Source organism: Cupriavidus sp. KK10 (genome assembly GCF_018223725.1).
Classification (GTDB): Bacteria; Pseudomonadota; Gammaproteobacteria; order Burkholderiales; family Burkholderiaceae; genus Cupriavidus; species Cupriavidus necator.
Map to the genome: position 1 here is coordinate 2,240,135 of NZ_CP073677.1, position 111,018 is coordinate 2,351,152.

107 protein-coding genes, 1 tRNA gene, 5 pseudogenes and 1 riboswitch (2 of these 114 only partly in view) are annotated in these 111,018 nt (G+C 67.3%); of the genes and pseudogenes, 47 read left to right on the forward strand and 66 right to left on the reverse strand.

What is annotated here, in order from left to right:
- The 13 genes from fghA to KB879_RS10850 all read right to left on the reverse strand — a co-directional run.
- A protein-coding gene (gene fghA, locus KB879_RS10790; protein WP_013952835.1) for an S-formylglutathione hydrolase crosses the window boundary here: on the reverse strand, positions 1-373 show its start. Its footprint begins 470 nt before the window's first position; only the first 373 of its 843 coding nucleotides appear in the window; it begins with the start codon at positions 371-373; its stop codon lies beyond the left edge, outside the window.
- 13 nt (positions 374-386) lie between these two features.
- Complete coding sequence (locus tag KB879_RS10795; protein ID WP_013952836.1) at positions 387-1,493, reverse strand: S-(hydroxymethyl)glutathione dehydrogenase/class III alcohol dehydrogenase; 1,107 nt, start codon at positions 1,491-1,493, stop codon at positions 387-389.
- A gap of 179 nt (positions 1,494-1,672) precedes the next feature.
- On the reverse strand, positions 1,673-2,257 hold the full coding sequence (locus tag KB879_RS10800; protein ID WP_013952837.1) for a glycerol-3-phosphate responsive antiterminator: 585 nt from the start codon (positions 2,255-2,257) through the stop codon (positions 1,673-1,675).
- Positions 2,258-2,262: 5 nt separating this feature from the next.
- Positions 2,263-3,813, reverse strand: a complete 1,551-nt coding sequence (locus tag KB879_RS10805; protein ID WP_153955711.1) for an FAD-binding oxidoreductase — start codon at positions 3,811-3,813, stop codon at positions 2,263-2,265.
- Positions 3,810-5,489, reverse strand: a complete 1,680-nt coding sequence (locus KB879_RS10810) for a glycerol-3-phosphate dehydrogenase/oxidase (RefSeq protein WP_211981273.1) — start codon at positions 5,487-5,489, stop codon at positions 3,810-3,812. Before KB879_RS10810 ends, KB879_RS10805 begins: the two co-directional genes overlap by 4 nt.
- Positions 5,490-5,507: 18 nt before the next feature.
- A complete protein-coding gene (locus KB879_RS10815; RefSeq protein ID WP_035816806.1) occupies positions 5,508-7,031 on the reverse strand; it encodes an FGGY family carbohydrate kinase in 1,524 nt (507 codons plus the stop codon).
- On the reverse strand, positions 7,028-8,491 hold the full coding sequence (locus KB879_RS10820; protein WP_211981276.1) for an MFS transporter: 1,464 nt from the start codon (positions 8,489-8,491) through the stop codon (positions 7,028-7,030). Before KB879_RS10820 ends, KB879_RS10815 begins: the two co-directional genes overlap by 4 nt.
- Before the next feature lie 150 nt (positions 8,492-8,641).
- Entirely contained in the window at positions 8,642-10,009 is a 1,368-nt protein-coding gene (locus tag KB879_RS10825; protein ID WP_211981278.1) for an NTP/NDP exchange transporter, read from the reverse strand.
- 12 nt (positions 10,010-10,021) lie between these two features.
- The gene (locus tag KB879_RS10830) at positions 10,022-10,930 is read right to left on the reverse strand and encodes an aldo/keto reductase (protein WP_211981279.1); all 909 of its coding nucleotides are present in this window, start codon (positions 10,928-10,930) and stop codon (positions 10,022-10,024) included.
- Between the two features lie 168 nt (positions 10,931-11,098).
- Complete coding sequence (locus KB879_RS10835) at positions 11,099-12,460, reverse strand: GntP family permease (RefSeq protein ID WP_013952844.1); 1,362 nt, start codon at positions 12,458-12,460, stop codon at positions 11,099-11,101.
- 111 nt (positions 12,461-12,571) lie between these two features.
- Positions 12,572-12,964: a RidA family protein gene (locus KB879_RS10840; protein WP_012355941.1), complete on the reverse strand. Its 393-nt coding sequence runs from the start codon at positions 12,962-12,964 to the stop codon at positions 12,572-12,574.
- Between the two features lie 51 nt (positions 12,965-13,015).
- On the reverse strand, positions 13,016-14,488 hold the full coding sequence (locus KB879_RS10845; RefSeq protein ID WP_211981280.1) for an amidohydrolase family protein: 1,473 nt from the start codon (positions 14,486-14,488) through the stop codon (positions 13,016-13,018).
- Between the two features lie 2 nt (positions 14,489-14,490).
- A complete protein-coding gene (locus KB879_RS10850) occupies positions 14,491-15,396 on the reverse strand; it encodes a MurR/RpiR family transcriptional regulator (protein WP_153955714.1) in 906 nt (301 codons plus the stop codon).
- 224 nt (positions 15,397-15,620) lie between these two features.
- Between KB879_RS10850 and KB879_RS10855 the strand changes: the two genes are divergently transcribed.
- From KB879_RS10855 to KB879_RS10865, 3 genes are all read left to right on the forward strand, one after another.
- On the forward strand, positions 15,621-16,889 hold the full coding sequence (locus KB879_RS10855) for an amino acid deaminase (RefSeq protein ID WP_211981281.1): 1,269 nt from the start codon (positions 15,621-15,623) through the stop codon (positions 16,887-16,889).
- A 13-nt stretch (positions 16,890-16,902) separates the two neighbouring features.
- On the forward strand, positions 16,903-17,838 hold the full coding sequence (locus KB879_RS10860; protein ID WP_153955715.1) for a sugar kinase: 936 nt from the start codon (positions 16,903-16,905) through the stop codon (positions 17,836-17,838).
- Positions 17,839-17,907: 69 nt separating this feature from the next.
- Positions 17,908-18,552, forward strand: coding sequence for a bifunctional 4-hydroxy-2-oxoglutarate aldolase/2-dehydro-3-deoxy-phosphogluconate aldolase (locus KB879_RS10865; protein ID WP_013952849.1), 645 nt, complete (start codon positions 17,908-17,910; stop codon positions 18,550-18,552).
- A 94-nt stretch (positions 18,553-18,646) separates the two neighbouring features.
- Here KB879_RS10865 and KB879_RS10870 read toward each other — a convergent pair whose 3' ends face one another.
- The 3 genes from KB879_RS10870 to KB879_RS10880 all read right to left on the reverse strand — a co-directional run bounded on the left by KB879_RS10870 (position 18,647) and on the right by KB879_RS10880 (position 21,872).
- Positions 18,647-18,778 (reverse strand): entericidin A/B family lipoprotein, encoded by a 132-nt coding sequence (locus tag KB879_RS10870; RefSeq protein WP_010814145.1) that lies wholly within the window; start codon positions 18,776-18,778, stop codon positions 18,647-18,649.
- 144 nt (positions 18,779-18,922) lie between these two features.
- Complete coding sequence (locus KB879_RS10875; protein ID WP_153955716.1) at positions 18,923-20,242, reverse strand: GGDEF domain-containing protein; 1,320 nt, start codon at positions 20,240-20,242, stop codon at positions 18,923-18,925.
- Between the two features lie 316 nt (positions 20,243-20,558).
- Positions 20,559-21,872 carry a hemolysin family protein gene (locus KB879_RS10880; protein ID WP_041228620.1) on the reverse strand — a complete coding sequence of 438 codons (1,314 nt, stop codon included), beginning with the start codon at positions 21,870-21,872 and terminating at the stop codon, positions 20,559-20,561.
- Between the two features lie 252 nt (positions 21,873-22,124).
- Between KB879_RS10880 and KB879_RS10885 the strand changes: the two genes are divergently transcribed.
- From KB879_RS10885 to KB879_RS10905, 5 genes are all read left to right on the forward strand, one after another.
- The gene (locus KB879_RS10885) at positions 22,125-23,069 is read left to right on the forward strand and encodes a YncE family protein (protein ID WP_153955717.1); all 945 of its coding nucleotides are present in this window, start codon (positions 22,125-22,127) and stop codon (positions 23,067-23,069) included.
- Between the two features lie 84 nt (positions 23,070-23,153).
- The gene (locus tag KB879_RS10890) at positions 23,154-24,491 is read left to right on the forward strand and encodes an MFS transporter (protein ID WP_013952853.1); all 1,338 of its coding nucleotides are present in this window, start codon (positions 23,154-23,156) and stop codon (positions 24,489-24,491) included.
- On the forward strand, positions 24,488-25,483 hold the full coding sequence (locus KB879_RS10895) for an amidohydrolase (RefSeq protein ID WP_211981282.1): 996 nt from the start codon (positions 24,488-24,490) through the stop codon (positions 25,481-25,483). The genes KB879_RS10890 and KB879_RS10895 overlap by 4 nt, the downstream gene beginning before the upstream one ends.
- 54 nt (positions 25,484-25,537) lie before the next feature.
- Entirely contained in the window at positions 25,538-26,527 is a 990-nt protein-coding gene (locus KB879_RS10900; protein WP_153955719.1) for a LysR family transcriptional regulator, read from the forward strand.
- Positions 26,528-26,562: 35 nt separating this feature from the next.
- Entirely contained in the window at positions 26,563-27,456 is an 894-nt protein-coding gene (locus KB879_RS10905; RefSeq protein ID WP_153955720.1) for a helix-turn-helix domain-containing protein, read from the forward strand.
- On the opposite strand, the gene KB879_RS10910 is transcribed toward KB879_RS10905, so the two are convergent.
- The gene (locus KB879_RS10910; RefSeq protein WP_041228622.1) at positions 27,431-27,970 is read right to left on the reverse strand and encodes an acyloxyacyl hydrolase; all 540 of its coding nucleotides are present in this window, start codon (positions 27,968-27,970) and stop codon (positions 27,431-27,433) included. The two genes, KB879_RS10905 and KB879_RS10910, sit on opposite strands and share 26 nt — an antisense overlap.
- Positions 27,971-28,291: 321 nt before the next feature.
- Positions 28,292-28,450: riboswitch (FMN riboswitch) on the forward strand.
- A 171-nt stretch (positions 28,451-28,621) separates the two neighbouring features.
- Between KB879_RS10910 and ribB the strand changes: the two genes are divergently transcribed.
- The 4 genes from ribB to KB879_RS10930 all read left to right on the forward strand — a co-directional run bounded on the left by ribB (position 28,622) and on the right by KB879_RS10930 (position 32,508).
- Entirely contained in the window at positions 28,622-29,305 is a 684-nt protein-coding gene (ribB, locus tag KB879_RS10915; protein ID WP_013952858.1) for a 3,4-dihydroxy-2-butanone-4-phosphate synthase, read from the forward strand.
- Between the two features lie 105 nt (positions 29,306-29,410).
- Entirely contained in the window at positions 29,411-29,998 is a 588-nt protein-coding gene (locus KB879_RS10920) for a surface-adhesin E family protein (protein ID WP_153955722.1), read from the forward strand.
- 175 nt (positions 29,999-30,173) lie between these two features.
- Entirely contained in the window at positions 30,174-30,407 is a 234-nt protein-coding gene (locus KB879_RS10925; protein ID WP_013952860.1) for a hypothetical protein, read from the forward strand.
- A gap of 445 nt (positions 30,408-30,852) precedes the next feature.
- Complete coding sequence (locus tag KB879_RS10930) at positions 30,853-32,508, forward strand: mechanosensitive ion channel family protein (protein WP_228772616.1); 1,656 nt, start codon at positions 30,853-30,855, stop codon at positions 32,506-32,508.
- A 29-nt stretch (positions 32,509-32,537) separates the two neighbouring features.
- On the opposite strand, the gene KB879_RS10935 is transcribed toward KB879_RS10930, so the two are convergent.
- The gene (locus KB879_RS10935) at positions 32,538-32,969 is read right to left on the reverse strand and encodes an RT0821/Lpp0805 family surface protein (RefSeq protein WP_013952862.1); all 432 of its coding nucleotides are present in this window, start codon (positions 32,967-32,969) and stop codon (positions 32,538-32,540) included.
- 201 nt (positions 32,970-33,170) lie between these two features.
- On the opposite strand from KB879_RS10935, the gene KB879_RS10940 reads away from it, so the two are divergent.
- From KB879_RS10940 to KB879_RS10950, 3 genes and pseudogenes are all read left to right on the forward strand, one after another.
- Positions 33,171-33,542, forward strand: a complete 372-nt coding sequence (locus tag KB879_RS10940) for a hypothetical protein (RefSeq protein ID WP_114134759.1) — start codon at positions 33,171-33,173, stop codon at positions 33,540-33,542.
- Positions 33,543-33,909: 367 nt separating this feature from the next.
- Positions 33,910-35,505: a glucan biosynthesis protein G gene (locus KB879_RS10945; protein ID WP_041228861.1), complete on the forward strand. Its 1,596-nt coding sequence runs from the start codon at positions 33,910-33,912 to the stop codon at positions 35,503-35,505.
- A pseudogene (locus tag KB879_RS10950) lies at positions 35,478-36,631 on the forward strand (glycosyltransferase); the annotation flags it as partial. The gene KB879_RS10945 and the pseudogene KB879_RS10950, both read left to right, overlap by 28 nt.
- Here KB879_RS10950 and KB879_RS10955 read toward each other — a convergent pair.
- From KB879_RS10955 to KB879_RS10970, 4 genes and pseudogenes are all read right to left on the reverse strand, one after another.
- A pseudogene (locus tag KB879_RS10955) lies at positions 36,613-37,407 on the reverse strand (AMP-binding protein); the annotation flags it as partial. The pseudogenes KB879_RS10950 and KB879_RS10955 overlap by 19 nt on opposite strands.
- A gap of 97 nt (positions 37,408-37,504) precedes the next feature.
- The gene (locus KB879_RS10960) at positions 37,505-38,269 is read right to left on the reverse strand and encodes an SDR family oxidoreductase (protein ID WP_011617096.1); all 765 of its coding nucleotides are present in this window, start codon (positions 38,267-38,269) and stop codon (positions 37,505-37,507) included.
- A 205-nt stretch (positions 38,270-38,474) separates the two neighbouring features.
- The gene (locus KB879_RS10965) at positions 38,475-39,341 is read right to left on the reverse strand and encodes an arylamine N-acetyltransferase (protein ID WP_211981283.1); all 867 of its coding nucleotides are present in this window, start codon (positions 39,339-39,341) and stop codon (positions 38,475-38,477) included.
- Between the two features lie 27 nt (positions 39,342-39,368).
- A complete protein-coding gene (locus KB879_RS10970) occupies positions 39,369-40,121 on the reverse strand; it encodes a Crp/Fnr family transcriptional regulator (protein ID WP_153955729.1) in 753 nt (250 codons plus the stop codon).
- Positions 40,122-40,306: 185 nt separating this feature from the next.
- On the opposite strand from KB879_RS10970, the gene KB879_RS10975 reads away from it, so the two are divergent.
- On the forward strand, positions 40,307-40,804 hold the full coding sequence (locus tag KB879_RS10975; RefSeq protein ID WP_013952876.1) for a DUF962 domain-containing protein: 498 nt from the start codon (positions 40,307-40,309) through the stop codon (positions 40,802-40,804).
- On the opposite strand, the gene KB879_RS10980 is transcribed toward KB879_RS10975, so the two are convergent.
- Genes KB879_RS10980 through KB879_RS10990 form a run of 3 tightly spaced genes read right to left on the reverse strand, consistent with a single transcriptional unit; the run spans position 40,805 to position 43,187 of the window.
- On the reverse strand, positions 40,805-42,145 hold the full coding sequence (locus tag KB879_RS10980; protein WP_211981284.1) for a sensor histidine kinase: 1,341 nt from the start codon (positions 42,143-42,145) through the stop codon (positions 40,805-40,807).
- A complete protein-coding gene (locus tag KB879_RS10985) occupies positions 42,146-42,820 on the reverse strand; it encodes a response regulator transcription factor (RefSeq protein ID WP_114134748.1) in 675 nt (224 codons plus the stop codon).
- A 16-nt stretch (positions 42,821-42,836) separates the two neighbouring features.
- The gene (locus KB879_RS10990) at positions 42,837-43,187 is read right to left on the reverse strand and encodes a PepSY domain-containing protein (protein WP_153955732.1); all 351 of its coding nucleotides are present in this window, start codon (positions 43,185-43,187) and stop codon (positions 42,837-42,839) included.
- Positions 43,188-43,265: 78 nt separating this feature from the next.
- On the opposite strand from KB879_RS10990, the gene KB879_RS10995 reads away from it, so the two are divergent.
- The 3 genes from KB879_RS10995 (at position 43,266) to KB879_RS11005 (ending at position 45,411) form a co-directional block, all read left to right on the forward strand.
- Positions 43,266-43,655: a hypothetical protein gene (locus KB879_RS10995; RefSeq protein WP_013952880.1), complete on the forward strand. Its 390-nt coding sequence runs from the start codon at positions 43,266-43,268 to the stop codon at positions 43,653-43,655.
- A 181-nt stretch (positions 43,656-43,836) separates the two neighbouring features.
- Positions 43,837-44,295 carry an HU family DNA-binding protein gene (locus KB879_RS11000; protein ID WP_010809407.1) on the forward strand — a complete coding sequence of 153 codons (459 nt, stop codon included), beginning with the start codon at positions 43,837-43,839 and terminating at the stop codon, positions 44,293-44,295.
- Positions 44,296-44,424: 129 nt separating this feature from the next.
- Positions 44,425-45,411 (forward strand): alpha/beta hydrolase fold domain-containing protein, encoded by a 987-nt coding sequence (locus tag KB879_RS11005; protein WP_211981285.1) that lies wholly within the window; start codon positions 44,425-44,427, stop codon positions 45,409-45,411.
- A gap of 224 nt (positions 45,412-45,635) precedes the next feature.
- Here KB879_RS11005 and KB879_RS11010 read toward each other — a convergent pair whose 3' ends face one another.
- From KB879_RS11010 to KB879_RS11020, 3 genes are all read right to left on the reverse strand, one after another.
- On the reverse strand, positions 45,636-46,004 hold the full coding sequence (locus tag KB879_RS11010) for a 5-carboxymethyl-2-hydroxymuconate Delta-isomerase (protein ID WP_035823957.1): 369 nt from the start codon (positions 46,002-46,004) through the stop codon (positions 45,636-45,638).
- 116 nt (positions 46,005-46,120) lie between these two features.
- Positions 46,121-46,717: an HAD domain-containing protein gene (locus KB879_RS11015; RefSeq protein WP_013952884.1), complete on the reverse strand. Its 597-nt coding sequence runs from the start codon at positions 46,715-46,717 to the stop codon at positions 46,121-46,123.
- A gap of 191 nt (positions 46,718-46,908) precedes the next feature.
- Positions 46,909-48,537: a methyl-accepting chemotaxis protein gene (locus KB879_RS11020; RefSeq protein ID WP_211981286.1), complete on the reverse strand. Its 1,629-nt coding sequence runs from the start codon at positions 48,535-48,537 to the stop codon at positions 46,909-46,911.
- A 230-nt stretch (positions 48,538-48,767) separates the two neighbouring features.
- On the opposite strand from KB879_RS11020, the gene KB879_RS11025 reads away from it, so the two are divergent.
- Complete coding sequence (locus tag KB879_RS11025; RefSeq protein WP_041228626.1) at positions 48,768-50,618, forward strand: phosphodiesterase; 1,851 nt, start codon at positions 48,768-48,770, stop codon at positions 50,616-50,618.
- On the opposite strand, the pseudogene KB879_RS40370 reads toward KB879_RS11025, so the two are convergent.
- Positions 50,615-51,371: pseudogene (locus KB879_RS40370) on the reverse strand (response regulator transcription factor). The gene KB879_RS11025 and the pseudogene KB879_RS40370 overlap by 4 nt on opposite strands.
- Positions 51,372-51,778: 407 nt before the next feature.
- Here KB879_RS40370 and cls point away from each other — a divergent pair.
- The 4 genes from cls to KB879_RS11050 all read left to right on the forward strand — a co-directional run bounded on the left by cls (position 51,779) and on the right by KB879_RS11050 (position 54,881).
- Positions 51,779-53,215, forward strand: a complete 1,437-nt coding sequence (gene cls / locus KB879_RS11035) for a cardiolipin synthase (protein ID WP_153955735.1) — start codon at positions 51,779-51,781, stop codon at positions 53,213-53,215.
- Positions 53,216-53,344: 129 nt separating this feature from the next.
- Complete coding sequence (locus tag KB879_RS11040) at positions 53,345-53,989, forward strand: TetR/AcrR family transcriptional regulator (protein ID WP_153955736.1); 645 nt, start codon at positions 53,345-53,347, stop codon at positions 53,987-53,989.
- Positions 53,990-54,303: 314 nt separating this feature from the next.
- Positions 54,304-54,621 (forward strand): hypothetical protein, encoded by a 318-nt coding sequence (locus KB879_RS11045; protein WP_153956217.1) that lies wholly within the window; start codon positions 54,304-54,306, stop codon positions 54,619-54,621.
- A 77-nt stretch (positions 54,622-54,698) separates the two neighbouring features.
- Positions 54,699-54,881, forward strand: coding sequence for a hypothetical protein (locus KB879_RS11050; protein WP_153956216.1), 183 nt, complete (start codon positions 54,699-54,701; stop codon positions 54,879-54,881).
- A gap of 51 nt (positions 54,882-54,932) precedes the next feature.
- Here the strand turns inward: KB879_RS11050 and KB879_RS11055 are convergent, their stop codons facing one another.
- Positions 54,933-55,358 carry a hypothetical protein gene (locus KB879_RS11055; RefSeq protein ID WP_035823937.1) on the reverse strand — a complete coding sequence of 142 codons (426 nt, stop codon included), beginning with the start codon at positions 55,356-55,358 and terminating at the stop codon, positions 54,933-54,935.
- Positions 55,359-55,607: 249 nt separating this feature from the next.
- Complete coding sequence (locus tag KB879_RS11060) at positions 55,608-56,735, reverse strand: site-specific integrase (RefSeq protein ID WP_153956215.1); 1,128 nt, start codon at positions 56,733-56,735, stop codon at positions 55,608-55,610.
- A gap of 113 nt (positions 56,736-56,848) precedes the next feature.
- On the opposite strand from KB879_RS11060, the gene KB879_RS11065 reads away from it, so the two are divergent.
- The 3 genes from KB879_RS11065 to KB879_RS11075 all read left to right on the forward strand — a co-directional run bounded on the left by KB879_RS11065 (position 56,849) and on the right by KB879_RS11075 (position 58,897).
- Positions 56,849-57,814 carry a DNA-binding protein gene (locus KB879_RS11065; RefSeq protein WP_211981287.1) on the forward strand — a complete coding sequence of 322 codons (966 nt, stop codon included), beginning with the start codon at positions 56,849-56,851 and terminating at the stop codon, positions 57,812-57,814.
- A gap of 97 nt (positions 57,815-57,911) precedes the next feature.
- Entirely contained in the window at positions 57,912-58,427 is a 516-nt protein-coding gene (locus tag KB879_RS11070; RefSeq protein ID WP_035823930.1) for an antitoxin Xre-like helix-turn-helix domain-containing protein, read from the forward strand.
- Positions 58,424-58,897, forward strand: a complete 474-nt coding sequence (locus tag KB879_RS11075; protein ID WP_211981292.1) for an RES family NAD+ phosphorylase — start codon at positions 58,424-58,426, stop codon at positions 58,895-58,897. The genes KB879_RS11070 and KB879_RS11075 overlap by 4 nt, the downstream gene beginning before the upstream one ends.
- Positions 58,898-58,900: 3 nt before the next feature.
- Here KB879_RS11075 and KB879_RS11080 read toward each other — a convergent pair whose 3' ends face one another.
- Positions 58,901-60,478: a fatty acid--CoA ligase gene (locus KB879_RS11080; RefSeq protein ID WP_211981293.1), complete on the reverse strand. Its 1,578-nt coding sequence runs from the start codon at positions 60,476-60,478 to the stop codon at positions 58,901-58,903.
- Positions 60,479-60,673: 195 nt separating this feature from the next.
- On the opposite strand from KB879_RS11080, the gene KB879_RS11085 reads away from it, so the two are divergent.
- Together KB879_RS11085 and KB879_RS11090 are read left to right on the forward strand one after the other, a co-directional pair.
- Complete coding sequence (locus KB879_RS11085) at positions 60,674-62,983, forward strand: ATP-dependent DNA helicase (protein ID WP_211981296.1); 2,310 nt, start codon at positions 60,674-60,676, stop codon at positions 62,981-62,983.
- Between the two features lie 126 nt (positions 62,984-63,109).
- Entirely contained in the window at positions 63,110-63,433 is a 324-nt protein-coding gene (locus KB879_RS11090; protein WP_211981298.1) for a thioredoxin family protein, read from the forward strand.
- Between the two features lie 17 nt (positions 63,434-63,450).
- Here the strand turns inward: KB879_RS11090 and KB879_RS11095 are convergent, their stop codons facing one another.
- Positions 63,451-63,882 (reverse strand): VOC family protein, encoded by a 432-nt coding sequence (locus KB879_RS11095; RefSeq protein ID WP_010809388.1) that lies wholly within the window; start codon positions 63,880-63,882, stop codon positions 63,451-63,453.
- A 122-nt stretch (positions 63,883-64,004) separates the two neighbouring features.
- Here KB879_RS11095 and KB879_RS11100 point away from each other — a divergent pair, with 122 nt between their 5' ends.
- On the forward strand, positions 64,005-64,889 hold the full coding sequence (locus KB879_RS11100) for a LysR family transcriptional regulator (RefSeq protein WP_013952899.1): 885 nt from the start codon (positions 64,005-64,007) through the stop codon (positions 64,887-64,889).
- A gap of 11 nt (positions 64,890-64,900) precedes the next feature.
- On the opposite strand, the gene KB879_RS11105 is transcribed toward KB879_RS11100, so the two are convergent.
- The 7 genes from KB879_RS11105 to KB879_RS11135 form a co-directional block, all read right to left on the reverse strand.
- Positions 64,901-65,236, reverse strand: a complete 336-nt coding sequence (locus tag KB879_RS11105) for a cupin domain-containing protein (protein ID WP_013952900.1) — start codon at positions 65,234-65,236, stop codon at positions 64,901-64,903.
- 105 nt (positions 65,237-65,341) lie between these two features.
- The gene (locus tag KB879_RS11110; protein WP_153956212.1) at positions 65,342-65,548 is read right to left on the reverse strand and encodes a hypothetical protein; all 207 of its coding nucleotides are present in this window, start codon (positions 65,546-65,548) and stop codon (positions 65,342-65,344) included.
- A gap of 88 nt (positions 65,549-65,636) precedes the next feature.
- Positions 65,637-65,990 carry a hypothetical protein gene (locus tag KB879_RS11115; RefSeq protein WP_249221282.1) on the reverse strand — a complete coding sequence of 118 codons (354 nt, stop codon included), beginning with the start codon at positions 65,988-65,990 and terminating at the stop codon, positions 65,637-65,639.
- Between the two features lie 181 nt (positions 65,991-66,171).
- Entirely contained in the window at positions 66,172-67,635 is a 1,464-nt protein-coding gene (locus tag KB879_RS11120) for an efflux transporter outer membrane subunit (protein ID WP_211981300.1), read from the reverse strand.
- On the reverse strand, positions 67,632-68,540 hold the full coding sequence (locus tag KB879_RS11125) for an HlyD family secretion protein (protein ID WP_013952904.1): 909 nt from the start codon (positions 68,538-68,540) through the stop codon (positions 67,632-67,634). Before KB879_RS11125 ends, KB879_RS11120 begins: the two co-directional genes overlap by 4 nt.
- Entirely contained in the window at positions 68,537-68,755 is a 219-nt protein-coding gene (locus KB879_RS11130; protein WP_013952905.1) for a DUF1656 domain-containing protein, read from the reverse strand. Before KB879_RS11130 ends, KB879_RS11125 begins: the two co-directional genes overlap by 4 nt.
- A gap of 26 nt (positions 68,756-68,781) precedes the next feature.
- Entirely contained in the window at positions 68,782-70,776 is a 1,995-nt protein-coding gene (locus tag KB879_RS11135) for an FUSC family protein (RefSeq protein ID WP_153956211.1), read from the reverse strand.
- 213 nt (positions 70,777-70,989) lie between these two features.
- Between KB879_RS11135 and KB879_RS11140 the strand changes: the two genes are divergently transcribed.
- Positions 70,990-71,895: a LysR family transcriptional regulator gene (locus KB879_RS11140; RefSeq protein WP_041228863.1), complete on the forward strand. Its 906-nt coding sequence runs from the start codon at positions 70,990-70,992 to the stop codon at positions 71,893-71,895.
- A gap of 21 nt (positions 71,896-71,916) precedes the next feature.
- Here KB879_RS11140 and KB879_RS11145 read toward each other — a convergent pair whose 3' ends face one another.
- Positions 71,917-72,480, reverse strand: coding sequence for a hypothetical protein (locus KB879_RS11145; protein ID WP_153956210.1), 564 nt, complete (start codon positions 72,478-72,480; stop codon positions 71,917-71,919).
- Between the two features lie 183 nt (positions 72,481-72,663).
- Here KB879_RS11145 and KB879_RS11150 point away from each other — a divergent pair, with 183 nt between their 5' ends.
- Entirely contained in the window at positions 72,664-73,170 is a 507-nt protein-coding gene (locus tag KB879_RS11150) for a GNAT family N-acetyltransferase (RefSeq protein WP_013952909.1), read from the forward strand.
- 11 nt (positions 73,171-73,181) lie between these two features.
- Here KB879_RS11150 and KB879_RS11155 read toward each other — a convergent pair whose 3' ends face one another.
- A complete protein-coding gene (locus KB879_RS11155; RefSeq protein ID WP_211981301.1) occupies positions 73,182-75,524 on the reverse strand; it encodes a cytochrome P450/oxidoreductase in 2,343 nt (780 codons plus the stop codon).
- Between the two features lie 71 nt (positions 75,525-75,595).
- Complete coding sequence (locus KB879_RS11160) at positions 75,596-76,582, reverse strand: tripartite tricarboxylate transporter substrate binding protein (RefSeq protein WP_211981302.1); 987 nt, start codon at positions 76,580-76,582, stop codon at positions 75,596-75,598.
- A gap of 134 nt (positions 76,583-76,716) precedes the next feature.
- On the opposite strand from KB879_RS11160, the gene KB879_RS11165 reads away from it, so the two are divergent.
- Entirely contained in the window at positions 76,717-77,553 is an 837-nt protein-coding gene (locus KB879_RS11165) for an IclR family transcriptional regulator (RefSeq protein ID WP_013952912.1), read from the forward strand.
- Positions 77,554-77,737: 184 nt separating this feature from the next.
- On the opposite strand, the gene KB879_RS11170 is transcribed toward KB879_RS11165, so the two are convergent.
- From KB879_RS11170 to phnG, 7 genes are read right to left on the reverse strand one after another with little or no spacing between them, the layout of a single operon-like run.
- Positions 77,738-78,955, reverse strand: a complete 1,218-nt coding sequence (locus tag KB879_RS11170) for an alpha-D-ribose 1-methylphosphonate 5-triphosphate diphosphatase (RefSeq protein ID WP_211981303.1) — start codon at positions 78,953-78,955, stop codon at positions 77,738-77,740.
- Between the two features lie 24 nt (positions 78,956-78,979).
- The gene (phnL, locus tag KB879_RS11175; protein ID WP_013952914.1) at positions 78,980-79,705 is read right to left on the reverse strand and encodes a phosphonate C-P lyase system protein PhnL; all 726 of its coding nucleotides are present in this window, start codon (positions 79,703-79,705) and stop codon (positions 78,980-78,982) included.
- A 5-nt stretch (positions 79,706-79,710) separates the two neighbouring features.
- Positions 79,711-80,487 carry a phosphonate C-P lyase system protein PhnK gene (gene phnK / locus KB879_RS11180; protein ID WP_211981305.1) on the reverse strand — a complete coding sequence of 259 codons (777 nt, stop codon included), beginning with the start codon at positions 80,485-80,487 and terminating at the stop codon, positions 79,711-79,713.
- Complete coding sequence (locus KB879_RS11185) at positions 80,484-81,386, reverse strand: alpha-D-ribose 1-methylphosphonate 5-phosphate C-P-lyase PhnJ (RefSeq protein ID WP_211981307.1); 903 nt, start codon at positions 81,384-81,386, stop codon at positions 80,484-80,486. The genes phnK and KB879_RS11185 overlap by 4 nt, the downstream gene beginning before the upstream one ends.
- Positions 81,383-82,507 (reverse strand): carbon-phosphorus lyase complex subunit PhnI, encoded by a 1,125-nt coding sequence (locus tag KB879_RS11190; protein ID WP_211981309.1) that lies wholly within the window; start codon positions 82,505-82,507, stop codon positions 81,383-81,385. Before KB879_RS11190 ends, KB879_RS11185 begins: the two co-directional genes overlap by 4 nt.
- Position 82,508: 1 nt before the next feature.
- On the reverse strand, positions 82,509-83,126 hold the full coding sequence (gene phnH / locus KB879_RS11195) for a phosphonate C-P lyase system protein PhnH (protein WP_013952918.1): 618 nt from the start codon (positions 83,124-83,126) through the stop codon (positions 82,509-82,511).
- Between the two features lies 1 nt (position 83,127).
- On the reverse strand, positions 83,128-83,613 hold the full coding sequence (gene phnG / locus KB879_RS11200) for a phosphonate C-P lyase system protein PhnG (RefSeq protein WP_153956203.1): 486 nt from the start codon (positions 83,611-83,613) through the stop codon (positions 83,128-83,130).
- Between the two features lie 178 nt (positions 83,614-83,791).
- Between phnG and phnF the strand changes: the two genes are divergently transcribed.
- From phnF to phnN, 3 genes are all read left to right on the forward strand, one after another.
- A complete protein-coding gene (gene phnF, locus KB879_RS11205) occupies positions 83,792-84,526 on the forward strand; it encodes a phosphonate metabolism transcriptional regulator PhnF (RefSeq protein WP_041228631.1) in 735 nt (244 codons plus the stop codon).
- Between the two features lie 129 nt (positions 84,527-84,655).
- On the forward strand, positions 84,656-85,381 hold the full coding sequence (locus KB879_RS11210) for a DUF1045 domain-containing protein (RefSeq protein WP_153956201.1): 726 nt from the start codon (positions 84,656-84,658) through the stop codon (positions 85,379-85,381).
- Positions 85,378-85,968 (forward strand): phosphonate metabolism protein/1,5-bisphosphokinase (PRPP-forming) PhnN, encoded by a 591-nt coding sequence (phnN, locus tag KB879_RS11215; protein ID WP_013952922.1) that lies wholly within the window; start codon positions 85,378-85,380, stop codon positions 85,966-85,968. Before KB879_RS11210 ends, phnN begins: the two co-directional genes overlap by 4 nt.
- 41 nt (positions 85,969-86,009) lie before the next feature.
- Here phnN and KB879_RS11220 read toward each other — a convergent pair whose 3' ends face one another.
- The 6 genes from KB879_RS11220 to KB879_RS11245 all read right to left on the reverse strand — a co-directional run bounded on the left by KB879_RS11220 (position 86,010) and on the right by KB879_RS11245 (position 90,701).
- Positions 86,010-86,474: a GNAT family N-acetyltransferase gene (locus tag KB879_RS11220; protein WP_228772686.1), complete on the reverse strand. Its 465-nt coding sequence runs from the start codon at positions 86,472-86,474 to the stop codon at positions 86,010-86,012.
- On the reverse strand, positions 86,471-87,007 hold the full coding sequence (locus KB879_RS11225; protein WP_211981311.1) for a phosphonate degradation HD-domain oxygenase: 537 nt from the start codon (positions 87,005-87,007) through the stop codon (positions 86,471-86,473). Before KB879_RS11225 ends, KB879_RS11220 begins: the two co-directional genes overlap by 4 nt.
- Positions 87,008-87,011: 4 nt before the next feature.
- Entirely contained in the window at positions 87,012-87,824 is an 813-nt protein-coding gene (phnE, locus tag KB879_RS11230; protein ID WP_013952925.1) for a phosphonate ABC transporter, permease protein PhnE, read from the reverse strand.
- Positions 87,825-87,905: 81 nt separating this feature from the next.
- Entirely contained in the window at positions 87,906-88,898 is a 993-nt protein-coding gene (phnD, locus tag KB879_RS11235; protein ID WP_013952926.1) for a phosphonate ABC transporter substrate-binding protein, read from the reverse strand.
- Between the two features lie 55 nt (positions 88,899-88,953).
- On the reverse strand, positions 88,954-89,808 hold the full coding sequence (gene phnC, locus KB879_RS11240) for a phosphonate ABC transporter ATP-binding protein (RefSeq protein WP_013952927.1): 855 nt from the start codon (positions 89,806-89,808) through the stop codon (positions 88,954-88,956).
- Positions 89,809-89,936: 128 nt separating this feature from the next.
- Positions 89,937-90,701 (reverse strand): SDR family oxidoreductase, encoded by a 765-nt coding sequence (locus KB879_RS11245; protein ID WP_153956199.1) that lies wholly within the window; start codon positions 90,699-90,701, stop codon positions 89,937-89,939.
- A gap of 166 nt (positions 90,702-90,867) precedes the next feature.
- Here KB879_RS11245 and KB879_RS11250 point away from each other — a divergent pair, with 166 nt between their 5' ends.
- The 3 genes from KB879_RS11250 (at position 90,868) to mdeB (ending at position 95,326) form a co-directional block, all read left to right on the forward strand.
- Positions 90,868-91,800 carry a LysR family transcriptional regulator gene (locus tag KB879_RS11250; RefSeq protein ID WP_153956198.1) on the forward strand — a complete coding sequence of 311 codons (933 nt, stop codon included), beginning with the start codon at positions 90,868-90,870 and terminating at the stop codon, positions 91,798-91,800.
- 168 nt (positions 91,801-91,968) lie between these two features.
- A complete protein-coding gene (locus KB879_RS11255; RefSeq protein WP_010809356.1) occupies positions 91,969-92,448 on the forward strand; it encodes an Lrp/AsnC family transcriptional regulator in 480 nt (159 codons plus the stop codon).
- 181 nt (positions 92,449-92,629) lie between these two features.
- The gene (mdeB, locus tag KB879_RS11260) at positions 92,630-95,326 is read left to right on the forward strand and encodes an alpha-ketoglutarate dehydrogenase (protein ID WP_211981313.1); all 2,697 of its coding nucleotides are present in this window, start codon (positions 92,630-92,632) and stop codon (positions 95,324-95,326) included.
- Between the two features lie 186 nt (positions 95,327-95,512).
- On the opposite strand, the gene KB879_RS11265 is transcribed toward mdeB, so the two are convergent.
- The gene (locus tag KB879_RS11265; RefSeq protein WP_211981316.1) at positions 95,513-96,565 is read right to left on the reverse strand and encodes an RNA-guided endonuclease TnpB family protein; all 1,053 of its coding nucleotides are present in this window, start codon (positions 96,563-96,565) and stop codon (positions 95,513-95,515) included.
- A gap of 89 nt (positions 96,566-96,654) precedes the next feature.
- Between KB879_RS11265 and ampC the strand changes: the two genes are divergently transcribed.
- From ampC to KB879_RS11285, 4 genes are all read left to right on the forward strand, one after another.
- A complete protein-coding gene (ampC, locus tag KB879_RS11270; protein ID WP_211981318.1) occupies positions 96,655-97,845 on the forward strand; it encodes a class C beta-lactamase in 1,191 nt (396 codons plus the stop codon).
- A 118-nt stretch (positions 97,846-97,963) separates the two neighbouring features.
- A complete protein-coding gene (locus KB879_RS11275; RefSeq protein ID WP_013952933.1) occupies positions 97,964-98,782 on the forward strand; it encodes a hypothetical protein in 819 nt (272 codons plus the stop codon).
- A 111-nt stretch (positions 98,783-98,893) separates the two neighbouring features.
- Entirely contained in the window at positions 98,894-99,340 is a 447-nt protein-coding gene (locus KB879_RS11280; protein ID WP_153956799.1) for a DUF305 domain-containing protein, read from the forward strand.
- A 36-nt stretch (positions 99,341-99,376) separates the two neighbouring features.
- A complete protein-coding gene (locus KB879_RS11285) occupies positions 99,377-100,756 on the forward strand; it encodes a YncE family protein (protein WP_153956798.1) in 1,380 nt (459 codons plus the stop codon).
- A 30-nt stretch (positions 100,757-100,786) separates the two neighbouring features.
- On the opposite strand, the gene chrA is transcribed toward KB879_RS11285, so the two are convergent.
- Entirely contained in the window at positions 100,787-102,016 is a 1,230-nt protein-coding gene (gene chrA, locus KB879_RS11290; RefSeq protein WP_211981319.1) for a chromate efflux transporter, read from the reverse strand.
- A gap of 105 nt (positions 102,017-102,121) precedes the next feature.
- Between chrA and KB879_RS11295 the strand changes: the two are divergent.
- Positions 102,122-102,279 (forward strand): annotated as a pseudogene (locus KB879_RS11295) (type II toxin-antitoxin system YoeB family toxin); the annotation flags it as partial.
- A gap of 96 nt (positions 102,280-102,375) precedes the next feature.
- Here the strand turns inward: KB879_RS11295 and KB879_RS11300 are convergent.
- Together KB879_RS11300 and KB879_RS11305 are read right to left on the reverse strand one after the other, a co-directional pair.
- Positions 102,376-102,654 carry a cytochrome c gene (locus tag KB879_RS11300; protein ID WP_013952938.1) on the reverse strand — a complete coding sequence of 93 codons (279 nt, stop codon included), beginning with the start codon at positions 102,652-102,654 and terminating at the stop codon, positions 102,376-102,378.
- 10 nt (positions 102,655-102,664) lie between these two features.
- Complete coding sequence (locus KB879_RS11305; protein WP_153956796.1) at positions 102,665-103,894, reverse strand: molybdopterin-dependent oxidoreductase; 1,230 nt, start codon at positions 103,892-103,894, stop codon at positions 102,665-102,667.
- Positions 103,895-104,746: 852 nt separating this feature from the next.
- Between KB879_RS11305 and KB879_RS11310 the strand changes: the two genes are divergently transcribed.
- Both KB879_RS11310 and KB879_RS11315 read left to right on the forward strand, forming a co-directional pair.
- Positions 104,747-104,998, forward strand: coding sequence for a hypothetical protein (locus tag KB879_RS11310; protein ID WP_211981321.1), 252 nt, complete (start codon positions 104,747-104,749; stop codon positions 104,996-104,998).
- A gap of 100 nt (positions 104,999-105,098) precedes the next feature.
- Complete coding sequence (locus KB879_RS11315) at positions 105,099-105,245, forward strand: DUF3096 domain-containing protein (RefSeq protein WP_078196252.1); 147 nt, start codon at positions 105,099-105,101, stop codon at positions 105,243-105,245.
- 81 nt (positions 105,246-105,326) lie between these two features.
- On the opposite strand, the gene KB879_RS11320 is transcribed toward KB879_RS11315, so the two are convergent.
- From KB879_RS11320 to KB879_RS11345, 6 genes and pseudogenes are all read right to left on the reverse strand, one after another.
- Positions 105,327-105,402 (reverse strand) — tRNA-Met (locus tag KB879_RS11320).
- An 83-nt stretch (positions 105,403-105,485) separates the two neighbouring features.
- Positions 105,486-106,187, reverse strand: a pseudogene (locus tag KB879_RS11325) (3-keto-5-aminohexanoate cleavage protein); the annotation flags it as partial.
- 202 nt (positions 106,188-106,389) lie between these two features.
- Positions 106,390-107,187, reverse strand: coding sequence for an anti-sigma factor (locus KB879_RS11330; protein WP_211981322.1), 798 nt, complete (start codon positions 107,185-107,187; stop codon positions 106,390-106,392).
- Positions 107,184-107,705: an RNA polymerase sigma factor gene (locus KB879_RS11335; RefSeq protein ID WP_211982169.1), complete on the reverse strand. Its 522-nt coding sequence runs from the start codon at positions 107,703-107,705 to the stop codon at positions 107,184-107,186. Before KB879_RS11335 ends, KB879_RS11330 begins: the two co-directional genes overlap by 4 nt.
- A gap of 101 nt (positions 107,706-107,806) precedes the next feature.
- Positions 107,807-109,285, reverse strand: coding sequence for a YncE family protein (locus KB879_RS11340; RefSeq protein ID WP_211981323.1), 1,479 nt, complete (start codon positions 109,283-109,285; stop codon positions 107,807-107,809).
- A gap of 15 nt (positions 109,286-109,300) precedes the next feature.
- The gene (locus KB879_RS11345; RefSeq protein ID WP_211981324.1) at positions 109,301-109,756 is read right to left on the reverse strand and encodes a DUF305 domain-containing protein; all 456 of its coding nucleotides are present in this window, start codon (positions 109,754-109,756) and stop codon (positions 109,301-109,303) included.
- A 204-nt stretch (positions 109,757-109,960) separates the two neighbouring features.
- Here KB879_RS11345 and KB879_RS11350 point away from each other — a divergent pair, with 204 nt between their 5' ends.
- Positions 109,961-111,018, forward strand: partial view of an IS256 family transposase gene (locus KB879_RS11350; RefSeq protein WP_211982161.1) — the 5' portion only. Its footprint extends 196 nt past the window's final position; the window shows 1,058 of its 1,254 coding nt (coding positions 1-1,058); it begins with the start codon at positions 109,961-109,963; the stop codon falls past the right edge of the window.

Here is a 111,018-nt window from a genome sequence, read left to right on the forward strand (position 1 = left end):
CGGCCACGTAGCTTTCCATGCGCCAGTACTCCTGCCACGGCGCCTCGGTGGCATCGACATAGAACCCGGCACCCACGCCGAAGTCCCAGGCATCGGCCTCGCCCGGCAGGCCCGCGCCGCGCGGGCTGGTATCGGGCGCCACCAGCATCAGGCCGTGCTCGGCGGCAAAGCGCTGCGCACCGGCCTTGATCATGAAGGTTTCTTCGGTGCAGGTCAGGCCGGCCAGGTAGAACAGCACCGGCACCTTTCCGCCTCCCTGCGCCTGCGGCGGCAGGTAGACCGAGAAACGCATCGGCAGCCCGATGGCCGCCGAGTCATGGCGATAGAAGCGCTGCACGCCTCCGTAGCAGCCGTGTTGCGAGATCAGTTCCATGTCGGCGCCGTCCTCAGTACAGCACCACGGAGCGGATCGACTCGCCGCGCTTCATCAGGTCGAAGCCCTCGTTGATGCGCTCCAGCGGCAGCGTATGCGTGATCAGGTCGTCGATATTGAGCTTGCCTTCCATGTACCAGTCGACGATCTTCGGCACGTCAGTGCGCCCGCGCGCGCCGCCGAAGGCCGAACCCTTCCATTCGCGCCCCGTCACCAGTTGGAACGGGCGCGTTGAGATCTCCGCGCCGGCCTCGGCCACGCCGATGATGATCGACTTGCCCCAACCCTTGTGGCAGCACTCCAGCGCCTGGCGCATGACCTGCGTGTTGCCGATGCATTCGAACGAATAGTCGGCACCGCCGTCGGTCAGCTGGATGATGTGGTCGACCACGTTCTCCACGTCCTTCGGGTTGATGAAGTGGGTCATGCCGAACTTGCGCGCCATGGCTTCGCGGCCAGGGTTCAGGTCTACGCCGATGATCTTGTCGGCGCCTACCATCTTGGCCGCCTGGATCACGTTCAGGCCGATGCCGCCCAGGCCGAACACCACCACATTGGCGCCGGCTTCCACCTTGGCAGTGAACAGCACCGCGCCCACGCCGGTGGTGACGCCGCAGCCGATATAGCAGACCTTGTCGAACGGCGCATCCGGGCGGATCTTGGCCAGCGCGATCTCCGGCACCACGATGTGGTTGGCGAAGGTCGAGGTGCCCATGTAGTGGAAGATCGGCTTGCCGTCGATCGAGAAGCGCGAGGTGCCGTCCGGCATCAGGCCCTTGCCCTGGGTGGCGCGGATTGCCTGGCACAGGTTGGTCTTGCGCGACAGGCAGAACTTGCACTGGCGGCATTCCGGCGTGTACAGCGGGATCACGTGGTCGCCAGGCTTGAGCGAGGTGACGCCAGGGCCGACGTCGGTGACGATGCCTGCGCCCTCGTGGCCCAGGATCGCCGGGAAGATGCCTTCCGGGTCGGCTCCAGACAGTGTGTAGTAGTCGGTATGGCAGATACCGGTGGCCTTGACTTCCACCAGCACTTCCCCGGCGCGCGGGCCGTCCAGGTCCACGTCTTCAATGGTCAGCGGGGCACCGGCTTTCCAGGCGATGGCGGCTTTGGTTTTCATGGGGGAGTCCTCCGGGATCAGGAATGTGGGGGGGGCTTGCAGGCTGCGCGGCGACGGCCGGCGCGGCGCGGGGGCAAGCCAGGTCCGAGGACATGACTATACGATCTTCCTGCCGCAGCAGGCCAGTTTTGGCCGATCATCGGTCAGCGAAACTGCCCAGGCGGCGCCAGGCGGGACTCTTACGCCTTGAGCGCTCTCGCTTCCAGATTCCAGAGCTTGCGGTCGCTGGTGGAGACGGCCACAGCGCCATGTGCGAGCGCGCTGCGGATATCATCCCGATTGCAGACAAAGCCTGATGTCACGATCGGCGGCAGCGCCTTGCGGTCCGCTTCGGGCAGGTGCGACAGCATCGGCGCCGGCATCAGCTGCACCAGGTTCGGGTCGCTCTGTTCGAGCGCCTTGACGCTGCGCGGCCAGGTGGAACGGTCGGTCACAAAGACCTTCTGCATCGTCACCATGCCCGCGCGGTTGGCCCGCTGGATCGTTGCCACGCGCGTGGAAACCAGACTGGTCACCCCGATGTCGGCCAGATAATCCACCCCGCCCTTGTCCTGCGACAAGCCTTCGCAGCTGTCGATATTGACGATGACGTACTTGCCAGCGCTGGCCAGCGTGGCGATGACGGGCTGCAGCTTGCGCAACTCCACGTTGGCGACGATGCAGACTTCGGCCACGCTTTCAAAGATGGCGTCGATCTGGTCAACACCGTAGAGTGTGCCGATGACGGGGTGTCGCGTCAGGCGCGCACCGAGGGACCTGTCCATGCTGGTTACTTCGGTTCGTTGGTGAGCACGTCACTGAGACCCAGCTTGCCTGGGTTCAGGATATTCTGCGGGTCAAGTGCCTGCTTGACTGCCGCCAGCAGCGGGAATGCCGTGTCCAGCGACGAGGCCATGTATGGCGCGCGCAGCAGTCCGATTCCGTGGTGGTGGCTCAGTGCCGCATTGTATTGGATCAGCACCGCATTGGCAGCATCCCATGCCTGGTGATACCACTTCTGGCGGTCCTCCACCGCGACCTCGCCGCGCAGCGAGAAGTACAGGCAGGCGCCGTCCACATAGGCGTGCGACTGATGCGCGGAGCCGGCGAGGGTGCCCGGCACGGCATTGATGGCCTTGACAACGTCCGTGTAGATGGCAGCCAGGTCGCGCCACGGTCCCGACATTTCGAGCGTGTCGGCGACAAAGCCGGGGCTGCGCTTGAAGCCCTCGGCGCTCTTGCCCGTCAGGTAGCGCGTATCGAGCCAGCGTTCGAAAATCGCCGCGCTGTCCAGCTTGTCACCACGTTCCTGGCACACGCGCTCGCTGATCGTCATCACCGCATCGACCATCTCGCGCGAGCCCTCGTCGGCAACCAGCAGGACGTTGGTGTCGGGCAGCCCGAACTGCACTCCGCTCTCCAGTTTGTCATAGAGCCGCAGCGCGGCGGGGTTGGCCCCGCGTTGCATGATCTCGCGGCAGGCGTCCAGGCCAATGGCAAAGGTCTTGAAGCCATAGGCGATGGCACGCCCGTAGTCGGGCAGGCGGTGCAGCTTGAGGCGCACGCGCACGATCACGCCCAGCATGCCTTCGGACCCGATGAACAGTTGCTGCAGATCCGGGCCCAATGCCGCGCGCGAGTAGCCGCCTACGGTGACCAGGCTGCCGTCGGCCAGCACCACGTCCATGCCAAACACCATGTCCTCGATCTTGCCGTAGCGCGTGGACAACTGACCGGCGCCGCGGCAGGCTACCCATCCGCCGACCGTGCTGATCGCGTACGATGATGGCCAGTGGCCCATCGTCATGCCGAATTCCTTCTGCATGGTCTCCTCGAAGATGTCGCCGAACATGCCGGCTTCCACGTCGACGATCTGGCTGTCCTTGTCGAATCCGACCAGCTTGTTAAGGCCGCACACGTCCAGCACGATTCCGCCGCGTACGGGCAGGGCGGCGCCCGTCACGTTGCTGCGGCCGGCCGATACGGTGACCGGAATGGCACTGGCGCTGGCAATGCGCATGACTGCCTGCACCTGTTCCACGGTGGAAGCGCGTACGATGACCCCGCGCGGCGTGGCGGGCTTGCCTGCGGTCTCTGTGATCATCGATCCGGCCCACCAGTCGCGGGTCCACGCCACGACATCGGCGGTATCGGTCAAGACCTCGTCGGCCACTTTGCGCAGGGCCGCGAGATCGGCCGCGCAGACGGAAATGGTGTCACGTTGCAGGCCCGGCGCATCCGGGGTGTCCTGGATGTTTGCCGCATAGCCCGGCGGCGTGTGGGCGCCGACGACGTAGTTGCCGCGGTTGTAGCCGCGCTTGATGGCTTCCTTGCTGATCATGCTGAGTCTCCCATGAGGACGGATTTTTCGAGGGCGACGGCGGCCAGGTATTCGCTGACCTGCCGCGCCACGGCCGCCTCGGACAATCCGAGTTCGGCCTGGAGGATCTGGCCCACCTGCGCTGCGGCCCGGGCGGAGGCATCGCGCGCCATCAGGCGGGCGCGGATGCGTCGTGACAAGACGTCGTCAACCGTGCCGGCCAGTTCATGGCGCACGGCGTAGACGATTTCGGCCTCGGTATAGGGCAGGCCTTCGACGATCGGCCTGGCCAGGGTGGCGTCCGCCTGCAGGATGTCGCTGACAAAGCGCGCCTCTGTGCCGTAGCGCTCGCCCAGGTGCGCGGACATGCCGCCGGATGCGACGATGGCCTGCGCGTCATAGCCAGCCGCCCCGAGCAGATAGGCCGCTTTGGTCAGGCACTTGCTGCGCTTGCCGATGACCTTCTGCGCTGCATCGATGGTTTGCTCGGCCATGTGCCGCGAGGTCGTGAGCTTGCCGCCGACGATGGTCACCAGGCCGTCGTCCGCGGTATGAATCTCGTGATTGCGCTTGATTTCCAGGGTCTTGCCGCCGGGCGGCGCCACCAGCGGGCGACACCCCGCGATGCTGCCCACCACGTCTTCCGGCGTCAGGTCGGTCTTTAGTGCCGAGCGCGCGCCCTCCAGCAGGAAGTCGAGTTCCTGCCGGGTGCACATGACATTGTCGAGGTCGCCCACATAGTCTTCGTCGGTGGTGCCAAGGTAGGACACATTGCCCCACCGCGTGATGGTTGCCCGGCGGCTGCGCCCGGGCACCGGGATCGTCACCGTGCAGTCATTGCGGATCTTCAGCCACGGGATGGCAACGTGGACGCCCTTGGCGGGGCGAATGTGCAGGGTCCTGGCCTCGCCCTTCCTGCGTCCGGTCCAGTCGCGCAGCCAGACGCCGGTTGCCATGATGACCACGCCTGCGCGCACGCGGATCTCGCGCTCGCCGGCGTGGACAATGGCGCCATCCACCTTGCCGTGGCCGTCGCGGGTGATCTCGGCGACGGTCGCGTGATTGACCACGGCCGCGCCATGGAACGCTGCCGTGCGCGCGATGTTCAGTGTCAGGCGGGCATCGTCGACGCGCGCATCGAAGTACAGGTAGCCGCCGGTCAGATGTTCCTCATTGAAGGTCGGGCAGTGGGACAGCACCTCGGCCTTGGTCAGCTTCTGGTGCAGGATTCCCTCGCGCCAGCCACCGGCGAGGTCGTAGGTCCAGAGCAGGCTCTCGAAGGCCTTGGCCAGGCGCTTGTCGAACACGCCGTTGCGCTCCATCACCGGGAACAGGAATGGCAGCCGTTGCACCAGGTGGCGCGCGTTGCGGCGCAGGCGCTGGCGCTCCAGCAGTGAATGGCGCACCAGGCCGAGATTGCCCTGCTCGATATAGCGCAGGCCGCCGTGCACCATCTTGGATGACTTGGACGAAGTCCCCGCGGCGAAGTCGCACTTTTCAACCAGCGCCACGCGATAGCCGCGCAAGCTGGCATCCAGCGCGGCGTAGGTGCCCGTCACACCACCACCGACCACCAGGATGTCGAATGCATCTGTCTCCAGGCGGTCAAGCAGGTCCCGGCGCACCAGCCGCAACGGCTCGGTGCTGGTCATGGCGGCGCGCTCGCGGTTAGCGCTGCGGGATGGAAAAATCACCATGTCTGTTGTTGCTCCTGATTAATGGACCGCAAGCGCGTCCGCATGGTTGAGCTCGGATGCCACCCGCGCATTCCAGCGCGCGCGCCGCTGGGCACGTTCATCGGCGCTGATCGCCGGTTCGAATACCGCGTCCGGGGTGGTGGTGGCACGGGCCTGCTGCATGGAATCCCAAAGCAGGCCGGATGAGCCGGCAAGGTAAGCGATGCCGCGCAGGCTGGCGCGGTCGGTCTCCTTCATGCGGTGGATGGGAATTCCGCTGAGATCCGCCTGCATTTGCAGCAGCGCATCGCTGCCGGACAAGCCGCCGCCAACCACGAGCTCCGACACCGGCACGCCCGCGATCTCCCGGTTTGCCTCGATGCATGAAGTTACCGAATGCGCAATGCCTTCGAGGATGGCAAAGGCCATCTCGGCCTGCGTCGTTGCCATCGAGATACCGGTCAATGCTGCGCGCGCTTCAGGCTGCATGCGTGGGACCCGCAGCCCTGTCAGCGCGGGAATAAAGGTCACGCCCCGTGACGACGCAACAGTGCTGGCCAGCGCACTGATTTGCCTGGCGTTCTGAAACCAGCCGAGCTTGTCGCAGACCCAGTTGAGCGCGGAGCCGGTGGTGGCGACAAAGGTTTCGACGGAGAAGTGCGACACGCCCAGCTGCCGGCGCGCGGTCATGGTCAGGGTGCTGTCCGACTTGCCACTGCGTGCGGGAAGGTTCGGGCCGACTACCAGATCGACGAAGCTGCCGGTGCCATGCAGGCACATCGCCTGGCCGGCATCGAGACATCCCAGGCCGATTGCGCCGGCGAGCTGGTCCCCGGCACAAGCCAGGATCGGTACGTCGATACCCAGCACGTCCGGCCGCGTGCGGCCGAAGTCGTCCGCATCCTGGCGCAGCTCAGGCAGCAGTTCACGCGGAAAGCCAAGCGCGTCGATCCAGTCGAGCTGGTAGCGATGCCCGGTCAGCACGTAGGCGTTGCATGAGGTGGCGTTGGTCGGCGTGGTGATGCATGCGCGTGCCGTCGACAGGTGCCAGAGCAGCCAGCTGTCGATGGTGCCGAAGGCGAGCCGGCGCGCACTGAAGGCGTCAGCCACAGCCGGCGTGTCGCGCAGGTGCCGCGCTGCCCACAGGTATGGCGAGCGTACACCGGTGGGGCGGCCGACCGTTTTGCGCAGATTTGCGTCCCATGCCGGCGCGAGCTGGTCAAGATCGGCCGCGTACCGCGTGTCCTGCCACACCATGGCGGGTACCAGCGCACGTCCGGTCTGCGTGTCCCACAGTACCGCGGTGGCGCGCTGGGTGGCGATGGCGAGGGCGGTGACAGTCAGGTTTTCGCGAGCAGCCTGCGCCAGGGTGGCGCGGCAAACCGCCAGGGTTTTGTCGAGCAAGACGTTGGCGTCCTGTTCGACCACGCCAGGGCAGGGGGATCGGACCTCAAGCGTGGTGTACTCGAGGCACATGACATGACCGTCGGCGGCCACCACCGCTGCCCGCGTGCCTGAGGTGCCCTCATCGATCGCAAGGATGACATTTCTGCGCTGGGTCATGGGCGGGCCTTTTCAATCGCGGGATTCATGAAGCCCGGAGCGTCCGGCACATCGCCCTTGAACTGCGGGGCGTCGGCTTCATTGTCGGGGTTGATGGTGGTGCGGGTCGGGTCCCAGCGGATCGCAAAGCAGATGATGCTTGCCAGCAGCGGGACCACGGAGAGAATCAGGAAGGTGGTCTCCAGCCCATACTGTGCGCGGAACAGCGGGAAGACCAGCAGGCCCAGTGCAGCGCCGATGGCACCGAGCGCGCCGATGATGCCGTTGGCGCCCGCGCGCAGTTCGCTGCGGAAAGACAGTGACGACAGGCTCTTGCCGTTTGCGCCGGGCCCGCCCGAGTGGAACAGGATGAACAGCGACGGAACGACCACTGCCATCCACATCGGCATCTTGCCGTTAAACAGGCCCAGGATCAGCAGCATGGCGAATACCGCCGCAAAGCCGAATGCCGAGGCGCGGCGCAGGCCCAGCTTCCGGCCTATAAAGGGCGAGAGGAAGCCGCCAAAGATGCCGCAGACGTTGAAGACCAGCGCGCCGATCGTCGCGTAGGCAAAGTCCTTGCCGAACAGGGCCGCACTGATCAGCGGCAGGTACCAGCCGATCGCGAAGTACTGGATCGACTGCCCGATCTGCACGGTGGCCGCCAGGATGGTGCGCGGCAGGTAGACGCCGCGGAAGATCAACAGCACATTGGCCAGGCCGCGGCGCGCCTGGTTTAGGACGGGGATGCGTTCCGCGGGCGGGGCGGCAACGAACTCACGTCCGTAGATGCGCGTCATGGCATGCGCGGCGGCATCGAGCCATTCCTTGCGTGCCAGCCAGATCGGGCTTTCCACCAGGAACAAGCCTTGCAGCAGCAGGATGATCACGCCAAAGACCGCGGTGGCCGCCACCGAGTAGCGCCAGATCGTATCGCCAACGTCCCAGGAGTAGAACAGCAGTGCCAGCAGCAGGTTGGAGCAGACGGCGGTGTACCACATGCCTTGCCACGTGTTCAGCCGACTCTTGAGCTTCACCGGCGTGAACTCCGCCAGCACCGCCATGGCGATGGCAAAGTCGATGCCGTAGGCCGCGCCGACAAAGAAGCGCCCGGCCAGGATCATCTCGAAGCCGGGGGCAAACACCACCAGCAACGCGCCGGCCACAGCCAGGACCTTGGCGAGAATCAGCGGGCGGACGCGGCCCCAGCGGTCAGCCATCCAGCCGCCGATAGGGTTGAAGGCAATGGCCACCCAGGAGGCAAACGAGGTCAACAGGGCGACCTTTGCGGGCGCGAGTTGAAGGTTGCGCGTCATCGGCCCGAGGCCGGCGCTCAGCGCAGAATTGGAAAACGCATCAAGGAATAGCCCGCCGAGTGCGAGCCACCAGATGACACCGGCCCTGCCGCGAATGCCTGGGCAGGAATCTATGTAGGCAATGACATCATCGATGCCACGAATTTTGATGGCAGAGCGTTGCACGGCGGCCTCCTCTTATTTGTTCTGTAAGAGGCCGCAGCGACTGCAAGGCGCGAAGAGACCATCTTACAGATGGTCTCTTATCTAGATCTGCGTGGCCAATGTATGGCTTCGCAGACACTGCGTCAACCGGGAAAACCCTTGTCCTGGGCATTAGCGTGCAGCGGCATTCCCCACGGCACGGCGCAGACTGGCATCCGGCGGGCCCAGCTGCCCCTCATGCCGCCGCCCCAGCCACCAGCCCAGCCCCGCCCACACCAGCGCCAGCACTGCGCCAGCCAGGGCCACCGTGGCGGGATGGCCCGACAGCGCATCGATCCCCGTCTTGACCCACGCACTGACAGCATCGCCCGCACGGTAGACGGCGGTGTCGATCACGTTCTTGGCCTTGTACTTGGTCTCGGGATCGACCACGGTGAACAGCATCTCGCGCCCGGGGCGCAGCAGCGCGTATTCGCCGACACGGCGCAGGATCATCACGCCGGCCAGCACGCCGAAGGTCGGCAACAGCGCCAGTACGAGAAAGCCGCAGGCCACCGCCAGCGGCACCGCGGTCAGCAGTACCGAGACGCCATAGCGGCGCGCCATGCGGCCGGTGAAGAAGAGCTGGACCAGGATGGTCAGCGCCTGCACGGCAGCATCCAGCGCGCTGAAGACCTGGGTCTGGCGGGTGCGTTCCGGGAAGGCCTCGGCCACCAGCCGCGCCTGCTCGAAATACAGGAAGGTACTGGCCGTGGCCAGCAGGATCACGAACAGGCCGATGCCGAGCAGGTAGCGCGAGCGCAGCAGCAGCGACAGCCCGGCCAGCAGCCCGCCGCCGATCGGGTTGGCCGGATCCTGCGCCGCGCCGGCCGGGGCTTCGCCCGGCTGCACCACGCCCGCGCCGGCGCGGCGGCGCCAGCCGAACAGCCAGCCCACGCCGGGCAGCGTGGCGGCCAGCAGCGCGGCCGACAGCAGCATCAGTCCGGTCAGGCCGATCCGCGGCACCAACCAGCCGCCCAGCACGGGCCCGACCAGCCCGCCCGCGCTGGCGCCGGCGGCCAGCAGTGCGAACAGACGGCGCGCCTGCTCGGGGCGGAACACATCGGCCATCAGGCTCCATGCCACCGACACCACGAACAGGTTGAATACCGACAGCCAGACGTAGAACACGCGCGCCAGCCAGACGTTGTCAGGCAGGGCGCGAGTGGCCAGGGCAAAGCCCAGCAGGTTGGCGATAAAGAAGGCGTACACCCAGGGCACGAAGCGGCGCCGCGGCAGCCAGGCGCAGATCGCGCCGTACAGCGGAATCGCGGCCAGCATCACGACAAAGGTGGCGGTGAATAGCCACTGCAGGTTCTTCACGCCGCCGGCAATGCCCATGGTCTCGCGCACTGGCCGCAGCATGAAATAGCTGGCGAACAGGCAGAAGAAAAACAGGAAGCCGGCCACCACGGCGCCGGTCTCGCCGGGGTGGATGCCGAAACCGCGCCGCAGCCGGGCCAGGCCACCGGCAGGCGGGTCGCGCGCGGGATCGTCCACGATCGATACGGCTCAGCGCAGCAGCGCGGCGATGCGCTCGCGCTGGCCGGGATCGGGCATGCGGCCCAGTCCGGCCCCAAGGTTGTCGGCCATGTTGCGCGGCTTGGAGGTGGCCGGGATCGCCGCGGTCACGGCGGGATGGCTGACGATGAACTTCAGGAACAACTGGCCCCACGAGCCGCAGTCGATATCGCCGGCCCACGGTGGCAGCGGGCGGTCCTTGACGACGCGAAAGAGGCGCCCGTCCTGGAATGGCCGGTTGACCAGCACCGCCACCCCACGCGCTTCGCACAGCGGCAGCAGCGTACGCTCGGCATTGCGCTCGGCCACGGAGTAGTTGATCTGGACAAAGTCCACGCGCTCGCTGCGCACGATCTTCTCCAGCGCCTCGTGCGCGTCCTCGCGGTAATGGGTGATGCCCAGGTAGCGAATGCGGCCCTGTTCCTTCAGCTCGCGCAGCCAGCGCAGGTTGGCCTGCCAGTCGATCAGGTTGTGTATCTGCAGCAGGTCGATCTTGTCCACGTGCAGGTCGGCCAGCGAGTGCGCCCATTGCGCCTGCGCGGGCGCGCCGGACTTGGCCGAGATCTTGGTGGCCAGGAACACCCGGCTGCGGGCATTGGCCGCGCGCAGCAGGTCGCCGGTCACGGCTTCGGCGCTGCCGTAGCTGGGCGCGGTATCGACGACCGACCCTTCGCTCTGCAGAAGCAGGTCCATCACCTCCGCCAGCGGCTTGCGTTCATCAGCGCCGGTGCCGACGTTGAAGGTGTCGGCGGTGCCCATGCCGATCACGGGCAGGGCTTCGGTGGTGCCCGGGATGTTGCGGCGCATTGGCACGGCTACGGTGGCAGCGCCGGCGGGCAGGGCGGCGCAGGCGGCGAGGCCGGCGGCCAGGGCCAGGAAGGAGCGGCGATCTAGTGGCATTGGGACGGTTCGCGGCAGGTCACACACTGGTTGACCTTAGTAGCTGTCCGGGGGCTTGTAAACCGTTGCTTCAATGCACTTTTTCGCCACGTCACCCGTTCTGATCCCGCCAAAGCCTGGCCTGGAGTGCGGTCTTGCCGCCACCGGCAAGGCCGCCGCCCCAGGGCGTCAGATCACCGTGGCCAGGCCCAGCGTCAGCAGCAGCGCCACCACCGAGATGATGGTCTCGCACACCGACCAGGTCTGGAAGGTCTGGGTCACGGTCATGTTGAAGTACTCCTTGACCAGCCAGAAGCCGCCGTCGTTCACGTGCGACAGGATCAGCGAACCGGCGCCGGTGGTCAGCACCAGCAGCTCCGGGCGGGTGCCCGGCACGCTGGCGGCGATCGGCGCGACGATGCCCGCGGCGGTGGTCATGGCCACCGTGGCCGAGCCCGTGGCGATGCGGATCATCACCGCCACCAGCCAGCCCAGCACCAGCACCGACACGTTGGCGCCGGTGGCGACGTCGACGATGGCGTTGGAGATGCCCGAGTCACGCAGGATGCGGCCAAAGCCGCCGCCGGCGCCGACCACCAGCGTGATGATAGCGGTGGGCGCCACGCACTCGTTGGTGAACTTGAGGATGGTCTCGCGGTTGAAGCCGCGCGCCTTGCCGAAGGTGTAGAAGCTCACCAGCGCGGCAATCAGCAGCGCCATCACCGAGTTGCCAATCAGCTTCAGGAAGTCGTTGGCAAAGGTCTTGGGCGTGGCGATGAGGTCTGCCCAGCTGCCGATCAGCATCAGGATCACGGGCAGCAGGATGGTGAACACGGTGATGCCGAAGCCCGGCAACTCATGCGATGCCTTGACGCGCTCATCCTCTTCGGTGAACTGCTCCGCCAGCGGGTTGATCTCGGGTAGCTTGACGTAGCGGTCCATCAGCTTGGCGAACAGCGGGCCAGCGAGGGCTGCCGTGGGAATGCCCACGATCAGCGCGTACATGATGGTCTTGCCGATGTCGGCGCCATAGGCGGTCACCGCCAGCAGCGCGGCCGGGTGCGGCGGGATCAGGCCGTGCACCACGGACAGGCCGGCCACCATCGGGATGCCGACCAGCACCATCGACGTGCCGGTGCGCTTGGCCACGTTGAAGGCGATCGGCACCAGCAGCACGAAGCCCACTTCAAAGAACACCGGCAGGCCGACGATAAAGGCGATGGTGGCCATCGCCCAATGCACGTTCTTTGCGCCGAAGAAATCGATCAGTGTGTTGGCGATGCGCTCGGCGCCGCCGGATTCGGCCATCATCTTGCCGAGCATGGTGCCCAGGCCGACCACCAGCGCGATATGGCCCAGCGTGCCGCCGACACCGGCTTCAAAGGACTTGACGATGTCGCCCATCGGCATGCCCACGGCAAAGCCGAGCAGCACTGAAACGACCACCAGGGTAATGAAGGGGTTGAGCTTGAAGCGCGCGATCAGCACCACCAGTGCGATCACTGCGATCAGCGCATACACCAAGAGCGTGGTTCCGGTGACGGCACCCATATTGTCTCCTTGTGTGGAAAAAAGGCCGCTTGTGGCGGCAGGGGTTAGTTTTTAGTTTTTCCCCTCTCCCGCGGTAGCGGGAGGGGGGCACGCAATCCGCAGGCAGCAGGCTCAGGCCGCCGGCTTCTTGTAGGCGATGCAGTCCACTTCGACCTTGCAGTCCACCACCATGCTCGACTGCACGCAGGCGCGCGCGGGCGGGTTGGCGCCGAAGTATTCCTTGAAGATCTTGTTGAACGAGGCGAAGTCGCGCGTGTCATCCAGCCAGACGCCGCAGCGCACGACGTGCTCGGGGCCGTAGCCGGCTTCGGCCAGGATGGCCAGCACGTTCTTGATGGCCTGGTGGGTCTGGGGCACGATGCCGCCGTCGATGACCTCGCCGTTGACCATCGGCACCTGGCCGGAGACGTAGAGCCAGCCGTCGGCCGCGACCGCGCGGGCAAAGGGCATGTGCTGGCCGCCGGTGCCGGTGCCGCCTTCGACGCCGAATCGTTTGATGTCCATGGGTACTCCTGGGATGGGTTGGATATGGGAAGGAAGAGGGCAGCGCGCTGGTCAGGCGGCGCCGAACTCAGGCCGCGAGCCTCGCGGCAGGAACCGGCCGGCGCGCACGCCGGTGGTCTGGCGCTGCTGCCATGACAGCTCGCCGTTGACCCAGACCGCGGCAATGCCCTCGGCCGGTTGCATGGGATCGGTAAAGCTGGCCGCATCGCGGATGGTGGTGGCGTCGAACAGCACCAGGTCGGCCCAGTAGCCTTCGCGCACGAAGCCGCGTTCCTGCAGCCCGAAGCGCTCGGCGGACATGCCGGTCATCTTGTTGACGGCCACCGACAGCGGGAACAGCTCGCGGTCGCGGGCGTAGTGGCCCAGCACGCGGGGGAAGGCGCCCCACAGGCGTGGATGCGGCAGCGGGTCGTTGGGCAGCCCGTCCGAGCCGACCACCGTGGCCGGATGGCTCAGGATGCGGTCGACGTCGGCGTCTTCCATGCAGTGGTAGACCGCGCCCGCGGGCATCAGCCGTCGCGCGGCTTCGTGCAGGTCTACCTGCCATTCGGCGGCGATATCGGCCAGCAGGCGGCCGCTCATTTCGGGCGCGCCTTCGGACCAGGTCACCATGATGTCGAAATCGCTGGTGACCTGCTTCAGGTCCAGCGTGGAGGAGCTGGCGGTGTAGGGGTAGCAGTCGCAGCCCACCGGCTGCCAGCGCTGCGCGCCGTCGAGCGCGTCCAGCACCTCGGTGCTGCGGCCCCAGTTGGCCACGCCCGCGCATTTCAGGTGCGAGATCACCACCGGCACGCGTGCATGACGGCCGATGCGGAAGGCCTCGTCCATGGCGTCGAGGATCTCGGCGAATTCGCTGCGCAGGTGGGTGGCGTAGAGCGCGCCGGCCTTGGTCAGCGGTTCGGCCAGCGCCAGCACCTCATCGGTCGGCGCGCTGAACGCGTTGGCGTAGGCCAGGCCCGTGGACAGGCCCAGCGCGCCATGCTGCAGCGCTTCTTCCAGCTGTGCTCGCATTGCCGCGATTTCTTCCGGCGTGGCAGCGCGGTCGAAGCGGTCCATATGATTGCTGCGCAGCGCGGTATGGCCTACCAGCGCGGCAACGTTGACCGCGGGCTGCGCGGCTTCCACCGCATCGACGTAGCTTTTGAAATCCGGGTAGCGGAAGGCGTCGGCATGGCCGAGCAGGTTCATCGGGTCGGGCGGCTCGCCCGCCAGCGTCACCGGCGCGGCGCTGATGCCGCAGTTGCCGACCACCACCGTGGTCACGCCCTGCGACAGCTTGGGCGTCATCTCGGGCTGGCGCACCACGTTGGTGTCGTCGTGCGTATGCACGTCGATAAAGCCCGGTGCAAGGACCAGGCCGTCGCCTTCGACTACATGCGAGGCGGCGTCGGGATCGATCGCGCCGGCTTCATCGATGCGGGCGATGCGGCCGTCGCGCAGGGCCACATCGGCCAGGCGCGCGGCGGCGCCGGAGCCGTCGATCAGGGTGACGCAGCGGATCAGGGTATCGAACAGGTGTGGCATGGTCAGTCTCCCAGCGGCTGGCGGCTGTCAGGGCCCCTGGCGGGGCCGCTTTCGCCGCGGTGGGTGTCCAGCACGTACTTGAGCCGGCGCAGGCGCTCCTTGCTCTGGTCCGGCTGCAACAGCGCGCATTGCGTGGCGAGCACGTCCAGCACCATCAGCATGGCGTAGCGCGATGCCGACGGCTTGAAAATGAAATCCGTCTCCAGCGTGCGCACCGGCAGCAGCACGTCGGCACGCGCGGCCAGCGGCGAGCCCAGCGCGGTCACGGCCACCAGGCGGGCACCGTACTCGCGCGCGATATCGCAGCTGGCCAGCATCTCCGGCACGCGGCCGCTGGCCGAGAAGGCCAGCACCACGTCGTCGCGGCCCAGCGTGGCCGCCACCATCTTCTGCAGAAGCGCGTCCTGGTAGCTCGCCACCGGCTGGCCCAGGCGCGCCAGGCGATGGCGGGCCTCGTCGGCCATGAACGACGAGCCGCCGCCCATGCCAAAAGCGTAGACCATGCGTGCACCAAGCAACAGGCGCGCGGCCTGTTCGATGCGCTGCGCATCCATCATGCCGCGGTTGACTTCCAGCGCGGTGAGGATGTCGGCGTGGATGCTGTCGGCCAGCGTGGCCGGGGCGGCTTCACCGGCGGGAACGCTGCCGGGCTGCAGGAAGCGCGCGCCTACCGCGGTGGCCTGGGCCAGGCGCAGCTTCAGGTCGCGCACGTCGCGGCAGCCGATGGCCTTGGCAAAGCGCGTCACGCTGGCCTCGCTGACGCCGGCCTTGCGCGCCAGTTCATTGATGCTGGCGGCCGCCGCGCCGGCCAGGTCTTCCAGCACCACCTGCGCCACCTTCTGCTCGGCCAGGCGCAGCGCGGGGCCGCGCTCGGCGATGCGGGTCAGGATGTCAAAGGGCGCGGTCATGGGCGGCAGGTCTGGTCGGAAGACGGGGCGGATCGAAATGTGACGGAAGCTGCAGTGCCCGCGGGCAGGGGCTATAACTGTGATTGGCGCACGTGGCGGGTGCCAGTCGCGTTGTCCCGGCTAGCCCTTCCGGGCATCTGCGTGTTACTTTATAACAAGGATGAAATATCTTATTTTCAGGGCTATCATTACGTCAATCAGATTTTTTCAGGGTGATGACAAGCATGCGTGAAATAAAGTATCAGGCCGGCGTGATCGATCCGCTCAACAAGGCGCTGGGCCGGATGGAAGCCCCGATCGCCCCGGATGCAGCCGGCCAGACCGGCTGGAACCTGTTGCAGGAAGAGTTGAGCCTGCCGGCCGCGGTGCTCTATGAAGACCGGCTTGCGCACAACCTGGAATGGATGCGCCGCTTCATGAACGAATACGGCGTGCAGCTTGCGCCGCACGGCAAGACCACCATGGCGCCCAAGCTGTTTGCGCGCCAGCTCGGCGCCGGCGCGTGGGGCATCACGCTGGCCACCGCGCACCAGACCGCGGCCGCGCATGCGCACGGCGTCAAACGCGTGCTGATGGCCAACCAGCTGGTGGGCCGGCGCAATATGGAAATCATCGCTGACCTGCTGCGCGATCCGGATTTCGAATTCTTCGCGCTGGTGGACTCGGCCGCGCTGGTCGACCAGCTCGGCAAGTTCTTCCAGGAGCGCGGGCAGAAGCTGCAGGTGCTGCTGGAGCTGGGCGTGGAAGGCGGGCGCACCGGCGTGCGCGACGACGCGCAGCAGCAGGCCGTGCTGGACGCGCTGGCGCGCTGGCCGCAGGCGCTGTCGCTGGCCGGCGTCGAGATCTATGAAGGCGTGCTCAAGGAAGAAGCCGATATCCGCAAGTTCCTGCAGCGCACCGTGGCGGTGACGCGGCAGCTGGCACGGGAAGGCCGCTTCGGCCGCAGCCCTGTGGTGATGTCGGGCGCGGGCTCGGCCTGGTACGACGTGGTGGCCGAGGAATTCGCGCGCACCGAGATCGGCGCGCCGATCGACATCGTGCTGCGCCCCGGCTGCTACCTGACGCACGACGTGGGCATCTACCGCGCCGCGCAGCAGCGCATCCTGGCCAGCAACCCGGTCGCGCAGAAGATGCGCGAGGGCCTGCTGCCGGCGCTGCAGCTGTGGGCCTATGTGCAGTCGATCCCTGAGCCGGACCGCGTCATCATCGGCATGGGCAAGCGCGATGCGGCCTTCGACGCCGGCATGCCGATCCCGGCACGGCTGTACCGGCCCGGCACCGAGGCGCCGGTGGACGTGCCCGCGCACTGGGAAGTCACCGGCATGATGGACCAGCACGCCTACCTGCAGGTCAAGCCGGGCGACGACGTTCAGGTCGGCGACATGATCGCCTTCGATATCTCGCACCCATGCCTGACTTTCGACAAGTGGCGCCATATCCCGGTGCTGGACCGCGACATGCGCGTGATCGACATCGTGCAAACCTTCTTCTGAGGCAGGCAGCCCCATGAGCATCGACATCCTGGCCTACGGCGAACCGCTGGTGGAGTTCAACCAGCAGCCCGACGATCCGTCGCGCTACCTGCAAGGCTTTGGCGGCGACACTTCCAACTTCTGCATTGCGGCTGCGCGCCAGGGCGCCAGCACCGGCTATATCTGCGCGGTCGGCGCCGACACCTTCGGCGAGCGCCTGCGCGCGCTATGGACGCAGGAGCGGGTCGATACCCGCCACGTGCGCGTCGACCCGAGCGCGCCTACCGGGGTCTACTTTGTCTCGCACGACAACCATGGCCACCGCTTCGACTACCTGCGCGAAGGCTCTGCCGCCAGCCGCTACCAGCACGAGCATCTGCCGCTCGGCGCGATCGCCGCGGCGCGCTACCTGCACCTGTCGGGCATCAGCCTGGCCATCAGCACCAGCGCCTGCGATGCCGGGCTGGACGCGATGGAGCATGCGCGCAAGGCCGGCACCAAGGTCACGCTGGACACCAACCTGCGCTTGCGGCTGTGGTCGCTGGCGCGCGCGCGCGGCATCATGCGCGAGGCCCTCATGCTGACCGACGTGTGCCTGCCCAGCTGGGATGACATCACCGTGCTGACCGGGCTGGACGACCGCGACGCCATCGTCGACTACCTGCTGGGCTGCGGCATCGGCCTGGTCGCGCTGAAGCTGGGCGAAGAGGGCTCCTATGTGGCCACGCCCGAGTCGCGCGCGCTGGTGCCGCCTTATTCGGTCAAGCCGATCGATGCCACCGGCGCCGGCGACTGCTTCGGCGGCAGCTTTGTCGCGCGCCTGGCCGCGGGTGCCGATCCGTTCGAGGCGGCGCGCTATGCCAACGTGGCCGCCGCGCTGTCTACCACCGGTTATGGCGCGGTGGCGCCGATCCCCGACGCCCAGACCGTGCTGGGCCGGTTGGCGCAGTCAGTGTCGGTGATCGCGTGACCCGGTTGGCCTGAAACTCCTGCTTCCCTGAACCCCTGCTTCTTCTGCACTCCTTATTCCGAGACAGCCATGCAAAACCAGACTTCCCCGCTGCTTCAACGCCTTGCCGATGTGCCGGTGATCCCGGTGCTGGAATTCCACTCGGTCGACGAGGCCCTGCACGTCAGCGAGGCACTGGTCACCGGCGGCTTGCCGCTGCTTGAGATCACGCTGCGTACGCCGGTGGCGCTGGAAGCGATCAGGGCGGTGGCGGCAGCCTTGCCGCAGGCCTGCGTCGGTGCCGGCACGGTACTGAACGTCGAGCAGCTGCACGCCGTGCGCGATGCGGGCGCGCAGTTTGCCGTCTCGCCCGGCCTGACCCCGGCGCTGGCCGAGGGCGCGCAGGGCGCGGGCATCTCGCTGCTGCCGGGCGTGGCCACCGCGAGTGAGGCGATGGCGGCGCTGGAAGCCGGCTTCACCTTTCTCAAGTTCTTCCCGGCGCAGGCCGCGGGCGGCGTGCCGATGCTGAAGTCGCTGGGCGGGCCGCTGCCGCAGCTGCGCTTCTGCCCGACGGGCGGCATCGACGCCGCGCTGGCGCCGACCTACCTGGCGCTGCCCAACGTGGTGTGCGTGGGCGGTTCATGGGTGGTGCCCAAGGACGCCGTCGCCAGCGGCGACTGGGGCCGCATCCGCACGCTGGCCGAGCAGGCCAGGGCACTGCGCAACAAGGGCTGAGCACCGGCAGCGCAAAAGGAAACGGCACGCCATGCGGCGTGCCGTTTTCATATCGACGCGGTCCGGGCCGCATCAGACTTGGGGGGCTGGCGGCTTACTTGTGACGGTCCGCCGAGCTTTCAAGCTTCTGGCCACCGCGCTGAATGTCCTGGCCGAGCCCCGCCATCGTGTTGCATCCAGCCAACAGGGTGGCAAACAAAACGCACCAGATCCAACCTTTCTTCACGCCGGGCTCCTTTCGAAGATTTCAAGAATCGAGAGATTCAGGGATTGAGGGATTTGCGCCGATTTTACCGCTGCTGTGAGCGGGTTTGACATCTGGTATGTGCCAATTTGTAAATCGTGCAACGGCCGCAACGCCAGCCGCCTCTCAGGCGTGGGGCGCCAGCAGCTCCCGCGCGCGCTGCTGGATCGCCGCATGGGTCTGGAGCAGCCAGGCCGCGGGGAATGGCTGCGCCAGCAGGTAGCCCTGCACGCTGTGGCAGCCCCAGGCACGCACCGCCTCGAGCTGCTGGCGGGTCTCGACCCCCTTGGCACAGACCGACACGCCGGCGCCCCGGGCCAGCCGGCAGGCGGCGTGCAGGCTGTCGGCACGGTTGGCGGAATCACCGGGCCGGGGTGCATGGCCCAGCCGGCGCGCGTCCAGCGTGACGCTGTCCGGGTGCAGCGCCGCCAGCAACTGGCGGCAGCCCGGGCTGTCGTCGAAATCGCCCAGCGTCAGTTGCAGCCCGCGCCTGCGCAGGGCGGCAACGCGGGCAATGATGTCGGCGTCGGCCGGCACCGCGCTTGCCGACACTTCGATGCACAGGCGGTCCGGTGCGATGCCGCCTGCGTCGATGGCGTGGGCCAGTGCCTCCACCATCTGCGGGCGGTGCAGCTGGGCGCTGGAGGCCAGCAGGGTGAATTGCAGCGGGGCCACGTTTTCGGCGGCGCGTACCAGCGGCAGCACGCTTTCCAGCAGCCAGCTGCCAATCCGGCCGACCAGCCCCAGCGACTCCACCGCCGGCAGGAAATCCTGCGGCGCCACGCGCCCGAGCGCCGGATGGTGCCAGCGCAGCCGCACGGTGTAGCCGCTGACCACGGCGCTGGCGAAGTCGGCGCGCGGCTGCAGCTGCAGGCTCAGTTCGCCGCGCTCCAGTGCATCGGGCAGGGCTGCCAGCAGGGGCGCGGTCGGCGGGGCGGCGGGCTTGTCGGCGCGTGCCAGGCCGTCGCCCCCCCGTCGATCGACCCGCAGCATGGCGTCCAGGGCCTGCTGCAGGCTGCGTTCCGCCGGGATATCCGGATGGTCGGTGGCCACGCCGATGCTGCACGAAATAAACAGCTCGAAGCCCTCCAGCGCGAACGGCCGGGACAGGTCGTCGGCCAGCCGGCTGGCGACCGGGCCGGGGTCGGGCACGCCGTCCGGCAGCGCGGTAATGACCACCAGGTCTGCCGGCGCCATCCAGTGCATGATGGCGCCAGGCGGCAGCAGGCAGGCGATGCGTGCCTGCACGATGGCCCGCAGCCTGGCCGCGCGCCGGGGCCCCAGGGTTTCGCAGGCGCTGGCAAAGCGGTCCAGGCGGATAGAAAGGATCGTCGCCGGCTGCCCGGTGCCGGAGCGGCGTGCCGCAAGCGCGGACACCAGGGCGGACGGCTGCATCGCGCCAGGCGCGCCCGCGGCCGCGGCGATGTCGTCGGCATCAGGATGCATGGATGGTCTTGCGGGCAGCCTGTTGATGGCCGTGCGATGCCCGCGTCTCCCCGGTATCAGATTTGGTTGTTCGGCTGGCCGCTGGGGCGGCCGCCGGCGCTTGTCGTCAGGCCCTGGTGATCCATGCCTGCCACGGCCGCATGCGGGCCGCACAGGCCGATCATAAGCGAAGGGGAGGGGGCGGAGCATTGCAAATTGCGCCAAGGTGACTTGGTCGCAACCTGCAACTTAATATGGATCAATATGGTCGGAATTGACCGTGATCCTGGATTGACGCCACCGCCGGAATCCGGCAGCGGCCGACTGGCTGGCCTGATCAGCCGGTGGTCTCTTCCTCAGGACCTTCCTGCGGGGGCAGGCGCGCGGCCAGCACCTTGTCGATGCGTTTGCCGTCCATGTCGACGATCTCGAAGCGCCAGTCGCCCCATTGCACGCTGTCGGCGATCTGCGGCAGGCGGCCCAGCAGCAGGAGCAGCATGCCGGACAAGGTGTGGTAGCGCTCTTTTTCTTCTTCCGGCACCTGGCGCAGGCCGATGCGGTCCTTCAGTTCCGGGATCGGGATCAGGCCGTCGAGCAGCCACGAGCCGTCGTCGCGCTGCACCGCCCATTCCTCGCCGGCGGCGTCGGCCTTGAATTCGCCGGTGATGGCCTCGATCAGGTCCTGCAGCGTGACCAGGCCCAGCACTTCGCCGTATTCGTCGATGACAAAGGCCATCTGGCCGCCGGAGCCGCGGAAATTCTCCAGCAGTTCCATGCCGGTCACGCTCTCGGGCACGAACACCGCCGGCTGCGCCGCGGCCTTCAGGTCGGCTTCCTCGCCGCGCAGCCGGCGCGCCAGCAGCTGGCGCGCGCTGACCACGCCGATGATGTCGTGCATGCCGCCGCGCACCACCGGAAAGCGCGAATGGTCGGACTCTTCGATGCGGTGCAGGTTTTCATCCAGCGTCTCTTCGACGTCCAGGTACACGACATCGCCGCGCGGCACCATCAGCGATGCCAGCTGGCGGTCGTCCAGCCGGAACACGTTGCGCACCATGGTGTGCTCGTGCTGCTCGATCACGCCGGCCTCGGAGCCCTCGACCAGCAGTGCGTGGATTTCTTCCTCGGTCACGCCCGGGCCGCGGTCGACCTTGGTGCCCAGCATCCGCAGCACCAGCCGCGTGGAGCTGGACAGCAGCTTGACGAACGGGGTGGAGGCCACGGCCAGCCAGCCGATCGGGCGCGCCACCAGCCGCGCGATCGCTTCCGGGGCCATCTGGCCCAGGCGCTTGGGCACCAGTTCGCCCAGCACGATGGAAAAGTAGGTCAGGCCGGCCACCACGATGGCGGTCGCCACATAGCCGGAGGTGTTCGGCGACAAGCCGAAGCCCTGCAGCCAGAGGCCCAGCGGCTGCGCCAGCGTGGATTCTCCGACCACGCCATTGAGCACGCCGATCGACGTGATGCCGATCTGCACCGTGGACAGGAAGCGCGTGGGGTCCTCGCCCAGCTGGACCGCGGCAATCGCGCCGCGGTCACCGTTCTCGATCTGGCGCTGCAGACGTGCCTTACGGGCCGTGACCAGCGCGATCTCGGACATCGCGAACAGGCCGTTGAGCAGAATCAGCGCCAGTAGTATGGCAATTTCCATCAGGGTACGCGCCCTTTGCGTGTGAGTTGAAAGCACCAAGCATACCATCCGCGCATGACGACACGGCGCCGGGCAGCCTGGCGATGGTGGCGGCTGCTCCGGTCGCTTAGCGATAACCAGCGGAGATAGCTCGATACCTAATATTCAATAGATCGTTATCGTCGGCCGCGCCAAACTTCTGTCCGTGGCACTACCTGTGCCCCATTACGAAAAGCCTGGATCCGACAGGCGTGCGAATCACAAGGAGACAGAATGGACAACCGATGGACGGCCGTGCTGGTGGAGAAATTCGGCCATAGCTTCAGCGCTTACGAACTGGCAGGCGGCAAGCGCCGCTTCAGCGTGCAGTTGCCGGACTATCCCCATGAATTCGTGGTGGACCGCGAGCGCCTGTGCGGCTACGTCGGCCACTATGGTGTGCAGACCTTCGCACATGCCGGCGACGGCGGCGCCATGGTGATCGCGGTCGACCTGGTGAGCGGCGCGGTCAGGGCGCAGCTCGATTGCTCGCCCTATCACCGCATCCATGGCCTGCAGATTGACCGGCAAGGGCGCGTCTATGCGCTGAGCGAGCGCGACAATATGCTGCTCGTGTTCGAGGCCCCACTAGAGCGCCCGGTGCCGGACCGCGCGGTGCCGGCGGGCGGGGTCAAGAGCCATCTGTTTGTGTTGTCGGCCGATGGCGAGCGTGCCTACGTGACCAACCTGCTGTCGCATACCGTGACACTGGTGCACCCCTACGATGCCACCCGCGCACCGCGCGCGGCCAACGCCGGCAGGCGCCCCGAGGGCTGTTGCCTGAGCCGCGACGAAGCGGCGCTCTACGTTGCCAGCCGCGACGACCACAGTCTCACCCGGCTGGACGCGCGCACGATGGAAGTGGTGCGCACGGTGCCGACGGGCGAGGACCCCACTCGCATCTACTGGTCGCCGGACAACCGCCTGTTCGTACTCAACTACGGCGAGCGCAGCATCCGCATTTTCGACCCCGACACGCTCGCGGAGACCGGTCGGGTCGATACCGGCGCCAAGCCGATCGCGCTCGCCTTCCATCCGGCTGACCCGAGCCGCGCCTATGTCGCGCTCAACGACCACACCGTCGGCCAGCTTGACCTGCCTGGCCTGACCCTGCGCCATGCCTTCACCACCGGCAAGGAACCGGACGGTCTTGCCATCCTGGCTTTGCCGCCGCAGTAGCACCCGGTCGTTTCAACCGACAAGGCCGCGAAGGCAGCGCAGATGCCGGCGGCTGATACCCAGAAATCCATACGGAGACAGAGTATGAAAGGCTTGGACCAAGCCGGCGCCGGTACGTCCGTCGCCATCGACGCGACACCTCTCACCGGTGCGCCCGGCATCCCCGCCCAGCGCTGGTGGCGCATCATCCCGCCGATCCTGATGGTCTGCATCGTCTCGTACATGGATCGCGTCAATATCGCCTTCGCGATGCCGGGCGGGATGGGCGACGCGCTCGGTATCGGTGCCAGCATGGCCGGCCTGGCCGGCGGCATTTTCTTTGTCGGCTATCTGTTCCTGCAGATCCCCGGCGGCAAGCTGGCCGTGCGCGGCAGTGGGCGCAACTTCATCGCCTGGTCGATGCTGGCCTGGGCCGTCATTTCCGTGTTGACCGGCCTGGTGCGCAACGAGACCGAACTGCTGATCCTGCGCTTTGCGCTGGGGGTGGCCGAGGGCGGCATGCTGCCGGTGGTGCTGACCATGGTCGGCAACTGGTTTCCCGACCACGAGCGCGGACGCGCCAACGCCCTGGTGATCCTGTTCGTGCCGATCGCCGGCATCATCACCGCGCCGCTGTCGGGGCTGGTGATCGCGGCGCTCGACTGGCGCTGGCTGTTTATCGTGGAAGGCCTGATTTCGCTGGCCTGCCTCGGCGTGTGGTGGAAGCTGGCCTGTGACCGGCCGGACCAGGCGCGCTGGATTTCCGCCGAAGAGAAGGCTTATCTGCTGGCCCGCCTGCGCGAGGAAGAGCAGCAGGCAGCCGCGGCTGGTGCGAACGTGGGGCAGGGCGCGGGCAGCACGCGGGCGGTGTTGGCGCACATCTTGTCGCAGGATGTGATCTGGCGCCTGATCGCCGTCAATTTTCTCTATCAGATGGGGATCTACGGCTACACGCTGTGGCTGCCCACCATCCTGAAAGGCCTGACCGGAGGCGGCATGGGGCAGGTCGGCATGCTGGCCGTGCTGCCGTACCTGGGTACCATGGCCGGCATCCTCGCGATGTCTTCGCTGTCCGACCGCACCGGCCGGCGCAAGGCCTTCGTGGTCTGGCCGCTGCTGGGTTTCGCTGCCTGCCTGGCCGGTTCGGTGTGGTGGCACGACAATACCTGGGTGTCCTATGGCCTGCTGGTCGGCAGCGGCTTCTTCCTGCAGTCCGCTGCGGGGGTGTTCTGGACCCTGCCGCCGCGGCTGCTGGCCGCCGAGCACGCCGGTGTGGCGCGCGGCGTGATCAATGCGCTCGGCAACCTGGGGGGATTCTGCGGTCCCTATGCCGCGGGCGTGCTGATCGAGCGCGTCGGCGCGGGCGCCGGTGTCTACTTGCTGGTCGCCGCGCTGGTGCTGGCCGGCGCCCTGGCTGCCACGTTGCCGAGGCGGTGCCGATGAACCGCGAAGCAAACGGCGCGCTGCCCCCGGGCCTGGCCATCGTCGACGCCCACCACCACCTGTGGCAACTCGGGCGCGGCCGCTATCCCTGGCTGCAGGACGAATACCGGCCGCAGACTTTCTTTCTCGGCGACTACGAGAGCCTGCGCCGCGATTACCAGGAGGCGCAGTATGCGTACGACACCAGCGCCGTCACCGTGCTTGCTACCGTACACGTAGAGGCCGAACGCGACCGCAGCGAAGCCGTCGACGAGACTGCGTGGCTGCACCGCCAGGACTGGCGCCCCGGCATGGCTGCGGCGGTGGTGGCCTACGCGCCGTTCGGGACTCCCGGGTGCGCCGAACTGCTGGCGCGCCAGGCTGGTTTCGCGCGGGTCAGGGGGATTCGATGCAAACCGCTGACCGCAGCGGCGCCGGGCGAGTCGGTGGCCGGGCGCCCCGGGTCGATGCAGGACCAGGTCTGGCTGGATGACCTGGCGCGGCTGGAACGCCACGGCCTGTCGTGGGACCTGCGGGTACCGTTCTGGCACTTGCGCGAGGCGGCCCAGGTGGCCGCCGCCTTGCCCGGCGTGCCCATCGCGCTCAATCACGCGGGCCTGCCGCTGGACCGCTCGGAGGCGGGCCTGGTTTGCTGGCGCGCCGGCATGGAGGCGCTGGCTGCCTGCGCCAATGTGTCGGTCAAGCTGTCGGAGTTCGGGCTGGCCGGCGGGCGCTGGGATGCGCTGGGCAACCGCCGCATCGTGCGCGAGGTGCTGGCGATTTTCGGACATGAGCGGGCGATGTTCGGCAGCAACCTGCCGGTCTCGGGCCTGAGCGCGGACTTCGGCACGATTCTCGGCATGGTGTGCGAGGCGCTGCCGGATCCCGTGGACAGGCAGCGCGTGCTGGCTGGAAATGCGGCGAGGTTCTATCGCATTGCGCCGGCGCAAATGACGGCGCGAAGCGATGCCAACGATGCTAAGGCTGCTCCAAAGCCGTCAGAGCTTGCCTAAGGCACGCATGCTATAAAGGCCGATCTTAGCCGAAGTCCCTCCTGAGCGGCCACCATGCCAGACCTCCCCGCCACCCTCTCCAGCGCGGCCACCCTGCGCAAACGCCTGCATATGCGGCACCTGCGCCTGGCCCTGGCCCTGGCCGAGCACCGCTCGCTGCGGCGCGCCGCTGCACAGATGGCGCTGTCCCAGCCAGCCGTCACCAAGGCATTGCGCGAGCTCGAGAGCGTGGTTGGCACGTTGCTGTTCACGCGCCATGCGCGCGGTATCGAGCCGACGGTATTCGGCGAGGCGCTGATCCGCTACGCGCGCGTGGTGCTGGCCGACCTGGATGCCCTGCATGACGAATTTGCCGCCATCGCAGCCGGCGAGGTGGGCAAGGTGCGGCTTGGCTCGATCCTGGCCCCGGTGCCTTCGGTGCTGTCCGGTGTCATCAACGCGCTCAAGGCGCGCTATCCGCATTTGCATATCGTGATGCAGGTCGATACCAGCGACGTGCTGGTGCAGGCGCTGCGGCAGGATGCGCTGGACGTGGTGATAGGGCGCATCCCCGAGGGGACAATGGCCGACGATCTCGACTTTGAGCCACTGTTCGAGGAGTCGCTGGCCATCGTGGCGCGCGCCGGCCATCCGCAGGCGGGCAAGCGCAGCGTCAGTCTGGCTTCCCTGGCTGGCTATCCGTGGATCATCCCGCCGGCGTCCGTGCCGATGTGGCAGATCATCGACCAGACCTTCCGCGACAACCGCGTGCCGCTGCCGGAAGACATTATCGAGACCTCGTCGATCATGGGCACGCTGCCGCTGCTGGCGGAGAGCGATCGCATTGCTGTCGTGCCGGGCGCCATCGCGGACTACTTCGCCTCGCTGGGCGCGCTGGCAGTCCTGCCGGTGCCGATGCGAGGGCAGTTGGTTCCCTATGGGATTGTGGTGCGCCGGCGTCGTGCCGCGACGCCGGCCATGCGCCTGCTGATCGACGCGGTGCGCGCGGCGCGGCCTGGCCATCCGAATGCGGTGGTTGAATCGGAGCCATTACCTGTTAGGTAATGGCCATTCGCCCCAACGCATGCTGTAATGCAGCCATGGAAACGCTGACCCCCGCCTCCGAAGCCACCCTCGACTTCCCCGGGCTGCTGCGCTACTGGCGCGGCAAGCGCGGTTACAGCCAGCTGGCGTTGTCCCTGGCGGCCGGGGTGTCGCAGCGCCACATCTCCTTCCTGGAATCCGGCCGCGCCCGCCCCAGCCGTGAGATGGTGCTGGCGCTGGCCGAGCGCCTGGGCGTGCCGCTGCGCCAGCGCAACCGGCTGCTGCTGGCCGGCGGCTTTGCCCCGGCATACAGCGAACACGCGCTGGCTTCGCCGCCGCTGCAGATGGTGCAGCAGGCGATCGCGCTGATCCTGGCCAAGCAGGAGCCGTACCCGGCCGTGGTGCTGGACCGCTTCTGGAACCTGGTGGATGCCAACCTGGCTTACCGGCGCATGCTCGATACCCTGCTGGGGGAGCGCGCGCCTGCATCGCTCACGGAAGGCAGCCACCGGATCAACCTGATGCTGACCGTGTTTGATCCAGAGGGCCTGTGGCCGGTGATCGAGAACGCGCACCATGTCGGGCGCTACCTGTTGCGGCGCGTGTGGCAGGAGCTGCAGGTGCAGGCCCACGACCAGACCGCGCGCGAGATCTTCGGGCGCATCGCTGCCTGGCACCCTGACATGGTGGGGCCGGGCGGCGTGCTGCTGCGCGAGGACGACGGCACCGATGGCCCGCCGGCGCCATTGCTGCCGGTGGTGCTGCATGCGGGTGCGTTCCGCGCGTCGCTGTTCTCGACGCTGACCACGCTCGGCATTCCACAGGACATCACGCTGCAGGAGCTGCGCATCGAATGCTTCTTCCCGGCCGACGATGCCACCCGCACCTTGTTTGAAACGCAGGGCGCGCCGCAGCGGCCGGCGCTCAGAAGTGGTAGCGCAGGTAAATGACGTGGAAGGTGGTGCCAGGATTGGGCTGCTTGATGCCGGCATTGGACAGGTGCTGGAAGCGGTAGCCCGCGGTAAAGCGCCGGTCCTTGCCGACTGTCACGCCGATCCCGGCGTAGTCCGAGAACTGGAAGGCGGTGGCAATGTTGTGCTCGGCCGAAGTGTGCGTGCTGGTCAGCAGGCGCGGCCCGACCGACAGCTCAAGGAAGGGCACCCAGGTGTGGCGCCACCATGCGATTCGCACCACCGGCGAGGCACCGAACTCCCATAGGTCGTTGGGTTGGTTGTCGCTGCTGCTGCGCCAGCGCGCAACGTTGACTTCCCATTGCAGGTCGACCTGCCAGCCTTGCGGATTGCCCCACGCAAAGCCCGAATCCCACAACATGGCGACCTCCGCCTTCTGCACGTCGTGGCTATCGTCGAAGCCGTAGCCAAGCTGCACGGCAGGCGCGGCGCGCGCCGTCGCTGCCAGGCACAAGGGCAGGGCAAGCAGGCCCGCGGCGACGGTGCGGCGCACCCGCTGTTGCCACGCACGCCGGCAGGGCGCATGGAAGGAGGAACAACTCACACGGCGGTCTTGTCTGGCTTCTTGTTCGTGTCGGCGCATGGGAAGCACGGATGAAGAGGTGCTGCGTTGTTGTCCGGCAAGGCATGAGGCGGCCGCCACTGCGGGAACCGCTTGCACATGCGCTGCCTCCCCCCTTATTTGTAGTACACGGGAAGGCACCTTGCGATGGTCGGACATGGCCGAACGTGGGTGAGCGCCCGCGAGAGGAAAAAAACAACAATCGTGCTAACATCCGCGGGCCGGTGCCGGCTACATGGCCGCACCGGTTCGTTACGTCTTCAGGGCGGGGTGAAAGTCCCCACCGGCGGTATGCCGCGGCGCGCAGTGCGTGTCCGGCGAGCCCGCGAGCGCTCGCATTCCCGTGCGAGGTCAGCAGACCTGGTGAGAGGCCAGGGCCGACGGTCATAGTCCGGATGAAAGAAGATGGACGGAGCTTGCCCGCGCGGCCTGGCGCCTTGCCCGGCCTTGCGGTTCGCTGTTGCCTTGCGCCGCGCGCAGGGCGCGGCCGCTCGAGCTTGCGCTTCAGGCGCGGCGTGCGGCGCTGCAACTCCGTTGATCCTTCCCCTGGAACGCCCATTGATGCTGAACAAGGAGCGTTTCATGTCTAGCCTTTCCACCGAAGCTGTTGTACCCGAAGTGTCCGCGGATCTTGCCGCCGATGCCGACCCCCGTTCCCTGGCCGCGCGCATCGCGCAGGCGCTGGAGGCCATGCGCGAAGGCCGCCCGGTCGTGCTGCTCGACGATGACGACCGCGAGAACGAGGCCGACCTGATCCTGGCCGCGGAGCGCCTGACCAACGCCAACATGGCGATGATGATCCGCGAATGCAGCGGCATCGTCTGCCTGTGCCTGACTGAAGACAAGGTGCGCAGCCTCGGCCTGCGGCCGATGGTCGAGCACAACCGCAGCCAGTACGGCACCGCCTTCACGGTATCGATCGAGGCCCGCGAAGGCGTCAGCACGGGTGTCAGCGCCGCCGATCGCATCACCACCATCCGCGCCGCCATTGCCGGGGACGCGGGCACCGATGCGGTGGTCAGCCCGGGCCATGTGTTTCCGCTGGTGGCGCGCGACGGCGGCGTGCTGGTGCGCCGCGGCCATACCGAGGGCTCGGTCGACCTGGCCCGCATGGCAGGCCTGTCGCCGGCCGCGGTGCTGTGCGAGCTGATGAACCCGGATGGCACCATGGCACGCCGGCCGGAGGCGCTGGCCTTTGCCGAGATGTACCAGTTGCCGGTGCTGACCATCGAGGACCTGGTGGCCTGGCGGCGCCTGCGCGACTAAAAAAGTCGTCGCCTGCACGCATTTCCGGCATGCAAGCGCGCCGGGATGTGTGCTTCCTGTGCGACAATGCGGATCGCTTTTTCCCGTCTATATGAGGGCAATTCCATGATGTTCCGCATTTTTAGGCACGCAGCCACGTTTGCTGGCTGCCTGCTTGGACTGGCCGCACCGCTGGCGCATGCTGAAGGCAGCGCCGTGCCGGCACCGTCCCCCGTTCCCTCCAGCACCACCCGCCCGGCTGCCGCCGCTGGCCTGTATGAGTGCCAGGTCGCCGGCACCGGCACGGTATTTCGGTCCACGCCCAGGGAAGGTTGCCGGCTGGTCGCGGCACCCGATCCCGCCGCCCCCGATCCGCAGCGATGGCTTCCCCTGATGGGTGCCAATGGCGTGGTTTCCTATTTCGACCAGTCCGCGGTGCGCCGTCAGGGCACCGAAGTCGGCGTGGTGGTGATGCGCAACTCACCGTCGGGCGTGATCCGCACCGCCAGCGGCGAGCCGATCCGCTCGTCGCTCAAGCGCATGGTGCTGAACTGCGCCACGTCCATGTTCGCCGTGGTCGAGCAGACGCTCTACAGCAAGCGCTTTGCGCGCGGCGACTCGCTCTATACGATCCGCGCGCCGCAGTACGGCACCTTCCAGGTCGCTGGCCCCGGCACGATTGCCGCAGAGTTGCTGCGCAAGCTGTGCAGGTAAGCCTGGCGGCGGCCGGCGATCCAAGGCTCCCTATCCATCTCCCTATCAGGGTTTGTCCCGGTCAACGGCGCGCGAACCTTCCTCGTTGATGCTGGTGACAGGGCGCGAGCCAGAAGCGCCAGTCATGGCAGGCATCCCTGCCATACCTATCTGCAGGGCAAATGAGGAGACGGAAATGAAGAAATGGATCGTCATGCTGTCGATGGCAATGTTTGGTGCGGGCGCAATGGCGCAGACGCCTGCGACTCCGGCGACGCCTGCCACCCCGGCCACGCCGGCGGCAGCGTCGACTGACAAGGCCGCGCCGGCCAAGGCAGACAGCGGCAAGGCCAAGGCCAAGAAGACCAGCACCAAGAAGAAGAGCCACGCGCCTGCGGCCAAGGATCCGACGAAGAACAAAGGCGCCTGAGCGCGCTGACGATGGCGGCGGGCGCACGGCTCCCCGGCAAGCGGGGATGCAGGCTGCGTCCGTGACTGCCATGCCGCCACGCAAATAATGGCCGGCCGTGCCTGCATGGCGCGGACCCGCCGCGCGCAGGACAGCCCTGCGGCACGCGTTGCGTGTCTTCCGGGGGGATAAAGCCGGGCATGTCGGGCGGATCGCAACAGGAGGCTTCGGCCTCCTTTTTTTTTGTCCGCTGCCGCAAGCGGCCGCCGCCGCGCCGGCTTTGCGCCTGCGCCGCCGCACGCTATGCTTGCGGGCATCGTGCCGGGCAGGGCGTGGAGCCCTCGCGCCGGCACAGGCCAACTCGGACGGGAGCGGTCTTATGGCAGCGCTAGCGGTGTGGCGGCGGTGGCGGCGATTGACGGCATTCTGGATGGCGGGACTAGGCTGGGTGATAGGCGCGCTGTGGATGCAAGCCACCCTGGCCGCGCCGGTGTCCGAGGTCGCGGCCGTGCAGGCTCCGATTGCCGTGCGTAGCGGGGCCGCGGTCGAGCTGCGCCTGATGGACCGGCCCATCGCCACCATGCGCGCCGAGATTGCGGGTGCCACCCCGGCCATGCGCGTCTCGCGCGCGCAACTGGTGTTCAACGACCTGACGGAAAGCGAGCTGGCACTGCCCCTCGGACAGGTCAGCGGCACGGTCGGCGACGTGCCGATGGTCGCCTATCGGCTGGGCGACCGGCTCTTGTTCGCGCTGACCTCGCAAGACCTCTCGCCGGAGGACCACCTTACGCTTGAAGCTGCCGCAACGCGCACCGCGGCGGGTCTGCGCCAGGCCATTGCCGCACGGCGCGCGCACCTGCACTGGCCAAACCTGCTGCGCGGTGCCGCGCTGAGCCTGCTCGGCCTGGCCGTGCTGGCCGCGCTGACATGGGGTGTGGCGCGAGCCGGCGTGGCCCTGCGCGCCCGCCTGCAGGTGGCACTGGAGCGGCACCTGGCGCAGCGCGTCGGCGGCCAGTTCGACTGGACCGGCGCGCTCTACCAGCTGGTTGCCCGCATCGTGCAGATCCTGGCGATCGGGCTGGTGCTGGTGCTGGCCTTTGCCTGGCTGGAGTTTGCGCTCGAGCAGTTTCCGCTGACCCAGCCCATGGGCGACCGCATGGGCGCGTTTATCGTCGGCTTGCTGTCGCAGATCGCGCTGTCGATGGTGTCGTCGGTGCCGGGCCTGGTCACGGTGGCGGTGATCCTGCTGATTACCCGCGCGGTGCAGCGGCTGGTGTCGAATATCTTCAAGGCGGTGCAGAAAGGCCAGATCACGGTGCCCGGCATGCATCCGGAAACCGCGGGCGCCACGCGGCGGCTGGCGGCGGTGGTGATCTGGGCGCTGGGCTTCACCTTTGCCTACCCTTATATCCCGGGCTCAGAGAGTGATGTCTTCAAGGGGCTGTCGGTGCTGCTCGGCTTCATGGTCACGCTGGGATCGGCCAATGTGGTCAACCAGCTGATGAGCGGCATGGTGGTGGTGTATTCGCGTGCGCTGCGGCGCGGCGACATGGTCTGCATCGGCGATACGGTGGGCACCGTTGCCTCGCTGGACGCGCTCTCGGTGAAGGTGATCAACCTGCGCAATGAAGAGGTCACGCTGCCCAACGCGGTGGTGGTCGGCAGTGCCATCCATAACTACACCCGCCACGGCAGCGTGCGTGATCCCCGCGCGCAGGAAGGCTGGCAGGCTGCGCTGATCTCGACCTCGGTCACGATCGGCTACGACACGCCCTGGCGGCAGGTCCATGCGATGCTGCTGGCAGCCGCCGGCGAATCGGCGCATATTGTGCCGTCGCCCACGCCATTCGTGCTGCAGCGGGGGCTGTCCGACTTCTATGTCGAGTACGAACTGTTCTGCGCGCTGGACCATCCGCGCAATCGCTTCTACGCGCTGTCGGCGCTGCACGCGGCGATCCAGGACCAGTTCAACACCCACGGCGTGCAGATCATGTCGCCGCATTTCATGGCGCAGCCGGACAAGACCGTCTACGTGCCCGGGACCAGGTGGTACGAGGAACCAGGGTCGCCGCAGGTCGATCCGGCAGCGCGGCCGCATCGCGCGCCGTCGCGCGCGGCATGAACGCCGGCTGCGCGAGCGATCAGCGCCGCTTAGTCAGCCACCTGGCGCGACTTCCATTGTCCGTTGGACTGCTTGCAGAACCACCCGCTCCAATGCTCTTCAGCGCTGCCGCGCTTGAGATCGGACTTCAGGCGCCGGCAGGGCTGGCCCTTGTCGGTCTTGCTTTCGATCGGCGTGATGGTGCCGTCGATCTGCTGGCGCCGCCCCGCCGCGGGGAACGTCCATTCAACGGTCTTGCCGTCGGCCGTATCGTTCAGTGCCGTGCGCACTGACTTGGCCAGCGACGCGCCTTCCTTGTCGTTGAGCGTGCCGATGATGGTGCCGCTCAGGTAATTGTCAAAGTACGCCTGCGCCGGTGCCGCCGCGGCAAACAGCAGGGCGGCACCAAGCGCGCCAGTGACGGCGGCGCGCAGGGCAGGGCGGACAGGGCTGGCGGTAGGGTCGGATGGCCGAGGCAGCATGACGATTCCTTGTGGCTTCGTGGTGGCATTTGGGTGGCATTGTAAGCGCAATGCAGCGCCGCAGCAGCGCGCGGTGCGGTTGACACGTGCCAGCCGCTGACCTAGCGTTGATTGTTGCCCCCGCGCTTCGCGTTGGCCGGCAGCGGAGCCTGCTGTGCGCTTTGCACGGCAAGCGCCTTTCCCCCCGCGAGAGGAGATCCCATGAAGCTGCGCTATCTGACCATCGGCCTGGCACTTGCCTGCGCATTCGGCACGCTGCACGCCCAGACCACAGGCAAGGCCGACAAGTTCAATCCCTACACCGACGGCGCCAAGCAAGACCAGTTCAGTCCCTACTCCGATGGTGCCAAGCAGGACAAATTCAGCCCGTACTCGGATGGCGCAAAAAGCGACAACGTGACCTCGTTGAACCCGGGTGCCCGCCCTGACCAGATGGAGCCGATCCAGGGCGGCGCGCAGAAGTCCTTCGACTCATACAGCCAGGGTGGCATGAAGAGCGGGAAGTTCGATCCGTATTCCGAAGGCGCCAAGAGCGGCAAGTTCGATCCGTACAGCGAAGGGGCTAAAAAGTAACACTGTATTAAAGGGGCCGGCTGCCGGCCGGCCCCGATCTCAACCAGATTCTCACAGCCGGCAGGCGTTGGCCTCGCCGGGGCTTGCGGCCGTGTGACCCCAGCGCCCGCAAAGCCTTGTCCGGAGCGGCTTTCGGGCAACCTGGCCAACATTTTGTTTCAAACCTTGCGTGATCGAAACGTGACTTCCGCGTCTCGAATTGTTATGGTTTATTGCGCATCGCAACAAACCGGACACAGTGCCCCGCGGGCCGTCTGCCTCGTGTCCGGGTCTCGCCACTCGGCGCCGGGCCCGTCTCTTGCTGTGTCGTCCTTCGTTCCGACCGCCGATGCCGGTCACCCCGATTCAACCGCTCACCCTGGCATACATGTCACAGATCGCCACGCCACGCCTGTCCGTTACCCATACCTTGCCCGCCGCCGGGCCGGTGGCCCGCCGCGCGGCACGGGCGGGTGTGCGGATCGCAGCCTGGCTTGGTGGCAGTACGCTGGCGCTGTGTGCCATGGCCGCCCATGCGTTCGATTTCGACACCGTGGCGGCGCGCGCGCGCCAGCTGGCGGCCTCGCCCTACAAGGCGCCGCCGCAGAACCTGCCGCGCGAGCTGCGCGAGCTGTCATACGAGCGCTACCGCGAGATCGAATACAAGCCCGAGCGCTTTGCCTGGCGCGGCACGCGCTCGCCGTTCGAGCTGTCGTTCTTCCACGAGGGCATGGTGTTTGACCAGCCCGTGCGTATCCATGAAGTGGTGGGCGACAGCGTGCGTGAATTCCGCTTCGACCCGTCCGCGTTCAATTACGGCCCGCACAAGGTCGATGCCGGCAAGCTCAAGGGCCTGGGCTATGCAGGCTTCCGCATCCTGTACCCGCTGAATCAGGGCAAGCGCAAGGATGAGCTGGCGTCGTTCCTGGGCGCGAGCTATTTCCGCGCGCTGGGCAAGGACCAGTGGTACGGGTTGTCGGCACGCGGCCTGGCGGTCGACACCGCGCTCAATTCGGGCGAGGAGTTCCCGCGCTTTGTCGAATACTGGATCGAGCGTCCCGGCCCCAATGCCAAGGAGATCACGATCTACGCGCTGATGGATTCGCGCCGCATGAGCGGCGCGTACCGTTTCACCATCAAGCCCGGCGCCGAGACCGCGATGGAGGTCAAGTCTCGCCTCTACCTGCGCGAGAACGTGACCAAGCTGGGCCTGGCGCCGCTGACCAGCATGTTCCTGTTCGGTGAGAACCAGCCGTCGGCCGCGCAGGATTTCCGCCCCGAGGTGCATGACTCTGACGGCCTGTCGATCCACCTGGGCACCGGCGAATGGGTCTGGCGCCCGCTGGTCAATCCCAAGCGCTTGCTGGTCACCTCGTTTGCGGCGACCAATCCGCAGGGCTTCGGGCTGATGCAGCGCGACCGCACCTTCAACAGCTACCAGGAGATCGGCTCATGGTATGAGCGCCGGCCCAGTGGCTGGGTGCAGCCGCGCGGCAACTGGGGCTCGGGCCGGGTAGAGCTGGTGCTGATCCCGACGCCGGACGAGACCAATGACAACATCGTCGCGTACTGGGTGCCGGACAGCCCGCCCAAGCCGAAGCAACCCTTCGACTATGAGTACCGGCTGCTGTGGCAGAAGGACGGCGAACAACAGCCGCCGCTGTCGTGGGTGACCCAGACCCGCCTGGGGCAGGGCCAGACCCGCAACAAGGAAGACACGAGCTTTTCGCTGGTGGTGGACTTCGAAGGCCCGGCCTTCGGCAAGCTGCCGGCGAACGTGCGCATCGACCCGGTGGTTTCGGCCGATGCCAACGGTGAGCTGCTGAAAACGTCGGTGCAGCGCAATGAGGCGACCGGCGGCTGGCGCATGACCATGGTGATGCGCCGCAAGGACGAAACCAAGCCGGTTGAGTTGCGCGGCTATCTTCGCAACGGCAATACAACCCTATCCGAGACATGGAGCTACATCTTACCCCCAGGCTAAAGCAGCGACCGGCCAAGGCGGCGGCATGCGAGCGCTATGTCGACCGCCTGCCGGTATCGCCTGAAGTGCGCAGCGAACTGCTGGCGGACGGCGCGCCCGCGACGCCGGTCGCACCGGTCACGCCCGTGGCATCCGTTGCCCCCGTGATCGCCGTTACCGCCGACGGCCGCGATGCGCAGGACGCGATCACGCGCCTGCAGTCGCGCCTGGCGGCCAAGGACACGCCGCCCGCGCAAGGCGGCAGTGCCTACGCCTCCGTCGGCCGGCGTTTCACGATGGCATACGGCAATCCCCAGGTGGATGGCGCACCGCTGCTGCAGCGGCGCGAAGACGGCACCGTGAAGGTCGACACCGGCCCCGAGCCCGAGCGCAGCTCGATGGTGCCGCGCCAGTGGCCGCCGCATATCGTCACCGGCTGGCTGCGCAATACCTGGCGCCACATGCTGGGCCGCCCACCCGTGCCCGAGACCTGGGACACGCTGCACGACGGTCCCGATGCCGAAGGCAAATGGCATCCGGCTGGCTCGCACCGCCGCTGGTTCCTGCTGGGCCTGGTCGTGATCCAGACCGTGCTGGCTACGTACTTCATGAGCAATGTGCTGCCGTACCATGGCGCCGATCCGCTCGAGATCGCCATCCTGGTGCTGTTCGCCGTCCTGTTCTCATGGGTGTCGGCCGGCTTCTGGACAGCGATGATGGGCTTCCTGGTGCTGGCCAAGGGCGGCGACCGCCACCTGATCTCGCGCTCGGCCGCGCCCGACGGGCCGATCGCGCCCGAGGCGCGCACCGCGATCATCATGCCGATCTGCAATGAGGACGTGACGCGCGTGTTCGCCGGGCTGCGCGCCACCTATGAATCGCTGGCGCGCACCAGTCACCTGTCCAACTTCGATTTCATCGTGCTGTCGGACAGCGGCAATCCGGACCTGCGCACCGCCGAGCATGACGCGTGGATGGAGCTGTGCCGCGCCGTCGGCGGCTTCGGCCGCATCTTCTACCGCTGGCGCCGCCACCGCGTGAAGCGCAAGACCGGCAACGTGGCCGACTTCTGCCGCCGCTGGGGCAGCAAGTACCGCTACATGGTGGTGCTCGATGCCGACAGCGTGACGCGGGAATCGGCTCGCCCCGGCGCAACAGGTTGCGGATCGGGCTGAAGCTGCCGGCGACCGCCACGTTGGTGGAGTTGCGGTGGGTGCCGAGCGCGCCTTTGGGCTTGCCGGTGGTGCCCGAGGTGTAGAAGATGGTGGCGTCGTCGTCCGGATCGATATCGACCTGTGGCGGCGGCTGGTCTGGCAGCGCGGCCCAGTCAGCCGGGGTGCCGATCACGCTCTCCAGCGGGGCCACACGCGGCTCGGAGGCGGTGCCGCCGACACGTGAGGCATAGACGCGTTCCAGCGCCGGGCAGCCTGTCAGGCGTTCCAGGATGCGGTCGAGCCGTTCGGCATCGACGATCGCCACGCGGCTGCCCGAATCGGCCAGGCCATACTCCAGCTCGGCCCCGGTCCACCAGGCATTGAGCGGTGTCACGATGGCACCCGCCAGCAGCGCGCCGTAGAACGCCACCGGCCATTCAGGCAGGTTGCGCATGGCTACGGCCACGCGGTCGCCCTTGCGCACGCCGTCGCGCACCAGTGCATGGGCCAGGGCGATGGCCGCGCGCCGGAAGGCATCGTAGGAGACGCGCTCGTCCTCGTAGACCACGAAGGTGCGGTCGGCAAACGCGCGCGTATTCAGCAACAGCTCGCGCAGCGTGGGGGGGGCGTTCTTCCAGACTGTGGTGGGGATGCCGCGGATCACGCGCGTTTCGGTTTCGAACGGCGCGCCGGGCGCGGTAAGCCGGGCGTGGGCCTCGGCCAGCGACATGACCGGCCAGGTGCCGGCCAACTGCGGATTGCTCGACATGACTGCCTCCCGGAACTGCACTGCAGGTTGAGGGAAATGCAGGAAAGCGGCGGGCGCCGGCGTGAAGGCCGGCGCCCGCAACGCTGGGGCCTGACGCTCAGATGGTCACGCCGCCGTCCACGACCAGCGCCTGGCCGGTCATGAAGGTGCTGGCCGCCGACGCCAGGTAGACCGCCGCCCCGGCGATCTCGACGGGTTCGCCGATGCGGCGCAGCGGGGCGCCCTGGGTGGACTGCTTGTAGCGCTCGGGATCTTCCCACAGCGCGCGCGCAAAGTCGGTCTTGATCAGCCCCGGCGCGATGCAGTTCACGCGCACGTTGTGCGGCCCGAACTCGACGGCGAGGTTGCGCGCCAGTTGGAAGTCGGCGGCCTTGGAGATGTTGTACACGCCGATGGTGGGCGAGCCGCGCAGGCCGCCGATCGACGACACGATGATGATCGAGCCGTCCTTGCGGTCGATCATCTGCGGGGCCACCATCTGGATCAGCCAGTGGTTGGAGATGACATTGTTGTCCAGCACCTTGCGGAACTGGTCGTCCGACACGCCGCTCATGGGCCCGTAGTACGGGTTGGACGCGGCATTGCAGACCAGCACATCGATCTTGCCGAAGGCGCGGTTGGTCTCGTCGACCAGGCGCTGCAGGTCGTCCTTCGAAGAAATATTGGCAGGGACCGCGATCGCGGTGCCGGCGCCGTGGCGAGCGTTGATGGCATCCACCACTTCCTGGCAGGCCTCGATCTTGCGCGAAGAAATGACCACCTTGGCGCCCTGGACGGCCATCTGCTCGGCGATGGCGCGGCCAATCCCGCGCGAGGAGCCGGTGACGATGGCAACCTTGCCCGTCAGATCAAACAATGACATGGAGTCTCCTGTATGGCTGCGCCGGCGTCAGGGGCCGGCTTTGTCCTGGCGACGTGCCCGCAGGCAGCATCGCCAGGACATTATGGTGGCGCCGCTGGCACCAGTCCACAGGCCGGGGTGCCGCGCGCCGGCCATATCAGGATTCTTTCTGCGGGCAATGCGCGCCGTGCATGGCAGACATGCTGCATAGCGCAATCATGGCGCCTCAGGTGCCGGAGGATGCCGTTGCGGGCGCCAGCAGCGCTGGCAGGGCGTCGGCCAGGCCACGCCGCAGGTCATCGTCCAGCAGCACGCCAAAGCGATCCGACAAGGCCTGCACCACGGCCTCGGGCGAGGCCAGCCGCGTTCGGCGCACGGTGCCGTCCGGTGCGCGCTCGGCCAGGTCGCCGTCGGCCAGCGTCACGCGGGTGCCGCCGTCGGTGCGCGCGGCCATCAGCCGCTGCAGGAACACGCTGTCAGGGTGCGTCGATACATACCAGTTGCGCGGCACGAAATCGATCCACGGCTGCGGCGTCAGGTCAAAGCGGTAGACCTTGATCCAGCCGGTGTCGCCGCGCGCCTCCAGATCGTAGCTGTGGAACGCGGTGGCGGTGGCCTCCGGCGGCGAAGGGGCCAGACGGTAAGGGAAGCTGTCATCGGCCGGCTCGGACAGCGGCATCGCCCGGTATGGCGTGGGGCCGCCGAAGCCGACATCGGCCAGGTAGCTGCGATGCGCCACTTCCACGCGCAGCAGCATGTGCGAGGTCATGGTCGGCACATCGTCGGGAACGCCCCAGCGCACGCGCGCGGCCAGCGGCGTCACGGCGTAGCCGAGCGCGCCCAGCCCGGCCGCCAGCAGTGTATTGAGCTCAAAGCAGTAGCCGCCGCGCCGGCGCGTGACGAGCTTGTCGAAGACCGCATCCAGTTCGATCCGTACAGGCCGGCGCAACAGCGGATCGATGTTCTCGAACGGAATGCTGGCCAGGTGCGCGGCCAGTACGATATCTAGAGCTTCCAGCGTGGGCGAGGGCGGGGCGGCAATGCCGAGGCGTGCCAGCCAGGCGTCCAGTTGGGGGGCGTCCAGGGTTATCATGGTGTGCGGGGCTCCGGTGCGATGCATTCAGTTGAGCGCTTCCAGCGCCGGCAGGTCAAGCAGTTCGATGCCGCCATACTCCAGCCGCAGCAGCCCGCGCGCTTCCAGTTCGCGCAACGCGTGGTTCACGGTCTGGCGCGACAGGCCCAGCATCTGCGCAAGCTGTTCCTGCGGGATGCGCACGCGCTGCGTGGCCTGGTCCTGCGGCAGGTTGCCGTAGCCATGGGCGATCGCGGCCAGGCGGCGGGCGATGCGCGCCGCCGGCGGCAGCAATTGCGCTTCCTCGACATAGTTGAAGGCTTGGCGCGTCTTGGCGGCCAGCAATTGCCCGAAGGCCTGCCACCATGCCGGCTGCTGCGCCAGGCGCCGCTCCAGGCTGGCGCGCGGCACGTGCCACAGCATCGTGGCGCTGACCGCGCGCGCGTCGTGGGTGCGCGGCAGGCCGTCGAACAGGCAGATTTCGCCGAACCAGGTGCCGGGCTCCAGCAGTCCGAGCAACGCCGCCTTGCCCGATTCGCCGCTGGCGTGGATCTGCATGGTGCCGCTGGCGACACAATACAGGCCGTCGAAGCGGTCGCCGCGGGCAAAGAGCGTCTCGCCGGCCACCAGCCGGCGCAGGCTGCCATCATCGAGCAGTGCCTGGCGCAGCGCCGGCGGCAACTGGCTGAACCACGCGCCGGCACGTACGGCAGCAAGTGAATCGTCGCGCGGCGGCACCGTGCCGGGCAGTGTGCCGGCGAGTTGCGATCGGGGGCGTTGCGGCGGGCTCGCCAGTCCCATGCCGGTCTCCTTTCATATGGGGCTGTGCCGGGTGTCAGCAGGGACACACAAGGGCACGCGCGACTGTGCCGACTGTCAAAAACCTGACAGACCGCACGGTGCGCGCCCACTACTATAAATCCACATCGCGCCCGCCGCGCAGCAGCAGGCGGCACGCGCACGCCTGCGCACAAGGAGACGCCCCCGTGAAAACCCTGATCGAACACCTGGCCAACTACGCTGCCTACCATCGCGACCCGCGCAACGTCTTTACGCACTTCATCGGCATCCCGATGATCGTGCTGGCAGTGACGACGCTGCTGGCACGCCCGGCGCTGCCGCTGGGCGACGGCTCTGCCTACCTGACGCCGGCGATGCTGCTGTACATCCTGTCGTGCCTGTTCTACCTGCGCCTGTCGCTGGTGTTCGGGGTGGCGATGGCGGCCATCCTGGCGTTCTTCCTCTATGCCGGCGCACATATTGCAGCGATGCCCACCGCCTGGTGGCTTGCCATCGGCGTTGGCTTGTTCGTGGCGGGATGGGTGATCCAGTTCATCGGCCACTATTACGAGGGGCGCAAGCCGGCGTTCGTCGACGACCTGGTCGGCCTGCTGATCGGTCCGCTGTTCCTGGTGGCGGAAACCGCCTTTGCGCTGGGGCTGGCACGCGACACGCGCGAGGCCATGGCCGCCCGCGCGCACTGATCAAGGCAACCCCGCCGGCAGCCGCAGCCGCGCCGCCAGCCCGCCCAGCGGGCTCGATGCCAGCGCCAGGCTGCCGTCGTACATCGCGGCGATTTCCGTCACGATCGCCAAGCCCAGGCCGCTGCCAGCAGCGGCCTCATCGAGCCGGCCATAGCGGGCGGTGGCCAGTGCCTGCGCCTCCGGCGGCATGCCCGGGCCGTCGTCTTCGACCAGTATGTCGAGCTCGCCATCCGCTTCCTGCAGCGTGACGCGCACGCGCGTGCGCGCCCACTGGCAGGCATTGTCGAGCAGGTTGCCGAGTATTTCGATCAGGTCTTGCCGGTCCCCGGCAAAGTGCCCGGAGCCTTCAACCGTCAGCGCCAGCGCGCGCTCAGCGTGCAGCCGCGCCAGTGCACGCGTCAGCTCGCGTACCGGCGGGCCGGCATCGATGCGCTCGCCGCGCGCCGCCGCGGCGCCCGCGGCGCGGGCGCGCGCCAGGTGGCGGTCGACCTGCCGGCGCATCGCTTCGACCTGCGCCGCCACGGCTTGCGCCGGCGCCCCCGGCAGCGCCTCGGCCTCGTTGGCGAGCACTGCCAGCGGCGTCTTGACCGCGTGCGCCAGGTCAGCCGCCTGCCGGCGCGAGCGTTCCAGCGCCTGGGCATTGCGTGCCAGCAGGGCATTGATCTCGGCAACCAGGGGTTCGACTTCGGTGGGCCAGTCGCCGCCCAGGCGTGCCTCGCGCCGCGCCTGCATTGTGCCCAGCGCGCGCCGCAGCCGCGCCAGCGGCGCCAGGCCGAACTTCACCTGCGCCGCGACCGCCAGCATCAGCCCCAGCCCCAGCGCCGTCAGCGACCACGCCAGCGTCCGGTTGAAGCTGCGGCGCGCGGCGCGCAGCTCGGTCCGGTCCAGCGCCACCGAGATCTCCACCGGGGTATCCGCGGACGGCAGCACCAGTTGCCGGGACACCACCAGCAACGACTGGTTGCCGGGCCCCGGGCGCACGTCGGCCTGGGCGCCGGCAAGGCGGCGCTCCACCGTCACCGGCATTTCCGTATCCCACAGCGAGCGCGAGCGCAGCAGCGCGCCCGGCGCGCGCGCCTGCCAGTAGGTGCCGGAGTAGGGCAGCTCGTAGCGGGGATCGGCAGGGGTACGGGTAAGGACCAGCTTGCCGTCGGCGCTCCAGTCCAGCGCCGCGGCCAGGCCCGCCAACTGGTGGTCGAGCTGGCGCACATAGGTGTTGTTGACGTGGCGCTCGAACAGTGTCGACAGCAGCCAGCCGCTGACGCCCAGCGCCGCTGCCAGCCAGATCGCCGCCACTGCCAGCAGGCGCAGCGCAAGGGACCGGCGCAGGCGGGCGGGCATCTAGGGCTGCAGCTGCGACGGCGGCCGCAGCCGGTAGCCCTGGCCGCGCACGGTCTCGATGACGTCCACGCCAAGCTTGCGGCGCAGCCGCCCGACAAAGACCTCGATGGTGTTGCTGTCGCGGTCGAAGTCCTGGGCATAGATATGCTCGGTCAGCGCGGTCTTGCTGACGATGGCGCCGGGATGGTGCATCAGGTAGTCCAGCACGCGGAATTCATGCGAGGTCAGCGCCACCGGCGTGCCGTCGACGGTGACCGTGCCTGCGCGCGGATTCATCCGCACCGGGCCGCATTGCAGCTCCGGCGCCGGCATGCCGTGCGCGCGCCGGATCAGCGCGCGGATGCGCGCGAGCAGCTCTTCCATGCGGAATGGCTTGGCCAGGTAGTCGTCGGCGCCAGCGTCGATGCCTTCGACCTTCTCGGTCCAGCTGTCGCGCGCGGTCAGGATCAGCACCGGCACGCTGACCTGCGCGGCGCGCCAGCGGCGCAGCACCGAAAGGCCGTCCAGCCGCGGCAGGCCCAGGTCCAGGATGACGGCGTCGTAGGGCTCCTGCTCGCCCAGGTGGCAGGCGTCCAGGCCGTCCGCGGCCACGTCGACGGCATAGCCGGCGTCGGCCAGGCTGGCACGGACCTGGGCGGCGAGGGCGGCTTCGTCTTCGACCAGCAAGATGCGCATCGGGGTCTCCTGTCGGTCAGGGTTTGCGGCGGGCGTCTTCCAGCCCACGCCCCTTGGCTTTGAGCAGGGCGGCCGTGCGTGCATCGTACTCGAGCTTGGCCACCGAACCGCCGGGCAACAGCAGCTTGACCTCGTACTGCCAGATGCCGTCATCGCGGTCCAGCTCCACGCCGATCACGTCGCCCGCGTACTGGCGCGATACTGTTTCCAGGATGCGCGACAGCGGCAGGATTTCGCCCGACTGCACGGCCGCGCGGGCGCGGTCGGCGTCCTTGTCGGCGTGCGCGGCCGGCATCGCCGCCAGCGCCAGCAGCGCCGCAGCGACCAGCATGCGCGGGCTCAGGAGGGCCGGGAAATTGAACTTCATGGGCCGGAGTTTGCATCAAATTGCCTGAATGCGGGCTGAACGTAACCCTCAGGCGGCGTTCAGCCGCCGGCACGGACAATGGCCGCCATCACAGCCATCCTGCCAGAGAGCCCGCCCATGCCGCCCGTATCGACACCCAACCGCCACTTGTCTTCGCCGCGCGCAAGGTGCCTGCGCTGGCTCGCACTGGCGGCCGGCGTGCCGGTTTCACTGCTGTGCGTGGCGAGCCTGTTCGGCATGCAGGCCGGCCTGCTTGCGTCCTGGCAGGCATGGTGGCATGCCGATGCAAGCCTGGCGATGATTGCGCTCGGCACTCTCTTCGCGGGTTCGGTGCTGGCGCTTTGCACGGGTGACCAGGCAGCAAACGGTAGCGCCGCGGCACGCGCATCGCTGCGCGCGCAGGCACCTGAAGCGGCTGACGCGAACGCCAAAACGGGGGTACGTAGGCCGTATTCGCGTTTCCACTGAGGCAAAGCCGCGACAAAACCCGGGGTTTTCACGGGGTTTTACGTTTCGCATGCACGAAAACCCCTTGACTTACGGTACTTTCCGCTATGATTCAGTGGGCGTCGAGAAGACGATTGCGCAACGCTGAGAAGCAATGCGAAACACCTGCCGACACCCATTTGTTCAACTTACGAATATCGATATGGCGACCAAAGCGAAACCGACCGCGAAGACTGCAACCAAGCCCGCTGCCAAGAAGGCTGCGGCAACCAAGGCACCCGTGAAGGCTGCCGCCAAGAAGGCCACGCCGGCCAAGAAGGCTGCTCCGGCCGCTGCGCCCGTTGCGCGCCCGCTGAAGGACACCTTCAACAAGTCGAGCCTGGTCGCTCACCTGGTAGCTCAGACCCAACTGGAAGCCAAGGCCGTGAAGACGGTGCTGGCCCACCTGGAAACCACCATCATCGGCGCGCTGAACAAGAAGGGCGCTGGCGAGTTCACGCTGCCCGGCCTGCTGAAGGTCACGGCGCAGCAAGTGCCGGCCAAGAAGAAGCGCTTCGGCAAGGACCCGTTCACCGGTGAAGAGCGTTGGTTCCCGGCCAAGCCGGCCAGCGTCAAGGTCAAGGTCCGTCCGCTGAAGAAGCTGAAGGACGCCGCAGCCTGATCTGCGCCACATTGTCCTGACAAAAAAGGAGCCGCTTGCCGGCTCCTTTTTTTATGCGTGAGCGCAATACGTGCCGCGCGTTCCTGCATTTTCAGCCGCCGGCGACAGACCGGCGCGGGAGGAGACACGATGCCAAGTCTGCAATGCCAGCTGTGGCGGCTTGCCTTGCGCCTGGTCCGGCGCAAGCGGCGGTTTGCCAGCGCCCAGGCGCTCCATGATGAAATCCGGCGGCGCCGTATCGCCGGGCGCGCCTATCCGTCCCGCCGCCTGCTCGCGCGGCACGCGGTCAGCGAGGAGCGGATCGCCGGGATGGAGGTCTACACCGTGCAGCCCAGGAGCGGGCCTGCGCACGGTAAGGCCCGTCATATCCTTTACCTGCACGGCGGCGGCTATGTTTTCGATATCGTCAGCCAGCACTGGGATTTCGTCGGCAAGCTGGTGGACGCGCTTGGCTGCGCGGTGACGGTGCCGGTCTATCCGCTGGCGCCGGAACATACTCACCGCGACGTGTTCGCGGCCATGGTGCCGCTGTGGCAGGCGCTGCAGCAGCGCTATCCGGGTGCAGACCTGACCGTCATGGGCGATTCCGCTGGCGGTGGCATGGCGCTGGCGCTGGCACAGGTGCTGCGCGACAGCGGCCAACCGCTGCCGCGGCGCCTGGTATTGATGTCGCCGTTCCTGGATGCCACCGGCGACAATCCCGGCATCGATGCCCTGGAGCCGTTCGACCCGATGCTGTCACGCCCCGGGGGCATTGAATGCGGGCGCGTCTATGCCGGCGCGGATCCGGTGACCTTGCCGCAGGTCAGTCCCATGCACGGCGTGTTGCGCGGGTTGCCGCCCACCACATTGTTCATCGGCACCCATGACATCCTGCTGCCCGACTGCAGGAAGTTCCGCCAGATGGCCGACGAGCAAGGCCTGCCGCTTCGGTATCACGAGGGCGAGGGGATGTTCCACGTCTGGATGCTGCTGCCGATGCCGGAAGCGGACGCGGCGTTTGCCGAGATTGTGCGGTCCGTGCTTGCCGACGACGCCCATGGCGCGGAGGGCAGGGACGGGCTGGCGCCGGTGCGCGCTGCCGTTGCCCCGCAGGAAGTGACCGACCCGGGTTGATGCGGCCGCCGGGTGATTCATGCCAGGCTGGCCGCAAGCGGATCCGACTGGAACAAGTTTAACCTGCGTCAAACTGGAAGCACGGGCGCCCCGCTAGAATCGGTCAGGTCATGGGTGCGGGGGCGCTCCCCATGACAGAGCTTCCGGAGCCTTCCTGAAGCTTCCGCCCGCGGCCGCAATGGCCGCGGGTTCTTTATTTGACGGCCACCCTCCGGTCCGCTACCTCAGGCCACCACCTGCTTGGCATAGGTTGCCCGCGCCATCTCGCAGACCTCTACCGACACCTGCACGTCCTGGCCGGTGCCGGAGCCAGCCCGCACCGCTTCGGCGATCACGTCGCAGACGGCCTGCGCCAGTGCCTGGCGCACGGCGGTGTCGCGGCCGTCCAGGATCGACAGGCGCGCGTGGACAAAGGCCCGCTCGACCGCGTCCACGCCCTGGCGGTAAGTCGACAGCGTGATGCAGCGCGACTTGATATCCGCCTCCTGGAACTGTCCGGAAGCCAGCAGGGCGGCATTGGCTTCATCCAGCAACTCTTCCTGCGAGCAGTTCAGGCGGGTGTTTTCGGTGAGTTCGATGACGAGGTGAGGCATGGCGGCGTCCTGACTGTGCGTTCCGGTGAAACCGAGCATGATACGGGATCGCAGGGCGTACCAATGCAAACGGGGCGCCTTTGGGCGCCCCGTCGGGATGTGCTGCTGCTGCGGGATCAGGCGTGGACAGGCGTGCGCTTGCGTGCCGGTGCCCGCGCGCCGTCGAAGCGGGCCGGATTTTCCCGGGCGAGCTGCTGCAGCTGGGCCAGCTTGGCCTTCAGGCCGGCATCCAGTTTCGGTGCGGGCATCACCGTGGACGGGCAGGCCACGCCCAGGATGCCTAGCGCCTGCTGGAAGTTCTCCAGAGTCAGCCCGGCAGCCGGGTCAACGGTGACGAGGTGCTCGCGCAAGGCTTCGGGCATCGACTCCGGGGCGGCGCAGGAGATGATCACGTAGTGGACCGGCATGGCGCCCTGGGCGAAATAGGCTTCGATTTCCGCGCCATGGCCGCCTGCGGCCGGCGGGGTCATGGCTTCGACCTGCAGGTCCAGCTGCTGCAGGATTGCCGCGGGCGTGCCGCGGCGCCAGGCGTCGGACACCACCACGCGGGCGCCGGCCACGCCGAACAACCTGCGTACGAACCCCAGCGCGACAGGATCAAAGAACCGGACGTCGCGCAGCGTGCCCGAATCCGGAATGCCGCCGAGGCGGGTGCGGGAGCGGTCGGAATACAGGACGCCGGGTACGTCCAGCATGATGAGTCGTTCAGCCATGGTTTCCTGTGCGGGTGCCAGTTCAGTTGGTGTGAACCAAGATTACTCGCCAGGGGCAGGCTGACACGTAACCGGCGCGGGTTCAGTTGAAACAGATCTGTAACTTTGTCGGGGAAGACGTAAATGCCGGTTACGCCGCCATGACAAATGTTTCGCCCAGACACATCTGGCCGGTACAAAGATGACACAGACTAGAAGCGGAAGCGGGCCACATCGTCGGCCAGCGCCGCTGCCTGCTGGTCCAGCCGGGCTGCCTGGCTGGCCAGGTCATCGACCAGCGCCGCGTTCTGCTGGGCGGTCTGGCGCAGCTGCGATACGGATTGCCCGGCGGCCTGCACGCTGCCGGCCTGCTCGTCGGCAATCGTGCGCAACGCCTCGGCCAGCGCATGGCTGTGCCCGACGGTAGCCGCGATGCGGTCCATCGCCACCACCACGCTGGCGCTCAGGCGCGCGCCTTGCTCGATCTCATGTGTAGCCGTGCCGACGATGCCACCGATCTCGCGCGCCGCATCGGCGCTGCGCTGGGCCAGCGCGCGCACTTCTTGCGCGACCACCGCAAAGCCGCGGCCGGCGGGGCCGGCGCGGGCCGCTTCCACGGCGGCATTCAGGGCCAGGATATTGGTCTGGAAGGCGATGCCCTGGATCACGCCGACGATCTCGGCGATATGGCGCGAGTGGCCGTGCAGCGTATCCATCGCGCCGCGCATCTGCTGCACCACGGCAGCGCCGGCATCGGTGGCGGCACGTGCCTGGCTGGCCATCTGGCTCGATTCGGTGGCCTGGGCGTGCGCGTCGGCCACGCGTGCGGCCAGTGCCTGCATGCTGCCGGTGGTGGCATCGAGCGCGCTGGCCTGCTGCTGGGTGCGCGCCGACAGGGCCTGGTTGTCTTCGGCGATCTGCTGGCCGGCCGCGGTGATCTCCTGTGCGCTGGCCTGGATACGCGCCAGCACGCCGGCAAGCTGGTCGCGCATGCCGGCCACGTGGTGCAGCATGCTGCTGTGGTCCGACGGGCGCAGGGCGATGGTGGCGGTCAGGTCGCCGGCGGCTATGCGGCGCGCGATCTCGGCGGCGTCACGCGGCTCGCCGCCAAGCTCGGCACGCAGGCTGCGCGCCGCGATCCACGCCAGCGCGGCGGCCGCCAGTAGGCTGGCGCCGAGCAGGGCGGCCATCCATGCCTGCGCGCGCAGCTGGCTGGCCGCCACGCTGGCCACCGTGGCCGCGGCCTTTTGTTCCTGCTGCTGGCGCACGGCTTCCACCTGCCGGCTGAGGGATTGCAGCTGTTCGGTGACGAAGTGGCCGTCGACCGAGACCGCGCTGTCGAATTGCAGCGAGTCCAGTGGCTGCTTGCGCAGCAGCGCCACGTAGGCCTGCACCAGCTCGCCGGCGCGCTGGCGTTCGCGCAGCAGCGGCGCGGCCTGTGCCGCGGCGGCCTGGCGTACGCCGGCCAGCGCAGCATCGAGCTGCGACAGGCCGCGCGCGATGTCGGCGGCGGCATCGTCGCGCTCGGTGCTGCTGGTGGCCATGGTCAGCGCCAGCTGGGCACGGCCAAGCGTAGCCAGCGCCGACTGCGCACGCTCGGCCGAGATGGCGCCGTGCATGTCGTGCTGGTACAGGGTGTCGGTGCGCGCCTTGATCGAGACCAGGTTGGCGATGCCGGTCAACCCGACGGCGGCGCCGAACAGGTACACCAGGGCAAAGGCGGCGCACAGGCGCGCCACCAGCGGCAGGCGGCCCAGTCGTGCGGAAAGCCGCGCGAACAGCCGCGCGGGGGCAGCTGCCCGGCTGCGGCCGGGCAGGTGTGTCTTGATGACTTGCAACACGGAGAAGACTCCAAACGGGCACGCTGGCTCCAGAAGGATGCACGGCCCGGGCTTGACCCGAATTGCCGCACGCGCTGTCCTCTGTCCGGGGCGGTCGCAGGCGGCGCACGGATGGTCGGTCATCAACGTGACGCCGGCGTGACATGGAATGAGGATCTTTGTCATCACGCTGTCATCTCCATGTCATGCAATGTCGCTCGCCCATCTTGCTCCACCCCCGGATTTCCTCCATGACAGGCCTGCCTGCCGCCACGCCTTCGCACGACCGCGCACCTGTCGCATCTTCTGGCACCCCCGTCGCGGCGGCACTGGCGCGTGCACGGCTGCCGCCGCTGCACGCGGTATTCCAGCCGATCGTGCAGGCCGACAATGCCGAAATTCTTGGCTACGAGGCGCTGATCCGGGGCCCGGCCGGCTCGCCCTGGGCGAAACCCGACGCGTTGTTCCGGCTGGCGCAGGGCGTTGCCGCTACCATGGCGCTGGAGATCCACGCGGCGCGCACCGCGCTGGCCGCCTGGCGCAGCCTGGACCTGCCCGGCAAGCTCTTCCTCAATTTCAGCCCCATGACATTGCGGCACCTGCTGGCCGAGCGCGGGCGGTTGATGGCGGCGCTGCTGGAAGCGGGCATTGCGCCATCGCGCCTGGTGATCGAAGTCACCGAACAGACCCCGATCGGCGATGCGGCCAGCTTTGCCCAGGCGATGGCGGTGCTGCGCGAGCTCGGCATGCAATACGCGCTGGATGATTTCGGCACCGGGCATGCCAACCTCGACCTGCTGGCGCACTTGTCGCCGCACTTCGTCAAGATCGACAAATCGCTGGTGCGGGGCATTGCTTCCTGTTCGCGCCGGCTGGAAATCCTGCGCGCGCTGCTGCGCATGATGAGCGCCTTTGGCGGGCGCGTGATCGCCGAAGGCATCGAAGACGAAGACGAGCTCGCCGTGATCCGCGACCTGGGCGTGACCGGCGCCCAGGGCTACTACGTGGGCCGGCCCGTGGCGCGGCCGGCCGCGCAGGCGCCGCTGCACGTGCACCAGGCGCTGGCGTCGCGCCATATCGCCGTGTTTCCGCAAATGGTGCGCTCAGGCTGGTCGGGCATCACCGCCGGGCGCCTGCTGCGGCCAGCGCCGACCGTGTCCCCTGCCACCAGCAACGATGCGGTGCTGCGCGTCTTCCAGGACCAGCCCGACCTGCAGGCCGTGGCCGTCGTCAATGACGAAGGCCGGCCGCTGGCGATCATCAGCCGCCAGGCCTTTGTCGACCGCTACGCGGCGCCGTTCCATCGCGAGCTGTATGGCAAGAAGGCCTGCATCGCCATGGCCAACCGCGAGCCGGCCTGCTTTGACCATCGCGCCAGCCTGGAGGAAATGGCGCAGATCCTGTCCGGCGAGAACACGCGTTCGCTTGCCGATGGTTTCGTGATCACCGAACAGGGCTGCTATATCGGCCTGGGCACCGGCGCCGACCTGATCCGGGCCATCACCGAAGTGCGCATGGAGGCGGCGCGCTACGCCAATCCGCTGACCTTTCTGCCCGGCAATATTCCGCTGAACCAGCATATCGAGCGACTGATCGAAGCCGCCAGCGAGTTCCGCGCCTGCTATGTCGACCTGAACCATTTCAAGCCTTTCAACGACAAGTATGGCTACTGGAAGGGCGATGAGATGCTCAAGGGCGCGGCCGCCATCCTGGCCGAGGCCTGTGATCCCGCACGCGATTTTCTCGGCCATGTGGGCGGCGACGATTTCCTGGTGCTGTACCAGAGCAGCGACTGGGCCGCGCGCCTGCAAGCGGCAATCCGGCGCTTCAACGATGCGGCGCGCGCCATGTATTCGCCCGCCGATCGCAGCGCCGGTGGCATGCATGGCGAAGACCGGCACGGGCGGCCGGTCTTCTTTGCGCCAGTATCGATGGCGGTTGGCGTGGTGTGTGTGAGCGGCGAGGGCGTGGCGGGCCTGCAGCGGCTGGGCAGCCAGCATATCGGTGCCGCGGCGGCGGCGGCCAAGCGCGAGGCCAAGCGCTCGGCAACCGGCATGGCCGTGCTGGACTTCCTGTCGCTGGCCGCGACGCTGTCGGTCTAGCGGTCCGGCTGCCTGCGTCTGGTGACCCGGCGGCCCACTGCGGGCAGCCTGGGCGCGTCGCCCCCTTCCAGTACGTCGAGCCGGTAGCCGTGCGCGTAGACGACGGTGATGACGATGCCGTTGGCGATGCCGATGCGCAGGGTCTTGCGCAGGCGCGAGATCAGTCCGGCCAGTGCCCGTGACAGCGGCGCCAGTTCATGCCGCCACACCATCCTGCTGGATGCGGTCGTTGGACAGGACCCGGCCGACATTGGAGAACAACAGCATGGCCAGGTCGAATTCCTTCGGCGTCATTTCGATGCGCTCGTCGCGCAGCGTGGCAAAGCGGCCCACACTGTTGAGCTGATAGGGGCCGACGCGCACCACCAGGCCCTGGCGCAGGCGCTCACCGGTCACCCGGCGGCGCGGCGCCGTGATGCGTGCCATCAGCACGCGCGCATTGAGCGGACGGCATACGTAGTCATCAGCGCCGGCTTCGAGTGCATCGACGAGGCCATCTTCACTGCTGTCGGCCGCAAGCATGATGATGGGCACATCGCGTGAGCGCGCACAGCGCACGGCACGGATAACGTCGACGGCTGGCAGGTCCGGCAACTCGTCATCGATCAGCAGCAGGTCGAACGGTACCTGGCTGACACCGTGGATCAGGTCGCGGCCCGATTCAAACACGTTGCAACGATAACCGGAACGTGCCAGCAGTTCCGGCACCGGCCGGAGTTGGGGCGACTTGTCCATGAGCCGCGCAATATTCATCGATGGCGAAATACGAGAGCTTGGCAGGGACGGCCGGACCGCGATGGAACGAAGGCAGGCGCGCACGCACGCAGCACTACCGCTCGCAAGCAGCAAGCGTACAAAAAGTGCGGTCAACAGGACAATCAGACATTTCTGAAATTTCTGCTTTTTTTTGATGGCGCTCGCGTTGTTGGCGTGACGGAGCGCGTGTCGACGGGGCCGATGGCGATATGGAAAGTTGTCCACAGTTCCTGTGGACAAGCCAGGGAACAGTGGCCAGACTACGGCCTGGCACCGTGATGCTGTCGGCGTGCCAAAAAAGAAGGCAGCCGCGTTGAAGTTATGGGCGCCGTGCTGTCAACATCCGGGCGGGGTGTGCCAAAATAGCGCGCATCCCGTTCTGGTCCGGGGACTCAAGCCCACCGATGCTGCAGAGCCCGAGTGTCATCGCCATCATCGTCCTGTGCTTTCACGTCGTCGGCGTGGTGGCCGCCCTGCATGCCGTCATGACGGTGCGCACCGCGCCCGGCGCGATCGCGTGGGCGGGGTCGCTGCTGATGATGCCGTACTTCACGCTGGTGCCTTACCTGGTCTTCGGGCGCAGCACCTTCGCCGGCTACGTCGATGCGCGGCGTTTCAATGACGACCACCTGCGCGAGCTGCGCCACGGCATGACCCCGCGCGAGCGCGAGGCGCGCAGCGCCTGCGTGGTCCATGCGCCGGCGCAGGTCTGCATGCGTGCGCTGCCCCGGCTGACCGGCATGCCGTGCCTGGCCAACAATGACGTGCGCTTGCTGGTCAATGGCGAGCAGACCTTCGAGGCGATCTTTGCCGCGATCGCGCGGGCCAGCCAGGTGCTGATCGTGCAGTTCTTCATCGTGCATGACGACGCGCTGGGCCAGCGCCTGCAGGCGCTGCTGTGTGAGCGTGCACGGGCCGGCGTCAAGGTGTACTTCCTGTTCGATCGCATCGGCTGCCACGCGCTGCCGCGCCGCTACGTGCGTACGCTGACCGAGGCCGGTGTCGATGCGCGGGCGTTCTCCACGCACCGCGGCTTTGTCAATCGGTTCCAGCTCAATTTTCGCAACCATCGCAAGCTGGTGATCGTCGACGGCAGCGAGGCTTTTGTTGGTGGCCACAACGTCGGCGTCGAATACCTGGGCGAACGCCCGCCGCTGGCGCCGTGGCGCGACACCCATATCGCGCTGCGCGGCAGCGCCGTGCTGGACCTGCAGATGGCCTTTGCCGAAGACTGGTTCTGGGCCGCGCGCGAGGTGCCGCACCTGCTGATGCCGCCGCCTGAGGTGGGCGGGCGCATGACCTGCCAGGTGGTGCCGTCAGGCCCTGCCGACGCGCAGGAGACCTGTTCGCTGTTCTTTGTCGAGGCCATCCAGTCGGCGCGCCACCGGCTGTGGATCACGTCGCCGTATTTCGTGCCGGACGAGGCGGTGTTTGCGGTGCTGCGGCTGGCCGTGCTGCGCGGCGTGGATGTGCGCATCCTGATTCCGGCGCGGCCCGATCACCTGGTAGTCTATGCCGCCTCCACCATCTATGCGTACCAGGCCGTGTCCGCCGGCATCAAGCTGTATCGCTACCAGCCGGGCTTCCTGCACCAGAAGGTCATCCTGGTCGACGACGAAGCCGCGGCTGTCGGCACGGCCAACCTGGACAACCGCTCGTTCCGGCTCAACTTCGAGCTGATGGTGATGACCGCCGACAAGGGCTTTGCCGCGAGCGTGGCCACCATGCTCGAAGCCGACTTCGCCCAGGCCCGGCGCATCGGCGTAGACGAGTTCCTTGACGCGCCGGCGCCGCTGCGCGTGGCGATGCACGTCGCCAAGCTGTTCGCGCCAATCCTCTGAAGCCCGCATTCCGGTCCGCTGATTCCTGCAATCCTCGTTGCGACAGACTTGATTTCGCTTGATTGTGTACACTGTTCACTATAAGCGTATGCACATCATGAACCGTTATCCATATTCAAGAGGGTCCGCATGACCCGGGCTGTCCCCGCGCCCCCGGCGCGCGCCACCTACCGCCACGGAGACCTGCGCCGCGCGCTGCTGGACGCCGGCATCGACCTGGCGCGCGAGGGTGGCCCCGACGCCATCGTGCTGCGCGAGGCCACGCGCCGTGCCGGTGTGGTGCCCAATGCCGCGTATCGGCACTTTGCCAGCCGGCAGGACCTGCTGCAGGCGGTGCGGGCCTCGGCCTTGTCGTCGCTTGCCATTGCCATGGAGGGTGAAATCGGCGGGCTGCGGCCGGGCCGCGGGGCCGCCGCGCATGCGCGTGCCTGCCTGCGTGCGGTCGGCACCGGCTACCTGCGCTTTGCGCTGGCCGAGACCGGACTGTTCCGCACCGCGTTTTCGGTGCCGAATGAAGTGGAAGACGATGCCGACCCGGCCAAGGCGGGCAACAGCGGCCTCAATCCGTTCCAGCTGCTGGGCGCGGCGCTCGACAAGCTGGTGGAAGCCGGCGTGCTGCCGCCCGAGCGCCGGCCGGGCGCGGAGTACCTGGCGTGGTCGGCCGTGCATGGCCTCGCCATCCTGCTGATCGACGGCCCGCTGCGCAGCCGCGCCAGGGAGCAGGCAGAGATCCTCGGGCAGCGCTTGCTCGACATGGTCGAGAAGGGCCTGTAGCGCCTGCAGCAGGAACGCGGCGAAAAAAATGCCACAATGGCGGGGACCATCGTGGCAGTGTAAGGAACCAGAAAGGGGGGCAACCTGGCTCAGTCGGGGCACCCGCGGGCCGGGTGCAAGAGGACTGCATTCTGTTGTTTCTCATCTGAATATCGGATATTTCCTAAATAGGGCGTTGAATTGTCCCGATATGCGCACGTCGATGCCCGCACGTCATCAGGACGCGGCTGCATTTCGAGGAATTGTGAGGCTTGCGGCGCGGTCTAACTTGCTGTCAGACAGCCGAATACCGGCGCCACGGTGAGGAGCAGATCATGCGATATGGATTGGGAGCGGCCCTCTGCGTGGCAGTGCTGGCTGGCTGCGTCGCCTATCCCTATGCAGGTGACCCTTACTACCCCGCTTATCCGGCCTATCCGGTGTCGTCTGCCTACTACTACGATGGCTACCCGGTTGCGCCGTACTACCCGTACTACGGTGCCTGGCCCGGCTACGGTGGCTTCTACGGCAGCTTTACCTATATCCATGGCGGCGGTTACGGCGGGCATCACTGGCATGGCGGTGGTGGCCACAGGAATGGCGGCTGGCATGGAGGCGGACGCGGTGGCGGCCACGGTGGCAGGGGCCGATGACCATGCGTCGCCGTGATGGCAAGGCGGCCCGCACGGGATTACCATCCGCTCATGGACGCCAACGGAGCCCCATCGCCATGACCAAGCCCGCAACGCAGAAGCACCAGACGCCGGCCTCCAGTGAACAACAGCGCAAGGATGAACTGATCGAGCGCGAACTGGACGAGGCGCTGAAAGAGACGTTCCCGGCGAGCGACCCCGTGGCTGTCGATACCCATGCGCCGCGCAAACCCGGGCCGGAACCGAAACCGGCGAAGTAGGCGGGCAGGCTATACCGTGGGGCGCGCAACGCGCCCGCGCAATCCGCCGTGCTATGGCAACTGGCGCAGCTGCCCGATCACCGACATCAGCCGTCCGTGCGCCACGATGACGCCGGACTCGTCCTGCAGGGCTTCCTGGTAACGCTTGCGGAAGGCCGGGTCAGAACCGTCGCTGAACAGCCTTTCCGCGGCGCGTCCGACTGCTCGGCAGGTTTCGTCGTGGTGTTCCTTGGCCTCCAGCTCTTCGTCGATCTCGATGATCAGGCGCGACAGCGGGTCGAGCCAGCGGAAGTAGTTGTCTTCAGTCACCAGTTGCACAAACAGGCCAGCCGGAATCGGGCCGTTTAGGCGCTCATACTGGGTCCTGTCATAGCCGATGACTTCCTTGTGAACCTGCAGCAAGGCAGCCCGCAGGGCTTTCAGCCCCGAGCGCCGGGTTTCCTGGGTGGCGAGGAATTGTTCGTTGGGCATCCCCATCTTCTCCGCGTTTCTGCTTGTTCCGGTCCAGGCAGGTGGTGCGCAATGGCATCCCATGGGCCGCCGCTGCACATCGTGCCAGTGGCGATTGCCTGCCGGATTCTCCGGGCGCGGCCGGCCATGCCTGGCACTGTGCGGCGCGCTGCCAGTATAGGCACCCCCCGCAGCCCGAGCCAGCGCTGCCAGCTAGCGAAATACCCGTATTTGCGCCGGCTGCGCGGCATGATTGGCGCCAGTTGCAAGCCGCCGTCAGTCGCCTTCGGCGGATTGCGGCGCTTGCGCCAGCAGGTCGGCCGCACGCGAGCGCCGCGCGTCCGCGGCGCGGAAATACCGCACTACCGTCGACACGCTCGCGTGGCCGGTCATGGCCATGGTCTCGGCCAGCGGCACCTGTTGCGCAGCAGCCTCCGTGACAAAGCCCGAGCGCAGTGAATGCGCCGAGTAGTCGCCCTCCAGTCCCGCCAGTGCGCAGCGCGTCTTGACGATGCGGCTGACTGCCGCATCGGACAAAGCTTCTGCCACATGCCCGCCGCGGCGGATGCGGCGAAACAGCGGCCCGCTGCTGATGCCGGCGGCCGCAAGCCATGCCTCCAGCGCCTGGCCGGCGGCACCGGTGACGGGCTTGGCGGTATCGGCGTGCTCGTTGCCCGACTGGTTGGTCTTGGACCAGCCCAGTGCATAGACGAAGTCACCCGGGCCAAGCCGGGTGAGGTGCTCAAGGGTCGCGCGCGCGACTTCAGAGCGGCGGCGCCCGCCACTGGCCCACGCAAACAGCAGCAGCGCGCGGTCGCGCAGGCCGCGCAGCGAGTCATCGCAGGTATCGAGCAGGCGCAGCAGCGGATCGCGGGTCAGCGCCGCCTTGCGCGCCTGCCGCTGCCCGCGGCGCGCATAGGCACGCCGGATGCCGGCCATCAGTTCGCGCACCGCAGCTTCGGCACAGGGGTTGGGCAGGGCCTGCAGACGGTGGGCCTTGGCCAGTACCGCCAGCCGGTGGGTCAGCGTGGACAGCGCGGGCGGGCCGGGTCGTGCCTTGTATCCGTCAGCGACCAGCGCCTGGTCGATGGCCGTAGGCATCTCGCAGACAGGGCCTTGCGGCGTCTGGCGCGTGGCGTGGTCGACGATGAACTGGATGACGACGGCAGGCGCGAGCGGGAGCCGCACAGGTTGACGGTAGCGCAGGGCATACCAGGCAGACCAGTAGCGCAATGCGGACCGGTAGCTCGCCACCGTGTTTTGGGATTCGCCTTCGCGGCGCAGGGCATTGGCCGCTTGCTCGGCAAGAGGATCCAGTTCGGACGGGCGAAGCGGCGCCGGTAGTTCGACATCGGATGCGATCGGTGGAAAGTAGGCCTCGTGGGCTTCTCGGGTTTTTACCATATTAAATATGATGTATGCTGTAATATATCATACGGAAAAGACAAATAACAGCCGATAACTCTCCATTATCGAACCTTATTTGTCTTCCTCACAGACTTTTGCCGGATCCCATTATGGAAACCCTCCGCAGCCGTGGCATTACCCGAGACGACGTCTGGCAGGCCGCCGACAGCCTGCTCAAGGCCGGCCAGCGGCCCACCATCGAACGCATCCGCCTGCACCTGGGGCGGGGTTCGCCCAATACGGTCAGCCCGCACCTGGATGCCTGGTTTGCAGCGCTGGGTGGACGTATCCAGGATCCACAGGGCTTTGCGCCCGCACCAGGATGCCCGGAGCCAGTCACGGAGGCAGCGCGCTACCTGTGGGAAGCGGCGCTGCAGGTGGCCAAGGCTTCGGCCGAGGCCGCGCTGGTGCAGCGTGAGGCGGCGCTGGCCGAGGCCCGGGCGGCACTGGAGCAGGAGCGCGAGGCGCTGGCGCAGGAACGCCAGGTCATGCAGGCCCGACTGGAAGGGGCCGAGACGGCCATGGCGGAACTGACACGGGCCCGAGACGACGCCACGGAGCGCGCCGTGCGTGCTGAAACAGCGACCGCCGCCTTGCAGCAACAGGCGGAGACCATGCGCGCAGAATCGGCCGCGGCGCTGTTGGCACACAACGCGATGCAGCAGGATTTCGCCGCGCAGCGGGCGGCGTGGGACCAAGAGCGGGAAACCGTGACCCAGCGCGCCGCTGCCAATGAGCGCCGCATGGCGCTGGAGCTGGATGCCGCGCGCGTGGCGGCCAGGGAAGCCCAGAAGCTGCTGGAAGCCGAGCGCAAGGCGGCCGTTGAGCGGCTGACGCGTGCCGCCGAGGCCGCGTCGCGCCAGGGCAGCGAGATGACACGCCTTGGCCAGACGCTCGCCGTGCTGGAAGAACGGGTGCGGCAGCGGGAAAGCCTGCTGGCCGAGTATCGCGACCAGGCGGATGCCGCATCCACGGCCGCCGCCGGCCCCGCCAGTCCGGCAGTCCGCCGCACACGGCCGGCCCGCGCTGCACTGGCCGCCGGCAAGGGCAGCCGGCGGTACACGCGGGGCTTATAGTGCGCCTGGCAGGGCAACCACCAACGGATGCATGGCGGGTGCGCAGGCGGCTTTTGTCAATTGAGCTATACTGAATGCTCATTTGATGAGGTCTGCCATGCCGCTCACGCTCACTCCCGAAGGCCGCTATCCGCTGGCTCATGAACGCCCGGCACCGCCCGAGCTGAGCGTCAACAACTATGTCGCCGTCTATGAGGCCAGCCTGTCGACGCAAGGTGCCATGTCGGTCATCCGCGCGATTCGTGAAGGCGTGCCGGCTTCAGACCTGACCCGCCTGGCCGAATCCATGGGCACGACCAAGGAGCAGCTGATCAAGACACTGGATTTGCCGCGCGCCACTGTGGACCGCAAGGCACGGGCGCACCAGAACCTGTCGAGCGAGCAGAGCGAGCGTGTGCTGGGCATGGCGCGGCTGGTCGGGCAGGTCCAGGCGCTGGTGGAAAGCTCGGGCGATCCGCGCGGTTTCAGCGCGGCACAGTGGGTGGCGCAGTGGCTGGAGCAGCCGTCGCCGGCGCTGGGCGGGCGCCGCCCCGCTGAGCTGATGGATACGCTCGCCGGCCAGCGCATCGTTTCCGACCTAGTGGCCAGGATGCAGAGCGGGGCGTACGCGTGAGGCCAGCCTGGCGGATCGCGACCGACACCCCAGACTACACCGCGGACGATGCCAGCGGCGCCGGCGCCAAGGCCACCGGCGGGCGCTGGAACCGGCAGGGCACGCCCTTGATCTATGCGGCGTCCAGCATCGCGCTGGCTTGCCTGGAAACACTGGTCCACCTGGGCGCGGGCGGGCTGCCACTGAACCGCTACCTGGTCCGGATCGACATCCCTGACGAACTATGGGCGGCGGCGCAGCAACTGAGCGCGGACACCGCCCCCGTTGGATGGGATGCCATTCCCGCCGGCAAGACCAGCCTCGACACCGGCGAAGCCTGGACCGCCGCGGGCACCAGCGCCTTGCTGCTGGTGCCCTCTATCGTCATCCCTGAAGAACACAACGTGCTGGTCAACCCGGCACACCCCGACGCGGCGCGGCTGGCCTACGTCAAGCTGCGCCGCTGGCATTATGACGCGCGCCTAGTCTGAGGCTCAGGCCGTGGCGCCGGCGCGCAGCATGTGCTTCTGGATCTTGCCGCTGGTGGTCTTGGGCAATGCGTCCAGGAAGTGATAGCGGCGCGGGCGCTTGTAGGCTGCCAGCCGGTCACCCTGCAGCAGGAAGGCGTCGAGCTGCGCCGCGCTGACCGGTGCGTCGCCGCGCGTCACCACATAGGCGCCGACCACCTGGCCCCAGGTCGGATCGGGTTCGCCCAGCACGGCTACCTCCAGCACGGCTGGGTGTTCGATCAGTGCGTCTTCCACCTCGCGCGGATAGACGTTCTCCGCGCCGGAATTGATCATGTAGTCGATGCGGTCGCGGATCCACAGGTAGCCGTCCGCATCCAGGCTGCCGAGGTCGCCGGTGTGGTACCAGCCGTGCGCGAGCGCGCGCGCATTGGCATCCGGGCGGTTCAGGTAGCCCTGCATCATGCAGGGGCCACGCACCAGCACTTCGCCGACTTCGCCCGGCGCGCACGGCTGCAAGGGGTCGGTCGGCTCGCCGTCGTCGCGCAGCCTGGCCACCACCAGTTCATGGCCGAGCGCGGGCAGGCCTGCCGAGCCAGCGTGGCTCAGCTGCTCATGTGGGTAAAGCACCGACATGCACGGGCCCATCTCCGTGGTGCCGTACACCTGCACCAGCCCGGCGCCGACCTTGCGGTCCCACTCGCGGATCAGGTGCGGCGCCATCGATGCGCCGCCGTATTCGACCAGCCGCAGCGAAGACACGTCGCGTGCGTCGGCATCCGGATGGTTCAGCAGCATGCCCACCATGGTTGGGGCGGCAAAGAAATGCGTGACGCGTTCGCTTTCCACCAGTTGCCAGGCCTCGCCCGCGTCGAAGCGGCGCTGCAGCACCTGCGTCGCGCCGACCTGCAGGCGGGGCAGGAAGCTGGTATGCAGCTCGGCAGTATGGTTCAGCGGCGCGACCGACAGGCCCACGTCCTCGCGCGACAGCGTCATGGCCTGGTGCATCATCGCGTTATGCTGCAGCTTGCTGCGATGGGTGTGCACCACGCCCTTGGGGCGGCCGGTGGTGCCGCTGGTGTACATCAGGATGCAGGGGTCGTCTTCATGGACCGTCACCGCGGGCGGCGTGGCCGGCTGGCCCGCGGCCAGCGTGTCGAGCCGGTGCGTGGCGAAGGCGGGCGCGGCATCGGGGTCGGCATAGATACGCAGCGCGGTGCCTGGCGCCAGTTCGGCGGCCTTCTCCACCACGCCCGCGCCTTCCTGCTCGAACAGCACTGCCTTGGCGCCGCCATCGTTCAGGATGTAGGCCAGTTCCTGCGCAGCCAGGCGGTAGTTGACCGGGTTGTAGACCGCGCCAATGCGCGCCGTGGCCAGCAGCGTGAAGACGAAGGCCGGGGTGTTGTAGAGGAAGGCCGCGACCACGTCGCCCTTGCCGATCCCCAGCGACTGCAGCGCGTGCGCGTGGCGGTTGACCTCGGCATCGAGCTCCGCATACGTCCACGCGCGTCGACTGGCACCGATGCCGCTGACCAGCGCGGTCTTGCGCGGCAGATAGCGCGCGGGCCAGGAGAGGGTGTCGCCAAGGGTGATGCCGCGGGTCAAGGTTGTGCTCCGGTCATGGTCCGCCGCCGGCTTGCCGGCAGGTAGTTGTTGTCTTGTAAGCCAGACAATATAGAGCGGCGGGTGGGGCACATGGAAATAACGTTTTGCTCTTTCCTTATGCCGGAGCGGCCGTCACGCGGTAACGCCCTTGCGTGATACTGTATATTCATACAGTTATTGCCGCGCCCCGTTCCTGTGTCTGCCGTCCCGCCGCCCATTCCAGCCCCGCCTGCCACGCCAGCCGCTCCGGCCTACGTGGTGGCCGTGCGCGCGCTGTGCGAGTTCACTGCCAAGGCGGGTGACCTGGACCTGCGCTTCGTGCCGACGCCATCGTCGCAGGAGGGCGTGGCCGGGCATGCCGTAGTGACCAGCCGGCGCGTGGAGGGCTACCAGGCCGAGGTGGCGCTTGCCGCCGATTTCGGCCCCTTGCATGTGCGCGGCCGCGCCGATGGCTACGATCCCGCCGCCAACCGGCTGGAAGAAATCAAGACCGTGCGCGGCGATGCCGCCGTGCCGGACAACCACCGCCACCTGCACTGGGCGCAGGCCAAGGTCTACGGCTGCCTGTTATGCCGCAAGCTGGGGCTGCCCGGGCTGGAGATCGCGGTGGTCTATTTCGACATCATCAGCCAGCGCGAGCACCCGGTCGCGGAGCACTTCACTGCGCAGGCGCTTGAAGCCTTCTTCGTGCAGACCTGCGAGCAGTTCCTGCACTGGGCGCAGGCGGAACTGGCCCATCGGCAGGCACGCGATGGCGCGCTGGCGCAGCTGGCCTTTCCGCACCAGGGTTTCCGCCCGGGCCAGCGCGAACTGGCGCAGGCGGTCTACAACGCCAACCGCGCGGGCCGCCACCTGCTGGCGCAGGCGCCCACCGGCATCGGCAAGTCGGTCGGCACGCTGTTCCCGGTGCTCAAGGCCATGCCGGGGCAGGGCATCGACAAGGTCTACTTCCTGTCGGCCCGCTCCACCGGGCGCGGCGTGGCGCTGCACGCCGCCAATGCGCTGCGCGGCCATGGCGCGCAGCCGCTGCATGTGCTGGAGCTGGTGGCCCGCGACAAGGCCTGCGAGCATCCGGAGCTGGCCTGCCATGGCGAGTCCTGCCCGCTGGCGCGCGGCTTCTATGACCGCCTGCCGGCAGCACGCGAAGCCGCGCGCGGCGTGCCGGTGCGCGACCGCGCCGCAGTGCGCACGCTGGCGTTGGCACACGGGATCTGCCCTTACTATCTGTCGCAGGAACTGGTGCGCTGGAGCGACGTGGTGGTGGCCGACTACAACTACTACTTCGACCGCAGCGCGTTGCTGTACGCGCTGACCGCGGCCAATGGCTGGCGCGCCAGCGTGCTGGTGGACGAGGCCCACAACCTGGTCGAGCGCGGCCGCGCCATGTACACCGCGGAACTCGACCCCCAATCGCTGCGCGAGGTGCGCCGCAGCGCGCCGGCCGTCGTGCGCAAGCCATTGACGCGGCTGGCCCGACAATGGAGCACGCTGGCGCGCCAGAGTGATGACGCCTACGAAGTCCTGCCCGAAGTGCCCGCCGCCTTGCGCCGCGCGCTGGACGAATGCTGCGCGGCGGCACTGACGCATATGACCGAGCATCCAGGCGCGCAGGATCCGGCGCTGCAGCGCTTCTATTTCGATGCGCTGCATTTTGGCCGCCTGGCCGAGCAGCTCGACGCGCATTCGCTGTTCGATATCCAGCGCGTGCCGCGCAGCGGCCGCGGCCACCATGCGTGGCTGTGCCTGCGCAATGTCATCCCGGCCCCGTTCCTGCGCCCGCGCTTTGCCGCCGCGCATTCGGTCACGCTGTTCTCCGCGACGCTCGATCCTGCCGCCTATTACCTCGATACGCTGGGTTTGCCTGCCGATTGCGCGCGGGTGCAAGTGCCATCGCCGTTCCGCGCCGAGCAACTGTCGGTGCGGATTGCAGCGCGCATCTCCACCCGCTATGCGCGGCGCGAACAATCGCTGCCGGCCATCGTCGCGCTGATGGCCGGCCAGTTCCGCGCGCGGCGCGGCAACTACCTGGCGTTCTTCAGCAGCCATGAATACCTGCAACAAGCCGTGGCCCGCTTCGCTCAGTCTCACCCCGACATCCCGCATTGGGTGCAGTCGCGGGGCATGGACGAAGCCGCGCAGGCGGCGTTCCTGGATACGTTTGCGGAAGGCGGCGAGGGCATCGGCTTTGCGGTGCTGGGCGGCGCCTTTGCCGAAGGCGTGGACCTGCCCGGCGAGCGCCTGATCGGCGCCTTCGTTGCCACGCTGGGGCTGCCACAGTTCAACGCGGTCAACGAGCAGTTCCGCGCGCGCATGCAGCAGGTGTTCGGGCAGGGATATGCCTATGCCTACCTGTATCCCGGGCTGCGCAAGGTGGTGCAGGCGGCAGGCCGGGTCATCCGCACGCAGCAGGACCAGGGCGTGGTCTATCTGATCGACGACCGCTTTGCCGCGGCCGAAGTGCGCGAGCTGCTGCCGGCATGGTGGGAAATCGCCACGGCGGCGTAGAAATTACACAGCCGGGCCGGTCTGGGGCATCCTCTTTGCGCGGTGCCTGCCCGGAGTTGCCGCTGGAACGAATCTGGCAGGCATGCGGATGGCATCAGTGCCAGCTATCGCGAAAGGACCAGATCCATGCCCATGACCCAACAATACGCGGCCACCGAGCCGACCCGCACGGAAGTGGATGCGCTGCCGGGCGCCACCGTGCTGGAATTCGGCGCCCCGTGGTGCGGCTACTGCCAGCGCGCCCAGCCGGCGCTGGCCGAGGCCTTTGCCGTGCATCCGGCGTTGCGCCATCTCAAGATCGAGGACGGCAGCGGGCGCCGGCTTGGCCGGTCGTTTCACATCAAGCTGTGGCCGACGCTGGTGTTCCTGCGCGACGGGCGGGAAGTGGCGCGGCTGGTGCGCCCGACCGAGTCCGACCCGATCCGCGAGGCCATGCGCCGCATTGCATAGCCCGGCCGCGCGCTGCCTTACTTGGCAAACACCTGGCTCAGGTCGCCAAAGGCCTTGAACTCCAGCGCATTGCCCGACGGGTCCAGGAAGAACATGGTGGCCTGCTCGCCAACCTGGCCCTTGAAGCGCACATGCGGCTCGATCACGAACTGCGTGCCCGCCGCGCGCAGCCGCTCGGCCAGGGCCTCCCATTCGGCCATCGGCAGGATCGCGCCGAAGTGCCGCACCGGCACGTCATCGCCATCGACGGCGCTGGTGGCGCGGTGTCCACATTCCTCGGGCGACAGGTGCGCCACCACCTGGTGGCCATAGAAATTGAAGTCCACCCAGGCCTCGGAACTGCGCCCTTCGGGGCAGCCAAGCAAGTCGCCATAGAAGCGCCTTGCCTCGGCCAGGTCGCGCACGGGGAAAGCCAGGTGGAACAGGGGGATAGAGGAAGTCGCGCTCATGCGGGGGGCCTTTGTCGGGGGTCGGTATGCGGGCAGGCGTTGGCCTGCGCGTTGATTGTAGCCAGCACAACCCGTAATATGAAGCGAATCATTTTTGCTCTGAGCATCAGACTTTTCGATAGATGATCCGCTACTTCCAGACCTTCCTAGTGGCCGCCGAGACTGGCTCGTTTTCCGCCGCCGCGGCGCGGCTGGCGCTGACGCAGTCGGCCGTCAGCACGCAGATCCGGCGGCTGGAAGAGGACCTGGACTGCGTACTCTTCGATCGCACCGGCAAGTCGGTCGCGCTCAGCGAAGCCGGGCGCCGGCTGGTGCCGGAGGCGCGGCGCTTTGTCGAGCTCTATGCCGCGATGAAGGACCGCGCCGGCCCGCACGCCGACGCCGCGCCGGTGGAGCTGGGCGCGGTGTCTACGGTCCAGGCCACCTTGCTGGCGGATGCGATGCGGCATTTCCGGGGGCGCTTTCCGGACTCGCACGTCAATGTGGTGCCGGGCATGTCCACCCAGCTGCTGACGCAGGTGGATGCGCGCGAGCTGGACATCGCCGTGCTGATCCGGCCGCGGCTGGGCTTTCCGCCAGACCTCAAGTGGGTGCCGCTGGTGCGCGAGGGCTTTGTTGGCATTGGTCCCGCCGGCGCGCCTGCAGACCTGCGCGCGCTGCTGGAGACGCTTCCGTTCATTCGCTACAACCGCCACAGCACCGGCGGGCAGCTGGTGGACGGCTACCTGAAGCGGCAGCGGCTATGGGTCAGGGAAGGGATGGAGCTGGATGAGCCTGCGGTGATCCTGCAGATGGTGGCAGCGGGCCTGGGTTGCGCCATCATCCCGTCCGAACTGGTGCCATTGCAGCAGTCCGCGGGCGTGGTGCAGGCGCCCTTGGCGGGCGGGCCGCTCTATCGCGACGTAGGCGTGCTGGTGCGCGAATCGGCACTGCGCCGCGAGCCGGTGGCGGCGCTGATCGATGCCTTTGTGGCCGCCAGCGCGCGCTGGCAGCCTGTCGTGGCGTAAGGCCGGACGACTCAGCGGCTGCCGGGCAGGACCAACGTGACCAGCACCGAGGCATCGGAGATGGCGGTCACGTCGTAGCGCACGCTCGGCCCCAGGTAGAGCAGGTCGCCCTGGTGCAGCTGGCGCTCGGCGCCGTCCACCCGCACGCGCACCTCGCCTTCCAGGCATTGCACGGTCATCGGGCCATCCACTGCATGGGGCGGCACATGCTTGCCCGCCTTCAGCACCAGCCGCATCACTTCCAGCGGGCCTTCCTTGAACAGGGCCTGGGTGGCGGTCTGGTCCAGCCGTGTGCCCAGTGGCAGCACGCTGGCGATCTGTCCGGATGCAAGATGGGGAAGGGACATGCGCGGCTCCTCGCTCTTCTGGTGGGGTGGCTTGTCAGGCACGGCCGGCGCCTGGCGGCGGCACGCCTTCTCAATCTAGCACCGGAGCGCGCACCTCAGTAGTACTCAGCGTGATGTAACCGGCGAAGCCGCCGACGCGGCAACGTCCGCCTGTGCGCAAGGCGTGGCATTGCGGGCTTGTGCGGTGCGCTCGGCAGCGGTTCTGGCAGCGGCGCGGCCGCGCTCGATCACAGCCCAGTCAGGACCGGCGGCAGCGGGAAAAGACGCGGCCAGGGCGCCAAGGCCGAGCAGCGCGAACAGGATGGTTTTCATGAGGGTCTTCAGGAGCAACGGAGAAGAGACGGGGCCGTGCGCCCCGTCGACACGCCACGGCGGCTGCCGTGGCGCGAGCAGGCGCCGGTCAGGCGGCAGCCGAAGCGCGCGAGCCGCTATGGGCCGGAGGTGCCGACACGCCGCTGCGGTCCATGCCCGCCACTTCCATGGCGGCGGCAGCGCGGTTGGCGCCGTCGGTGAAGGGGTCGCGCCGGTCGTTGACGCGGGCGCCATCGGTGAACGGGTCACGCTTGCCATTGACGTGCGCGCCGTCGGTGAACGGGTCGCGCTTGCCGTTGTGCAGGTTGTAGCCGTAGCGGTCGGCGGCGACGCCGCGGTCGTTCAGGCCTTGCGCCATGGCAGGGCTGGCCAGTGCGGCGGCACCGAGTGCTGCGATCGAGAGGGTCGTGGCAAGGAGGGCTTTGAGAGCGTTTTTATGCATGTCTGCTGTTTTTGGGTAGGTGGACGGCATGGCCCGCGAGGGGCCGCGCGGGGATGGCGGATCTGCCTCCCGCGCCGTCCGGGTTCGCCTTTTGGGCGGTGCCGTCGCGTGGGAAGCGCGCGGCACAGGACGAAGTTTAGTCAGGCTGATCCATTCCTGTGATGATTTAAACGTCGAAAGATCAGTCGTTTTTTTCATCACCAGTCGCATTGGCGTCAGCCACCTTGCGCGCGGCCTGCCAACCCCCGCCGAGCGCGAGGAACAGGTCAACCTGGCGCGCGGCGACATGGCCTTCAGACGCAGCCAGTGCGGCCTCTGCATCGGCCAGCGTGCGCTCGGCGTCCAGGCGTGCCAGGTACGGGATGCGCCCCGCCTGCTGCAGGCGGCGCTGCAGCCGCGCTGCTTCGGCGGCCTGTTCACGCGCCGCGTGCAGGGCTTCGTGTCGTTCCAGTTCACGCGTGTAGGCCGACAACGCCGTTTCCGTTTCCTGCAGCGCGCGCAGCACCGCGCCGTCAAAGCGCGCCAGGGCGGCGTCGGCCGCGGCTTCATGCCCGTGGATGCGATGGCGCACGCCGTTGGTCGGCAGCGACCAGCTCAGCAGCGGCCCCACGCTCCAGCGCGCCGTCGGGCCGCTGCCAAGGTGGCTCAGCACGCCGGTCAGCCCGGCGCTGGCGCCGATGCGGATCGATGGATACAGGTCCGCCGTGGCCACGCCGATGCGAGCGGTGGCCGCGGCCAGTTCGCGTTCCGCCTGCCGGATATCGGGCCGGCGCCTGAGCAGCGCGGCGCCGTCGCCCACGGGCAGCGGCGCACGCAGCGTGGGTTCCGCATAGCAGTCCACCTCGGCCTCTGGCAGTGCCGCAGGCGGTTTGCCCAGCAGCAGCGCCAGCCGGTGGCGGGCGGCGCTACGCGCGGCTTCCAGCGTTGGCAAGGCAGCGCGCAGCGCTTCGGTGCGGGCGCGCTCGCGCGCTGCGTCGGCGGGCTCGCCGCGGCCGGCGGCGACCAAGCGGCCGGTGGCGTCCAGCGTGCGTTGCTGTACCGCGAGCTGCAGCGTGGCGGCGGCGAGGTCATGCGTGGCGGCGCAGCCCTGCACGTAGGCGCGCACGGTCTGTGCTGCCACGGTGATGCGCACCATGTCGAGCGTGGCCTCGCTGGCTTCGGCGCCGGCCAGCGCGGCCTCGTCGGCGCGGGCGAGCTTGCCGAAGAAGTCGATCAGGTAGGACACGCCGAAACCGAAGTCCCCCAGGTTGAATACCGGTGGCTTGGTGGTCTGCAGGAAGCTCTCGGCCGACAGCTGCGCTCGCGATGCGCTGGCGCTGGCGCCGCCCTGGGGCAGGTTCTCGGACTCCACCTCGTGCAGCAGCGCCACCGCGCGGCGCAGGTTGGCGCTGGCGGCGCGGATGTCGGTGTTGGCGGCCAGCGCCTGTTCGACCAGCTGGTCGAGCCGCGCGTCGTCATAGAGCCGCCACCAGTCGTCGGGCACGGGCGCGATGGCCACACCGTGCGCTTCGGCGCCCTGCAACGGGCCGTTGGCCGCGGGCGTGCGCACCGCCGCATGATCGGGCACGCGATAGTCCGGGCCCACGGTGGTGCAGGCGCACAGGCAGGCCGCGGCGCACGCCAGCCAGAGACGGCGCGGCCTCACGACCGCGGCCCCGCGCGGCGGCTGGCGTCATCGTCGCGCCTAGCTTCGCGAACGGCCACAGTCGCGGTGCGGCCGGAGACCAGGCGCACATCCGTGGGCACGTCCTCCAGCACGATGCGCACCGGCACGCGCTGTGCCAGCCGCACCCAGTTGAAGGTCGGGTTGACGTTGGGCAGCAGGTTTGAGCCCGCGCTGCGGTCGCGGTCCTCGATGCCGGCGGCGATGCTCTGCACGTGCCCGCGCAGGTGCCGGGGCTCGCCCATGATATGCACGTCGACCGGGCTGCCGATGCGGATCCGGTGCAGCTTGGTTTCCTCGAAATAGCCTTCCACGTGGAAGGAACCGGCGTCGACCATCGACAGCACCGGGCGGCCGGTCGAGACATAGTCGCCCAGGCGCGGCAGCCGGTCGTTGAGGTAGCCCGCCACCGGGCTGCGCACGCTGGTGCGCTCCAGGTTCAGCCGGGCCAGCCGCACCGCGGCTTCGGCCTGCGCCAGCGCGGCTTCGCCTTGCTCCACGCGGGCACGCCCCTGTTCCGCGACTTCGGCAGCAACCAGGCCGTCGAGATTGCGGTTGCGCGCGGCTTCGCGTCGCGCCTGCGCCAGCGCGGCGCGCTGCGTCGCTACCGTGGCCAGTGCCTGCTGCAGGGCCAGCGCGTAGCGGTCGCGATCGATCTCGAACAGGACTTCGCCTTGCTGCACGCGCTGGTTGTCGCGCGCCAGCACGCGCGTGACCAGCCCGGACACATCGGGCGCCACCTGGATGATGTCGGCACGTACGTGTCCGTCGCGGGTCCATGGCGCGGCCGTGTAGTAGTCCCACAGGTGGCGCAGCACCAGCAGGGCGGCGATGGCGGCCAGCAGCGTTGGCAGCAAGGGAAGCAGGGGGCGGAGTCGGAAGGTCATGAAGGCAGTCCCGGCACCGCGACAAAGACTGCGGCCACGGCGCCAAGGACGATCACGTAAAGGGAAAGATTGAACAGCGAGCGGTGCCAGATATGCCGGTAGCAGCCCAGCGCGGCCAGCACCATGCGGATCGCGGTAGTGACGGCGAAGGCCAGCACCATCAGCACCAGCACGCCTGGCACGAAGACGCCATAGAGATCGATTTCACTGAGCATTCGGCGGCAGCGGAAAGTTGGGGAGATCAGCGGGCAGCCGCCGGGCCAGGCTGCAGCGTGACCTGCAGCACCACCAGCGCGCCAAGCGTGCCGCGGTGGTCAGAGCGGCCACCTGCGGGCAGCGCGGCCACGCCGGCGATGGCGTCGGCCACCCAGCCGGCCAGTCCCGCCGGCGCCGGCACGGCATGGCCCGCGCGCAGCCGTGCCCGGAAATGCCGGGCCACCGCGGCCAGCACGCGGCGCACCGGCTTGCGCGCCGCGGGCGGCAAGGCCGGCAGCGCTTTCTGCAGCGCCAGCGCGCAGTAGCCGACTTGCAGCGCATGAAAGCCATCGGACGACAAGGGATCGCCGGCAGCCCCCAGCCGCGGCACCAGTTGGCCGAGCCGGTCGAGCATGCGCGCGCCCAGCCGCGCATCACCATCGGCCGCGCGCAGCGTGGCGGCCTGGGCCAGGTCCTGCCAGCTGGCGCGCACCAGCCGGTGCGCCGCCGCCCGCGCGCCGAACGGGCGTACCGCCATCGACCACAGCGGCGCGAACAGCATTGCCGCGGCGCTGGCCAGGCAGGTATTGAAGGTGCCGAGGAAATCCGCATCGAATACGGCCTGCACGTTGGCGAACGACGCCGTGTTCACCGACAGCAGCATCGCAATCAACTGGAAGCCCGGGCGCGCGATCAGCAGGCCGATACCGAGGTAGGGCAGCGCCAGCATCGCGGCCAGCGCTTCAAAGGTGTGCGCGTGCGGCACCACCAGGAACAGGTAGCCGGACGACACCAGCAGGCAGATCGTGCTCCAGCGCAGGAAGGCGCCGGCCATGCGGCGCGGCTCGTCGATGGCCGCAAAGAAGCAGCAGGCGATCGATGCCACCGCGACCGCGCCGGCGCCGTCCTCCCAGCCCGAGAAGATCCACAGCAGCCCCGCGCAGAAAACAGCCAGGCCGCTGGACATGGCGCCGAACAGCAGCATGCCGTGGTCGTGGTGATGGCCGGCAGCCTCCGGGGCCGGGTCGCCGCGTCGCATCGGCGCGCCGGCACTGCGGTCGCCGATGCCTTGCTGCAGCGCCCGGCATTCAGCGTACAAGGTGCCCAGGCGCTGCAGCTGGTCCGCCGCCGTGGCAGCGAGGCGGGCTTGCCAGTCGACCTCGCCCGTGCAGCCATTGGCAAGCCAGCCGCCCGTGGCGACCGGAGGCGGCGTGGCAGCATCGGTCGCCAGCCAGGCGGTCGTCGCAGCCAGGGCCTCGCGCAGTGGCAGCGGCATGCCGTCCGGATGGCTGCGCAGCGCCTGCAGCACGCTCTCCAGCGACGACAGCAGCGGCATCAGCATGGTCATGCGCTGGCGCAGCGCGCGGGCATGGCGCAGCGTGTGGCTGCCCTCGGTGTCATAGGCCAGCTGGCTGACCAGCTGGTCCAGCGCCAGGATGTCGGCGGCGAGCCGGTGGCGGCTGTCGTCGGCGCGCGGGCTGCCGGCGAGGATGTCCGATGCCCAGGCCGCCGCGTCGGCGAGCCAGGTGGCGGCGCGGGACCGCAGCGCGGGCGCCACCTTGGCCGGGAAGACGACCGAGCCCACCAGCCCGGCGCAGACGATGCCGATCACGATTTCCTCGATCCGGGCCACGGCAATATCGAAGATCTGCGCCGGTGCGCTGACGGCCGGCAGCGCGACGATCGGCAGGGTGTAGGCCGCCAGCAGGTAAACATAGCTGCGCGGCGTGCGCTGCAGCAGCGACAGGTATACCAGCACGGTGATCCACAGCGCGATTGCACCCATCAGCACGATCGGCATGTTGACCAGCTGCGGCACCGTGGCCACCGCGGCGGTGGCACCCAGCATCGTGCCGGCCACGCGGTAGGCCGCCTTGGAACGGGTGGCGCCGGTCAGGGGATGGGAAACAAAGTACACCGTCGCCATGGCCCAGTACGGCCGCGGCAGGCCCAGCGCCAGCGCGATATATAGCGCCAGCATCGCGGCGGCGAATGCCTTCAGCGAGAACAGCCACTGTCGTGCATTCGGCCAGCTAGCCATGGAGCGGGGTCTTCAGGAGGAGTTGAGGGCACACCGTGGCCTGCCGCTCCACGCTTCATTTGGCGGCGCAGTTGGGCGGGGGCGATGTGTGGAAGCGAAGTGTAGCCAAACCTTTCGCATTCCATTCATGATTTAATATTGGTCTTTCCATTCCCTTTGTTCATGGATGGCGCAAGCGGCCTGCAGGCAGCACGCCCGCCGTCCCTCAGCACCATGCCCATCGATATCCGCGCGCTGCGCTATTTCGTCGAGACTGCCCGGCTGCGCAGCTTTACCCAGGCCGCGACCTCGCTGTTCGTCACCCAGTCGACCATCAGCAAGATGGTCAAGCAGCTGGAGGACGAGGTCGGCCAGCCGCTGCTGATCCGTGAAGGCAAGAGCGTGCGGCTGACCGACGTGGGCCGCGTGGTCTACGAGCGCGGGCAGGAGGCGCTGGGCGTGGTGCACCGGCTGACGCTGGAGGTGTCCGACCTGTCCTCGCTGGGCCGGGGGCAGCTGACGGTGGGGATCCCGCCGATGGTCAACCTGTTCTTTTCACCGGCGGTCAGCGCCTTCCGGCAGCGCTATCCCAACCTGTTGCTGACCCTGGACGAACACGGCGGGCAGGTGGTGGAGCAACTGGTGGCCAGTGGCGAGCTCGAAGTCGGCGCCACGGTGCTGCCGGGCGACAGCGGCCTGGCGCTGGAAACGCGCCAGTTCGGCCGCTACCCGATCTGGGCCGTGGGGCCGCGCAAGGCCGCCTGGGCGCGCGGGCGCACCGTCACGCTGGCGGCGCTGCGCGATGAGCCGCTGGTGATGCTGACCGATGACTTCTCGCTGACGCGCAAGCTGCGGCAGGCATTTCTGGAAGCACGCATCGAGCCGCGCGTGGTGGCGCGCAGCGGGCACTGGGATTTCCTGGCGTCGATGGCGGCGGCGGGGCTGGGCACTACCTTCCTGCCACAGCCGCTGGCTGAGCGCCTGCAGGGCCAGGGCACGCTGGCCATGGCTCGGCTGACCGAGCCGGCAATGGACTGGACCATGGCGCATATCTGGTCGCCGGGACGCTACCTGTCGCATGCGGCGCGGGCGTGGCTGGCGGTTTGCGATGAGGTGCTGGGCGGCGGCAAAGGATCCTGAACCGCCGCGCGTGCGGCGGCCTCACTTCTTCAGGCACTGGTCGGGCTGAATATCCAGCAAGACCAGCGATTTCTGCCCGGCCACGTAGTGGTAGCGCAACCTGACCCCCAGCTTGCCGAGCACCGGCACATCCGGGTTGCGGCAGATGCCGCGCTCCAGGATCGGCTTGGCCGTCGCCATGAACGCGCGGGTATCGTCACGCGCGGCATCCACCCCCGAAACCTTCAGCTGGAACTCGACGATCTTGCCCGGCCGCGTCACGCAGCCGTCGAAGCGGGTGGTGTCGTCCAGGTCGAGCGGGCCGGCGCGCATCAGCTCCTGGCAGGCCATGCGCAGCTCACGGTCGACATCGCCCGCGGTCAGGCGGGTCACGCCGTTCATGCCGGTCGGCTTGCCGCGCACGGTGCCCAGCAGCAGCGTGGCCAGCCCTGACAGTGGCGGGGACGGCGCAGGCGGGGCAGCCACGGTGGCGGAAACGGCAAGTGGCGCAGCCAGCAGGGACAGGCCCAGGCACACAGCGGCATGGCGCAAAGGATGGCGATCGGGGACGGCGGGGGCAGCGGGGGCAGCAGGGGCAGGGCGCATGACACAACGGGGACGGGATTGCCTTGGGGTTCGCGCTGCTACTTTAGCCTTGGCGCGTTGCTGCCGTTGTCAGGCGTTGTCCTACGGCGCAACGGTGGCTTGCCCTGGCGGCCGCGGCATGCGTGCGAACGGGGAGCGTAGAATCCGGGTTCCTAGGACCTGATCGAAGTCCCGAGTCCCGCCATGTCCGTGCAGATCCGCCCAGAGTCGCCGTCCGACGCCGACGCCATCGCGCAGCTGACCACCGCCGCCTTCCTGACGGCGCCGCACACCAGCCACACCGAGGCGTTCGTCGTCAATGCGCTGCGCCGCGCCGGCCAGCTGACGGTGTCGCTGGTCGCACAGGCCGGCGACAGGCTGGTGGGACACGTGGCGATTTCGCCGGTGACGGTCTCATCCGGCGCGACCGGCTGGTACGGACTGGGCCCGATTTCGGTGGCGCCGGACCTGCAGGGGCAGGGCATCGGCTCACAGCTGATGCACGCGGCGCTGGCTGACCTGCGCCGTCTTGGCGCCGCCGGCTGCGTGCTGCTGGGCGATCCCGCCTACTACGGCCGCTTCGGCTTTGCCGCGCGGCCCGGGCTGGTGCTGGACGGCGTGCCGCCCGAGTACTTCCAGGCACTGGCGTTCGACGATGGCTATCCGGCGGGCAGCGTGCAATACCACGACGCCTTCAACGCCACCGCCTGACGGGCGGGCGTTCAGAGCTCCAGCACCAGCCGGCCGCCGCCACAGGCGCGCGAGCAGCACGCCATCATGCGCTGGTTGGCCTCGCGCTCGCTGCGCGTGAGCACCACGTCGCGATGGTCGACCTGGCCGGCCAGCACGCGCACCTCGCAGGACCCGCACAGGCCTTCCTCGCAATCGCTCTGCACGTCGATATTGGCGCCGCGCAGCGCGCTCAGCAGGGTCTGGCCGGCCGGGACTTCCATGACCAGGCCGGAGTCCTTCAGCTCGACGGTAAAGGGCTGCTCCTTCGACGCATCCAGCGTGCCCAGCTTCGATACGAAGTGCTCCACGCGCAGCGCATCTTCCGGCCACGCCGCGCAGCACTCGGCCAGCGCATCCAGCATGCGCTGCGGGCCGCAGGCGTAGATCTGGGTGCGCGGGTCGGGCTGCGCCAGCAGCTTGCCGAAGTCGGCGCGCTGGTCTTCATCGCTGGCATGGACTTGCAGCCGCGCACCGTGCAGGGCCTGCAGTTCATCCAGCATCGCCATCGCCTGGCGCGAACGGCCGCAGTAGTGGAACTCGTAATCGATGCCAAGCGCACGGGCGCGCCGCGCCATCGCGCTGACCGGCGTGATGCCGATGCCGCCGGCGATAAAGATGGCGCGCTTGCAGCCTTCATCGAAACGGAAGTGATTGCGCGGCCCGCGAATGTGCAGGCGGTCGCCGGCCTGGACGCTGCCATGCACCCAGGCCGAGCCGCCGCGGCTGTCGGGGTCGCGCAGCACCGCAATCTCCAGCGCCGCGGCGTCGTCCGGATCGCCGCACAGCGAATACTGGCGCGACAGCCCGGTATCGCCGCATTCCACGTCGATATGCGAGCCCGGCGCCCAACGCGGCAGCGGCTTGCCGTCAGGCGCCGCCAGCCGCAGCCGGACCACGCCGTCGGCGGCGGGCGTGACGCACTCGACCACCACCGTGCGGGCGATGGTGTGGGCGGACGGCTCGCCGATGCGCACCGGCTGGTGCACGCTGAGCAACGCCGGGTCGCGGCGCTCAGGGTTCTGCGCGGGGTCCCATTCCACCAGCAGGTGCTCCGGGCCGCGGAACGAGGTGTTAGGCACGTAGGTGAAGGTCTGCCCGGCCAGGCGCATATGCGGCAGCCGGCGTGTCAGTTCTTCCAGGAAGACCTGCATCTCCATGCGCGCCAGGTTCTTGCCCATGCACTGGTGCGAGCCGTAGCCAAAGGTCAGCTGCTCGCTGGCGTTGTCGCGGCGGATGTCGAACAGATCGGCATCGGCAAAATGGCGCTCGTCATGGTTGGCCGAAGACGTGACGATCAGCAGCTTGCTGCCTGCCGGCAGGCGGATGCCGCCGACTTCGGCGTCGCGCGTCACCAGCCGCCGCCATGCGGCGACGGAGCCGTTGTGGCGCAGGCATTCTTCCACCGCATTGGGGATCAGCGATGGATCGTCGCAGATCTCGCGCCACGCATCCGGATGCTGCAGCAGCAGCTTGATGGCATTGGCCGAGGCATTGGCGGTGGTCTCGTGCGCGGCGACGATGCCGGCCATCATCATTGAATGCAGGTAGGAGTCGGTGACCACCTCGGGCAGGTCCTTCTGCTTGCGCAGGCCGTACTGCATCCAGCCCGGGCCGGACGGATCCTCGCGCATCTTGTCGAGGATGCGGCCCGCCAGCTGCCAGAAGTTGCCCACGGCATGCGCCACAGCCACCTGCTCCTCCGGCTTCGGCCGGCCCCAGGTGTTGACGGTATGGGCGATGGAGTACTGGCGCAGCAGGTCCATGTCCTCTTCGGGCACGCCCAGGAAATGCAGGGCCACGGTCAGCGGCACCTCCCACAGCATCTGGTCGACCAGGTCGGCGCGGCCATCGTCGATAAAGCGGTCGACATACTCGCGCGCCAGGCGGCGCACCAGCGGCTCATGGTGCGCCAGTTCCGCGGGCGTGAACGGTGCCATCAGCGCGCGCCGGCGCGGCATGTGGGCGGGCTCGTCCTCGTTGACCAACGTGCGGTTCATGGCGTAGCCATAGGAGGCCAGCACGGCATTGGCCTCGTCGCCGGTGGGCGTGATCTTCTCCAGCGCGATCGACGGGCTGAAGGTCAGGTTGTCGCGGAAGATCGCCTTGATGTCCTGGTAGCGCGTGACCACCCAGTAGCCCAGCGCGGGGCTGTAGAACACCGGCTCCTGCTCGCGCGACCAGCGCACGTATTCGGGCGGGTCCTGCTGGTAGCCGTCGCCGAAGGGATCGAATTGCGCCGCGTTGTGGCTGACCGGGCAGCCGTTGGGCGCGGTCAAGGCGCTGTGGTCGATCGGGCAGCCGCTGCGCGCGGCGCTGGGGGAGGGCTTGGCCATACTGCGTACTCCTGGCGAAAAACAGGGCCGTCCGGTCAGGGCCGGACGGCCATTCGGTGTTGCCGCCGGACTCAGTTGTCCAGCGTGATCTTCAGGTCGCGGATCAGTTTGGTCCAGCGGGTGGACTCGCTGCGCAGCAGCTCGCTGAACTGCGCCGGCGAGTTGCCGACCGGCTCTACGCCGAATTCCACCAGCCGCTTGTTGACAGCGGGCTCACGGATTGCCGCGACCACGTCCTTGCTCAGCGTGTTGACCACCTCCGGCGGCGTGCCGGCCGGCACCACCATGCCCACCAGCGCGGCAGCTTCCACGCGCGGGTAGCCCAGCTCGGCAAAGGTCGGCACGTCAGGCAACTGCGGCAGCCGGGTGGCATTGGCCACCGCCAGCGGCCGGACCTTGCCGCCCTTGATAAAGCCGGCGCCGGCGGCGTAGTCCACCATCATCGCCACCACCTGCCCGGCGGCCACGTCCGACAGCGCCGGCGCGGCGCCGCGGTAGGGGGCATGCGTCATCGACAGGCCGGCTTCCACCTTCAGCAGCTCCATCGCCAGGTGGTGCGGGCTGCCCGCGCCTGCCGAGCCGTAGTTGATGCCGCCCTGGGTGGCCTTGGTCTGCGCGATGAACTCCTTGGCGCTCTTGACCGGGCTGGTCGCGCCCACCACCAGGATCATCGGGAAGCGGCCCAGCAGCGTCACCGGAGCCAGGTCCTTGCCAGGGTTGTAGGAGAGCGATTTGTACAGCACGGGGTTGAACACCAGTGTGCCGTTGTCGGCCGACAGCACGGTATAGCCGTCGGCGGCCGAGCGCGCCGTCTCGGCCGCGCCGATGGCGGTATTGCCGCCCGGCTTGTTGTCCACCACCACCGGCTGGCCGACCTTGGCCGACAGCCCCTGGCTGATGGTGCGCGCGAGGAAGTCCGAACCGCCGCCGGCGGCGTAGGGGACGATCCAGCGGATCGGCTTGGCGGGGTAGGCTTCGGCGGCGTGCGCGGGGATGGCGGCCAGCATCGGCAGCGCCAGGGCGCCAATGGCCAGGCGCTTGAAGTGGGGGCGGGGCATGGGGCTTGTCTCCTTGTTGGTCAGCCCGGTGTACAGCACCGGTGTTTCTATTTTGCGTAAATCATATACGCATTGCGTAATGATTAAATGCGGGTTAACCTTGAAATGACCTCCGTTTGCCGGACCTTCCCGCCATGCCCCGACCGAAAGCTGCCCAACCTCCCATCGAACCCGCCGACGCACCCCGCACGCGCGAACGCCGCCAGCGCGTGCAATCGGCCGTCACCGGCATGGCGGTGCTCAAGGGACTGGCCCGGCTGGGCGGACGCGCCAGCCTGACCGCGCTGGCCGCGCATATCGACGAAAGCCCGGCCAAGGTGCACCGCTACTTGGTCAGCCTGGTGGAAGAGGGGCTAGTGGCGCAGGAGGCGGGCACGCAGCAATACCATCTGGGCTTCGAGGCGCTGCAGATCGGCATGGCGGCGATGCGGCAGGCCGACCCGATCCGGCTGGCCGAAGCCTCGCTGGTGCGCCTGCGCGAAACACTGGAAGTGACCTGCTTTGTCGCGGTGATGGGCAACAAGGGGCCGACCATCATGCGCTTTGAGGAACCGGGTTTGCCGGTGACGGTGAACGTGCGCGCGGGTTCGGTGATGCCATTGCTGTGGTCCGCCACCGGGCGCGTGTTCCTGGGGCTGCTCGATGAAAAGCGCGTGCATGCCCAGGCCGAAGAAGAACTGGCCACGGCCAGCGCGGCGCGGCTGGCGTTGCTCGATGCCAGGGACCCCATCGGCGCGCTGCGGCGCGCGGTGCAGGCCGACGACTGCGCCTGGGTGCGCGACACCAACCTGACCGGCATCAGCGCCGTGGCGGCGCCGGTGCGCGACTACACCGGGCGCGTCTGCGCGGTGCTGACGGCGCTGGGCGCCACCGGCGGTTTTGATCCCGCCATCGACGGGCCCATCGGCAGCGCCGTCCGGCGCGAGGCGCGCGCGGTCAGCACGGCGCTGGGGTTCAACCCCGGGGCCTGATCCGGTCCCTCAGCCGGTGAAGCCGCCATCGGCCAGCAGCGAACGGCCAAGCCAGCGCTACAGTGTTGCCGGCCTGACCGGCGCCGGCTCGTCCAAGCGCTGACCGAGGTTGCGCTCGATTTCCTGTTCAAATCAGCAGCCTGGCGGAGGCGCAGCGGAATTTTACGAATCCCGCCAATCCTCCTTATGCCACCTCGCGCAGCGCGGTTTCGCGCGGCATGGCGGCGTCGCCAACGTGCCGCACCGACGGATACCCCGCCGCAAACACCAGCCGCCCGCCGGACCAGGTATGCGTGACCATCGGCTGGCCTGCCACGCCGGACACGGCGATGACGTCCGCGCGCAGCCCCGGCGCCAGGCGCCCGCGGTCGTCCAGCAGGCAGGCCTCGGCGGGATTGGCGGTGACCAGCGCCAGCGCCTGGTTCAGCGGCAGGTCGGCCAGGCGCGCGGCGGCATACGCGGCCGCGATCAGCGTGGACGGCTGGTAGTCCGAACACAGGATGGTGCCGACCCCGGCGTGGATGGCGTCGATGGCGCGCATCGAGCCGCTCTGGCTCTTGCCGCGCAGCACGTTGGGCGCGCCCAGGATGGTCGGCAGCGCCTGGGCGCACGCGGCTTGCGCGGTTTCCAGGTTGATCGGGAACTCGCTAATGCGCACGCCCAGCGCGTGCATTGCGGCGATGCGCTGCGGTGAATCGTCGTCATGGCTGGCGGTAGGGATGCCCAGCGCGTGCGCCCTGGCCACCAGCCGGTTGACGCGCTCATGGGCGCCTTCCAGCGCGGCGGCCTTCTTGTGGGCCGCATCGGCGGCTTCCTCGCGGCTCATGCCGTGGTTGCCCATCATGTAGGCCAGGTAGGCATCCATGGTCTTGAACTGGCCCTGGCCCGGCGAGTGGTCCATCACGGACAGCAGGTCGACCACGCCCTCGGCCATCAGGGCTTCCAGCACCGGCACGGCGCTGGAATCGGTGACTTCGTAGCGGCAATGGATGCGGTTGTCGACCAGGCTGTGGCGGCGATACGCGGCCAGGGTGCGCACCAGCGTGGCCGCGGTATCGACATTGCGCACGCCGAACTGGTTGCCGGCGAACGACAGCGCGTGGTACGGCGTGGTAATGCCGGCCGCGGCATTGCGGCGGTCGACCTGGGCCACGGCAAAGTCCAGCGGGAACAGCACGCTGGCGCGCGGTTCCACTTCCTTCTCGATGGCGTCGCAATGCACGTCGACCAGGCCCGGCATCACCGTGTGGCCATGCAGGTCGATCACGGCGGCGTGGGCGGGCACCGCGGCGGGTGCCGGTTCGATGGCGGCGATGCGGCCATCTTCGATCAGCAGCGCGCTGTCGTGCAGCACGCGGTCCGGCAGTACCAGGGTGGCGTGCGTCAGGTAGGTAGCAGACATGTCCGGCTCCGTTCTGGGATCAAATCAGGCAAGGGCGGTAGCGGGTTGCAGCGGCAGCAGGCGCGTGGCCACGGCATCGCGCACGGCTTCGTCGTGGAAGATGCCGATCAGCGCGCGGCCTTCGGTCAGGGCCTCGCGGATCAGGTCGACCACCACGGTGCGGTTGTCGGCGTCCAGCGAGGCGGTGGGCTCGTCCAGCAGCAGGATCGGGTGGCCGCCGATCAGGCCGCGCGCGATGTTCACGCGCTGCTGCTCGCCACCGGAGAAAGTGGCCGGCGGCAAATCCCACAGCCGGCGCGGCAGGTTCAGCCGTGCCAGCAGCTCTGCCGCGCGGGCACGCGCTTCCTCATGGCTGGCGCCGCGCTGCTGCAGCGGATCGGCCACCACGTCGAGCGCGCCGACGCGGGGAATCGCGCGCAGGAACTGGCTGACATAGCCGATCACGTCGCGGCGCAGCTTCAGCACGCGTTGCTCGGGGGCATGGGTCAGCTCGACCCACGGCTCGCCCTCGGCGCTGGTATCGCGCAGGCGGATGCTGCCTTCGGTGGCCAGGTAGTTGCCGTACAGGCAGCGCAGGAGGGTGCTCTTGCCGGTGCCGGACGGCCCCGACAGCACCAGGCATTCGCCGCGGGCGGCATCGAAATCCATCGCGCGCAGCACCGGCAGGCGGATGCCGCCCTGGTTGTGCAGCGTAAACATCTTGCCGAGGCCGCGAACCTCGACCAGTTTCTGTGGGTATTCTGCGTGCATCGTCGTCAGCCCTGCAGGATGGAAGAGACCAGCAACTGCGTGTACGGGTGCTGCGGGTCGTCGAGGATCTGGTCGGTCAGGCCTTGCTCCACCACGCGGCCGCCCTGCATGACCAGCGTGCGGTGTGCGAGCAGGCGCGCCACGGCCAGGTCGTGCGTGACCAGCACGGCGGCGAGGCCCAGGTCTGCCACCAGGCGGCGCAGCAGATCGAGCAAGCGGGCCTGCACCGACACGTCCAATGACGCCGTGGGCTCGTCCATGAACACCAGGCGCGGGTGCGTGACCAGGTTGCGCGCGATCTGCAAACGCTGCTGCATGCCCCCGGAGAAGGTGCCGGGAACGTCGTCCAAGCGGGCCAGGTCGATTTCCATCTTCTCCAGCCAGTTGCCGGCGAGCTCGCGCAGGTTGCCGTAGTGGCGCTCGCCCACGGCCATCAGGCGCTCGGCGATATTGGCACCGGCGCTGACCTGCATGCGCAGGCCATCGCGCGCATGCTGGCGCACGAAGCCCCAGTCAGTGCGGGCCAGCAGCCGCAAGCGCGCGCTGGACAGCGTGGCCAGGTCGGTCAGGCCTGACTCGCGCATGTCGTAGCTCACGCTGCCGCGCTGCGCCGGCGCCTGCATCGACAAGGCCTGCAGCAGCGTGCTCTTGCCGGAGCCCGATTCGCCCACCACGCACAGCACCTCGCCCGGGTACAGGTCGAGGCTGACGTCATGGCAGCCGTGCAGGCCCTCCCAGGTGCGCGTCAGGTTGCGCACCGATAGCAGCGGAGTGGCGCTCATCGGGCACCTCCGGCAGCGGCCTTGACGGCCTGGGCCGCCTGGCGGTCGGCGCAGTACTCGGTGTCCGAGCACACGAACAGGCGCGTGCCGGCGTTGTCGGTGATGATCTCGTCCAGGTAGCTGTCGGTGGCGCCGCACTGGGCGCAGCAACTGGACCACTTTTCCACCGTGAAGGGATGGTCGGCGAAGTCCAGGCTCCTGACCGCGGTGTACGGCGGCACGGCATAGACGCGCTTCTCGCGCCCGGCGCCGAACAGCATCAGCGCGGGGCTGCGGTCGAGCTTGGGATTGTCGAACTTGGGGATCGGCGACGGCCGCATCATGTAGCGCTGGTTGACGATCACGGGGTAGTCGTAGGTGGTGGCGATATGGCCGTGATGGGCGATGTCCTCATACAGCTTGACGTGCATCGCGCCGTATTCGGCCAGTGCGTGCATGGTGCGAGTCTCGCCCTCGCTCGGTTCCAGCCAGCGCAGCGGCTCGGGGATGGGCACCTGGAACACCATGGTCTGGCCAGCGCGCAGCCGCGTTTCCGGAATCCGGTGACGGGTCTGGATGATGCTGGCCTCGGCAGTGCGCTCGGTGGTCTGCACGCCGGTGACGCGGCCGAAGAAGCGGCGGATATTGATGGCATTGGTGGTGTCGTCCGAGCCCTGGTCGATCACCTTGAGCACGTCATCCTTGCCGATGATGGCGGCCGTCACCTGGATGCCGCCCGTGCCCCAGCCGTAAGGCAGCGGCATCTCGCGGCTGCCGAAGGGCACCTGGTAGCCGGGAATCGCCACGGCCTTGAGCAGCGCGCGGCGCAGCATGCGCTTGGTCGACTCGTCCAGATAGCCGAAGTTGTAGTGGTCGTCGCGGGCAATGCCCGTTGCCATGGTGGTGTCGGCGGTGGTCATGCCAGGGTCTCCTCTTGCGGCTGCGGTTGCGCCTGGACGGTAGCGGTCACGGCGCCATCCTGTTCCGCGCGCAGCCGGCGCAGCAGTTCCAGGTTGGCCTGGAAGTCCACGTAGTGGGGCAGCTTCAGGTGCTGCACGAACCCGGAGGCCTCGACGTTGTCGCTGTGGTACAGCATGAATTCGATATCGTTGGCCGGGGCGTCGGCGGCTTCGCCGAGCTCTTCGGCGCGCATGGCGCGGTCGGCCAGCGCCATCGACATGGCCTTGCGCTCGTTGTAGCCGAACACCAGCCCGTAGCCGCGTGTGAACCGCGGGGCTTCGTCGGCATTGCCGGCGAACTGGCTCACTATCTGGCATTCTGTCAGCTCGATCTCGCCGATAGTGACCGCGAAGCCCAGTTCTTCCACGAACAGTTCGACCTCGGCCGTGCCGTAGCGGATCTCGGCCGCGAACGGGTGCGAGTTGCCGTAGCCGCGCTGGGTGGAATAGCCCATCGACAGCAGGAAACCCTCATCGGCGCGCGCCAGGTTCTGCAGGCGCGCGGCGCGGTTGGCGGGGAAGGCCAGCGGCTCGCGCGTCAGGTCGGGCGGCGTGGGGTCGCCCGCGGGGATCTGGTCGGCTTCGACCAGTTCATCCGCTTCCAGCAGGCCGGTCACGCGCGGCATGCTGGCGGCGAGGGGTTCGGGCGAGGGCGGCAGCGGCTCGGGGTCGCGGCCTGCTTCGAGCGTGAAATCCAGCAGGCGCTGGGTGTAGTCGTAGGTCGGCCCCAGCACCTGGCCGCCCGGCACGTCCTTGAACGTGGACGAGATCCGCCGCTGCAGGCGCATCGAACCCGTATCCACCGGATGGGTGTAGCCGAAGCGTGCCAGCGTGGTTCGATAGGCACGCAGCAGGAAGATTGCCTCGATCTGGTCCCCGGCGGCCTGTTTCAGGGCCAGCGCGGCCAGGTGCGGGTCGTACAGCGAGCCCTCGGCCATGACGCGCGACACCGCCAGCGGCATCTGTTCGCGGATCTGCGCCAGCGTAAGTTCCGGCACCGCGGTATCGCCGCGGCGGTAGGCATCGAGCATCCGGTAGGAATTGAGGATGGCGCGCTCGCCACCTTTGACGGCTACGTACATGTCAGTCCTCCACCAGCGTGGTGCGCGTCAAGGCGCAGAATCGGTCGCCGCTGGCCAGCAGCAGGTCCACGCCGAGCGGGAAGCCGGCGTTGTTGGCGCGCCAGCCGGCGCGGAAGTCCGCGGGCAGGTCGGCCACGCGCAGCACCTGCGTGGTTTCGATGCCGGGGCCGTGCAGCGTGAGGGTGTCGCCATCGGCAAGCGAGGCCACCTCCATCAGCAGCGTGGCCGAGCGGTCGGGGAAGGCCGGGTCGCCTTGCGCGCAGTCCGCCAGTGCCGGCATGGCATATCCGGCGGGCACGCAGACAAAGGCCGCGGCGCCGACATCGTCGGTCAGCGGGCAGCCGCAATGGAAGCGCAGGAACGCGCGCGCCGCGGCCGGCACGCCGGCAGGCAGCCAGACCGGGGTATCGGGATCGGCCAGCGTCAGCAGCAGCGCGGCCAGCGCAGGCGACAGGCCGTCGGGCAGGCCGCTGGCCACGGGCAGCGTTTGCAGCCGGCCCGGATGGGCAAACGCCTGCAGCGCGGCGCGGAAGACCTGCTGGGCGTCGTCGACCGGGTTGTTGAAACCCGGCAGCAGCGAGGCGGCGGGGGTGGACGGGATCGGTTGCATGGCAGTCATCTCAGTCCTCTCCCCGGACCATGGTGAAGAACTCGACGCGGGTCTGGGCGGCAGTGGCCGCTGCGTGTGCGGCGCGCTCCGCCTGCGTGCTTGCCAACGGCGCCAGCACAAGGTCCTGCACGCGCTGGTGCCAGGCCGGGCGCTGCAGCAGCGCGTCCAGCACCGCGGCCTGTTCGGCATGGCGGGCGCTGCGGCCTTGGATATAGGCCACGCCTGCAGCGGCCCCGGCAGCGCCGTCTTCCAGCACGACCGCGCAGCGCGTGACCGTGATTTCCCCCAGGTTGAACTGGGCGCCGGTGCCGCCCGCGCGCGCCCGGACCATGGCCATGCCGGACTCCGGCTTGCGCAGCAGCCTATAGGCCGGCAGGGCTTGCGCCTGGCCAAGCCGCTGGTAAGCGCCGTCGAGCGCGTCGGTGGGCGCCGTCGCCAGGATCCGGAGCCAGGCGGCGCGGGCGGCATGGGCCTGCGCGGTTTCGCTTTGCATCATCACCCCTATACGTCTATACGTTTAGATGTCACTGCTTGAACACGCAGCTACTAGACCACAGGCAGATGAACGTTTCATGACGGGGCGGGGCATTGCTCGGGCACCCGGCCATCGCGGCGCGGTTGAGGCACAATCGCATGGCAATGGTGAACGCTTGATGACAAGAGGGCAGCGCGAGATGTCTGATCGAGAAGTGGAACGGGGTTCCGGCGTGGCGGTATGGCGCCAGATTGGCGAGGCGCTGGCGGACGACATCCGCAAGAAGCTGTACCTGCCCGGCGAACAGCTGCCCCCTGAGCCTGAACTGGCCACGCGCTTCGCGGTCAACCGCCACACCATCCGCCGCGCCATGGGCGAGCTGGAGCTGAGCGGGCTGGTGCGGATCGAGCAGGGCCGCGGCACCTTCGTGCAGGAGCATGCGATCGACTACGCGATCGGGCGCCGCACGCGCTTCTCGCAAAACCTGGCCGCGCAGGGCATGCGCGGGCATACCGAGATCATCGACAGCCAGGTGGTGCGCGCGCCGGAAGTGGCAAAGCAACTGGGCCTGGCGCGCACGGCGGAGATCCTGCACGTGCAGATGATCGGCAAGACCGAAGCGCGCACCATCGACGTTGCCGAGCATTACTTCGACCTCAAGCGCTTCCCGGGTATCGACGAGGTGCTGCGCGCCAGGCAATCCGTGTCGCGCGCGCTGGCGCATTTCGGCATTGCCGACTACACGCGCAAGTGGTCGCGCATCACGGCGGCCATGCCCAGCGCCCCGGTGGCGCGGCTGCTGAACCAGCCGAAGACGCGCCCGGTGCTGCAGGTGGAGGCGCTGAACGTTGATATCGACGGGGCGCCGGTGCAGTACAGCGTGGTGCGCTTTGCCGGGGACTGGGTGCAGCTGACGGTTTCCGACAGTGATTGAGGCGGAGCGCCGTGGCATTGGTCTAGACATCCGGCTGTCATCTGCCTGCGCTAACGTGTCTGCGGTCCAGACCACAAACCAGGGCAGTCGCCGCCGCCGGGCGTTTGGCGCCGCTGGTAACCTTGCCGCATGACCTTGCCAGCGCACCGTTACGCCATCTACCTGGCGCCCTCCGATCCCTTCCGCACATTTGGCAGCCAGTGGCTGGGCCGCGACGCCGATACCGGCACCGCGCTGCCCGCCCCGGCGGGCATGGCGCCGCCGCCCGCGGAATGGGTCCATATCCCGGCTCACTACGGCCTGCATGCCACGCTGAAGCCGCCATTCCGGCTTGCGCAGGGCACCAACGGCCCGATGCTCGACGCCGCTGCACGGGACTTCGTGCGTGGCTGCGAGGCATTCGACGCGCCGCTGGCGCTGCGTGCGCTGCGGGGTTTTGTGGCATGGTGCCTGGCCGATGGCGGATCCCCCCCGATGCAGGCGCTGGCCGATACAAGCGTACTGGCATTCGAGCGCTTCCGCGCTCCGCCCACGGCCGAAGAACTCGGCCGGCGCAAACCGGACCAGTTGAGCGACGAAGAGCGCCGCATGCTCGACGCATGGGGCTACCCGTACGTGTTCGGTACCTTCGTCTTCCATATCACGCTGACTGGCATGCTTGATACTGCCGCCCAGCGCGCCGCCATCGAGCGCCTGGGGGCCGCGAGCGGCAAGTTGCTGCAGGCGCCGCTTCATGTGGACGGAATCAGCGTATTCGTGCAGCCGGCGCCGGGCGACGACTTTATCGTTGCTCGCCACTACGGTTTCAATGGCAACACCATCGATGGCGCCGGCGCGGCGTACCTGGACGCATGAACGCACATGGCGCGGCCGACGGACACGGCCTGTTCTACCTGATGGGGCCGTCCGGCAGCGGCAAGGACTCGCTGCTGCGCGCGTTGCGCGAGCGCCTCGGGCCGGACGACCGCATCGTCATCGCGCATCGCTATATCACCCGCGAGGCCGATGCCAACGAGGCCTCCGTTGCGCTCACCCCCGATGAATTCCGGCGCCGCCAGGCGCTCGGATGCCTGGCGCTGGACTGGCACAGCCACGGGCTGCATTACGGCATCGGCATCGAGATCGAGCAGTGGCTGGCCAGGGGCCTGACCGTGATCGTCAATGGCTCGCGCGAGTACCTGCCGCAAGCCGTGGCGCGCTACCCGAAGCTGTGCGCCGTGCATGTGCGCGTGCGCCCGGAGGTGCTGGCCACCCGGCTGCGCCAGCGTGGCCGCGAGTCGGAAGAAGCGATTGCCCGGCGCCTGGCGCGCGCGGCGCAGGCATTCACCGTGCCGGCTGGGTGCCGCCTGGTCGAGTTCGACAATAGCGGCGCCCTGGAAAGCGCGGCGGATGCGTTCGCGCGGTTGGTTGGGGCTACTTCCGATAGCGCAACATTAAGCTGATAAGCCCGTGCCGAAGCGAAGCCTACGGCACGGCCTTGCCATCAGATTTCGATGCTGAAGCTGATGCCGTGCTCGGTGAACCCGAGCCGGCGATAGAACTGGTGGGCCTGCAGGCGCCGCGCGTTGGACGACAGCGCCAGCTTGGCCGCACCAGCCTCACGGGCCAGGCGCATGGCTTCGCGCATCATCGCCTTGCCGACGCCCATGCCGCGCGCGGACGGCGCCACCACCACTGCCTCAACAATCGCCTCGGGACGCCCGTCGTGGACCATCACGGGGAATACCAGCAGGCTGAAGGTGCCCAGCGGCACCTCGTCCTCGTCCACCATCATGTAGCAGCGGTAGTCCGGATAGCGGCGCATGGTAGCGTAGCGCTCGCGCATGGTGGCCAGCGGCAGCGGCGTTTCGTCGTCCATCGCGGCCAGCAGCGCGGACAGGTGCCGCAGTTCCGAGTCGGAACCGCGCACTTCACGCAGGGTAAGTACAGCTTCAGCCATGGTGTTCATGCGCCAGTCCGCGCGCAACGCGCGGCCATGTCCAGATAGTGCGCCAGCGGCGGCGTGGCCAGGTCGACCACCTTGGCCAGGTCGTCGTAGCGGCGCAGGCGCACCGCGGCGGCGGCGTGGCGGCTCGCGGCGAACGCATCGGCCTGGGCGGCGCTGTACGGGCCGCCTTGCAGCGCCAGGCTTTGCATGGAAGCGGGCGACAGCGTGCCGGAATACGCGGGATCGACGGCGCACAGGTAGCGTTTGGCCGCCACGTGCAGGCGCACGGGTTCGGTCACTTCATCGCCGAACAGCCCGGCCAGCGCATCGGCGGCGGCCTCCTGGTGGCGCATGTCGGTGGTGGTGCTTTCGGCCAGCAGCAGGTGGCCAACGTCATGGAGCAGGGCCGCGACGATTAGTGGCTCGGGCTCGCCGGCCTGCTCGGCCAGTTGCGCGCATTGCAGCGCGTGCTCGGTCTGGCTGATGGCTTCGCCGCCGTACCAGGCATTGCCATGGTCGGCAAACAGCGTTTCGATGTGGGACAGGTTCAGCATGATGTCAGACCAGTACCTTGCGGATTTGTGCGGAGATGATGTCGATGGCCGAGACGAACAGGATGATGATGATCATCACGGCGCAGGTCTGCCCGTACTGGAAGCTGCGGATGATCTCCCACAGCACGGTGCCGATGCCGCCGGCGCCGACGATGCCCACCACCGAGGCCGAGCGCACGTTGGACTCGAAGCGGTACAGCGCGAACGACAGCCACAGCGGCAGCACCTGCGGAATCACGCCATAGACGATCTCCTCGATCGGGCCGGCGCCGGTGGCGCGCACGCCTTCCACCGGGCGCGGGTCGATGGCCTCGACGGCTTCGGCGAACAGCTTGGCCAGCACCCCGGTGGTGTGGATCCAGATCGCCAGCACGCCGGCAAACGGTCCCAGGCCTACGGCCACGATGAACAGCATGGCGAACACCATCTCATTGATGGCGCGGCAGGCGTCCATGATGCGGCGTGCGGGCTGGTAGGCCCACGCCGGGACGATATTGGCCGAGCACAGCAGGCCCAGCGGCACCGCCATCACCACGGCCAGGGCGGTGCCCCACAGCGCGATCTGCACGGTGACGAGCATCTCGTCCAGGTAGTGCCGCCAGTCGCGGAAGTCGGGCGGGAAGAAATCGGCGGCAAATTTTGCCATGTTATCCGAGTCGCGCAGCAGGTCCAGCGGGCGCATGTCGGCGCCTTGCCAGGACAGGGCGAGCATGGCCAGCAGGACTGCCCAGGTCAGCATCACGGCAAGGGAAGTGCGCGGCGGGCGCACGTTACTTCGGGGTGTGGGAGGCAGGCCGGGCCTGGCGGTGACAGTCATGGGGCAATCCGGAATCAAGCGGGGGAACGAAGGCGATGCGAGGCCGGCGGCGGGGTGCCACCGGCCTCGTCGGGGTGGGGCTTATTGCGTGCTGGTGGCGTTGCCGGCGGCCTTGTCCAGCTCAGCCAGGCGGCGGCTCACTTCGGCCAGCCGTTTTTCCTTGTCGGCAGCGGCCAGGGTGGTGTCCGATTCGATCTTCGCCTTCTCGCGGGCCAGCTCGATCTGGCGGATCGGCACCAGTTGCGCATCGCTGGCGGTGCGGAAGCCCTGGTAGGTCAGGGTGGCCAGCACCTGCTTTTCACGCGCGGCCTCGGCACCCTTGCCGTAGTTGACGAAGAAGGCCTGGATCTTCTTCTTCATCTCCGGCGGCAGGTCCTTGCGATAGACCATCGGATCGGCCGGGATCAGCGGCGACTTCCACAGCACCCGCACCTGGTCATAGGCGTTCTTGCCGGTGTTGATGCGATAGCGCTCCATGTTCTCGGTGTTGTTCACCGCCACATCCACCTGCTTGTTCAGCACCGACAGCAGGTTGGTCTCGTGGTTGCCGATGCGCACGGCCTTGAACAGCGTCTTCGGCTCGACCTTGTTGGCAGTCCACAGGTAGAAGCCCGGCACGGCCGTGCCAGAGGTGGAATTGGGGTCGCCGGCGCCGTAGCTGAGATCCTTGCCGCGCTTGATCACGTCTTCGACGCTCTTCAGGTCGCTGTCCTTGTTGACGATCAGCACCGACCAGTAGCCCGGGTTGCCGTCCTTGTCGATCACCGATGCAAAGACTTCGCCGCTGGCACGGTCCACGGCCTCCATGGCCGACTTGTTGCCGAACCAGGCGATCTGCACCTTGTTGAAGCGCATGCCTTCGATGATGCCGGCATAGTCGGACGCAAAGAAGGGCTTGACGGGTACACCCAGCGTCTTGCTGAGATCGTCGATCAGCGGCTGCCAGGCAGACTTCAGGTTCGATGACGATTCAGTCGAGATAAAGCCGATGTTCAGGCTCTTGGCATCCTGCGCAAAGGCGGGCAGGGCGACCACGCCCGAGGCCACGACGGCGAGAAAGGTTCTGCGAAGCATGGACAACTCCGGTGGGAAGCGGTTTGGGTGGAAAGCGGTCTGGACAGGCTGCCGTTCAGGCGGCCGCCAGGTTCATCGTGACCATCGCCGGTGCCGGCATGGCCGTAGTGGATACGTCTTCGTCGGGCACGGAATCGTGCAGCAGCTCGTCGGCTTCGGTACCGTAGAGATCGCGCAGCATGCCGGGCGTGAGCGCGGCAGAGGGTCCGTCATAGACCACCTTGCCGTGGCGCAGCGCCACCACGCGGGGGCAGTAGCGCATCGCCACATCCACCTGGTGCAGCGACACCAGCACCGCGACCTTGCGCGTGCGGTTGATCTGCCTGAGCAGCGACATCACCCGACGCGACGATTCCGGGTCGAGCGAGGCGATCGGCTCGTCGGCCAGGATCACGCTGGCGTTCTGCACCAGCGTGCGGGCGATGGCGGCGCGCTGCTGCTGGCCGCCCGACAGCGTCGAGGCCCGTTGAAACGCATAGTCGTCTATACCAACTTGTGCAAGCACATCGAGCCCGCCCTGGACTTCATCGGCCGTGAAGATGCGCAGCAGGCTGCGCCACTTGGGCACGCGGGCCAGCATGCCGACCAGCACGTTGGTGATGACCGGAAGACGGCCCACCAGGTTGAACTGCTGGAACACAAACCCGATCTCGCCACGCACCTTGCGCACGTTGCGGGCGAGGCGGCCGTTGCGCTGCACATGGCGGCCGTTGACGAGGATTTCGCCGGCGCCGGCATCGCCCGTGATGAATCCGGCAACGTGGCGCAACAGCGTGGACTTGCCCGATCCCGATGCACCCAGCAGGGCGACCATCTCGCCTGGCGCGATGTGCAGCGTGACATCGTCAAGCGCCTTGCGGTCCGCGCGGAACGATTTGGAAAGCCCGCGGACTTCAATTGCGTGCGTCATGTCCACTCCCTGACTTGAATGACCTGCGCATTCTGGCCGGGGCGGATGACAGAACGATGACTTGAGCGGAAGGGGGCTGAAAGCAGTCGGCAGCGCCGGCAGCCGTGCTGGCCGCCGGCGCCGGTGGGTCAGGTGCGCGTGATCGAGACGCCGCCATCCACCAGCGACGCCGTGCCGGTGACGAAAGCCGAATCGTCCGATGCCAGGTACAACACCGAGCGCGCCAGTTCTTCCGGCGTTGCCACGCGCTTGAGCGCATGCAGGTTGGTGATGAACGCCTGCGACTCCGCGGTGTCGTTCATGGTGCGATACATGTCCGTGTCCACGGCGCCTGGCAGGATCGCATTGACGCGGATGCCCTGCGGCCCATACTCGGCCGCCAGCGCCTGCGTCAGGCCGATCAGGCCGGACTTGCTTGCCGCATACGCGGCCACGCCGGGAAAGGCGACGGTGTAGCCAACGAAGGTCGATGTGAAGATCACCGAACCGCCGCCATCCTTCAGCATCTGTGCAAGCTGGTGCTTGGCGCCGAGGAACGCGCCGGTGAGATTGATGGCAAGGGTGTCGTTCCAGCCCTCCGCCGAAACCCCGGTGCTGGGCCCGCCCTCGCCGAGCGTGCCGGCGTTGTTGAAGGCGATATCCAGGCGGCCATAGCGCTCGACCGCCAGCGCCACCAGCGCGCTGGCGTATTCCTCGCGCCGCACATCGCCGGCGAGCGCCACCGCGTCGCCGCCGGCGTCACTGATCTGCGCCACCAGGCTGTCCAGTTCGGACTGGCGGCGGGCACCGACTACCACCCTGGCGCCTTCGGCGGCAAACAGCAAGGCAGTGGCGCGGCCAATGCCGGCACTGGCGCCGGTAATGATGGCAACTTTTCCAGACAAACGTCCCATGATCGATCTCCGGTCTGGCGCGCGGGGCAACTTGCTGGTCGACGGCGCCGGTTTTGCGGGTAGGGCAGCAGGAACCGTCCCGCTGCCTCGTGAAACCAGTATGGGTACCGCGCGCGGTTCGCACTAGACTGAAGATCGCGGAACAACTTTCCGGATATGCCGAACAATGTTCAAGCTAGAAGGTGTCGCCAGCTTTGTCGCCGTGGTGGAGGCAGGCTCCATCAGCGAGGCCGCGAGGCGGCTCAACTTGTCCAAGTCCGTGGTCAGCGAACGCCTGGCCGAGCTTGAAAAGGCGATGGGTGCCAACCTGCTGCGCCGGACCACGCGGCGGCTGTCGCTGACCGAGGACGGCGCCGCCTTCCTGGAGCGGGCCGCGCGCATCCTGCATGAAGTGGAGGCGGCGGCAACCGATGTTGCCGAGCGGCGCGGCACTCTGGCCGGGTCGTTGCGGATTTCCGCGCCGGTCACATTTGGCCGGATGCACCTGGGGCCTGCCATCTATCCGTTCCTGGCCCGGCATCCAGAACTGGAGCTGAGCCTGGACCTGGACGACCGGCGCGTGGACGCGGCCACGGACAGTTATGACGCCGTGGTGCGGCACGGCCCGCTGGGGAACTCGCGCCTGGTGGCATGGCAGCTTGCCCCCAGCCACCGCCTCCTGGTCGCATCCCCGGATTACCTCGCGCAGATGGGCACGCCGGCTACGCTGGCGGAGCTGCAGCAGCACCGTGGCATCTTCTACGCCAACCGCGGCGCGGCTGACTGGCGCCTGCAAGGCCCGGACGGCACCGAGATCGCCCGTGCCGCCGTTGCGCTGCGCGTCAACAACGGCGACATGATGCGCGATGCCGCCATCGCGGGAGTCGGCATCGCGTTGTTGCCGACCTTTATTGCCGGCGATGCCATCCGGCAGGGTGCGCTGGCAGTGATCGATGTCGGCCTGCGGGCCGAGCCGGAATCCATCTATATCGCCCACCCGGAAGGCCGGCGGGTGTCGGCGCGGCTGCGCGCGTTTGCGGAGTGCGTGCGCACGGCCATCGGGAGTCCGCCGTACTGGGACGCATGGGCGCAGGCACGCGGGGAGGGCGCGGGAACCTGATGCCGGCTGCTGGCCGGGTCCCATGAGCGCCATGTGGCGACCCCGCAAGCCCGGAAGATTGCCGCCCGCGTGGCGCGGCCTGTATTCTAGTGCTCTGCCCGGCGCCCCGTTTCCGCAAGGAGGCAGGGCGCCATGCGCTTTACATCGAGCCGGCCATACAGGAACCCCATGCAGGAACCCGAACTGGATGAAATCAATATCCGGATCCTCGAGGCGTTGCAGCGCGACGCCAGCCTGACCAACGTCGAGCTGGCCGCGCGCGTCAACCTCTCGCCGTCGCCCTGCCTGGCGCGCGTGCGCGCGCTGGAGCAGCGCGGGATCATCCGGCAGCGCGTGACGCTGCTCGATCCGCAGAAGCTTGGCCTCAACGTCAACGTCTTTATCCACGTGTCGCTGGAGCGGCAGGCGCGTGAGGGGCTCGATGCCTTCGAGCGCGCCGTGCGCGCGCTGCCCAACGTGATGGAGTGCTACCTGATGACGGGCGATGCCGACTACCTGATCCGCGCCGTGGTGGCCGACGTCCAGGCCGTGGAGCGGCTGATCGTCGACGAGATCACGCGCATCCCCGGCGTCGCCAACATCCGCAGCAGCTTCGCACTCAAGCAAGTGATGTACGACACAGCGTTGCCGCTGCGCAATCCGCGCTAACCGGGCAATGCGCCCCCCCGGCGTCCGGCGTGGGATACGCCGCAGCCTCAGCATTCTCGCGTAGCCCGGACGGTGAACGGCAGTGGATTGTGCTGCCATCTGCCGAATGGGCAGTCAACTTCAGCATCTCATGCGGGAGGGCACTCCATAGAATGGGACAAAACCCATTGGAGACTTCCCCATGACCGACCTTGGCTCCCCACACGCCCGGCTGCTCGCCCAAGCCATGCCCGAGGGCGACAACGATCCGCAGGAGACGCGCGAATGGCTGGACGCGCTCGAGGCGGTGGTGGCGCAATGCGGGCAGGAGCGCGCGCGCTTCCTGCTCAGCCGGCTGCTCGATGCCGCGCCCGCGCTGGGTGTGTCGACCACGGCGCAAAGCAACACGCCTTACCTGAACACCATCCCGGTCGAGCGCCAGCCCCCTTATCCGGGCGATCTGGCGATGGAAGCGCGCATCACCGGCATCGTGCGCTGGAATGCCCTTGCCATGGTGGTGCGCGCCAACCAGGCCTACGGTGAGCTGGGTGGGCATATCTCCAGCTATGCCTCGGCGGCGGACCTGTTCGAGGTCGGCTTCAACCACTTCTTCCAGGGCGCCGATGCCGGCAACGGCGGCGACCTGGTCTACTTCCAGCCGCACTCGGCACCGGGCGTGTACGCACGCGCCTTCCTGGAAGGGCGCCTGTCCGAAGCCCAGCTCGACAACTTCCGCCGCGAGGCGGGCGGGCAGGGCCTGTGCTCGTATCCGCACCCCTGGCTGATGCCGGACTTCTGGCAATTCCCGACCGGTTCGATGGGGCTGGGCCCAATCCAGTCGGTCTACCAGGCGCGCTTCATGCGCTACCTGGAGCACCGGGGGCTGCAGGCCACTTCGGGCCGGCACGTGTGGGGCGTGTTCGGCGACGGCGAGATGGACGAGCCCGAATCGATCGCCGCGCTGCCGCTGGCGGCGCGCGAGAAACTCGACAACCTGACCTTTGTCATCAACTGCAACCTGCAGCGCCTGGACGGGCCGGTGCGCGGCAACGGCCAGATCGTGCAGGAGCTGGAAGCGCTGTTCCGCGGCGCCGGCTGGAACGTGATCAAGGTGCTGTGGGGCAGCGCCTGGGACCCGATCTTCGCGCGCGATCACTCCGGCGCGTTGCTGCGCGCCTTCGCCTCGACCATGGACGGCCAGTTCCAGACCTACAAGGCCAAGGACGGCCACTACGGGCGCGAGCATTTCTTCGGCCAGAACGAAGCGCTGAAGGCGCTGGTCGCCCATATGACGCCGGAAGAGGTGGCCGCGCTGAACCGCGGCGGGCACGACCTGCGCAAGCTCCATGCGGCCTTTGCCGCGGCACGCGCGCACAAGGGGCAGCCCACCGTGATCCTGGCCAAGACCATCAAGGGCTATGGCATGGGCAATGCCGGCCAGGCGCAGAACACCACGCACCAGCAGAAGAAGCTGGATCTCGAGGCGCTGAAGGTGTTCCGCAGCCGCTTCGGCCTGGACTTGTCCGACGAGGACCTGGAATCGATGCGCTTCTACCGCCCTGCCGAGGACAGCGCCGAGCTGCGCTACCTGCGCGAGCGCCGCCAGGCCCTGGGCGGCTACCTGCCGGCGCGTCGGCGCCAGGCCGACGCCGTGCCGGTGCCGCCGCTGGCGAAATACGGCCAGTTCGCCGTGGACGCTGGCCAGAAGGAAATGTCGACCACCATGGCGATGGTGCGCATGCTGACTGGTCTGCTCAAGGACAAGACACTCGGCCCGCGCGTGGTGCCCATCGTCGCCGACGAGGCGCGCACCTTTGGCATGGCCAGCCTGTTCCGCCAGGTCGGCATCTATTCGTCGCAGGGCCAGTTGTACGAGCCCGAGGACGCCGGCTCGATGCTGTACTACCGCGAGGACATCCGCGGCCAGATCCTGGAAGAGGGCATCACCGAGGCCGGTGCGATGTCGTCGTGGATTGCCGCGGGCACTGCCTACAGCACCCATGGCACGGCCATGCTGCCGCTCTATATCTACTACTCGATGTTCGGCTTCCAGCGCATCGGCGACCTGATCTGGGCCGCCGGCGACCAGCGTGCGCGCGGCTTCCTGGTGGGCGCCACGGCCGGCCGCACCACGCTGTCGGGCGAAGGGCTGCAGCACCAGGACGGCACCAGCCACATCATTGCCGCCACCATCCCCAACTGCCGTGCCTATGACCCGGCCTATGCCTATGAACTCGCGGTGATCGTCGACGCGGGCATGCGCGCGATGATGGAGCGCCAGGAGGACGTGTTCTATTACCTGACCGTGATGAACGAGAACTACGCCCAGCCGTCGATGCCGGCCGGCGTGGAGCGCGACATCGTGCGCGGCATGTACCGGCTTGCGCAGGTGGCAGGGGGCGGGCGCGCCAGGGTGCGGCTGCTCGGCAGCGGCACCATCCTGCGCGAGGTGGAGGCCGCGGCGCGGATGCTGGCCGAGGACTGGCAGGTCGACAGCGAGGTGTTCAGCGTCACCAGCTTCTCCGAGCTGGAGCGCGAGGCGCGCGAGACCGCGCGCCAACGCCTGCATCATCCGCAGGACAGCATCGCCCCCAGCCATGTGGAAGCGCTGCTGGCCGGCGACGCCCCGGTGGTGGCGGCCACCGACTACGTGCGCGCCTATCCGCAGCTGATTGCGCCCTATGTGCCGGCCCCCTTCACGGTGCTGGGCACCGACGGCTATGGCCGCAGCGACAACCGGCCGTCGCTGCGCCGCTTCTTCGAGGTCGATCGCGCCTATGTCTGCGTGGCGGCGCTGCGCGCGCTTGCGGCGCAGGGCACGGTGCCGGCGTCGGTGGTGGCCGAGGCGATCGCGCGCTACGGCATCGACACGGACAAGCCTGCGCCGTCCTCGCTCTGATATCGTCCGGTTCGCCCTGCAGGCCCGGCGGGGCGAACCGGTGCGGGACTCCACATGCTCCGGCTGCGGCTGTTAAGCTTCATCCCTCTGCAGCCGTTCCAGGTGCGCGCCCGTGCCGCCATGGACCGGCGCCGCGCCCCAGCATGATCGCAAAGCGTCAGATTTGACGTCCTCGTCCTCCCCTGCCTAAAGGCAGGGGATTCCCACACCTGGCGATGCACGTCCGCATCGGAGAATGTTTAACGCAGCATTGGTATCACGGTCATGCACGACACCACATCTACTGCAGGTCCACTCTCTTATTCGCAGTCCTGCGATACCTTTCGGCCGCGTCGTGCTGTCCTTCGAACCGCACGCCGAACAGGACTGGGTAGAACCGCTTTCGTTCACTTCCTCAAACGTGGCTCCGTGCGCAATCGCTTTGTAGCGGAGCTTGTCCCGGAAGGACGACCAGGATGCGTCGTAGACGCTCTTCGCCATCTTGGTTTTGGCGAGTTTCAAAGCCGACACGTTGCCGACCGCGATGTAATCGAAGCGCCGGACGAGCTCGAGCGCAAGCTTGTGCTGGAAGTCGGCGCGGGCATTCGCCACCTTGGCATGCAGCTTGGCAATATGCCGCTTGTGCTTTCGCGCACGCTGCGCCTTCGCCAGTCGTTCGGCGGCATGCCGGCCAAACCGGTCATTGGGGAGCTTCTCGCCGGTCGAAAGCGTCGCGAAGTCCTTCAAACCAAGATCGATGCCGACGCCAGTTTGAATCGGGCGTGCCGGCATATCAGCAACTTCTATCACGATGTTGAGAAACCAGTTCCCGCGCGAATCCTGCGCAAAGTTGCTGCCGTCCCTGACCTTGCCTTCGGGCAACAGGCGACTATTGAAAACGCGGAAGGTATGCCCGGCAAAGCGAAACGCCTCGCCCTCTCGTTTCAAATCGCGGCCCTTCATGGGCACCCATCCAAGGCTCTTCCTACCGCGGTATCGCAAGTAAGGACGGCGATGCTGGCTGCGCGATTTCGCGTACTGCTCGCATTTCGCGTTGACCGTGCCGGAATGGATGCCGAGTTCCTTGCTGCTGCCCGTGGTCAGCACGTTCAGATCGAACCCGCTCGGCCACGTCTTCCCCCATTTGAGCGCGTGCTTCTGCGTGTCATTGCAGAAGTTCCAGACGTAGTTCACCGCGCGGCTCTGCTTGTTGAGCAGGCCGTTGAGCGACTTCACCCGGTAGCGGTAGACACGAATCATGCCGCTCATTCTAACGTGGGAATGCCGCCTCTCGGCGGCGCTCCTTTCCCCCCCCGCCTTGAATGGCGAGGTTTCTCGGAGCAAATCTGATGAAACGGATTCCTGTTGCCCGCATCGCCACCTTCGCCATGGCTTGCAGCCTCTTCGCAGCCAATGCCAGTGCCGCCGACAGTGTCAGGCAGCGCCAGGTCGAACGCGCTGTGAACGATGCCATCCGCCCCCTGATGGCGGCGCACGGCGTCCCCGGCATGGCCGTTGCCGTCACGGCCGGCGGCAAGCGCTATGTCTTCAACTACGGCGTCGCGTCGAAGGCGGGCGGGCGCAAGGTCGATGGCGACACGCTCTTCGAGATCGGCTCGGTCAGCAAGACTTTCACCGCGACGCTTGCGTCCTATGGACAGGCCCGCGGCGCCCTGTCTCTGGCCGACCCTGCCGGGAAATACCTGCCGGCGCTCGCGGGAAGCAGCCTGGGCGCGACCAGCCTGCTCGATCTTGGCACCTATGCAGCCGGCGGGCTGCCGCTGCAGTTTCCGGATGCAGTCACCGATACCAGGTCGATGGTCGACTATTTCCGGGGCTGGCGCCCCAGATATGCCGCCGGCACCCATCGCCAGTATTCGAATCCCAGCATCGGCTTGTTCGGCTACCTGGCTGCCAGCAGCATGGGCCAGCCCTTCGATGACCTGATGGAGAAGACGCTGTTCCCGGCGCTGGGCCTGGCCCACACCTACATCAGGGTGCCGAAAGCGCGCATGGGCGACTATGCCTATGGCTATTCGAAAGACGGCAAGCCGGTCCGGGTGGCGCCCGGCGTGCTGGATGCCGAAGCCTACGGCGTGAAAACCACGGCGGCTGACATGATCCGCTTCGTCGAAGCCAACATCGACAGCGCCGGCCTGGACGACAAGCTGCGGCGTGCCATTGCCGGGACGCACACCGGATACTTCAAGGTCGGAGACATGGTGCAGGGGCTGGGCTGGGAAATGTACGCCTGGCCCACCCGGGTCGACAGCGTGCTGGCCGGCAGTTCACCGCAGGTCGTGCTCGAGGCGAACCCGGTGAGCCGGCTGGAGCCGCCGCTGTCATCGCCCGCCGATGTGCTGGTCAACAAGACCGGTTCGACCAATGGCTTTGGCGCCTACGTGGTCTTTGTGCCGGCGAAGCGGATTGGCATCGTGATGCTGGCGAACAAGAACTTCCCGGTGCCGGAGCGGGTAAAGGCAGCGTTTTGGATACTGGCGGTACTGGACGGTGTGCCAGCAGGGGCCGGCAGCAGGTAAGGGGAGGGCACGCCCTTCATCAAGGCGACACGTTGCCCAGGCAAGCTGCCTGGACCGCTCTTGCCGGTTGATCCGGCAAGGCATCGTCGCCCTGATTCTTATCCGATGAAGTCCACTCATGCTTGAACGCCGCCGTTTCCTTGCATCCACCTCCGCGGCCATTGCGGCCCCGATCGCCACCACCATCCTGAGCGCCTGCGGGGACGGTAATGCCGCCGACGCACCTGCCGCGATCTCCGATACGGAACTGCAGCGCCAGATGAACGCGCGCCTGGCGGTTCAGCTTAAAGACACCGCAGCTGCGGAGCAGATCTCGCCCCACGTGCTGGACTTTGCGCTCACCTGGCAGCCTCCGACCATCGCGGTATCCCGGCTGAACCGCATCGTGGCGTACGGGTTCGGCAACCGGCCGAACGCGCAAAGCGGCAACACGCCGACCAATGGCGGGAACCAGGCCGCACTGCCGGACCCGGGCCCCGTCAATGAAAAGCTCGCCGACACCGTCCATGCCATCTATCAGCAGCACCCGGTAAAGGTCTACGCGCAGTGGGAGATTGCGCGCTTCCTGAAGTCCAAGTACGGCCTGACCGATATGGTATCGATCGAGCCGGTGACCAATCCGGATGGCAGCATCACCTACCTGAGCACCGATGGCGTTGCCGCAAAGGTGGTGGAACTCGAACAGAACAATGCCGCCGGCATGGGGGTAGTGGGGGTCATTGGCTTCCGTGACCACGTCAAGCGCTGCGTGCTGACCTCGCGCGACCGCGGCATGAATGCCTTTGCCCCGGAAGGTGTGGAAATGCCTGGCGAATACGACGCGCAATCGGGCCAGTCCTGGACGCGTCGGCGCGACCTCTACCTGCTGCACGACATGTCCGCCCAGGTGCAGAGGCTGCGCGCCATGGCTATCGCGGCGGCGTACCCCAACGGCTAGCGCGCAAAAATATCCGGTTCTCCATGGAATAGTTCACGCGCCCCGCGTGTATACGCAGGTAATCCCCCGGCCGCCGGTGAACGCCAGGCCCGGAAAACAGGAGACCCTGCAATGCAACGGAGAACCCCACGCAATGGCGTCGGCACTGCGGCACGCATCGTGCCGGCGCTGTTCCTATGGGCTGCAAGCTTTGCCGCGCCAGCCCAGGATGCCCACCGGCATCACCAAACCACCCCGGGGCAGGCACCGCCGCCCTTTGTCGCCAGCACCGCAAAGCCGTTTTCCGGCCTGATGGGTGACGCCATGGCCGTGATGGATCACGGCATGGCGCAGGCAGTCATGAACGGCATCCCCGACCACGACTTTGTCACCATGATGATTCCGCACCACCAGGGCGCGATCGACATGGCCAAGGCGCTGCTGCTGTATGGCAAGGACCCGGAGCTGCGCAATCTTGCCCAGGGCATCATCACCGAGCAGCAAAATGAGATCCGCCTGATGCAAGCCTGGCTCCAGCGCAGCCAGGCCAGGACACCTGGCGCCGCCAATCCTCGCTAACCCACGGACATACACCGCCCGCATCAGGACCGACTCATGAAAAGACATGCCCTTATCCTTGCCGTGGCCGCGCCTCTCGCAGTCGCCGCGCCGCAGCCACAGGATCGCGTTTATACCGCTGACCAGAACAGCAACACCGTTTCAGTGATCAATCCGGTGAGCAACACCTTGCTTGGGCAGATCCGCCTCGGCAACGCGCGGCCGGACGTGCTGTCGCCGCTATACAAGGGCGAGCTCAATGTCCATGGTCTTGGCTTCTCGCCTGACCATCGGACCCTGATCGCGATCTCGAACGGCTCGAATTCCGTCGCGTTCATCGATACCGCAACCAACAAAGTCAAGGGCATTGCCTATATCGGCCGCTCACCGCATGAGGGCTTCTTTACCGCGGATGGAAAAGAGGTGTGGGTAGTCGTCCGCGGCGAAGACTATATCTCCGTCATCAACCCGGTGACGTTCCGTGAAACCCGCCGCATCCAGACCACGGCAGGGCCGGGCATGGTGCTGTTCCATCCTGCCGGCAAGCTCGCCTTCGTAGTCTCCAGCTTCAACCCCGTGGTGGATGTCATCGATGTCAAGGCACACAAGGTGGTCAAGCGGCTCAATGTCACCAGCCCGTTTTCACCGTTCCTGCAGTTCACGCCGGACTTCCGCGAGGTGTGGATGACGCACAAGGACGTGGGCAAGGTTACCCGCATCGACACCGAAAAACTGGAAGTGAAGGGCGTCTTCGACACCGGCTTCATCACCAATCACCTTGCCTTTGCCAGGACTGCGCGCGGCACGTTCGCCTATGTGACAGTGGGCGGCGAAAACGTGGTCAAGGTATTCACAACCGAGGCCGAACCGCGGCTGGCCGCGACCATTCCGGTCGGCGCGCTGCCGCACGGCATCTGGGCTGCCGACGACAGTTCACGCATCTATGTCGGCCTGGAAAACGGCGACGCCGTGGACGTGATCGACACCGCAACGAACCAGGTCATGAGCCGCGTGCCGGTGGGCCAGGCGCCGCAGGCACTGGTCTATGTCTCCAACGCCGTGCCAGGCGGCGAAGGGACCGCGAACCTTGTGCCGAGAGCGAACAGCGATCCGGTCAACATCGCCCTCAGGCCGGTCAATGGCGATGCCAAGGGCTTTGTGGTTGCGCGCAATCTTGGTGTTGTCGACGCGTTGGAAGTATCCCTGTTCAAGCTGAAGCCGCAAACCACCTACAGCGTCTATGTCGCAGGACAGGCCACGCCCGTGGCAAGCTTCCGCACCAATGCGGCCGGCATGGCCAATGGCACCGCCATTGGCCCGCTGCGCGAAGTCGTGACGACGCTTTCGCCAAAGAGCGCCACCCCAGCGAAGCTGATCGTCATGGAGGGCGATGCGGCGGCGGATCCGGCTAGGGCGGTGTTGGTGAGCGTGCCGTGAGCTGAGCGACCTGGGTTGGCGGATCCCCGGCTAGAGCGCCAGGATCCATCCGCCCAGCGCCGTGCCGGCCACCACCAGCACGGGTGACACGCGGCCGTAGACGAGCAGGCCGAAGGCCGCCAGCGCCAGGCCGAAATCCGCCTTCGAGTGAATCGCGCTGGTCCATACGGGGTCGTACAGCGCGGCGACCAAGACGCCAACAACAGAGGCATTGATGCCACCCATCGCGCTCTGCACCCCATCGCGCTGGCGCAGGCTTTCCCAGAATGGCAATGCGCCCGCCACCAGCAGAAACGCCGGCGCAAAGATCGCGAGAAGCAGTACCAGCGCGCCCACCCATCCACCCAATGGCGCGGGGGAGAGCGCCCCGAGGTACGCGGCAAAGGTGAACAGGGGGCCCGGAACAGCTTGTGCTGCACCGTAGCCCGCCAGGAATGCATCATTGCCGATCCAGCCAGGGGGCACCACGCCAGCCTGCAGCAGCGGCAGCACGACATGTCCACCCCCGAAAACCAGCGCTCCGGCCTGGTAGAAGACCGACACGGCCGACACCGCCATGGAACCGGTCACAGCGGCAAGGGCCGGGAGCAGCACCAGCAGCACGCCGAACAGCGCGAGAAGCAGAACGCCGACCCGGCGACTCACACCGTAGTTGAGATGCTGGGCAGGAGGCAGATGGTTCAGCTGCAAGGTCCAGCGCGCAACCAGGCCACCCAGCACAATGGCAGCAATCTGGCCCACCGCACCTGGCACCGCGAGGACCAGAAGCGCGGCCGCGACCGCGATGCCCGCGCGCAGCCGGTCCGGACACAGCGACCTGGCCATGCCCCATACCGCCTGTGCGACAACTGCCACGGCCGCCACCTTCAGGCCGTGGACTGCCCCGGAATCCGCTACGCCGGACCAGCGCGCAACGCCAAAGGCAAACAGGACAAGTGCAATCGCAGAGGGCAGGGTAAAGCCCGCCCAGGCGGCCAGCGCGCCAAGCCAGCCCGCCCGCTGCAGCCCCAGCGCCATGCCAACCTGGCTGCTGGCGGGCCCCGGCAGGAATTGACATAGCGCGACCAGGTCCGAGTAGCTCTTGTCGTCCAGCCAGCGGCGGCGCTCCACGAATTCGGTGCGGAAGTAACCCAGGTGCGCGATCGGGCCGCCGAATGAAGTCAGGCCAAGTTTCAGGAACGCCCGAAGAACCTCTGGAACCGTGCCACGTGTTGCGGCGTCAGCGGCGCGGTTTGTGTCCTGAGCGGGGCTGGGGGGCATCGGCGGTGTTCTCGGTTAAGGTTTCATCGACCAGTTCCGCGAGCCGTGGGCGCAAAGCCCCCAGTGCCTGCCGGCCCTTGTATAACGAATTTCGATATTGTATCGAGACTACCTCGGGGTGGCATCGGCAAGCCCGAAGGCTTGAAGGGCAACCTGTCGGGCTTCTGGTCGCGCCGCACCGACGACACGAACCGCCTGGTCTATGCGGCGGATGATGAAGGCTGCGCATTGTCAGCTGCTGCTACCACGACGGCGACAAGTAAGCTGACCACTTGCGCGTCAGGCGGGAAGCCAGAAGGCCCTGAGTGCCGCAACAGCAATGGGTGCCGCGTTTCGCCTCCTGACCGCCTTCGCCCGCCTCATCCCTTGCCATAGTACCGGCTGAGGTAGTCCACGATCTGAGGGATGTCTTCGTCCTTGATGGGGGCGCCGAACGCCTTGACCATCTTGTTCACCGTGGCGGTCCAGCCGTTGCGATCGAGGAAGACCGAGTTCATCGGGATGTAGTCGATGCTATGGCAGCTGATGCAGTTGGCCATGACCTTGTCCTTGCCGGCACCGTCCTTGATCCTGATGCTCGCCTCATCGGCCAGCGCATTGCCCGTCACCAGGATGAGGCTGAGCAGCATGGCTTTCATGGCATCTCCCTCACACGATTTCGACTTCGACCCGCTGGACCACATTGTGGTGATAGCCCGCGGGATTGTGGATCAGCTCGAACGTCTGGGTGGCGCCGGCGCGGTTGATGGCCCTGGCCATGACGGCAAGCTTGCCGCTCTTGCCGGGCGTGAACCGCAGGCTGAAGAGCCGGAAGGCGTAGCGCCCATGCTCCGGCCCAAGCTCGCTTGCTTGCCAGCTTCGCCCGCCGTCGGTCGAAACTTCCACGCGATAGATGCCGTAACCGCCGTCCCAGGCGATCCCCTTCACCTCCAGCACCGTGCCGCGCCGTATGCGCTGGCCCGGCAGCGGATTCGTCAGCAGCGAGTTCACCACCATCTCAGTGATTGGCATGTTGACGTCGGTTTCCTGGCTGACAAAGCGGTCGACCTGCGGAAACTTGCCCTTGGGGATGCGATAGGCGGGGTTCATCCAGAACCCGGACAGGGGCTTGGCCAGCGCATTGATCGAGACGATGTGCTTGACCCAGTACGTCGCGGTCCAGCCGGGCACGACGATGCGAGCAGGGTAGCCGTTCCAGTGCGGCAGCGGGGCGCCATTCATTTCCCAGGCGATCAGGGCGCTTTCCTCCATCGCCTTCCATGCCGGTATGCTCTTGACGAAGTCCGGCGTCTGCGCGATCACGGGTCTGTCCGCGCCGTCGAAGGCAATCTCCACGGCGTCCTTGCCGATCCCGGCCTTGGCTAGTACGTCCCTGAGCCTTGCGCCGCGCCATTTTGCATTGCCCATCGCGCCTGGCCCCCATTCCACGCCCGGCACGTGAGGCTGGAACAGGCCCCGCCGGTTGCCTGAGCACTGGCAAACCGCCGCCACCTCGAACGGCTCGAAGTCCTTCTTCAGTTGGGAAAGCGTCAGCTCGAACGGACTTGTGGCCGCCTCTCCGCCAATTCGCAGCCGCCAGTCGGCCTCGTTCACCTCGGGAATGGAAGCGAGGTGATAGCGCACGAAGAATGCATTGTTGGGGGTGAAGGCCTCACCGAAATATGCCAGTGGCGTTTCGTAGTTCGGTGGCCGGTAAGTCCGCTTGATGAGTGGCAGCTTGCCCGGCAGCGCGTCCAGCACCGCTGATTCCCGCGCGCCTTCAGGCAGTTCGGGCGTCATGTCTGCGACCGCCGCGAAAAGCGGTGCCGGCAGCAATGGCCCAGTGCCGGCGGCCAGCAGTCCGGCTCCGCGCTTGAGAAACGCTCTGCGTGTGGTCATGTCGCCCCCGTCCGAGGTCCACATGACATCACTCTAGTGCATGCCGCGCCATTGGCCCAGCAAGCGGCGGTCTGGCACCAAGCTCATCCTGGGGCGCGGAAGAGAGGCTCTCTCGCAGGCCAGCGTCGGGCCGAAGTCGGGAAGCTTGACGGCTTTCCGTCCGTCCGAGACCGGAGCCCGTCATGTCAGCAGGAGCCATTACCATGACGGTGCGGCAGATCGACCGGCTCAAGGTCGTTCAAGCGCTGGCAGATGGCTATCTCAAGCGCCTGCCACACTCGGACATTTGAACTTAGCCAGAACCGGACATTCTGGTTTGGCCCTTACAATCACGTTGCGCATAATAAGTGTTATGTCAAATCATCGTTGCCGCATTCCACATGCAACCGCGACCCCTATGTCTACGCCCCGCCACCAGTGACCAATGCCGAAACGCGCCCTCCCGATGCGTAAACTATCCTCTGGGCAGGATGAGGATGTTCCTATCGATACGAAGGAGCAGCAACGAGTACTTCAGCGAATCCCACAAATCGGTGTTTAGGATTCCAATGGCAGGCCATCGACAACGCGATACGCTAGAACGGCAGTCCTCCGCCCGGCAGCATCAGCGGAAGGCATGCTTTCTCAGAACCAGGAGCGCATCACGTCAATTGGACTCTTATGACCTTGGCAAGTCACAGGCGGCGCACGGCGACGTCAAGGCGAATATCAAGAAGGCGGAGTAACAGGATATGGAGAGGGCGAGCACCCAACCCATCGCACCGCGGCCGGGATGGCAAAGGCGGCCAGCCGATTGGCCGCCTTTGACCGCTTCGGCTGTTCCTCGTTACATGCCGGCATCAGGAGACACCCATGCTGGAGACGATGCTGGATCAGTTCCCTCCCCTTGAGCAGGAAGCTTTCCGCGAGACCTGTCTGCGTAACGGGGTCGCACCCGACGGATTTACCGTAACAGCCGTTGAAGACGCTGCAGGCGCTGTGCCGGCACGCGGGCGCACCGTCTCGGTAGGCTTCGGGAGAGAAATCCGCCAATACGACGGAAACCAGGGTGCGCAATGGACTGTCGATTTCGAGGACGACCTGAGATCGCGCGTGTTCGGCTGAGCTTTGCTTCTCTGCGCCACCGTTGCGCCCGGTACGCCAGCGGCTGCCATGTAACCACAAACAGCCGCCGCCAGATCAACCCCAATCACACAGGCCCATCATGAACTTCATTACCAGCGCCGGCCCGCTAATCTCGTTGATTGCCGGCATCCTTATTCTTGTCATTCCGCGGCTGCTTAACTATATCGTCGCCATTTACCTCATTGTCATCGGCCTGCTCGGGCTGTTTGGCGGGCACCTGCGCTGAGCGGCGGCGGGGCCGCTCGCCACCTTCCGGCATGAAAGCAAAAGCCCCGCGCGGATGGCTCCGGCGGGGCTTGGGCGAATTTGGTTGCGGGGGCAGGACTTGAACCTGCGACCTTCGGGTTATGAGCCCGACGAGCTGCCAACTGCTCCACCCCGCGGGGCGAAATATACGCTGATTGGCGGCACATGGATACCCCTTCCCCCAAATAAACTCTGCAGACTGCTCCCCGGCGTCCTGCGTTCAGAACCCAACATTCTCCCGCCCCTCTAGCTTCAACAACGTGCGCGCCTCCTCCGGCGTGGCAACTTGCCGCGAAAGCGCTTCAATCACACTGCGCACACGCAAGACCTGCGCGGCATTGCTGTCGGCCAGTTTCCCGGGTCCGTCCCACAGCGAGTCCTCCAGCCCGACGCGTACGTTGCCGCCCATCGCCGCGGAGATCGCCGCCAGGGGCATCTGGCTGCGGCCGGCGCCCAGCACCGACCAGACATAGTCCTTGCCGAACAGCCGGTCCGCCGTGCGGCGCATATGCATCAGGTTCTCCACATGCGCACCGATGCCGCCCCGCAGCCCGAATACGGACTGGATCAGCAGCGGCGGCGTCAGCAGCGCGCGATCGAGAAAATGGGCGGCCGTGTACAGGTGCCCGATGTCGTAGCATTCGATCTCGAAGCGCGTCTGGTTCTCGCTGCAGGACTGCAGGATGTAGGCGATATCCTTGAATGTGTTCCTGAAGATGCCGTCATAGCTTTGCGCAAGATAAGGCCGTTCCCAGTCGTGTCGGAATTCCGTGAAGCGGTCCAGCAATTCGTACAGTCCGAAGTTCATTGAGCCCATATTGAGCGAGGCGACTTCCGGGCGTAATTGCAGTGCCGGCTGCAGCCGCTCCTCCACGCTCATCGTCGGCGCGCCGCCGGTTGTCAGGTTGATCACCACGTCGAGGGGTGCCGCGCAGGCAGCCAGCAGACGGAGGGATCTGGGCATGGCGAGCTCCAGGGCGGTAGTGCGCTCCTTGATTCTAGACCGACTCGATCTACTCAGACAGGCGTGCCGGCGCCACGGTAGTGGATGCTGGCGACGGAATGCGTCCTGACGAATGCGGACGATTCGCGCTACCTTGCGCGCAATATTCCCGTTCGCCTGCTCAGGCAGGCGCCGCCTTTGCGGCCTGTTGGTCAATCTGCCGCCGCATTTCATCGGCCAGTGGATGCAGCCCGCTGGTGGAAGCGGATGCGACCAGGCTGTAGCCCAGCCCTTGGTTTGCCCATGAGTATCCCGCGACGCCGGCCTGTTCGTGCGCCTTCATGGGCATGTCCCGTTCGACCTGCATGGGCCGCACCAGCATGGCCAGTCGCGTCCCGTGTCCGTCGTCATACATGAAGAGGCCGGCCGGTCCATGCTCGGTTGCCACCAGGCGCCCGCCCATGTAGTGATAGCCAGCCTTGCTGAGATCCGGCAGGGAGACCGGACGCCGCAGGCGCGTGGATACCCAACTGACCAGCGCAGCGCTGTCTTCCGCGCTAAGCTCCACTGGCCGGGTCGTGTCAGAGGCGAAGACCTGGTAACTGGCCGTGGCTTCGCGCGCGAGGGCTGCTATGCCACCGGGCGCCGGCTCGGTTGCACCGCGCCCGATCCAGCCGCCCATGCCGCCTATGCAGAGGGCGACAAGGACGGAAGCTGCCATTCGCCAGGGGCCGCCGGACCGCGTGCGGCGAGCCTCGAGCATGTGGCGCAAGTTCAGGTCCGGCGGGATGGGCTCGTGGACGATCGGGGCAAGCGACGCACGCAATTGTTCGCGCTGCGCGATATAGCCCTCGATGCGACCAGCGACGTCCGGATGATGGCGCATGTAGGCTTCGATCTCGCGTCGACGTGTGTCGTCCAGAGCGTTGTCCACATAGGCCTGCAGGTCTTCTTCCTGCACGGGCCGATTCTCGCTCATTTGACCCTCCGCAATACCGACATAGGGGCTGCCGCTGGCACACCGGCCGCCGTGATTCTCAGAAGCTTCTCCCGCGCGCGCGACAGGCGCGACATCACGGTGCCAATGGGGATGTCCAGCACGCGGGCAACGTCCGCGTACGACATGTCTTCTACCGAGACCAGCAACAGGACGCTACGCTGCTCCGCAGGAAGCGCGTCGAGCGCGCTCATGAGGTCACGGTAGTGCAGCGCGTCCTCCTGAGTGGCGCGCGCGACCATCTGGGATTCGGCCACGTCGTCAATGGCGACGTGCATGCCCTGGGTGCCGGCATACTTGCGCAAGGCAGTCATTGCCAGATTGTGCAGGATGGCAAAGACCCAACTACGCGTGTCATCGTTGTTGCGTCGGCTGTTCCAGTAGGTGATGACTCTCTCCAGGCAGTCCTGCACCAAATCATCGGCGGCGCTCGTGTCGCGCAGCAGTGCGCGCGCATAGCGGCGCAGCGCCGGGATCATCGGCTCGACTTGGAGCAACATGTCCTTCACTGCGATGTCCTTTTCCGTTACATGCAGCCAACGGGTGGCAATACGGTCCGCGCGTCATACCTTCGCAGGCTGCCGCGCGGACGGTCCTTCGATTACAACGCCTGCACCTGCACCTGAACCGGGGCCGCGGGCTTGCCGTTCTCGGACGGGGCGATGACCAGGTAGCGCCGCGATTCGGCTCTCGCAACCCCTTGTACGAACTGCCGGATGGGGCCGATCGCATTGACGATGGCCGAGCCCGCCGGGTTGGTCGTGAAGGTGGCGATGGGCTCCAGCGTGCCGGTACCGTCTGAGCGGCTGCTTAGCGCAAGCACATAGGGTTGTTTGGGTTGCAGTCCGGTAGCTGACGCCTGCAGCACCTGGAGCAGGCCCTGGTCAAACAGCGTAACGCTCGTTGGCGGGTTGTCGGTGACGACTGGCTTGCCATCAGCGACAGGCACCAGCTTCAATTGTGTAGTCTGTCCCGCCACACCCAACTGCTGAAGGCCCTGGGTTCCCGTCCCTTCGGGAACAGCTTTGGGAACATAGGCAATGGCTTGTGGTGCCTGCCCAATCGGTACATTGGCAATCACCTCGTTGGTGGCTGTGTCAATGGCGGCAAGATTGTCCGCATTCTCAAGACCGACGTAAACACGGGTCCCGTCGCCGGAGGGCCAGACTCCATGTGGCAGGCTTCCTACAGGGATGGTCGCGACCTGCGAGAAATCATCCGTACGGAAGACCTTGACCTGATTTAAGCCGCCGACAGTGATGTAAGCAAACGTGCCCGCTGCCGTGTGCGCAAAATTCACATGGTTGGTAATGGGGCCGGTTTCAAGGGTCTTGATCAGGCGGAACGGGGGCCGGGCTTCGAAAACCTGGGCCTTGCCGATGTCCTTAAGGGTGAACCATACCTGTTTGCCGTCAGGCGTGGCAGCGATATTGGGGCAGAAGGGGCTTTCCTGCTTCACACGGCCCACGACCTTGTGGTCGGCGACGGTCACGACGGCTGTTTCCGGGTTGAACGACGAGCAGATGTAGCCGTACTTGCCATCTGGCGAGAAGATCTGCATGCCTGGCCCCGCGGCTACAGTGATGCGAGTCTTCTCCTCAAGGGTCTTGGCGTCAATGACGGAAATGTAGTTCTCGCCGCGAACCGTTACCCAGACTTCCTTGCCATCTGGGGTGTAGAACGCCTCATGGGGCGAGCGCCCCACATAAGTCACATGCTTGACGGCATTACTGGCCGTGTCGATGAAGGAAACCGAGTTGGACCCGATGGACACAACCGCCAGAGTCCGGTGGTCGGGCGAAAAGCCCATACCATGGACGAGGACCTGGCCGCGGTACAGCGGGCTGAAATTGCCCGGCGCGGGGTCGCCCAGCCGGATGACGCCCAGGAGCTTGTTGTCAGCCGGGTCCGTGACCGAAACAGTATTTGAGAATTGCTCGGCAGCATAGATGCGGTCCCGGCGGCTGATGGGCACATCCGGGGTGCTTATTGCGCCTGGCGCTTGCCCGGCAAACGTTGGCCCGGCCACGCCGAGAAGGAGCGTGAGGTACAGGGCATTTCTGAAAGGGTTTCGATTCATGGCTTGGCCTGGCTATCAGTGCGTGTGCGCGGAATGGTCGTGGGAGACCGGTTGCGGGAGGGATTGACTGGAGCCAGTTGCCTGAGTAGGCGCCGGCTCGGAAGGAGGAAGTGGCTGCCCGAGCGCGAGGCGCATCGCAGCGATTTCTTGCAGTTGCTCTACGACGATTTCCTGCGCGATGCGTCTGAGCTGCACATTTTTCCCGTAGCGCAGCTCAGACATTGCCATGTCGATTGCACCCTGGTGGTGCGGAATCATCATGGCAGCGAAGTCTTCGTCAATGTTCCCGCCGGGCTTGACAGCCATGCCATCCATCATCTTTGTCATGGCGGCATCGTTCTCAGCCATGAACTTCTCTTCGTCTGACCCGGCTTGCGTCGCGGCAGCAACCGATATGGACAGTGGCGCCATCAACGCCAGGGCGCCCCAGGCAAGCGCCCGCAATCGGCATGAGCGGTGGAAGAACGTCATTTTTCCCTCATCGTCGAGAGCCCCAAAATGAGGGCCGTTGCGAGGTAGACGAGTCGGGGCCACTGCTTATTCCGGCGCGGATGAAATTTTCTTCGCTACTTGAGGAGTGGAACTTCCGACGCTCGGCGAGCCTGTCAGATTTCTTGTGTGTTGAGGTCATGAGACGATATCGAAAGAAACGCCCTTATGACCGAAACAACAAGCATGACCAAGAAGAGCAAGAAATCGAGCGCGCCGAAGCTGTTTCCGGATGAGTTGATCGATCAACTACTGGCTCAGGTACAGAACAAGGACGCCGAGTCGATTCTCGGTGAATCAGGCTTGGCCGGCCTGCTCAAGAAGCAGTTGGCCGAGCGTATGCTTGCCGCCGAACTGACGCACCATCTGGCCAGCGAGGCCAAGCAAGGCAAGAGCGGCAATCACCGCAACGGCAGCAGTGCAAAGACCGTCATCACGCCCAACGGCGAGCTGGAACTGGACATTCCGCGCGACCGGCAAGCCACCTTCGAGCCGCAACTGGTCGCCAAGTACCAACGCCGGCTGTCCGGCTTCGACGACCACGTAATCAGCATGTATGCGCGCGGGATGAGCGTGCGTGAGATTCAGGGCCATTTGCAGGAACTGTATGGGCTGCAGGTCTCGCCTGACCTGATTTCCACCATCACCGACGAAGTGCTGGCCGAGGTCGAACAATGGCAGCAGCGTCCGCTGGAGGCGATGTACCCCATCGTCTACTTCGACGCGCTGCGCCTGAAGATCCGCGACGAAGGCACCGTCAGGAACAAGGCCGTCTACCTGGCCTTGGGTATCCGCGCCGACGGGCGCAAGGAGGTGCTCGGCCTGTGGATCGAGCAAACCGAGGGCGCCAAGTTCTGGCTCAAGGTCTTCAACGAGTTGAAGAACCGCGGCCTGGACGACATCCTGGTCGCCGTCGTCGACGGCCTGCGTGGCTTCCCCGAAGCGATCGAGGCCGTCTACCCCGGCGCGCAAATCCAGACCTGTATCGTCCACCTGATCCGCAACTCGCTGAACCTGGCGAGCTGGAAGGACCGCAAGGGCCTGGCGGCCGCGCTCAAGCCGATTTACCAGGCTGCCACGGCCGACGCCGCCGCCGGCGCGCTGCAGGCGTTCGCCGCCAGCGATTGGGGCCGCAAATTCCCCACGGTGACCGACATGTGGCGCCGCCAATGGGAGCAGGTCATCCCGTTCTTCGTCTACCCGCCCGAAGTGCGCAGGATCATCTACACGACCAACGCCATCGA

Excerpts from the sequence above, each read along its gene's own strand:
- KB879_RS11060 (WP_153956215.1), bottom strand. The coding sequence starts at position 56,735 with ATGGTAAAAACCCGAGAAGCCCACGAGGCCTACTTTCCACCGATCGCA.
- KB879_RS10815 (WP_035816806.1), bottom strand. The coding sequence starts at position 7,031 with ATGACCCAGCGCAGAAATGTCATCCTTGCGATCGATGAGGGCACCTCA.
- KB879_RS10940 (WP_114134759.1), top strand. The coding sequence starts at position 33,171 with ATGAAGCTGCGCTATCTGACCATCGGCCTGGCACTTGCCTGCGCATTC.
- phnL (WP_013952914.1), bottom strand. The coding sequence starts at position 79,705 with ATGCACGCAGAATACCCACAGAAACTGGTCGAGGTTCGCGGCCTCGGC.
- ampC (WP_211981318.1), top strand. The coding sequence starts at position 96,655 with ATGAAACGGATTCCTGTTGCCCGCATCGCCACCTTCGCCATGGCTTGC.
- KB879_RS10810 (WP_211981273.1), bottom strand. The coding sequence starts at position 5,489 with ATGGTGATTTTTCCATCCCGCAGCGCTAACCGCGAGCGCGCCGCCATG.
- KB879_RS11255 (WP_010809356.1), top strand. The coding sequence starts at position 91,969 with ATGCAGGAACCCGAACTGGATGAAATCAATATCCGGATCCTCGAGGCG.
- KB879_RS11190 (WP_211981309.1), bottom strand. The coding sequence starts at position 82,507 with ATGTACGTAGCCGTCAAAGGTGGCGAGCGCGCCATCCTCAATTCCTAC.
- KB879_RS10945 (WP_041228861.1), top strand. The coding sequence starts at position 33,910 with ATGTCACAGATCGCCACGCCACGCCTGTCCGTTACCCATACCTTGCCC.
- KB879_RS11070 (WP_035823930.1), top strand. The coding sequence starts at position 57,912 with ATGCCGCTCACGCTCACTCCCGAAGGCCGCTATCCGCTGGCTCATGAA.
- KB879_RS10865 (WP_013952849.1), top strand. The coding sequence starts at position 17,908 with ATGCAAAACCAGACTTCCCCGCTGCTTCAACGCCTTGCCGATGTGCCG.
- KB879_RS11155 (WP_211981301.1), bottom strand. The coding sequence starts at position 75,524 with ATGGCCAAGCCCTCCCCCAGCGCCGCGCGCAGCGGCTGCCCGATCGAC.
- KB879_RS10875 (WP_153955716.1), bottom strand. The coding sequence starts at position 20,242 with ATGCATCCTGATGCCGACGACATCGCCGCGGCCGCGGGCGCGCCTGGC.
- KB879_RS10800 (WP_013952837.1), bottom strand. The coding sequence starts at position 2,257 with ATGGACAGGTCCCTCGGTGCGCGCCTGACGCGACACCCCGTCATCGGC.
- KB879_RS10930 (WP_228772616.1), top strand. The coding sequence starts at position 30,853 with ATGCAAGCCACCCTGGCCGCGCCGGTGTCCGAGGTCGCGGCCGTGCAG.
- KB879_RS11250 (WP_153956198.1), top strand. The coding sequence starts at position 90,868 with ATGTTCAAGCTAGAAGGTGTCGCCAGCTTTGTCGCCGTGGTGGAGGCA.
- KB879_RS11315 (WP_078196252.1), top strand. The coding sequence starts at position 105,099 with ATGAACTTCATTACCAGCGCCGGCCCGCTAATCTCGTTGATTGCCGGC.
- KB879_RS11335 (WP_211982169.1), bottom strand. The coding sequence starts at position 107,705 with ATGTTGCTCCAAGTCGAGCCGATGATCCCGGCGCTGCGCCGCTATGCG.
- KB879_RS11110 (WP_153956212.1), bottom strand. The coding sequence starts at position 65,548 with ATGAAAACCATCCTGTTCGCGCTGCTCGGCCTTGGCGCCCTGGCCGCG.
- KB879_RS11150 (WP_013952909.1), top strand. The coding sequence starts at position 72,664 with ATGTCCGTGCAGATCCGCCCAGAGTCGCCGTCCGACGCCGACGCCATC.
- KB879_RS11145 (WP_153956210.1), bottom strand. The coding sequence starts at position 72,480 with ATGCGCCCTGCCCCTGCTGCCCCCGCTGCCCCCGCCGTCCCCGATCGC.
- phnN (WP_013952922.1), top strand. The coding sequence starts at position 85,378 with ATGAACGCACATGGCGCGGCCGACGGACACGGCCTGTTCTACCTGATG.
- KB879_RS10860 (WP_153955715.1), top strand. The coding sequence starts at position 16,903 with ATGAGCATCGACATCCTGGCCTACGGCGAACCGCTGGTGGAGTTCAAC.
- KB879_RS11140 (WP_041228863.1), top strand. The coding sequence starts at position 70,990 with ATGCCCATCGATATCCGCGCGCTGCGCTATTTCGTCGAGACTGCCCGG.
- KB879_RS11185 (WP_211981307.1), bottom strand. The coding sequence starts at position 81,386 with ATGACCACCGCCGACACCACCATGGCAACGGGCATTGCCCGCGACGAC.
- phnF (WP_041228631.1), top strand. The coding sequence starts at position 83,792 with ATGTCTGATCGAGAAGTGGAACGGGGTTCCGGCGTGGCGGTATGGCGC.
- KB879_RS10830 (WP_211981279.1), bottom strand. The coding sequence starts at position 10,930 with ATGCCACTAGATCGCCGCTCCTTCCTGGCCCTGGCCGCCGGCCTCGCC.
- KB879_RS10840 (WP_012355941.1), bottom strand. The coding sequence starts at position 12,964 with ATGGACATCAAACGATTCGGCGTCGAAGGCGGCACCGGCACCGGCGGC.
- KB879_RS10835 (WP_013952844.1), bottom strand. The coding sequence starts at position 12,460 with ATGGGTGCCGTCACCGGAACCACGCTCTTGGTGTATGCGCTGATCGCA.
- KB879_RS11300 (WP_013952938.1), bottom strand. The coding sequence starts at position 102,654 with ATGAAAGCCATGCTGCTCAGCCTCATCCTGGTGACGGGCAATGCGCTG.
- KB879_RS11135 (WP_153956211.1), bottom strand. The coding sequence starts at position 70,776 with ATGGCTAGCTGGCCGAATGCACGACAGTGGCTGTTCTCGCTGAAGGCA.
- KB879_RS10935 (WP_013952862.1), bottom strand. The coding sequence starts at position 32,969 with ATGCTGCCTCGGCCATCCGACCCTACCGCCAGCCCTGTCCGCCCTGCC.
- KB879_RS11340 (WP_211981323.1), bottom strand. The coding sequence starts at position 109,285 with ATGAATCGAAACCCTTTCAGAAATGCCCTGTACCTCACGCTCCTTCTC.
- KB879_RS11165 (WP_013952912.1), top strand. The coding sequence starts at position 76,717 with ATGCCCCGACCGAAAGCTGCCCAACCTCCCATCGAACCCGCCGACGCA.
- phnD (WP_013952926.1), bottom strand. The coding sequence starts at position 88,898 with ATGCTTCGCAGAACCTTTCTCGCCGTCGTGGCCTCGGGCGTGGTCGCC.
- KB879_RS11220 (WP_228772686.1), bottom strand. The coding sequence starts at position 86,474 with ATGAACACCATGGCTGAAGCTGTACTTACCCTGCGTGAAGTGCGCGGT.
- KB879_RS11330 (WP_211981322.1), bottom strand. The coding sequence starts at position 107,187 with ATGAGCGAGAATCGGCCCGTGCAGGAAGAAGACCTGCAGGCCTATGTG.
- KB879_RS10985 (WP_114134748.1), bottom strand. The coding sequence starts at position 42,820 with ATGCGCATCTTGCTGGTCGAAGACGAAGCCGCCCTCGCCGCCCAGGTC.
- KB879_RS11100 (WP_013952899.1), top strand. The coding sequence starts at position 64,005 with ATGATCCGCTACTTCCAGACCTTCCTAGTGGCCGCCGAGACTGGCTCG.
- KB879_RS11265 (WP_211981316.1), bottom strand. The coding sequence starts at position 96,565 with ATGATTCGTGTCTACCGCTACCGGGTGAAGTCGCTCAACGGCCTGCTC.
- KB879_RS11280 (WP_153956799.1), top strand. The coding sequence starts at position 98,894 with ATGCAACGGAGAACCCCACGCAATGGCGTCGGCACTGCGGCACGCATC.
- phnC (WP_013952927.1), bottom strand. The coding sequence starts at position 89,808 with ATGACGCACGCAATTGAAGTCCGCGGGCTTTCCAAATCGTTCCGCGCG.
- KB879_RS11275 (WP_013952933.1), top strand. The coding sequence starts at position 97,964 with ATGCTTGAACGCCGCCGTTTCCTTGCATCCACCTCCGCGGCCATTGCG.
- KB879_RS11170 (WP_211981303.1), bottom strand. The coding sequence starts at position 78,955 with ATGTCTGCTACCTACCTGACGCACGCCACCCTGGTACTGCCGGACCGC.
- KB879_RS11245 (WP_153956199.1), bottom strand. The coding sequence starts at position 90,701 with ATGGGACGTTTGTCTGGAAAAGTTGCCATCATTACCGGCGCCAGTGCC.
- KB879_RS11095 (WP_010809388.1), bottom strand. The coding sequence starts at position 63,882 with ATGAGCGCGACTTCCTCTATCCCCCTGTTCCACCTGGCTTTCCCCGTG.
- KB879_RS10965 (WP_211981283.1), bottom strand. The coding sequence starts at position 39,341 with ATGATAACCCTGGACGCCCCCCAACTGGACGCCTGGCTGGCACGCCTC.
- KB879_RS10795 (WP_013952836.1), bottom strand. The coding sequence starts at position 1,493 with ATGAAAACCAAAGCCGCCATCGCCTGGAAAGCCGGTGCCCCGCTGACC.
- KB879_RS10980 (WP_211981284.1), bottom strand. The coding sequence starts at position 42,145 with ATGCCCGCCCGCCTGCGCCGGTCCCTTGCGCTGCGCCTGCTGGCAGTG.
- KB879_RS10880 (WP_041228620.1), bottom strand. The coding sequence starts at position 21,872 with ATGGAAATTGCCATACTACTGGCGCTGATTCTGCTCAACGGCCTGTTC.
- KB879_RS11025 (WP_041228626.1), top strand. The coding sequence starts at position 48,768 with ATGACAGGCCTGCCTGCCGCCACGCCTTCGCACGACCGCGCACCTGTC.
- KB879_RS10895 (WP_211981282.1), top strand. The coding sequence starts at position 24,488 with ATGAACCGCGAAGCAAACGGCGCGCTGCCCCCGGGCCTGGCCATCGTC.
- KB879_RS11005 (WP_211981285.1), top strand. The coding sequence starts at position 44,425 with ATGCCAAGTCTGCAATGCCAGCTGTGGCGGCTTGCCTTGCGCCTGGTC.
- KB879_RS10970 (WP_153955729.1), bottom strand. The coding sequence starts at position 40,121 with ATGGGACTGGCGAGCCCGCCGCAACGCCCCCGATCGCAACTCGCCGGC.
- ribB (WP_013952858.1), top strand. The coding sequence starts at position 28,622 with ATGTCTAGCCTTTCCACCGAAGCTGTTGTACCCGAAGTGTCCGCGGAT.
- KB879_RS10995 (WP_013952880.1), top strand. The coding sequence starts at position 43,266 with ATGGCCGCCATCACAGCCATCCTGCCAGAGAGCCCGCCCATGCCGCCC.
- KB879_RS10805 (WP_153955711.1), bottom strand. The coding sequence starts at position 3,813 with ATGATCAGCAAGGAAGCCATCAAGCGCGGCTACAACCGCGGCAACTAC.
- KB879_RS11210 (WP_153956201.1), top strand. The coding sequence starts at position 84,656 with ATGACCTTGCCAGCGCACCGTTACGCCATCTACCTGGCGCCCTCCGAT.
- KB879_RS10990 (WP_153955732.1), bottom strand. The coding sequence starts at position 43,187 with ATGAAGTTCAATTTCCCGGCCCTCCTGAGCCCGCGCATGCTGGTCGCT.
- KB879_RS11160 (WP_211981302.1), bottom strand. The coding sequence starts at position 76,582 with ATGCCCCGCCCCCACTTCAAGCGCCTGGCCATTGGCGCCCTGGCGCTG.
- KB879_RS11105 (WP_013952900.1), bottom strand. The coding sequence starts at position 65,236 with ATGTCCCTTCCCCATCTTGCATCCGGACAGATCGCCAGCGTGCTGCCA.
- KB879_RS10920 (WP_153955722.1), top strand. The coding sequence starts at position 29,411 with ATGATGTTCCGCATTTTTAGGCACGCAGCCACGTTTGCTGGCTGCCTG.
- KB879_RS10900 (WP_153955719.1), top strand. The coding sequence starts at position 25,538 with ATGCCAGACCTCCCCGCCACCCTCTCCAGCGCGGCCACCCTGCGCAAA.
- chrA (WP_211981319.1), bottom strand. The coding sequence starts at position 102,016 with ATGCCCCCCAGCCCCGCTCAGGACACAAACCGCGCCGCTGACGCCGCA.
- KB879_RS10850 (WP_153955714.1), bottom strand. The coding sequence starts at position 15,396 with ATGACCGCGCCCTTTGACATCCTGACCCGCATCGCCGAGCGCGGCCCC.
- KB879_RS11065 (WP_211981287.1), top strand. The coding sequence starts at position 56,849 with ATGGAAACCCTCCGCAGCCGTGGCATTACCCGAGACGACGTCTGGCAG.
- KB879_RS11015 (WP_013952884.1), bottom strand. The coding sequence starts at position 46,717 with ATGGCTGAACGACTCATCATGCTGGACGTACCCGGCGTCCTGTATTCC.
- phnE (WP_013952925.1), bottom strand. The coding sequence starts at position 87,824 with ATGACTGTCACCGCCAGGCCCGGCCTGCCTCCCACACCCCGAAGTAAC.
- phnH (WP_013952918.1), bottom strand. The coding sequence starts at position 83,126 with ATGACTGCCATGCAACCGATCCCGTCCACCCCCGCCGCCTCGCTGCTG.
- KB879_RS11055 (WP_035823937.1), bottom strand. The coding sequence starts at position 55,358 with ATGGGGATGCCCAACGAACAATTCCTCGCCACCCAGGAAACCCGGCGC.
- KB879_RS11285 (WP_153956798.1), top strand. The coding sequence starts at position 99,377 with ATGAAAAGACATGCCCTTATCCTTGCCGTGGCCGCGCCTCTCGCAGTC.
- KB879_RS11125 (WP_013952904.1), bottom strand. The coding sequence starts at position 68,540 with ATGACCTTCCGACTCCGCCCCCTGCTTCCCTTGCTGCCAACGCTGCTG.
- KB879_RS10905 (WP_153955720.1), top strand. The coding sequence starts at position 26,563 with ATGGAAACGCTGACCCCCGCCTCCGAAGCCACCCTCGACTTCCCCGGG.
- KB879_RS10855 (WP_211981281.1), top strand. The coding sequence starts at position 15,621 with ATGCGTGAAATAAAGTATCAGGCCGGCGTGATCGATCCGCTCAACAAG.
- KB879_RS11345 (WP_211981324.1), bottom strand. The coding sequence starts at position 109,756 with ATGACGTTCTTCCACCGCTCATGCCGATTGCGGGCGCTTGCCTGGGGC.
- KB879_RS10885 (WP_153955717.1), top strand. The coding sequence starts at position 22,125 with ATGGACAACCGATGGACGGCCGTGCTGGTGGAGAAATTCGGCCATAGC.
- KB879_RS11225 (WP_211981311.1), bottom strand. The coding sequence starts at position 87,007 with ATGCTGAACCTGTCCCACATCGAAACGCTGTTTGCCGACCATGGCAAT.
- KB879_RS11115 (WP_249221282.1), bottom strand. The coding sequence starts at position 65,990 with ATGCATAAAAACGCTCTCAAAGCCCTCCTTGCCACGACCCTCTCGATC.
- KB879_RS11310 (WP_211981321.1), top strand. The coding sequence starts at position 104,747 with ATGCTGGAGACGATGCTGGATCAGTTCCCTCCCCTTGAGCAGGAAGCT.
- KB879_RS11050 (WP_153956216.1), top strand. The coding sequence starts at position 54,699 with ATGACCAAGCCCGCAACGCAGAAGCACCAGACGCCGGCCTCCAGTGAA.
- KB879_RS10890 (WP_013952853.1), top strand. The coding sequence starts at position 23,154 with ATGAAAGGCTTGGACCAAGCCGGCGCCGGTACGTCCGTCGCCATCGAC.
- KB879_RS10925 (WP_013952860.1), top strand. The coding sequence starts at position 30,174 with ATGAAGAAATGGATCGTCATGCTGTCGATGGCAATGTTTGGTGCGGGC.
- KB879_RS11040 (WP_153955736.1), top strand. The coding sequence starts at position 53,345 with ATGACCCGGGCTGTCCCCGCGCCCCCGGCGCGCGCCACCTACCGCCAC.
- KB879_RS11130 (WP_013952905.1), bottom strand. The coding sequence starts at position 68,755 with ATGCTCAGTGAAATCGATCTCTATGGCGTCTTCGTGCCAGGCGTGCTG.
- phnK (WP_211981305.1), bottom strand. The coding sequence starts at position 80,487 with ATGAGCGCCACTCCGCTGCTATCGGTGCGCAACCTGACGCGCACCTGG.
- KB879_RS11045 (WP_153956217.1), top strand. The coding sequence starts at position 54,304 with ATGCGATATGGATTGGGAGCGGCCCTCTGCGTGGCAGTGCTGGCTGGC.
- mdeB (WP_211981313.1), top strand. The coding sequence starts at position 92,630 with ATGACCGACCTTGGCTCCCCACACGCCCGGCTGCTCGCCCAAGCCATG.
- phnG (WP_153956203.1), bottom strand. The coding sequence starts at position 83,613 with ATGATGCAAAGCGAAACCGCGCAGGCCCATGCCGCCCGCGCCGCCTGG.
- cls (WP_153955735.1), top strand. The coding sequence starts at position 51,779 with ATGCTGCAGAGCCCGAGTGTCATCGCCATCATCGTCCTGTGCTTTCAC.
- KB879_RS11000 (WP_010809407.1), top strand. The coding sequence starts at position 43,837 with ATGGCGACCAAAGCGAAACCGACCGCGAAGACTGCAACCAAGCCCGCT.
- KB879_RS10960 (WP_011617096.1), bottom strand. The coding sequence starts at position 38,269 with ATGTCATTGTTTGATCTGACGGGCAAGGTTGCCATCGTCACCGGCTCC.
- KB879_RS11010 (WP_035823957.1), bottom strand. The coding sequence starts at position 46,004 with ATGCCTCACCTCGTCATCGAACTCACCGAAAACACCCGCCTGAACTGC.
- KB879_RS11090 (WP_211981298.1), top strand. The coding sequence starts at position 63,110 with ATGCCCATGACCCAACAATACGCGGCCACCGAGCCGACCCGCACGGAA.
- KB879_RS10845 (WP_211981280.1), bottom strand. The coding sequence starts at position 14,488 with ATGCCACACCTGTTCGATACCCTGATCCGCTGCGTCACCCTGATCGAC.
- KB879_RS11305 (WP_153956796.1), bottom strand. The coding sequence starts at position 103,894 with ATGACCACACGCAGAGCGTTTCTCAAGCGCGGAGCCGGACTGCTGGCC.